Below are 92251 nucleotides of genomic sequence, written 5' to 3' on the forward strand. Positions count from 1 at the left end.
TCGCCTGGCGCAGCGCTTCGTGCGCCTGCGCGTCGAGCCCGGTGCCGAGTCCGCGAAGCTCGTCGAAACTGCGCGGCCCGGCATCGAGCCCGAGCCAGCGGCCGAGCCGCTCGCTCGCCTCGATGCGCCAGTCGCCGCGCACCACGACGGGCAGATAGGGAGACGCTTCGAGCAGGCTGGCGAGGCGTTCGGTCTGCCCGGCGACGAACGCCGAGCGCCGCTGCATGGCAACCCCGCGCCCGACCGCCCACAGCCCGGCAACCAGCCAGAGCGCGGCGAACAGGCCGAGCGCGAAGAGCAAGCCCGCGCTCATCGGCACGGGCATCGCGCCGATCGAAGCGAGAGGACGACAGGGACGCCGGATATCATCCGTCTGCCCCTATCGACTGCGCAGCCTCTATTCAATCGTCCGCCGCACGGGCGCGGCGGGACAGGACGCCGGAAGGCCTCGTCCGGTCGAATATCCCCGGCACTCCGCACCGATTGCGCGCGCCCACGCGGTCAGAATTTTGCCGTGGCGGATGCGCGGAAATAGCGTCCCAAAATGCCCGAATAATAGGTGATCGTGCCATTGGCCGCCGGCGCCGGGAACGGCGGCTTCGCGTCGAAGACATTGTCGACGATCAGGCGCAGCGCAAACTGCTTCGATACGTCGACGCCGATCGAGGCGTTGAACAGCCACCACGAGCCGACACCGCTATATTCCAGCGCGTTGGGCGCCGCGTCGGCGTTCCACACGCTCTTGCCATAATATTGCGTTTGCCAGAGCAGATTTACCGGACCGCGATCGACCGTGACATTCGCGGTGAACGAATGTTTGGGATTGCCGATTTCGCCGCGCGCGGTGTCGATATCACCCGTTCCGACGCGCGTTTCGAGCTTGTCGAGATAGAAGTAATTGAGCGACAGGCCGAGCGCCGTGTCCGCCGCGACCTCGCGCCGATAGGCGACTTCGGCGGTCAGGCCGCGGAAGTCCATCGACGCCGCATTGGCATAGCCGGTGCGCACGAAAGCGACCTGCCCGCCCGGATCGCGGTCGATCTGGCCGCAAACCGCCGCCGGATAGGCGACCGCGTCATAACAAGCGTCGAGCGTCTGGCCGGCACCGAGCAACACGATCGCATCGCGCAGCCGGATATCGACCCAGTCGGCGGTGATCGTCAGACCGGGTACGAAGCGCGGGCGAAGGATCGCGCCGACGGTCCAGCTGTCGGCGCGCTCGTTCCTGAGCGCAGCATTGCCCGACACCGAGATCGGCGCCGTGAACCCGACGATGTTCGACGTAAAGCCATCGGGGTTCGCGATCCCCGCTGCGATGCAGTTCGCACGCCGCTGCGCCGGGTTCGGTCCCGAATTGACGAAGCGGCGATCGCACGGATCATTGGCCGTCGCAAAAGCCAGCGACGTCGGGCTGAAGCTTTCGGTGATCGCTGGCGCGCGCACCGAGCGGGTAAAATTGCCGCGGATCGTCACATCGGCGACCGGCGACAATCGTCCACCCGCGGTCCACGTCCAGTCGCCCCCCGCCGCCGAATGATCGATATAGCGCGCCGCGCCGTCGAGTTCGAACGCATGGACAAAACCGTCCATGTCCGGCGAAATGACCGGAATCTTGAGCTCGCCGGAAAATTCATTCGTCGTGAAGCTGCCCCGAACGGGATCGATCGGGATGCTGCGGCCGAACGGCATCCGGAATCCGCCCCCGACATCCTCGCCATAATAATAGGCGCCGGGGTCGAACGCGGTCTTCTCATGCCGATGCTCATAGCCGAGCGAGGCGATGACATCGCCGCCGGGCAGCCGGAACAGCGGCCCATTGACCGACGCGCTGAGCACGAACTGCGAATTGGTCGCGGTCGGGTCGGCGATCGTCGTCACATAATCGAGCGCGGACTGGCTGAAGCGGCCGACGCCGAACAGGTCGAGCGGCGCGCAGGTCGCGCTGAGCGTCGCGATGTTCGCGTTGATGTATCCGGGGCGGCAGATGATATTGCCGTTGGCGGCACCGCCGCCAAACACACCCTCGTCGACGGCATCGACCGCGTTGAGGAAATTCTGCTGCACCAGCACGCGTTCGCGCCCGCGCGTTTCGGAATGGCCGTAATTGGCCGAGACCTCCCATTTGTAGATCCGGTCGCCGACGCCGAATTCGCCGTCGAACCCGGTGACGAAGCGATAGAGTTCGACCGTCGTGTCGGAACGGCCGGTCGTCAGGTCGGTATTGGCGCGTGCCATCAGAAAGCTGTCGGGAGCCGTCGTGAAATCGGGATTGCCGTCGCCGTCGGCATCAATCGGAATCCCGCCGAGCAGACCATAGGCGGCCAGATTGTCACGGATCGTCGCGCGGTCGGCGTCGTTCAGATAGGGATTGTCGAGGCTGAGCACCAGATTGCCGTTGGGCGACGTTCCCGGCCCCGCCAGCGCCGTATTATACACCGGCTGCGCTGCGACATTGGTCCCCTTGCTGTGCGCATACCAACCCTCGCCGAACCAGCGGACCGTGTCGCTCAGCTCGAAACTGCCGAGCGCGGTCGCGAGATAGCGGTCATTGTTCGTCGCGAGGTTGCCATAATCCTTTGTCGCAAAGCCATTGCCGCCCGAGCTTTCGAACAGGCTGCCCGTGCGCGTCCCGAAGTCGAGCGGGACGAGCCGGCCGGCGTCGTTGAACGTCAGGACATTGCCCGACGCATCGAAAATCCCGCCGAATTCGGGAATGCTGTCGAAGGCGAGCGGCACGCCGCTGTTGGTGAAGACATTCAGCCGCTGGTCGTAATAAAGCTGCTGCTGAAAGGGAGATGCCGGATCGGCGGCAGTCGTAAAAAAGGGGCCGGCGGCGCTCGTCAGAAAGCGGTCGCCCGTGGTGAGGCCGCGCGCGCGATTCCATTCGCCGCTCAGCGTGATATGGCCCCGCCCGTCCGCAAAACCGGCGCCCCAGATGCCGCTGATGCGATAATCCGGCGCGTCGCCGCGCTGCGACACGCCCGCCTGGCCTTTTATTTCAAGCCCGTCGAAATCCCGCTTGAGGATGATGTTGACCGTGCCCGCGATCGCATCGGAGCCATAGATGGGCGCGCCGCCAACCGCGACCGTTTCGATGCGATCGACCAGCGTTTCGGGGATGACGTTGAGATCGACTTGACTGCCCGGCCCCACCGGCCCGAATACCGAAGCGGTATTGGACGACACGAAGCGCCGGCCGTTCACCAGCGTCAGCGTGCGCTGGCTACCCAGCGAAAAGAAATCGACGAAGGTCTGCCCCGAACCGAACGGCCCCTCCTGCGCACCGACATTGCTGTTGCCGGGAACGCCGAAGGCGGCAATTTCCGACAGCGCTTGCGCGACATTGGTATAGCCGCGCCGGTCGATCTGGTCGGCGGTGGTGACCAGCGTCGGCTGGATCGTGTCCGCATCGGTGCGCGCGATGCGCGACCCGGTGACGATGATCTGTGTACCGCTGTCGGCGTCCGCCGACGCATCGGGCGCAACATCCTGCGCCGCAGCCGGCGCAGCCGCCGCCAGAATAGCCAGCGCGGACAGGCCGCCATAAAGCCCTGCTCGCATCGCGCGCACGGTAACCATTCCGGGAACTCCCTCGTTTAAGCGATGCCCCCCGGCCGCACCAAAATATGAATCGAGCGAGCGGTGCCCCGAACCCCCAAAAGAAAAGGGCCACGCTCCCATCCGGTTTCCGGACGGCAGCGCGACCCTACAGTCTGTTTATGAAAAATTAGTAACGATCAGTAACGATAATGATCGGGCTTGAACGGTCCTTCGACCGGCACGCCGATATAATCGGCCTGCTTCTGCGTCAGCGTCGACAGCTTCACCCCCAGCTTTTCGAGGTGCAGCGCCGCGACCTTTTCGTCGAGATGCTTGGGCAGGACATAGACGTCGTTCTTGTAATCGTCGGCCTTGGTAAACAGCTCGATCTGCGCGAGCGTCTGGTTGGTGAAGCTCGACGACATCACGAACGACGGGTGCCCGGTCGCACAGCCGAGGTTCACGAGGCGGCCCTTCGCCAGCACGATGATCTGCTTGCCATCGGGGAATTCGACGAGGTCGGTGCCCGGCTTCACTTCGGTCCACTTGTAATTGGCGAGCCCCGCGATCTGGATTTCGCTGTCGAAGTGGCCGATGTTGCAGACGATCGCCATCGGCTTCATCGCCGCCATATGGTCGGCGGTGATGACGTCGGCGTTGCCGGTCGCGGTGCAGAAGATGTCGGCGCGAGCGACCGCTTCGTCCATCGTGACAACTTCATAGCCTTCCATCGCCGCCTGCAGCGCGCAGATCGGGTCGATTTCGGTAACCAGCACGCGCGCGCCGCCGTTGCGGAGCGAGGCGGCCGAGCCCTTGCCGACGTCGCCGAAGCCCGCGACGCACGCAACCTTGCCGGCCAGCATGACGTCGGTCGCGCGGCGGATCGCATCGACCAGGCTTTCCTTGCAGCCATAAAGATTGTCGAACTTCGACTTGGTGACGCTGTCGTTCACGTTGATCGCCGGGAAGGGCAGCTTGCCTTCCTTGGCCAGCTGGTAAAGGCGGTGGACGCCGGTCGTCGTTTCTTCCGACACGCCCTTGATCGCGCGCACGCTCTTGGTGAGATAGCCCGGCTTGGCGGCAAGGAAGTCCTTGAGCGCACGGACGAATTCGACTTCTTCGGCGTTGGTCGGCTCGAACAGCGGTTCGCCCGCTTCGACGCGCGCCCCCCACAGCGCGAACATCGTGGCGTCGCCGCCGTCGTCGAGGATCATGTTCGCGGTCTGATCGTCGCCCCAGTCGAAGATCCGGCCGACATAGTCCCAATATTCGGCGAGGCTCTCGCCCTTCACCGCAAAGACGGGCGTGCCGCCAGCGGCGATCGCGGCGGCGGCATGATCCTGGGTCGAAAAGATGTTGCAGGTCGCCCAGCGCACCTCGGCGCCCAGCGCGGTCAGCGTTTCGATCAGCACCGCGGTCTGGATCGTCATGTGCAGCGATCCAGTGATGCGCGCGCCCTTCAGCGGCTGCGCCGCACCATATTCGGCGCGCAGCGCCATCAGGCCGGGCATTTCGGTTTCGGCGATCGCGATTTCCTTGCGGCCGAAGTCGGCGAGGCCGATGTCGGCAATCACATAGTCGGCGGCGCCGTCCTTGGTCTTCGCCGCCGCGATTGCGGCATTGGCGGCGGTAATGGTGGCATTGGCTGCGGTGGTGGCCACGGGGGAGTCTCCATATTGGCGAGTACGGCCGCAGGCGAGCGGCCCCGAATTGTCGAGCAATTATGTTGCGCGCCCTAACCGAAAGCGCGTCGCCATTCAAATATAAACTTTTCTTTATATCTGCAAGGCGCGGGTCGCAGTCGGACGCGGCGCAGGCACGATTCGTCCGCCGCCAATCGCGAGGCAGCGCAAAATAAATTTCGGGCGCGCGCCAATGTTACAACGCGCGGGGCGCAATTGTGACACAGCCTTGCAATGGCCAACTTCCTAAGAAATTTGCCTTATAATACGCCTTGCGATTAGCATAATCCGTCTATGTGACAGCAATGTTACATAGCCCGCGATTCATTGACTTTTATCCCCACAAACGAGAAAATAGGTCAAAATTTTCGGGGAGATACCTAGATGAAAAAAATTCTGCTCAGCCTGGCTGCCCTGGCCGTCGCGTCGCCGGCGATGGCTCAGTCGATCGTCGTCACGGGCACCGAGGACAGCGCCTCGACGCCGCTGTCGGTTGCCTTTGAAGAATTACAGGCGGGCGAAAACAAGGCGGCAGTGGCCAAGCTGACCGACGGCCGGGTCGATGCCCGCGATCCGTCGCGCCTGATCAATCTGGGCACCGCCTATGCCCGGCTTGGCCGCACCGCCGACGCCGCGACCGCCTATCGGTCGGCGATCGACAGCCCGATCCGCTACGACCTCGAGCTTGCGAACGGGGATTTCATGGATTCGCGCTGGGCCGCACGCACCGCGCTCGCGCGGCTTGACCAAGGGCGCCCGCTCCTCGCCCTCGCGCACTGACGCAGCCGATCGACGGGCGGCGATCCTACGCTTCGCCGCCCTCGACCGTCAGCAGGCGCGCATCGATGCCGGCTTCGGCAAAGGCTGCCTGCCACCGCTGCGCCGGCGGCGTGTCGAACAGCAGCGCGTCGCTGCCGGGCGTCAGATGCCAGGCATGGCGCACCATTTCCTCTTCGAGTTGTCCCGGTGACCATCCGGCATAGCCGAGCGCGACGAGCCATTGCGACGGCCCGCGCCCCTCACCGATGGCGCGCAATATGTCGTGCGAGCTCGATATCATCCAGCGCCCCGACACCTGCACCGCGCCCTCGCCCGACCAGTCGCGGCTGTGGAGCACGAAACCGCGCGACGGTTCGACCGGTCCGCCCAGAAAGACCGGCTGATCGAGCGGTGCGTCGTGCGCGATGTCGAGCTGATCGAGCACGGCGCCGACGGTCATGCCGTCGATCGGGTCGTCGATGCCGATCCCCATCGCACCCTCTTCGTCGTGGCTGATCATCGCGATGACAGAGTGATCGAAACGCGGATCGCCGATGCCGGGCAGCGCGAGCAGCAATTGGCCGGTGAACCAGGTCGGCGCCTTTTCCATCGCCCCATCATGGACTGCCGGGCGCGCAGGGTCCAGCGTCTTTGCGGCCATATCGACGAACGGCGGGGTCCATTGTGCAATGTGAACGCTCCGCCGCTTGACTCGCGGCGGCGCACACCCAATGTCTCGCCCGCACAAAACCCCCCTCAACGAAAGGATGCCAGCATGACCATCACTACCGGAGACTCGCTGCCCGACACCAAGCTGGTGAAGGTCACCGAAGGCGGCCCCGAACAGGTTTCGGCCGCCGATTATTTCAAGGGCCGCAAGGTCGCGCTCTTTTCGGTTCCGGGCGCTTTCACGCCGACCTGTTCGGCCAAGCACCTGCCCGGCTTCGTCGAAAAGGCAGCCGAGCTCAAGGCCAAGGGCATCGACGAAATCGTCTGCACCGCGGTCAATGACGCCTTCGTCATGGGCGCCTGGGCGAAGAATGCCGGCGCGACCGACAGCGTGACGATGCTCGCCGACGGCAATGGCGATTTCGCCGAAGCGGTCGGGCTGACCATGGACGGCAAGGCATTCGGCATGGGCAAGCGCGGCCAGCGTTTCTCGATGGTCGTCAACGATGGCGTCGTCGAGCAGCTCAATGTCGAAGCACCGGGCGAATTCAAGGTGTCGAGCGCCGACCATATGCTTGAACAGCTCTGAGCGGTTTGCGGATTGAAATGAGGGGCGGCGCGGCGCTGCGTCGCCCCCCTTTCCTTTTGTCATATTTTCGTGCAACAGCGTCGCGATGACATCAGAATCATCGAACGAAAATATCGCCGACCCCACCACCCTTGTCGAAGGGGTCATCGCCGAACTTCAGTCGCGTTTCCGCACGTCGGTCGGCAATCTCAAGTCCGCCATCGCCGCCTTCGTCCGTGACGGCACCTTGCCGCCCGCCGATGCCGCCGCGACCGGCCTGTTCGACTATCCGGCGTTGCGCCTCGTCACCAATGGCGAGTTTCGCGAAGGCCAGGGCGGCCACAACCTCGCCTTCGGTCATTTCGAGCGGGCGGGCGAGTTTGTCACGACGGTAACGCGCCCCGATCTGTTCGAGGCTTATCTGCGCGAACAGCTGACCCTGCTCGTCCGCCATTATGAGGTGACGCTGGAGGTGACGCGCACCGGGCAGCAGATCCCCTTCCCCTATGTCCTCGACGCCAGCGACGGGTCGGACATGGGCCGCGTCACTCCGCTCGAACTCGCGCGCCACTTTCCCACCACCGAGCTCGCCGATATCGGCGACGAGCTGGCCGACGGCCTGTTCGGCTTCGACCCCGCGGCGGCGCAGCCACTCGCGCTGTTCGACGCGTTGCGCACCGATTTCAGCCTCGCGCGCCTGCGCCACTATACCGGCACCGCGCCCGAGCATTTCCAGCGCTATATTCTGTTCACCAACTATCACCGCTATGTCGACGAATTCGTCGCCTGGGCGGGGGCGCAGGTCGGCAAGGGACGCTACACCGCGCTCGCCGGTGCGGGCGGTCTCTATGTCGACGAGCCGGATATCAATGCCAGCGCGCTCGCGAGCGACAGCGCATGGCGACGGCACCAGATGCCCGCATATCACCTGATTGCCGAGGGCGGCAGCGGCATCACGCTCGTCAACATTGGCGTCGGCCCCTCGAACGCCAAGACGATCTGCGATCACCTCGCGGTGCTGCGGCCCGAGGCATGGATGATGATCGGCCACTGCGGCGGGCTGCGCCCCAGCCAGCGGATCGGCGATTATGTGCTCGCCCACGCCTATCTGCGCGACGACCATATTCTCGACAGCGTGCTGCCGCCCGAAATTCCGATCCCGCCGATAGCCGAAGTCCAGCAGGCGCTGGCGAGCGCCGCCGAGGCGGTGTCGGGAACCAGCGGTGCCGACCTCAAGAAACGGATGCGTACCGGCACCGTCGTCACCACCGACGACCGCAACTGGGAATTGCGCTTCACCGATTCCGCGCTGCGCTTCTCGCAGTCGCGCGCGATCGGCATCGACATGGAGTCAGCGACCATCGCGGCGCAGGGCTACCGCTTCCGTGTGCCTTACGGCACCTTGCTGTGCGTGTCCGACAAGCCGCTCCACGGCGAACTCAAGCTGCCGGGACAGGCCAACCGTTTCTATGAAGAAGCAATCGCGGCGCATCTCCAGATCGGCATCCGCACGTGCGAATTGATGCACGACGAGGGCGCCAAGCTGCACAGCCGCAAACTGCGCGCGTTCAACGAGCCGCCGTTCCGGTGACGCCGGCAGCCGCCCTTTCGCGCTCCGTCGCGGGCCGCGTCGCAATCGTCACCGGCGCCGCGAGCGGCATGGGGCGGGCGACCGCGCTGTTGCTGGCGCGCGAGGGCGCGAAGGTCGCGGTCACCGACCTTGACCCTGCCGCATGCGAGGCGGTTGCCGCGGAAGCCGGCGACGGCGCGCGCGCCTTCGCGCTCGACGTATCGGACGGCGAGGCGATCAAGCGCGTCGTCGCCGACATCGCGGCGTATTTTGGCGGTATCGACATCCTGATCAACAATGCCGGCGTGTCGAGCTTCTGCCCGCTCGATGCGGGCGACGATTATGATGCGATCTGGCACCGCGCGATCGCGGTGATGCTGACCGCGCACCAGCGGATGGTGCGCGCGGCGCTGCCGTGGCTGCGGCAAAGCGACGCGCCGCGCATCGTCAACATTGCCTCGACCGAGGGACTGGGCGCGACGCCCGGCGACACGCCCTATGTCGCGGCCAAGACGGGCGTGACCGGGCTGACGCGCGGTCTGGCGGTCGATCTGGGCAAGGATGGGATCACCGTCAACTGCATCTGTCCCGGCCCGATCCGCACCGCGATGACCGACAAGGTACCCGACGCGGACAAGGCGATCTTCGCACGGCGCCGCACCGCGCTGCGCCGCTATGGCGAGCCCGAGGAGGTCGCGCATGTGACGCTGAGCCTCGTCCTGCCCGCGGCGAGCTATATCACCGGCGCGGTGATCCCCGTCGATGGCGGGCTGATGGCGCGCAACGCATAGACGGCATCAGACATAGAAATCGGCGCGCAGGTTTATGCCGCGTTCGACCCAGAGTTTGAGCGCGCAGAGCATCTGCGTCCAGCCGTGACAATTGCCGTAGCTGCCGTCGAGCGCCGCCTGCGTTTCGCGCCAGCCGCCCTCGGCGATCTCGACCAGCGTGCGGCCGTCATCGAGCGGCTTGAAGGTCATCGTCACGCGGGTACGGTAAGCGGCGTCCGCCATCGTGCCGCCCTCTACCCCCGGCGCCTGGCCTTCATAGGCCGCCCATTCCAGAACGATCTTCTCATCCTGCACCACCTCGATCACATGGACCGGAAAGGCGCCGGGATAATCGTGGAAATCCCACGTCACCACCGCGCCGGTCTCGAGCCGGCCCTGTGCGCCGCCGGTGGTGAAATAGTGCGACAGTTGCGCGGGATCGGCAACCGCCTCGAACACATCATGCACCGGTTTGGCGATGCGCGCCGCGACCCTGAATTTCAGTTCCATCGTCATTCTCCGCTTGAGTCGCACTTAATTATGTTATAAATTTATAACATGTCAATCCACGACGATTTCGACCGCATCTTCAAGGCGCTCGCGCATGGCGTTCGGCGGCAGATTCTGGACGATCTGAAGGATCAGCCGCTGACGACGGGGGCGCTGTGCGACCATTTCGTCGATCTCGACCGATGCACGGTGATGCAGCATCTGAAGGTGCTGGAGGAGGCAGGGCTGGTCATCGCCGAACGTCGCGGCCGCGAACGCTGGAACCATCTGAACGCGATGCCGATTCAGGACATCCACGACCGCTGGATCGGCCCGCATGCCGCAGCGGCCGCCGCGCAGCTTGCGCGGTTCAAGCAGGCTGTCGAAACGCAGTAGAAGCGGTCGCCGCCGGCCCTCTTTCGAGCGCCGACGCGGCCGAATGTCAGCCGACTGTTCCCTTGGCCGAACCCGCGACAAGATTCATCACCAGCTTCGGCAGGCTGCGGTAATTGGCGGCATGATATTGCGAATCGCCGGGCAGCGCTGCTTGCAGGCGGCGGTGCGCCTCTGGCAACGCGTGATAGGGAACGCCGGGCAGCAGATGATGCAGCGCGTGATAGCGCAACCCCACCGGCGCCCACAGCTCGGGGAGCAGGCCCGGCGGCGGGACGTTGACGCTGTCGAGGAACTGCGCGGTTACGGTCAGCACCGCGCCGTCATTTTCCCACAGATGCGCAACGAGCGTGCGGATCTGGTTGAGCACGAGGCTGGCCGCCGCAATCGCGCCGAAAATCAGCAGCGCGCGCAGCGGCACCCAGCCGAACACGCCCGCCGCAATCAGCAGCGTCGACCAGGCCCAGGCGCCGCCTTCCTGCCACGCCCACTGGCGGCGGAAATCGCCTTCGGGCGGGCGGCGACGAAACATCGGGTTGATGATCATCCCCGAATAGCGCTCCATCACCACGCGGCGAAGGGGTGGGATGACGAACGACAGCGGGGTCAGCACCGCAAAGCGAAAGAGCAGCGCCAGCGGCGCAAAGGCGGCCGCGACGACGAACAGCGGCACCGTCCACGGCTTCATCAGCGCCAGCGGCAGATATTCGGGATCTTCTACCGTGCCATATTTGGTGCGGTTGTGGTGGAGGCTGTGGATGCCTTCGTAAAGGAAGGAAGGGATAAGCAGCGGGATACCGACGAGCAGGTTCCACACGAGCCGGAAACCGGGGAGCGCATTTTTGCGGATATGCGTCAGTTCATGGATGAAGCTGCCCGCGCGGTAGAGCGCGACGACGGCGATGAGCGCTGCGGCGAGCATCCATGCGGTCGATGGTGCCAGGATCGCCGCCGCGACACCGGCATAGCCGATAAACGCCGAACCGAGGAAATCCACCCAATAGATGCGCGCGTTCGGATTGACGAGATCGCGCGTCAGTTCCGAGGCCGCGCGGATCATCGCCATATCGTCGGCAATCGCCGATTTGGGCGTCTGGGTGGCCGGGGCCGCGGGGGGAGTCGCGATCCGTTCGGCAGCGGGATTGGTCGTCATCATGCCGGCGTCTTCACCATGATTTCGTGGCAGCATGATGGCCGAATACGGGTCGCCAGCGCCACAGCTATGCCCTAATGCGTCGCCACAAATATAGGCACCGTCATTCAGGAAACCAGCCATGGCCGCACATTCGCAAGGTCCCGTCTCCATCCATCCCGTCAAGGACAAGGCGGACAAGCGCGAATTCGTCGAACTGGCCTTTCGGCTCAACCGCGGCGATCCCGCCTGGGTGCCGCCGCTGAAAAACGAAGCGTTCGACCTGTTGACGCCAGGCAAGAACCCCTGGTTCGAACATGGCAAGGCGCAGCTGTTCCTCGCACGCCGCGACGGCCGCACGGTGGGACGCATTTCGGCGCATGTCGACTTCCTCGCGCTCGAACAGCCGGCGAGCCAGGGCATGGGTCCGGGGACGGGCAATTGGGGGCTGCTGGAGGCCGAGGATGCCGAGGTCGCGCACGCATTGATCGTCAGCGCCGAAGACTGGCTGCGCGGCCAGGGAATGAACCGCGCGCTCGGCCCGCTGTCGATTTCGATCTGGGACGAACCCGGGCTGCTGGTCGAAGGCTTCGACACGCCGCCGACGATCATGCTCGGCCACAACAGCCCGCTCTATCAGGGGTGGATCGAGGCCGAGGGCTATCGCCCGGTCAAGAAGCTGTTCAACTATGCGGTCGATATCGTCGACGGCTTTCCGCCGCTGGTAAACCGCATCGTCGCGGCGGGCGAGAAGAACGAGCGCATCCGCATCCGCCGCGTCGACAAGCGCAAGTTCGATGCCGAGGCGCAGCTGATCATGGGCATTTTGAACGACGCCTGGTCGGACAATTGGGGGTTCGTCCCGCTGACCGACAGCGAGATCGCCTATGTCGGCAAGAAGCTGAAGGACATTGTTTTCGAGGATCTGATCCGCGTCGCCGAAGTCGATGGCGAGGCGGTCGCGTTCATGATCGTGCTGCCCGATCTCAACGAACTCTTGATCGGGATGGACGGATCGTTGTTCCCCTTCAACTGGGCGCGCCTGCTTTGGTGGCTGCGCAAGCCCAAGAGCAAGCGGCTGCGCGTGCCCCTTATGGGCGTGGTCAAGAAATTGCAGAACAGCCGCATGGCGAGCACCCTCGCCTTCATGATGATCGAATATATCCGCCGCGACGGCGTCGCCAAATATGGCGCCGAGCAGGGCGATATCGGCTGGGTGCTCGACGACAATCAGGGGATGAACGCGGTCGCCGACGCCATCAACGCGACGGTCAACCGCGTGTATCAGCTTTACGACAAGCCGCTGTCCTGACGCGGCGGGCCGCCATCCTGCTGGCATGATTTTGCGACAAAGGGCGGGCAGCTTCGGGATCTGAACCCGAAGGATGCGCGATGCCCAGCCTTTATCTTGCCGCCAACCGCTTCGGCCTCGGCCGCCGCTTCGACGATCCCGCGACCGACGATCCGCAGGCCTGGCTGCTGCGACAACTTGACGACTATGACCCGGTTCCCGCACCGATCGCCGCCTTGCCCGGCCGCGCCGCCATCGCCGCCGCCTATGTCGAATATCAGGACGACCAGCGAGCGATGCGCCGCAATGCGCCGGATGATGTCGCCCAGAAGGACGGCACAGGCACGGCGATGGACCCCGAACTGCAACGCCTGTCGCGCTCCGCAATCCGCACCCATTATGTCGATGCGGCCGCCGCGCGGCTTGCCAATGCGGTCGCGACGCCAACGCCCTTCCCCGAACGGCTCGTCCACTTCTGGTCCAACCATTTCGCCGTGTCGGCCGACAAGCTGCCGGTGATCGGTTTTGCCGGCAATTACGAGTTCGAGGCGATCCGTCCGCACATTATGGGCAAATTTTCGGATCTCCTGATCGCGGCGGTGCGGCATCCCGCCATGCTGCTCTATCTCGATCAGGCGCAAAGTTTCGGGCCCGACAGTCCGGTGTCCGACCGCATCCGCGCGCGCGGGCGGCGGCAGGCGCCGGGGCTCAACGAAAATCTGGCGCGCGAGATCATGGAATTGCACACGCTGGGGGTGCGCACCGGCTATACGCAGGCCGACGTCACGGCCTTTGCCAAGGTACTGACCGGGCTGACCGTCGCCGGGCTCGGCCGCGGTGCCGGGCAGCGGCTGATGCCTGCGGGCGCGGCCGACGGCGACACCGTCTTTATCGCACCGCTGCACGAACCCGGCACGCAGTCGATCATGGGCAAACGCTATGCGCAAGGCGGCGCGGACCAGGCGGAGGCGGTGCTGCTCGACCTCGCGCGACATCCGGCAACCGCGCGGCACATCGCCACCAAGCTGGCCCGGCATTTTTCCGGCGACACGCCTGCCCCCGCGCTCGTTGCGCGGCTTGAGGCCGATTTCCTTCGAACGGGCGGCGACCTGACCTCGCTCTACCGCACGCTCGTCGCCGCGCCCGAGGCATGGGCGGCCGCCCCCGCGATGTTCAAATCGCCGTGGGACTGGACCGTATCGGTGATGCGAAGTCTGAAACTGCCGGCGCTTGGCGACCGGCAGAATGTCCCGGCGCTGTTCACCCAGCTCGGCCAGCCGATCTGGCGCCCCGGATCGCCCGCCGGCTATGACGATCTGGTCGCGACCTGGGCCGGATCGGCGGCGCTGATGCAGCGCGTCGAGCTCGCCAGCCGGATCGCCGGTCGCATCGGCGACCGCGTCGACGCCCGCCAGCTCGCGCCGCTGATCCTTGCCGACGCCTTGACGACGCAAACCGCGCAGGCGGTCGCCCGCGCCGACAGCCCCGGCCAGGCGCTCGCGCTGCTCTATGCCAGCCCAGCCTTTCTGCGGAGATAGACGATGACCCTCTCCCGCCGCCATATGCTCATCAGCGGACTGACCGTTGTCGCCGCCGGTGCGGTGCCGCGTTTCGCCTATGCCGCCGCGGCGACGCCGCGCCGGCTGGTGTTCGTGATCCAGCGCGGCGCCGCCGACGGCCTTGCGATCGTCGCACCGACGGGCGATCCCGCCTATGCCGCGGCGCGCGGCGCGCTCGCCGAAGATGGGGGCGGCGCCAGCCTCAATGGCCTGTTCACGCTGCACCCGGCACTCGCCGCCGGTGCAGACCTCTATCGCGCCAGGCAGGCGCATTTCGCGCACGCCGTCGCCACCGCCTATCGCGACCGGTCGCATTTCGACGGCCAGAATGTGCTCGAAGGCGGTGGCTCGCGTCCCTATGAAAAGAGCGACGGCTGGGTCGGAAGGCTGCTGACGCTGCTGCCGCCCGCCGAGCGCGAGGCGCTCGCGATTGCGCCGGCGGTGCCGCTGGCGCTGCGCGGCAGCGCCCCCGTCGCCACCTACGCCCCTAGCCGCCTGCCGCAGGCCGACGCCGATCTGATCGCGCGACTGTCGGCACTCTATGCCGACGACGCGCTGCTGCACCCGCTGTGGGACAGCGCGGTCAAGACGCAGGAGCTGGCGGGCGACATCGGCGGCAACAATGGCCGCAACGGCGCCGACCTCGGCAAGCTCGCGGCATCGCTGATGCTTCCGGCCGACGGCGCGCGGGTAATGATGATCGAAACCGGCGGCTGGGACACGCACAGCGGCCAGCGCGGGCGGCTGACGGCCCAGCTTCGCGGGCTCGACCAGCTTGTCGGCGCGCTGCAAGCCGGGCTTGGCGCGGCGTGGAACGACACGCTGGTCGTGGTCGCGACGGAATTCGGGCGCACGGTTGCGGTCAACGGCACCGGCGGCACCGACCATGGCACCGGATCGGCGGCGATGTTCTTCGGCGGTGCGCTGGCGGGCGGGGGGCCGGTCGCGGGCGGGATGGTCTCGGCCGACTGGCCCGGGCTGAGCGCCGCAAACCGCCTCGACGGCCGCGACCTCAAACCGACGCGCAGCCTCGAAAGCGTGATCGGCGCCGCGATCGCGCATCACTATGCGCTTGATCCGGCGCGGGTGATGCGGACGCTCTATCCCGACGCCTGAGGCCATGGTCCAGCCTCATCGCGAGCGCGGCGAAGCAATGACGATTCAACTAATGGGGTTGCGTCATGCAAAGCTGGCCCAGGTGGGCGCATGGTCGCTCGCCTTTTCGCGGCCGCGATACGCCTTGTCGACCTGCGCATCGATCAGGCGGTCGGCCATCGCCGGGCTGAGCAGCAGATGGTCGATACGGAAACCATGGTCGCGCTGCCACCCGCCCGCCTGATAATCCCAGAAGGTCCAGACATGCCCGGCCGGATGGCGGCTGCGGATCGCGTCGGTCCAGCCGTCGCCGAGCATTCGGAACCAGGCGTCGCGCGATTCGGGCTGCATCAGCGCATCGTCCGCCATGCCGCGCACGTCCCACACATCGTCATCGTGCGGGATGACATTATAGTCGCCTGCCAGGATCGCGGGGATTTCGCTTGCGAGCAGCGCCTTCGCGCGTTCGCGCAGCCGGGCCATCCAGCGCAGCTTGTAATCGAATTTGGGGCCGGGATGCGGATTGCCGTTGGGAAGATAGATCGCCCCGATACGGACGCCGAAAACATCGGCCTCGAGATACCGTGATTGTTCGTCCTCGGCCTCGCCAGCGAGCCCCCGCTGCACTTCGACCGGATCGGTCCCCTTGGCGAGGATCGCGACGCCGTTGAAGCCCTTTTGCCCGTGATAGAGGAAGCCGTAACCCGCCGCCTCGATCTCCTTGGTCGGCATCGTTTCGTCGCTCGATTTCAGTTCCTGCAGGCAGACGACATCGGGCTGCGTTTCATCGAGCCATTCGACAAGGCGCGGCATCCGCGCCTTGATCCCGTTGATGTTGAAGGTGGCGACTTTCATCGCCCCGCTATGGCAGGAAGCGCGCCGCTTAGAAAGGCGTCAGATCGAGAAGCTGGAGCCGCAACCGCAGCCCGAGGCGGCGTTGGGATTTTCGACCTTGAACGAAGATCCGCCAAGCGAATCGACAAAATCGACGATGCAGCCGCGCAACAGATCGAGGCTGATCGAATCGACCACTAGCTTGACCCCGTCGGTTTCGGTGACGCGGTCATCGGCGTCGATGCTTTCAGCCAGACCGAAGCGATAGGTGAAGCCCGAACAGCCGCCGCCGTCGACCGCAAGGCGCAGTGCAGGTTCCACCCCGCCCTTGCGTTCGGCGATCCAGCGGACGCGCGCCGCAGCGGCGGGAGACAGGGTGATATCGTCGATCTGCGTGGCCATCATATGAAGATAGGATCGCGAGCCCCAAAAGAAAAGGGCGCCCCGGCCGCTGGCCTGGAGACGCCCCTCCTCTCCGACCCAGAGAAACTGTTACTCGGGACCGCCCATGGCCAGCTTGTCGCCGGTGAGCGCCGCGATCGTCATCGAATCCGACCGCACGAACGGCATCGGGTTGACCGGTTCGCCGTCGATGCGGACTTCGTAATGGAGATGGTTGCCCGTCGAGCGGCCGGTCGAACCGACATAGCCGATCACATCGCCCTTCTTAACCTGCTGTCCGGGCTGCACGACGAAGGACGACATGTGGCCGTAGCGCGTCTCGATCGCGTTGCCATGTTCGATTTCGACATAATTGCCATAGCCGCCAAGGCGCTGGGCGCGGCCGACGATGCCGTCGGCGGTGGCGTAGATCGGGGTGCCGTAAGGCGCCGGAATATCGACGCCATTGTGACGCGCGAGCTTGCCGGTGATCGGGTGGACGCGCATGCCATAGGACGACGAGAGCGACATCTGCTCAATCGGACGGCGCGACGGGATCGCGATGCCGATATTGGCGGTCAGCCCGGTGTCGAGACGCTTCCACGCCTGAAAAATCGCATAGGCTTCGCTGTCGTCGCGCTGCGTCGGCGCCCCCGGGACGCTGTCCTCATCGGGTTCGTCGGGGACGACAATGCCCGCATCGCTGCTGCCTTCGACCGCATGTGCAGCCGGAACGGTCATGCCGGTCAGTGCCAAGGCACCGAAAACAAGACCAAATCGGAACTTTTGCCCCAGAGAAGCGTTTCGCACGTATCGACCCCGCTATCGCCTTGTCGCCGACCCGTTTTACGGCGGTGTCGGCGCCGGTTGTTTCTCGTGGATGGGATTATTCCCTTGCCCGCGATGGTTACTGCGTGGCCGATCCTTACGAAGCAATAACGGCGTAGTATTCTTGCGTTAAACCGGCATCCCGGCGCGCCGAGTCGTTGAACGGCGGCTTCAGCACCCCGCGAAATCGCGATTTCACGAGGGTTTGCCATGTCGGCGCCGGGGCGAATCCCAATTCGTCGCACATCCAGTTGAACCAGACAGTGCCGGCGCTCACATGCCGGATCTCGTCGATATAAATGCGCTCCAATATCTTTGCCGAAGCCGCGTCGCCCTGGGCGCGAAAGCGCGTGACGGTGGCGGGCGTCACGTCGAGGCCGCGCGCCTCCAGCACCATCGGCACGATCGCCAGCCGCGCGAGCGGATCGTCGGCGGTGGCCGCCGCCGCTTCCCACAGGCCTGCATGGGCGGGCAGCGCGCCATAGTGACTGCCAAGCGTGCGCAGGCGCCGGTCGAGGAGCGCGAAATGCATCGCCTCGTCGGCCGCAACGGCGATCCAGTCGTCGACGAAGCCGCGCGGGAAGCGGTCGCCGAAGCGCCCCAACAGATCGACCGCCAGGTCGATCGCGACGAATTCGATATGCGCCAGCGCATGCAGCATCGCGATGCGCCCCCGCTCGGAGCCGCCCTTGCGGCGGCGCGGCATCTGGTTCGGCGGCAAAAGCGCGGGCTCGGCCGGCCATGCGGGCTGATCCGGCATCGCCACGTCGCAGCGCTGGGCAAGTGCGCCGCGGCGCCACGCTCGCGCCAACGCCCGCGCCGCGCGGCGCTTGTCGTGCGGGTCCGCCGTCAGCAGGACCGCGCGCGCCGCTTCGCCCAGGCTTTGCATCAGAGCGTCTTTGCCGCCTCCAGCACCGCATCGGCATGGCCCTTCACGCGCACCTTGCGCCATTCCTGGGCGAGCTTGCCATCGGCCCCGAACAGGAAGGTCGAGCGTTCGATTCCCATATAGGTGCGGCCGTAATTCTGCTTTTCGACCCAGGTGCCAAAGGCTTCGCACACGCTGCCGTCCTCGTCGGAGGCGAGCCGCACGGTCAGACCATATTTGTCGCGAAACTTGCACAGCTTCGCCGGCGCGTCGCGCGACACCGCGATCACCTGCGCATTCAGATGCGCGAAATCGGGTGCGAGGCGGGTGAAATCCTGCGCCTCGGTGGTGCAGCCCGGCGTATCCGCCTTGGGGTAGAAATAGACGACCAGCGGCGCGCCCTTCAGCGCCTTGAGGTCGATCGCCGCGCCGTCGGCATCGGCAAGCGTGCCGGCCGGAATATCGTCTCCGATCGCGAGTGCGCTCATTCTTCCTTCTCCTTCTGGGGCGCGGCGGACCGAATCGCGGCCCACCAGTCGCCGACCTCCTGCCGCGCCGCATCGTGCGCGGCAAGCAGTTGCGGCCAGCCCGGTTCGCCGCAGGCGCTGGCGACGAGTTGACGCGCCGCCGCCGTGGCGGGGGCTCCTTCGGGCGCGGTCAGTCGCAGCATGACGAGCATCCGCGCGAGCAGCGCATGCGCCGTCCCCATTCCGGTCGGCGCCAATGCCGCGGCTTCCAGGCAGGCGAGCGCGGTCGGGATATGCGGATCGCGACAGCGCCCGCTCGCCAGTTGCTCGGTCTGCATCGCAAATTCCAGATCGACGAGCCCGCCGGGGCCGCCCTTGATGTCGAGCGCGCCCTGCGGCGGCTTATGCGCGGCGATCTTGTCGCGCATCGTCGCGGCGTCAGCGACGACCGCGGCCCGGTCGCGCAGCGCCGTCAGGACCTTTTCGATCACGCGGCCCACCTCGGCGCGCGCCGCGTCGGAGCCATAGACGGCGCGCGCGCGCAGCAGCGCCATATGCTCCCACGTCCACGCCTCCTCGCGCTGATAGCGGTCGAAGCTGTCGACCGTGACCACCAGCGGTCCTTGCGCGCCCGACGGACGGAGCCGGACATCGACGTCGTAGAGCTTGCCCGCCGCGGTCGGTACCGACATCGCCGCCGTCACCCGCTGCGCGAGCCGGTTGTAATAAGTCGTTGCGCCGAGCGGCCGCGGCCCGTCCGATTCGGCGAGATGGTCGCCGGTGAACAGATAGATGAGATCGAGGTCGGAGGCATGTGTCAGCGCGCTGCCGCCAAGCCGCCCGAGCGCGAGCACGACCAGTTCGCTGTTCGGAACACGGCCGTGCGCGGCGACGAATTCACCAACCGTGGCGTCGGCGAGCACCTGCAACGCCGCTTCGGCCAGATCGGCGTAACCGCGCGCGACGATCAGCGGGTCGGTCGATCCCGCGATCAGTTGCACGCCATAGGCAAAACGCCGCTCGCCCACCCGGTCGCGCACGCGGTCGAGCAACCGTTCATAATCAAGACCGGCAAGCGTCGGCGCCCATTCGGCGAGCAGTTCAGCCTTGCTCGCCGGTGCCTCGAACGCGCGCGCGTCGATCAGCCCCTCGATCAGCTCGACGCGCGCCGCGAGCGCATCGGAGAGCGCGGGCGCGAGCGCGAGGATGCGCGTCGCGATTTTCGCCAGCGCGGGCTGCGCCGCGAGCAGATGAAAGAAGCCCACCGCACTGGGCAGCCCCCCCACCAGCTTGTCGAAGCGGACGAGCGCCGCGTCGGGATCGGGCGCCGCGCCGAGCGCGCGGACGAGTTCGGGGAGCACCGTCTCCAGCGCCTCGAGCGCTGCCGGGCTGCGCAGAGCGCGCGCCTTGCCGCCGCGCCATTCGGCGATGGTGCGCAGCGCGGCGTCGGGCGGATCGAACCCCGCCGCGGCAAGCGCCCCCGCCAGCTCCCCCTCGCCCGTCGGCAGCCCGCGCGCCACCGCGCGTTCGGCGACCAGCCGGTCGTAGACGGCGCCGACATCGGTAACGACGGGTTCGAGCGTGGCGAGCAGCGCGGCGCCGTCGGGCGCTCCGTCGAGCCGCGCCACCGCGTCGAGCGCGGCGGGCTGGAACGGCAGGCTGTGCGTTTGTTGATCCTCGATCATCTGCAACCGGTGTTCGAACCGCCGCAGCACCGCATAATGACCGGCAAGCCGCGTCGCAATATCGGCATCAATCCGTCCTGCCCCGGCGAGCGCGGCCAGCGCGTCGACCGTCGCCGGCACGCGCAGCGACGGATCGCGCCCGCCATAGATGAGCTGATGAACCTGCGCGAAAAATTCGATCTCGCGAATGCCGCCGCGGCCGCGCTTGAGGTCAAAACCCGGGCCGAATGCCTGCCCTTGCGCGAAATGGTCGCGGATGCGGTCGCTCATCGCGCCGATTTCCTTGAGCTGGCGGAAATCGAGGCTGCGCCGCCAGATGAAGGGCTGGATCGCGTCGAGGAAATGCTGCCCGAGCGCGCGGTCGCCCGCCGACGCGCGCGAACGGATGAAGGCCGCCTGCTCCCATGCCAGTGCCTCCGACTCATAATAGGATATGGCGGCGCTTTCGGGCAGGACGATCGGCGTCACTTCGGGGTGCGGGCGCAGGCGCAAATCGACGCGCAACACATGGCCATCGGCAGTACGCGCCGACAGGATTTCGACCATCCGCCGCGCGATCCGCACCGCCGCCTCATCGGGGTCGTCGCGCGAGCGGCGCGGCATGGTGTCAGGGTCGAAGATCAGGATCGGGTCGATGTCCGACGAATAGTTGAGTTCGTGGCTGCCGAGCTTGCCGAGCGCAATGACGGCAATCCCGCGCGGCGCCTCTCCGGGGACGCGCTCGGCAAAGGCTGCGGCCAGCGCCGCGTCGCAGGCGGCATCGGCAAAGGCGGAGAGGTGGCGCGTCGTTGCCGCCACATCATGCTCGCCCGACAGATCGCCGAGTGCCAGCAGCAGCGCCGTGCGCCCGCGCCACCGGCGCAGCGCGGGCATGATGTCATCAACTGCCGCTGGCAGCGCCACACGCGCGAGCGCCGCATCGGCCCCATCGGCCAGAAAGCGCGCCACGTCGTCGGGATAAAGCTCCGCGAGCCGCGCGAGAAACGGGGCGTTGGCGGTCAGGCGGTCGAGCGCGGACTGGCGGGCGGCTGTCATCGCCCGCCGCTATCGCCTGCTCCACCGGCGCTCGCAACCCTCACTGACGAAAAGCTCAGGCCGGAACGGTGCTTTCGTCGAAGAACAGCACCTGCGAAATCGCGGCGCGGAGCGTGGCCGGCTGATAGGGTTTGGTCAGCAGGAAGGCCGGTTCGGGACGGTCGCCGGTGAGCAGGCGTTCGGGGAAGGCGGTGATGAAGATCACCGGCACGTTCATGCCGGTCAGGATTTCCTGCACTGCCTCGATCCCCGAACTATTGTCGGCGAGCTGGATGTCGGCGAGGACGAGGCCCGGCTTGTGCGTCTGCGCTTCGGCCACCGCCTCGGCGTGGGTGGTCGCCACCGCGACGACGTCGTGACCCAGATCGCGGACGATCATTTCGATGTCCATCGCGATGATCGGTTCATCCTCGATGATCAGGATGCGCGCGCGCGTCTGGCGTTCGATCTCCTCGGTCGCCTCTGCAATCAGGGCGTTCACGGCATCGGTGTCGCGGCCGATGATCCGCCCCGTATCCTCGGCATCGAAGCCTTCGACCGCGGTGAGCAGCAGCGCCTGGCGCGCGAGCGAGGGGATACGGCGGAGCCGCGCGTCGGCGATCGCAATCTCGGGCGAGGCGCCATCGTCGTTCGCGGCCGCCTGTTCGGCGACGAGGCCGAAATTGTCATGAACCATGCGATAGAGCTGGACGCGCAAATCATGATCGAGATCGACCGCGGCCGGGTTGGCCACCAGCGTTTCGAGCAAGCGTGCCACCAGCGCATCGCCCGCCGGCTGGCTTCCGGAAATCGCGCGGCCATAGCGCCGCAGATAGGGAAGATGCGGCGCGATCGCCTGACCCAAGGACATATATTACCTCCACATGCGGACGATGAACCCGCTTGAAAACCCGCAGAATATCGAGGGTCCGGCAAGGAAATGCGTGCGCCCCCGACATAATTTCACATGATGGGAACGATTTAGCCGCAATTTGGTTTCATAGGGAAGGAACAAACGCGCCATTGCAGTTTGGTGAAGGCGCGGTTAGCAACGGGGCCCATGTCGCAAGGAAGCAACGATAATGACGTCTAAGGCCGGCTCGTCGCCCGAAAAGGCCGCCGGGAAAGACGCCGAGAAAAAGCTCCCCAGAAAGGCGCAGGATGTCAATCTTGCGCTTCGGCGCGCCTATGAGTCGGCGATCGACGAAACGATCCCGCAATCCATGCTCGACCTTCTGAACAAGCTCGACTGATTTTTCAGCGGCGGTATCGCGCCGCGAAATCGTTCTGGAAGGCGGCGAAACGGCCTTCGGCAATGGCGTCGCGCATCGCCTGCATCAACGCCTGATAGAAATGCAGATTATGCTGCGTCATCAGCATGGCGCCCAGCATCTCGCCCGACCGGACAAGGTGGTGGAGATAGGCGCGCGACCATGTGGTGCAGACGGGGCAGTCGCACGACGCATCGAGCGGCCCCAGATCCTCGGCATATTTGGCATTGCGGATGTTGAGCGGCCCGTCCCAGGTGAAGGCCTGCCCGTTGCGGCCCGAGCGCGTCGGCAGCACGCAATCGAACATGTCGACCCCGCGCGCGACCGCTCCCACCAGATCGTCGGGCTTGCCCACCCCCATCAGGTAGCGCGGCTTGTCGGCCGGAAGCTGGCCGGGTGCGAAATCGAGCACCCCGAACATCGCCTCCTGTCCCTCACCGACCGCCAGCCCGCCGATCGCATAGCCGTCGAAACCGATGTCGATCAGCGCCTCGGCCGATCGCGCGCGGAGTTTCTCGTCGAGCGAGCCCTGCTGAATGCCGAAAAGCGCCGACCGCGCGGCGTGCGCCTCACCCGCGTCGAAGCCCGCGCGGCTGCGCGCCGCCCAGCGCATCGACCGCTCCATGCTCGCCTCGGCGCGCTTGGCGTCGACGCCGTTCGGCGGACATTCGTCGAACGCCATGACGATATCGCTGCCGAGTAGCCGCTGAATTTCCATCGATCGTTCGGGAGTCAGCATGTGCCGCGAGCCGTCGAGGTGGCTCTTGAACGCCACGCCCTCCTCACTCTGCTTGGTCAGCGCCGAGAGGCTCATCACCTGATAGCCGCCGCTGTCGGTCAGGATCGGCCGGTCCCAGCCCATGAAATCGTGCAGCCCGCCGAGGCGCGCCATGCGCTCGGCGCCGGGACGCAGCATCAGATGATAGGTGTTGCCAAGAATGATGTCGGCGCCCGTCGCGCGAACTTCGGCCGGGCGCATCGCCTTCACCGTCGCGGCGGTCCCCACCGGCATGAAGGCGGGGGTGCGGATATCGCCGCGCTGCATCCGGATCACGCCGGTACGCGCGGCGCCGTCGGTCGCGGCGACCTGAAAAGCGAATCTGTCGGTCATGGCGCGCGCCTATGACGGGGACAGCGCCGAAAGTCGAGGTCAGAGCGCCAAGGACGCCGCAACGCTGTCCGGCAAACATAGACCGCCGCCTAGGCGCGCTCGTGCTCGCTCGACGGTTCTTCCTCGGCCGCCTTGGCCTTTTCCTTCGGCTTTTCCTTTTCGAAGATGGCGAGCAATTCCTGCTTCTTCGCCTCCGAAAGATCCTTCTCGGCCTCGGGGAACATCTCTTCCTCTTCCTCGTCGATATGATGAAGATAGCGGTCCTTCATCGTGCGAAAGCGGGTGAGCCAGCCGGTCGAGGCAAAATCCATTTCGTAAAGCTCGGTCAGGAAATCCTCGATCTCCTTATGCTCCGACACGCTGTGCTGTGCATCGTCACGCAGTTCGGGCTTGGCGAGCATCGTCGCATAGAGCGACATTTCCTCGGACGCGGCGTGCGCGGTCACTTCGACGCGGAACGCCTCGAACAAGGTGCGGCGCTCGTCGCTGTCGCCGTGGGTCTCGTCGATGCGCGCCAGCAGGTCGCGGTGGCGGTCGTGGTCGGCCTTCAGCCGCGCGAAAATCTTCGTCTCAGCCATGATGGTCTCCGTTCCGTGAATGGGATCGGAGGTAGAACGACCGACGCGCGGCGCGGTTCCCGGTTCAGGCGGCCTTCCAGTCGCTCGAGGTGCTGAACGCCGGCAGGACGAGCGTATTCGCTGCCTGCTGGCTCGCCGCCGCGATCAGATAGGGGGAGACGCGGTGACGGGTGCAGAGCCCGCCATTGCCGTCGCTGACCATCGATTGTTCGAATTCGATGCCCTGCTGATGATTGATCGACCGCCGAACCGTCGCCGTCGCGAGCTGGCCTTCGCCGAAGTCGATCACGAATTGCGTCCCGACCGGGACATCCAGAATTCCCTCGATGAAGGCGCCGGTGCGCGACAGGTTGCGGATCACCACCGCGTAGCGATGATTATCGTGAATCGCATGCACCTTGCGGAACATCTGGAAGCGGTCGTTGCGCTGGCGCGCCGGGCCCGACGGCTTGATCGTCCACGCGCCGCCCTCGGTCTGCTCCACCAGCTCGGCGTTAGCGACCGGCTTGCTGTAGACATAACCCTGGACATGGCTGACGTTGAGTTTGCGGATCAGGTCGAGCTGATCGAGCGATTCGATGCCTTCCGCGGTCGTTTCCATGTCGAGCGCTTCGGCGAGCGCGACGATCGCCGCGATGATCGCCGCATTGCGCGACCCCTTCACGGTCGCACCGCGCACGAAGCTCTGGTCGATCTTGATCTTGTCGAACGGCGCCGATTGCAGATAGCCGAGCGACGAATAGCCAGTGCCGAAATCGTCGAGCGCCAGCCGCACGCCAAGCGCCTTCAGCGCCGTGAACATCCGCGCCGTCTCGCTGGAATCGGCCAGGAAGACGCTTTCGGTGATTTCAAGTTCGAGGCGGTCGGCGGGCAGCCCGGCGTTGGACAGCGCGCTGGTGATGATCTTGGGCAGGTCGCCGTTGGCGAACTGGATCGCCGACACATTGACCGCGACGCGCAAGTCGCCGGGCCAGCGCGCGGCATCCTCGCACGCCTTGCGCAGCACCCATTCGCCAAGCGGCCAGATCAGATTGGCCTCCTCGGCGATCGGGATGAACAGCGCGGGCGAGATCGGGCCGCGGTCGGGATGGTTCCAGCGCAGCAACGCCTCGACGCCGGTCACCATATTGCTCTTGGCATTGACGACCGGCTGATAGGTCAATTCCATCTGCCCGCGCGCCAGCGCGTCGCGCAGGTCCTCCTCCAGCGCGCGGCGATCCTCGGCCGATTGATGCAGGTCGCTCGAATAGAAGCGGAACCGGCCGCGCCCGTTGCCCTTTGCAGCATAAAGCGCAAGGTCGGCGTTGCGGACCAGATCCTCGCTCGACTGCCCGTCGAAGGGCGCGATCGCGACCCCGATCGACGCGCCGATGATGCAGCGGCTGCCTTCGACCGAATAGGGTTGCGACAGGCTGCCGATGATGTCGGCGGCCATGTCGCCGAGGCGTCCGCGATCCTCGATATCGGGCAGGATGATCTGGAATTCGTCGCCGCCGAGGCGGCTGACCATCTCCTTGTCGCCGACGATCTTGAGCAAACGCTCGGCAACCTGCTTGAGCAGCGCATCGCCCGCCGGGTGGCCGAGCGTATCGTTGACCTGTTTGAAGCGGTCGAGGTCGAGCAGCATGATCGCGCAGCTCCGCTGTTGCTGCGAAAAGGCGGCGAGCGTCGTGTCGAGCTTTTTGGAAATGTGGAAACGGTTGGCGAGCCCGGTCAGCGAATCATAGAGCGCGAGCCGCGAGGCATCCTCGGCCGATCGGCGCTGCGCGGTGATGTCGGTGCCGCTGCCGCGATAGCCGCAGAAATTGCCACGATCGTCATGGTGCGGCCGTCCCGAAATCGCCCACCAGCGATCGTCGCCCTCAAAGGCGCTGCGCAGGGGCAGATCGTCGAATTTGGACTGGCGCGTCAGCAGGAACGGCAGCGTGCGCTGCCGCTCGCCATGGCTTTCGGGCGGCAGGAACAGGTCGGTAAGCGGCGTGCCGAGCAGCTCGCCGCTCGACCGGCCCATCAGGCGCGCGACGGCATCGGTGATATAGGTCAGCCGGCCCTTGGTATCGGTCGACCAGAACCAGCCGCGGCCGCTTTCCTCGTAATTCTGGAGCAGCAGCAGCGCTTCGCGGGTGTGCAGATTGGGGATCGCTTCACCGCCCGAACGCGCGGCGCGCGCGCCGAACTTGCCGAGCAGGCCGCGACCACCCGTCGCAGCGCCCCCATCGACATGTTCCCCGTCCCCGCGAAATGGCATGATTACAACGACACTCGTGCTGGTCCCAACCCGCGGAGATGTTTGGGCCCAATGCCTTGCGATAATGTAAATATCCGCGTCCCGGCCACGGAAAATTGTCCCATTCAGGGAAGGGCCGGGTTCGTATCGTCGGCGCCGTAGCCAGGATTGCCGCCGAGAGGCTCCGGGTTCCATCCCATCGCCGCCGGCATGCTTCGGCTACCTCGCCATTCCGCCGCGATTCTTCAAGCGCCGGTGGCCATCGCATCCGCGCCATTGGCCGCGAGCCGGGTTCGCTTGTCATAATCGCCCAGGACCGCGCTGGTCAGCCCGAAGTCGGTGAGAGCCAGGATCGTCAGATCTTCGGTTTCCGAAACATTCCTCGATTGATGAAACACCCAGCGCGGAACGAAAGCCACTTCGCCGGGCTTCAGGCCGATCGTCGCATTGCCGATGCGCACCTCCGCCTCGCCGCGCATCACGATGAAGAGCGATTCATGCGCATGTTTGTGCAGTTCGTTGTTACACCCGGGCGCAATGCGCACCACACGGGCATCGAATGCCTGAACAGCCGGGAAGTCGAGCACGTCGACCGAAAAATCGATGCCCAGTTTTTCGTTGCGGTTTCGGTATATTTCGCGGTGATTATTTATGATGTCGGCGTGACATTCGCCGACTTGATCGTCGGCAATCAGCGGTCGGCGAGAGTCGATATTCTCGATCAGTTTCGCAAGCTCTGGGGTCATATTATAGTGTCCCGAATTCAATGGTCACATCTTGCCGAGGCGGCTTCGGCCGCGCGTCTTCACGTCAGGAAACCAGTTCCATTCGCGAGGCGCCGGCGCAGGTCAGGGCGCGTTCGTACATCCAGTCCCAGAAGCTCGACCGCAGCGACAGCGCCTTGATCATTCCACGGCGCAAGTCGCCTTTTCCCGTCGGCGTGGCCGCAAAATGAAGCGAGATTTCTTCGAGCGCTTCTTGATGATGGTCATCGACCGCGGTGTGCAAGGGGAAGAATACAGTATCGCGCGGATTGAGATCGGTTCTGGACAGCGCCTTCACAAAGGGGACGTAGATCGTGCTGACGATATTCTCGGTGCCAAGGCCGAGAGCGCCCAGCGCTTCCGCCGCCGAACCGTAGGTCAACGTACCGAGAAAGGATTCGCGCCAGCAAACCAGTTCGATGGCTTCATTGTCGGGCGAATAGGGCGAGGTAATGCCGGTTGCCTCACGGAACCGCCGGAACAGCTGCGGATGCGGCACACCTTCGATCCATTCCCTCTCGACGCCAACGGCGGCGAGTTCGGCATATTCTTCCTCGCCATAGACGCCCGATTCCTCGGTCAGATTCTCCAGAAGGCTGCCCCGATGCGCCGGGATTTCCAGCTTCGATATCACGGTGGTCAGGTAGCGGGGGAAATGAAGCGAGTAGCCATAATAATGGTCGGCGAAATCCGCCAAGGCCCATTGCGTATCGGGCAAATCCCCATCCGACAAAGCGCGGAGATAGGGATGATGGACCGCCCGATGATTCAGCGACTCTTCGACAAGATCATTAATGAAAACGGACACACATCCTCCTGGCCGATGATTTTATTTTATGATGGCTCCGATAACCCCATCCACAACGACGGGTCGGGTGTGTCGCTATAACTATGTCATTGAGTTGATTGTACGAGATCGAGGCACTGGTGCATTTTCCGGATCGTCCGGGCGACCGCCTCTCTCCGTCAGACGTGACGGAGAGCATCCGTAGCGGCCCGCCCGCCGATGATCGGCTGCGTTATCGAGAGGGAAAAGCCCGGTGGGAACCGGGGAAAGAGGCCTTCGCCTTATCGTCCGGGCAGCAACAGGCTCGAATCGCCATAGCTGTAGAAACGATATTCCCCGGCGATCGCATGCGCATAGGCCGCCTGCATCGTCTCCAATCCCATCAGCGCGCTGACCAGCATAAACAAGGTCGATCGCGGCAAGTGGAAGTTGGTCATCAGCCCGTCGATGGCGCGGAAGCGGTAGCCGGGGGTGATGAAGATCGCCGTATCGCCTTCGAAGGGCTGGATCACCCCCTCCTCGCCCGCCGCGCTTTCGAGCAAACGCAGGCTGGTGGTGCCGACCGCTATGACCCGGTTGCCGCGGGCGCGCACCGCGTTGAGCCGATCGGCGGTCGCGGCATCGATCACGCCCCATTCGGCGTGCATGACATGATCTTCGGTATCGTCGGCTTTCACCGGCAGAAAGGTGCCCGCGCCGACGTGCAGCGTCAGCGTCTCGCTCTCGATCCCCGCCGCACCGAGCGCCGCGAGCAGATCGGGCGTGAAGTGCAAGGCCGCGGTCGGCGCAGCGACGGCGCCGTCCTTTTGCGCGAACATCGTCTGATAATCGCTGCGGTCGGCATCGTCCGTGGCGCGCTTGCCCGCGATATAGGGCGGCAGCGGCATCGTGCCCGCGCGTTCGAGCAGCAGCTCGACCGGCTCTTCGCCCGGGAAGAAGAGGATAAAGCTGCCGTCGGCCAGCCGGTCCTCGGCGAGTGCGCTGACGCCTGCGCCGAAATCGACCGTCTCGCCGATGCGCAGCCGCTTGGCGTTGCGCACGAACGCCTGCCAGCGGCGCAGGTCGATCCGCTTGTGGAGCGTGGCGCCGATGCGCGCAGCGCCGCGACGCCCTTCGAGCTGGGCGGGGATGACGCGCGTATCGTTGAAGACCAGACAGTCGCCCGGCCGCAGCCATTGCGGCAGGTCGCGCACCCCGGCATCGGTCATCGCGCCGCCCGCCACGACAAGCATCCGCGCCGCATCGCGCGGGCGCGCCGGACGGAGCGCAATGCGCTCGGGCGGCAGATCGAAATCGAAGGCGTCGACGCGCATTATCGGGTTCGCGCGTGCGGCAAGATCAGCGCTGGATCGGCGCGTTGAGCTGATCGGCCGTGATGTCGGTGGCGGGCTTTGCCGGCTGATCCTCAGTCAGCATCGATGCCGGCGGCACCGGCTTGTTGTCGGCGGCTACCGACACCTGGACCATGCGCGACATCACCGCCGGCGGCTCGCCCTTGTGCACGGCGTCGACGAACTGCATGCCCGACACGACGCGGCCGAAGGCGGTATAATTATGGTCGAGGCTGAAGCGCGGCTGCAGCATGATGAAGAACTGGCTGTTCGCGCTGTCGGGGCTCTGCGCACGCGCCATCGACACGGTACCGCGCAGATGCGGCGTATCGTTGAATTCGGCCTTGAGGTCGGGAAGCTCCGATCCACCCTGCCCGGTTGCGGTCGGATCGCCCGTCTGCGCCATGAAGCCGTCGATCACGCGGTGAAACTTCACCCCGTCGTAGAAGCCGGCCCGTGCAAGCTGCTTGACGCGTTCGACGTGATGGGGCGCGACATCGGGATAAAGCTGCACCACGACGCGGCCGCCCGTCGAAAGGTCGAGGTTGAGCATATATTCGGGATTGCCCAGATACTGCTCGGGCTTGATCGTCGGCGCGGCTTCGGTCGCGGTATCGGTTGCCGGCGCCGCTTCGGTTGCGGGTGCGGCGGCCGCCACGGGGTCCGTCGTCGCAGGGGCCTCCTGCGCCATGGCGGGAAGCGCGAGCCCGAACGCAAGCGCCGTCAGGACCATGGGTCGGATAATCATCTTCATGCTGGGTCAGGCCTCTATCAAAAACTGCTTCGCGCCCCGTTGGCGCGACCTAGCGGGAAAAAGCTGAACGCTCAATGATCGGATTGCCGGCGACGGGATCAGCCCTCGCCCTGGCGAAGTCCGCGTTCGGATATCCGCGCGACGACGGCATCGCGAACGGCGGGGGTGACGAATTTGTGGATGTCGCCGCCGAAGATCGCGATTTCCTTGACCAGCCGCGACGCGATCGGCTGCAGGCTGACGTCGGCCATCAAAAACACGGTTTCCACTCGGTTGTTGAGCTGCTGGTTCATCCCCGCCATCTGATATTCATATTCGAAATCGGCGACGGCGCGCAGCCCGCGGACGATCACCGTCGCCCCCTCGCGCTCGGCAAAGTCCATCAGCAGCGAATTGAAGCCGACGACGCGAATGTCGCCGTCGATCCCCTCTACCTCGCGGCGGACCATCGCCAGCCGTTCCTCGTCGTCGAACATCGGCGATTTGGTGATATTGGTCGTCACCCCGATCACCAGCCGATCGACCAGCTTCGCGCCGCGGCGGATGATGTCCATATGGCCGAGCGTGATCGGATCGAAGGTTCCGGGATAAACCCCAATGCGCATCAACGGTCCCTTTCCACCACAAAGCGCGCGATCGCGCGCAGCAGCGCCGCCTCTTCGCCGAAACCGGCCAGATGCGCAATCGCCTGATCGACGAGCAGCCCGGCCTGTTCGCGCGCGCGGTCGATCCCCATCAGCGTGACGAAGGTCGCCTTGCCCGCATCCGCGTCCTTGTGCAGCGCCTTGCCGGCCAGCGCCTCGTCGCCCTCGACGTCCATGATGTCGTCGGCGATCTGGAACGCGAGGCCGATGTCGCGCGCATAGCCGCGCAGCGGGCGCCGCCCTTCGGCCGGAATACGCGCGAGGATAGCCCCCGCCTCGACCGAAAAGCCGATAAGGGCGCCGGTTTTGAGCTGTTGCAGCCGTGTCACCGTCGGCAGGTCGAAATTCGACGTTTCGGCCATCAGGTCCATCATCTGCCCGCCCGCCATGCCCGCCGGTCCGGCGGCCAGTGCGAGTTCGCGAACAAGCTCGCTGCGCACGAAAGGATCGGCATGCGTCGCCGGATCGATCAGCCATTCGAAGGCGAGCGCATGCAGCGAATCGCCCGCCAGCACCGCGGTCGCATCGTCGAATGCCTTGTGCACGGTCGGCTTGCCGCGCCGCAGATCGTCATCGTCCATGCACGGCAGGTCATCGTGGATCAGCGAATAGACATGCATTGCCTCGACCGCGGCGCCGACGCGCAGGCTGAGCTGACGGTCGACATGGAACAGGTCCGCCGCCGCGCAGACCAGCAGCGGGCGCAGCCGCTTGCCGCCGCCGATCGCAGCATGGCGCATCGCTTCATAAAGGCGCGCGCGCGGGTCTTGCGGGACCGCCAGCAGGCGATCGAACAGCGCGTCGATACCCGCCGCCACATCGACGAGCGCATTGCGGAGAAGATCGGAAGAATTTTGCATCGCCCCCTCGGCCAGTGCCACCGCGCCTCAGCCTTCGCCGAAGGGCTTGGTTCCGGCGGGCTGGCCGTCGGCGCCGAGTCCGACCTGCTCGATGCGCGCCTGCGCCGCGGCAAGCCGCGCTTCGCAATGCGCGCGCAGGGAGTGGCCGCGCTCGTACAGCGCCACCGATTCCTCCAGGCTGACATCGCCGCTTTCGAGGCGGCGGACGATGGTTTCGAGTTCGCCCATCGCGGCTTCGAAGGACAGCGCCGCAATATCGGCGGCAGCGGCGGTATCGGGGGTATCCGTCATCCCCCAGCTTTGGCCCGCGAAGGGCGCTGCGGTCAAGCTTGACGTCGCCCTTTTCGTCGATAGCATCGCCGCCATGTTCGTCGGCCATTTCGCCCCGGCGCTCGTCGCCGCCACCCGGCCCAGGGCCCCGGGGCTCGGAACGCTGTTCGTCGCGGCGCAACTCGTCGATATCGGCTTCGCCGCGCTGCTGATCCCGGGGGTCGAGGCGATGCGCGTCGTTCCCGGCATCACCGCGATGAACCCGATGGACCTCTATCACATGCCCTACACGCACAGCCTGCTCGGCGCGCTGCTGTGGGGTGCGGCGTTCGGCGCGCTGGTCGGGGCGATTACCCGGCGGCGGGAGGCGGCGTTGCTGACGGCACTGGTCGTCGTTTCGCATTGGTTCGTCGACCTGATCGTCCATATCCCCGACCTCACCCTCTATGGCGCGCCGCCGAAATTCGGGTTCGGGCTGTGGAATTACCCGCTTGCCGAAATGCCGCTCGAGATCGGACTGACCGCCGCAGCGATGATCTATTATGCGCGCCGGACCAGCGCGCCGACCGGCAACCGGCGATTGTGGATCCTCGGCGGCTTGCTCGCGGCGGTCCAGGCGGTCGACTGGTTCGGCGCCAAGGCGCCCGACTATTCGATCGAAATCCCGCTGACGATGCTCGCCGCCTATATCGTCCTTGCGCTCGTTGCGGCGTGGGCGGGCGCGAACCGCGCTGTCGTGATGGCGCAGGAGGAGGCCTCGACATGATCCATTACGCGATCGGCTATGTCGCCACCGCGATCCTTTTCGGCCTGCTCGACGCCCTGTGGCTCCGCACGATGGTGCCCGCGGTCTACCGCCCCGAAATCGGTACGTTGCTTATGGACGGATGGCGGCCCGCGCCCGCGCTGATCTTCTACGCCCTCTATATGCTCGGCATCCAGATTTTCGCGGTCGCCCCCGCGATCGAGGCCGGGCGTTGGCAGGTCGCGGCGCAATGGGGGGCGCTGTTCGGCTTCTTCTGCTACATGACCTACGACCTCACCAACCATGCCACGATGAAGATCTGGTCAACCAAGGTGACGCTGCTCGACATCGCCTGGGGCAGCGTCGCAACCGGCGTCGCCGCCGGCGCAGCGGCGTGGATCGTGCTGACCGTCGCGCCGCGCACCGCCTGACACGCCGCCCCATTTTGCAATCGCGATAAAGTTTTTTGCAATTGCTGCGCCGTGCGCGCGCCGCCATGCTGCAACGCACAATAAAGAGGGGCTTAAAGGCAAGTTTTGTTCATCAAGACAAGGACTTGCGCAATGAAAAATATCCTATTTCCTGCGTTCGCCGCCGCCGTTCTGGCACCCGCTTTTGCCGCGGCTGCCGAACCGGCGCAGCAGCGTTTCGAGCATGACGGTCACGTCTATGCCTATTCGGTGACCGAAACCAACGGCTATCGCGTCATCAGCGGGGTCGAGGAAAAGAGCGGCAAGCCGTTCAAGCTGCGCGTCGGCGCGCACCGCGTGCGCGGCACCGTCGGCACCCAGCAGGTCAATTTCTCGCTGCGCGACGTCGAACCGCTCGGCGAAGCCGCCGTGACGCTCGCCGCGCGCTGAGACGCCTCTCCGACCGCAGACCCCATGGTGCGAAAAGCATCATGGGGTCTGTTCGTTTCGCGCCTACATCGCTAAAGGCGCGCCATGACTCAGACAGCAACCGCGCCCGCCTCCGTCATCACCCCCGAGATCGTCGCCGACCATGGCCTGTCTCCGGAAGAATATGAGCGCGTCCTTGCCGCGCTGGGGCGCGAGCCGAACCTTGTCGAACTCGGCATCTTCTCGGTCATGTGGTCCGAGCATTGCAGCTATAAAAGCTCGCGCATCCATTTGAAGAAACTGCCCACCGAGGCGCCGTGGGTGATCTGCGGCCCCGGCGAGAATGCCGGCGTCATTGACATTGGCGAAGGGCCGGACGGCAAGAAGCTTGCCGCCATCTTCAAGATGGAGAGCCATAACCACCCGTCGTACATCGAGCCCTATCAGGGCGCGGCGACCGGCGTCGGCGGAATCCTGCGCGACGTGTTCACCATGGGCGCGCGCCCGGTCGCCAACCTCAACGCGCTGCGCTTCGGCCGCCCCGACCATCCGAAGATGAAGCACCTCATCTCGGGCGTCGTTCACGGCATCGGCGGCTATGGCAATTGCGTCGGCGTGCCGACGGTGGGCGGCGAGGTCAATTTCCACAAGGCCTATGACGGCAATATCCTCGTCAACGCGATGACCGTCGGCGTCGCCGAACAGGACAAGATCTTCTATTCGGCCGCCAGCGGCGTCGGCAATCCGATCGTCTATGTCGGGTCGAAGACCGGCCGCGACGGCATCCACGGCGCGACGATGGCGAGCGCGGACTTCGGCGAGGATGCCGAGGAGAAGCGCCCGACGGTGCAGGTCGGCGATCCCTTTACAGAGAAGCTGCTGATAGAGGCGTGCCTCGAGCTGATGGCGTCGGACGCGATCGTCGCGATCCAGGACATGGGCGCCGCGGGGCTTACCAGCTCGTCGGTTGAAATGGCGTCGAAGGGCGGCGTCGGCCTCCACCTCAGGATGGACGATGTGCCGCAGCGCGAAGCCGGCATGACGGCCTATGAGATGATGCTGTCAGAGAGCCAGGAACGCATGCTGATGGTCCTGAAGCCCGGCAAGGAAGAGTTTGCGAAGGCGATCTTCGAGAAATGGGAACTCGACTTCGCGGTTATCGGCACCGTCACCGATACGGGGCGCATGGTGCTGGAACATCATGGCGAGATCGTCTGCGACATCCCGCTCGCCCCGCTCGCCGACGATGCGCCGCTCTACGACCGGCCGCACGTTCCGACGCCGAAGCAGCCCGAACTGACCGACGTCCCCGAAACGACCGACGTCGCGGCCGACCTCAAGACGCTCATGGGATCGCCCGACATCGCCAGCCGCCGCTGGATTTACGAACAATATGACAGCCAGGTCGGCGGCGACACGGTGCAGATCGGCGGCGATGCCGCGCTCGTCCGCATCCACGGCACGAACCGCGCGCTCGCGATGAGCACCGACTGCACCCCGCGTTATTGCTATGCCGACCCGGTCGAGGGCGGCAAGCAGGCGGTCGCCGAAACCTGGCGCAACATCAGCGCGGTCGGCGCGACCCCGCTCGCGATCACCAACTGCCTCAACTTCGCAAACCCGCAGCGCCCCGAAATCATGGGGCAGATCACCGGGTGCCTCGACGGCATGGGCCAAGCTTGCCGCGCGCTCGACTATCCGATCGTCTCGGGCAATGTCAGCCTCTATAACGAGAGCAAGGCGACCGGCGGCGGCAGCGCGATCCTGCCTACCCCCGCGATCGGCGGCGTCGGGGTGATCGACGATCTGTCGAAAGCGGTCGGCATCGGTTTCAAGCGCACCGGCGATATCGTCCTCGCGGTCGGCGAGCGCGCCGGCCACCTCGGCCAGTCGGTGTGGCTTCGCGAAATCCTCGGCCGCGAGGAAGGTCCGCCGCCGCCGGTCGACCTGCGCGCCGAAAAGCGCACCGGCGATTTCATCCGCCACGCAATCAACGCCGGCTGGATCACCGCGTGCCACGATGTGTCGGACGGCGGCGTCGCGGTTGCACTCGCCGAAATGGCCCTGAAATCAGGCATCGGCGTGCTCGTCAGCGAGGAACAGCCCTTCGGTATTGCCGAAAGCTTTTTCGGCGAGGATCAGGGCCTCTATCTCGTCACCGTCTGCGACACCTGCCTCGCCGACTTCCTCGACGCTGCGAACCGCGCCGACGTGCCGGTCGATCCGCTCGGCCGGACGATCAAGGACCGCATCGTATTCGAACTGCCCGACAGCGATTTTTCGGTGACGCTGGCCGAGTTGCGCGAGGCGCATGAAGGTTTCTTCCCCAACCTGATGGGGGCCGACGCAGCGCTTGCCTAGGTCGTCATTGCGAGCGTAGCGAAGCAATCCAGAGTGGCGTACGCATGCTCTGGATTGCTTCGCTACGCTCGCAATGACGCGATGCTCATTGGCACGGAGGTAGAAGTCTATGACCATCCACATCGGCGTCGGCGGCTGGACCTACGAACCATGGCGCGGTACCTTCTATCCTCCGAAACATCCGCAAAAGCGCGAGCTCGACTATGCAGGCGAGCATCTGACCGGGATCGAGATCAACGGCACCTATTATGGCAGCCAGAAGCCCGAAAGCTTCGCCAATTGGGCGGCCGCGGTCCCCGACGGGTTCAAATTCAGCGTCAAGGCGTCACGCTTCTGCACCAATCGCAAGCAGCTCGCCGATGGCGCGGCGTCGATCGAGAAATTTCTGACGCAGGGACTGACGCAGCTCGGCGACCGGCTCGGGCCGATATTGTGGCAGTTCATGGCGACCAAGACCTTCGATCGCGGTGATTTCGCGCGCTTCCTCGACCTGCTGCCCGAAAGCCAGGACGGGCTACCGCTGCGCCACGCGTTCGAGGTGCGGCACGAGAGCTTTCGCGACCCCGCCTTCGTCGACCTGGCGCGCGAGCGCAACATGGCGATTGTCTTCGCCGACAGCGATGAATTTCCGTGCATCGACGAGGCGACCGCGGATTTCAGCTATGCACGGTTGCAGCGCAGCCGCGACGATGTTGCGACGGGCTATGACGAGGCGGCGCTCGACCATTGGGCGGCGCGTGCGAAGGCGTGGGCGGCCGGCGGGCGCGACGCCTATATCTTCTTCATCGCGGGCGCCAAGGTGCGCAATCCTGCCGCGGCGCAGGCGCTGATCGCCCGGTTGGGCGCCTAAGCGCGCGCGGCGTTCAGGCCGCTTGCGCGAGTTCGGGCTGCTTCGCCGCTTCGGCGGCCTGCTTGGTGCCGAGCAGGTCATAGGGATCGACGCCGTCGGCGCGCATCATCGCGTGGACCTGCTTGTAGATTTTCGGCTCGGCGATCCCCAAGCGCTGGCGCGCCGCGTGGATCGGTTCGGCCAGCAGCGCCTCGATATCCTGAAAGGCGATCTGCTGCGCGACCCGGCCGATGCGCTGGCCTTCGCGGACCGCACCGTAGATCGGGTAGCGGCTGCCGAAACCCTTGCGGATCTCGCGCGCGCCCGCCCAGGCGATGAACAGCGTGCCCCAGCTCGGCGTCTGGCTGTACGAGAAGGCAAGCACGCATTGTTCGCCCAGCGCGTCGCGACCATAGCCGGTAAGGATATGAAACAGGTCGTGCGTATCGCGCAGCCGGTCGCCATAAAGCTCGACCATATCGTCGAAGCGCGGCTTGGTGCGGCGGAACTTCATCGATTCATCGACCAGCCCCTGCGCCGTCAGCCCTTCGCGTTCCATGAAATCGACATAGACGCGACCGACGCTGCCTTCGGGCAATTTGCGCAGCGCGTCATGATCGTCGAGCATCGCCGGCAGATAGGGGCGATCGGCCAGGACCTTCTGACCTTCCGCGGTCGCGAAGAAACGCGCGACCGACCGTTTGAACCGATTGTCGCGCAGCGCGTCGAGAATGTGAAACACCTGTTCGGTGTCCTCCTTGTCGGCAATCAGCTTGCGGAAATGGTGCAGCGCCTTCAGCGGGCGGAAGCCGGTGTCTGTGCGGTCGGGGTGGATCAGCGGGATAGCGGTCATGGCGTATCTCTTGCGGTTGGGGCCGTGAAGTCTCGATCTAGTCACTACTGACACAAATGTCAATATATCGTGAATGGCCGGAATATGCGGGCCGGACAAGCCGCTGGACGCGGCCGCTGGGCTCGGCGATAGTCATGTTGGGGGACAAAGCATGACCGACCGGTACGAAAGCCTCGACGCGATTCGCGGCGTTGCGGTGATGGGCATATTGGCGATGAACATCGTCGCCTTTGCGATGCCGATGAGCGCCTATTTCAACCCCGCCGCGGGCGGCGCGCCGGGCGGGGCGGACCTTGCCGCATGGGCGTTCAATTTCGTCTTCGTCGATTCGAAGATGCGCGGCCTGTTCTCGATGCTCTTCGGGGCGAGCACGCTGCTGGTGATCGAGCGCGCCGAGGCGGCGGGCCGCAGCGCGGCGGCGACGCATTATGCGCGGATGCTGTGGCTCGGCCTCTTTGGCCTCGCCCATTTCTATTTCATCTGGTTCGGCGACATATTGTCGCTTTATGCCGTCTGTGGCCTGCTGCTCTTCCTGTTCCGCGGTCTGTCAGTGCGCGCGCTGCTCTGGTGGGCGGCGGGCTTCCTGCTGGTCGCGATGGCGCTGATGGGATCGATGTGGCTGTCGATGGCGCTGCTCGAAGCGGGGCAATTGCCCGGCACTGCGGCCGCCGAGGCGCGGGAACAGATGGCACAATTCAACGCGATGATGGGTCCGGACTCGCCCGACTATGCCAGGGATGTCGCCCATTATCTGGGAAGCTACGGCGCGATCGCGGGGATGCGGCTCGGCGCGGGTGCGCTCGAACCGCTGACGCAGGTGATGCTGTTCCTTTGGGAAAGCATGGCGCTGATGCTGATCGGCATGGCGCTGTTCAAGGCGCGGATGCTGACGGGCGAATGGGACGCCGCGCGCTATCGCAAATGGGCGATCGCGGCCTTCCTGCTATCCGCGCCGCCGCTCGCGCTGCTGGCCTGGCATAGCGCAGCCGCGGGTTTCGGTACCGTCGCGGTGTTCGGGGCGGCACTCGTCTGGTCGACCCCGTTCGATTTCGTGATGACGGTCGGCTGGGCCGCAATCATCATGCTGCTCATCAAGACCGCGGCGTCGCCGGCGCTGCGCGCCCGGCTTGCGGCCACCGGACGTATGGCCTTCACCAACTATCTCGCGACGTCGGTGGTGATGACGACGATCTTCTACGGCTATGGGCTGGCGCTGTTCGGCAGCGTACCGCGCGCGGCGCTCTACCTCTTCTGCTTCGCCATGTGGGCGGGGATGCTGCTGTGGTCGAAGCCCTGGCTCGCACGTTTCGAATATGGCCCGCTCGAATGGCTGTGGCGCAGCCTGTCGCGCTGGCAGCGACAACCGATGCGGCGCACGCTGGCCGAAGGTCCAGGGCTTAGCTGACGGCGCGGCCGAAAGTCGGGCGGCGCTGGACGAGCGGGTTAGCCTCGCGTTCGAGCGCGGTCAGCGTTTCCTCGAACAGCGGGCGCAGTTCGACGACGCGCGGCAGATATTCTTCCGGGCTGACCTGCGCCTCGACGCAGTGGCGCGCGAACATTTCGATATCTTCGGCCAGCGCGCCGAGCCGTTCGGCGCCGAACTGGCGCGCCTCGCTCTTGAGCGTATGCGCAGGCATGACGAGGCCGCCGGCGCTGCGGGCGCGCATCGCCTCTTCGATCGCGGCGACCGACTTGATGCCGTCCTCGCGAAAATAGCCCAGAATCCGCACGAATGCCGCCCCCAACTGGGTGCGAGTCGCGCGAAATTCATTCCAATCGACCAGGATCTCGTCCAATTTTCCGTCCCTCGGTGTTCAGTCTGGTCCGTGGTCCCGTCCTGCACATGCACCGAAGTCGGTAAAAAAGAGGTTACGCGCGCAAAGCGGACACCGCCGAATCGCCCCGAAACGGGTCAGTCGCGCCGAACGCGCCAGCGCGCGGCTTCGCCCATCGGCCCGGCGTCATCGACCCGCCAGCCCTGTTCGGCGGCAAGCGCCGCAACTTCGCGCGCGGCGTTGGGGTCGTCGGCGATCAGCACGACATCCTGCGCGACGCGCATCGCGCGGGCGAGCCGCAGCGCCGGCCAGGGACAGCGCATGCCGCGCGCATCGACGGTCAGCGCCGCCGATGCCCCCGCGGCGTCATTCGTCATAGGGGTTGCGCGTGTTGCGGAAATTGATGCGGATCGGCACGCCCTGGAACCCCAGTTCCTTGCGCATCCCGTTGACCAGATAGCGCTGGTAGCTGGCGGGCAGGGAATCGGTCCGGCTTCCGAAGATGATGAAGGTCGGCGGACGCGTGCGCGCCTGCGTCATGTAGCGCAGCTTGATCCGCTTGCCGCCCGGCGCCGGCGGCGGATTGGCGTCTACCGCGCGTTCGAACCAGCGGTTGAGCTTCGCGGTCGAGACACGGTTGGTCCAGATCGCGCGCTGTTCAAAGGCGACGCGGACGAGCGTGTCGATCCCTTTCCCCGTCGCGCCCGAAATGCTGAGCAGCGGCACGCCCTTGATCTGGCTGAGCCCGTCGTCGAGCGCTGCACGGACGCCGTTGAACAGCGACGACGGGTCTTCGGCGACGTCCCATTTGTTGAGCGCGATGATCAGCGCGCGCCCTTCCTCCAGCACGCGGTCGGCGATGCGCAGATCCTGCGCCTCCAGCCCCTTTGTGGCGTCAAGAAGCAGCACGACGACCTCGGCGAAATCGACCGCGTGCAGCGCGTCGGCCACCGACAGCTTTTCCAGCTTGTCCTGAACCTTCGCCCGCTTGCGCATCCCCGCGGTGTCAAAAAGCTGGATCGGATGGACCTCGCCATCCTTTTCCCATTGCCAGTCGACGCGGATCGAATCGCGCGTGATCCCGGCCTCGGGTCCGGTAATCAGCCGGTCTTCGCCGATCATCCGGTTGATGAGCGTGGATTTGCCCGCATTGGGCCGCCCGACAATCGCGAGCTTGAGCGGGCCGAGCGGCGCATCCTCGTCCGCATCCTCGCCGACCGCCTCTTCGTCGGCGTCCATGAAGGGTTCGACGATCGGGCGCAGCGCGTCGAACAGATCGACCAGTCCCTCGCCATGTTCGGCACTGAGCGCAATCGGCGATTCGAAGCCGAGCGAATAGGCCTCCATCAGCCCCGCCTCGCCCTGCTTGCCTTCGGCCTTGTTGGCGCACAGGATGATCGGCGTGTCTTCGCTGCGCAGCCAGCGCGCAATTTCTTCGTCGAGCGGGGTCACGCCCGCGCGCGCGTCGATCATGAACAGCGCCGCATCGGCTTCGCGCACCGCCTTTTCGGTTTGCACGCGCATCCGGCCGGGCAGCGTCGCCGCGTCCTGATCCTCGAACCCCGCGGTATCGACAATCAGAAATTCCAGGCCGAGCAGCTTGCCATCGCCCTCGCGCCGGTCGCGCGTCACGCCCGGCTGGTCGTCGACCAGCGCCAGGCGCTTGCCGACCAGCCGGTTGAACAGCGTCGATTTGCCGACATTAGGTCGGCCGACAATGGCGATCGTCGCGGATCGCGCCATGCGTCTATCCTATCTTCGCGGCGGGCCAATCCGGCCGCGCCCTGTTATTGCCAGGCGGTGATCGTGCCGTCGTCCGCCAGGATATAGAGCCGGTTGTTCGCGACCACGGGCGGCTGCGACAAGGGCGACTTGAACTCGGCGGTGGCGAGCGTCGAACCATCGGTCGGCGAAAATTCGACGAGTTGTCCCTCGCTGTTCACCGCAATCAGGCGTCCGCCGGCCAGAATCGGACCGGTCCAGCGGATCGGATCCTTCTTCTTCTTTTCGGTTTCGACGCGATAGCGCGCGAGCTGCTGGATCCAGCGGACCTTGCCCGAACCGCGCGCAACGCACAGCAGCTTGCCGTCGTCGGTCATCGCATAGACCCATTCGCCGACGACATAGGGCGTCGAAATGCCGGCGATCGAGATTTCCCAGATGCGCTGGCCGGTGAGCAGATCATAGCTCGCCATGCGGCCGCCTTGGCCGAGCGCGAAAACGCGGCCGCGGTCGATCACCGGGTCGGCATCGACGTCGGTCAGCGTCGAAACCGACAGCGCCATCGAGGTGCGCGCGAGCGCGTCTTCCCACAGGTCGCGGCCGTTTTCGTAGCGATAAGCCTGAACCTCGCCCGACGAAAAACCGGCGACGATCGTCCCCTGCCCCGCCGCAGGCGACGCCGCACCGAACACGCTGCCGGGCTCGAGCGACGCGGTCGCCTGCCACTGTACCGCGCCGTCGCCGGCATTGAGCGCGAAAATCTGGTTGTCCTGCGTGATCACATAGACGCCGCCGAAGGCAACCGTCGGCGCGCCGCGCAGCGGCCCCGCGGGTTTGACCTTCCACAACAGCTTGCCATCCTCGGCGTTCAGCGCGGCGACGTCGCCGACGCCGCTCGTCGCATAGACGACATTGCCGTCGACCGACGCGCCGCCGCCGAACAGCGAATTTTCGAAATCCTTGCCCGTGCTGCCGATCGACACGCTCCAGAGCTTCGCGCCGGTATCGGCGGCGAAGGCCGACACGACGGCATCGGTGTCAACGGCGAACAGCCGGTTGTTCGAAATCACCGGCGCCGCGGCGAGCCGCTGCTTCTTGGTGCTGCCCGCGATCGACGCTTCCCAAACCTTGGTGCGCGCGGCGCCGAGCGCGGGATGCCCCATCGACTTGGACGCATTGCCGCCCGATTGCGCCCAATCGGCGTTAAGCACCGGATCGGGCAACACCACCGCAATCTCGGCGGTTGTCGGGTCGACCTTGATGCTGTTGTCGTTCGACAGAATCGAAATGCGCTCGCCGACCGTCGGCGTGCGCGGGCCGCCCTTGCCCTTGAACGCGCCGCAGCCCGCAAGCGGCAGCGCGAGCATCATGGCGCAAATCACATATTGGCGTTTCCGCATCTTATTTGGCTTCCTCACTCTTGGCGGCGGCCGCTGCGCCCGGGGCGGCACCGCCTTGCTGGTCCTTTGTCGTGTCCTTGGCGGCGCTTTCCGCCGCGCGATCCTCGACCGCATCGACGCCGAGCATCCCCGCCATCTGCACCGTCCGCGACTGCAGCGATTTGAAGGTGGCGGGCGCCTTGGCGATACGCGCATAGAGCGCGCCGGCCTTGTCATATTGGCCGAGGTGATAATAAGCCGCGGCCGTCAGCTCGGCCGCGCTGCCGAACCAGCTCGATACCGGGTCGGTCGCATCGACAAGCGGCTTCATCCGCGCGATCACCGCCTCGGGCTTCATCGTATCGAATTCGAGGGCGGTCTGGCGAACCAGCGCCATATCGCGCATCGACTGGTCGAGCTTGGCGTCGCCCGCGACCTGCGCGAGCAGCGCGGCGGCGGCTTTCAGGTCGCCGGCCTTCGCCTTCATGTTCGACTGCTCGATCAGCGCGGCGGCGCGATAGGCGGCATTGCCCTCGCCTGCCAGCGTCTTGAGATCGGCGGTCGCCGCCGTCGGCTGCGCCGCGGCCTTGTCGAAAGCGGCCAGCAGCTGTTCGGCCTTTTCGCCGCGCGCCACCGTCTGACGGTGCTCCCAATAGAGATAGCCGCCGAACGCCAGCAGCGCCGCGATCGCCGCGCCGACGATCCAGCGGCCGTAACGCTGCATGATGGAGCTGAGCTGATCCTTGCGGACGGCCTCGTCGACTTCCTGCAGGAAGGCCGCATTGTTCGTCGGGCTCAGGGCCAATCAATCCTCCATAACTCGTTCGCGAGCGATGCCCGCTTCGGGTCCGCCGGCCGTTCCTTAGCGGTCATGCCGAAAAAGGCCAAGCGATTCACTTGACCCCTGCAGGCACCCGTCCGGGACGCCGTCAACCCTTGTAGATTTGATCGTCGGTCGGGAATGAACGGGACCTGACCTGCTGGGCATATTCCTTCACTGCGCCGTCGATCACACCCGCCATATCCTGGTACCGCTTCACGAATTTGGGGACGCGTTCGAACATGCCGAGCATGTCGTCGGTGACGAGCACCTGCCCGTCGCATTGCGCCGAGGCACCGATACCGATCGTCGGACAGGCAACCTTGCCGGTAATCTCGATCGCGATCGATTCGAGCACGCCTTCGATAACGATCGAAAAGGCACCGGCCTGCGCGACAGCGACCGCATCCTCGACGATCGTGCGCGCTTCCTCGTCGCTTTTGCCGCGCACGCCATAGCCGCCGAGGATGTTTACCGCCTGCGGCGTCAGCCCGACATGCCCCATCACCGGAATCCCGCGCTGGGTCAGAAATTCGATCGTCGGGGCGAGCACCTTGCCGCCCTCGACCTTCACCGCCGCCGCGCCGGTTTCCTTGAGCAGGCGTGAGGCATTGGCGAAGGCCTGTTCGGGGCTCGCCTCATAGCTGCCGAAGGGCATGTCGACGATCACCGCGGCATGATAGCTGCCGCGCACCACTGCGGCGCCGTGCAACGCCATCATCTCCATCGTCACCGCGACAGTATGCGGCAGGCCATAGATCACCTGCGCCAGCGAATCGCCGACGAGCAGCATGTCGCAATGCGGGTCGAGCAGCTGCGCCTGCCGCACCGTATAGGCGGTCAGCATCACCAAAGGCTCGCCGCCGCCCTTGCGCTGGCGAATGCGCGGCACCGTCAGGCGCTTCATCGGCTGCGGCGTCGGATTGGCGCGGCTGGTGGAGGTGTCGAGGGTGAGCGTTTTTGGGAGCGTGGACATGGGGCGCGGGTTTAGCGGCTTATGCTGCGCTGCGAAAGGCCGCAAAGCGGAGCGATGTTCGCATAGATTGACTCTATGTTAAAAATTATTTACATTGAGTCGCATATTATGAACATGGAGACGCCAAATGTCGTTCCGCGAAAAAATTCACTGGGTGGCGCTGGTCACGATGATCGCCGCCTTCGGCTGGTATTTTCTTGCCTATCCGTGGGGGATCGCAGCCAGCCCGGCAGGCCTTTGGGCGAGTGCGGGGATGCTGCTGCCGGTCACCGTCGCGATCATCATCGCGATGACGATCGCATCGGCCTGGATGGCGATCCGCGCCCCGGCCGAGGCCAACCTCAAGGAAGACGAGCGCGACCGTTCGATCCATTATCGCGGCACCCATTATGCCTATTATCCGCTCGTCGTCGGCGTGTGGGTCAGCATCTTCGCCCTGTTCTGGAACGCGGGGCCGGCGGTGCAGCTCAACCTGTTGCTTGCGACGGTCGTCCTCGCCGAACTGACGCGGATCGGCGTCCAGCTTTACCTTTATCGCCGGGGCTATTGACCCATGCCCCGCGCGACCCTTGAAACGGCGCGGCAGCTTGCCAGCGCAGGTACCGGAGACTTGTCCATGAATTTCCGCGAAAAGTCCGCGTGGCTGAACGTCTTGGCCATGCTCGCCGCCTATAGTCTCTATTTCGGACTCATCATCGCCGGGCATCCCGCCGGGCGCGAAGTTTTCCCCATGCTGTGGTTGTTCGGCTCGATCGCCTTGGCGCACGCGGCCATCGTCATCGTCGGCACCATCATCCTGTCCGCGCAGACGCCAAAGTCGGAGCGGGTCCGTGCCGATGAGCGCGACCGCGCGATCCGCCGTCGCGGCGCCACGATCGCCTATTATGTCCTGCTGGCGGGGATGATGGTCGTCGGCGTCTATCTGCCCTTTGTCGAGCAGGGCGTGCCGCTCGCAAACACGGGCCTGTTCGCAATCGTTCTCGCCGAACTGGTGAACAGCGCCGTCGTCCTCATCAGCTATCGCCGGGGTTGGCATGGCTAGGCTGCCTTTCTCGAACGACATCCGCACCTTGCGCTTCCTCGCGGGCGAAATGACGCAGGCCGAACTCGGCGAGCGCGTCGGCGTGACCCGCCAGACGATCGCCGCGATCGAACAAGGCAAATATTCGCCCTCGCTCGAAGTCGCCTTCCGTATCGCGCGCACCTTCGGCAAGCCGCTCGAACAGGTGTTCGGGTGGGACGAGGAAAGCGGCTGATCCGATGCGCGGCCGCGCTGGCCCGGCCCGCCTCTCCCCGGGGGCCGGCCGGGCCGAAACGGCCGCGTGCGCGGCGAACCTTATGCGGTGCCGCGCCCCGCTTCGTTCAGCGCCGCCAATTGCAAGTCGGTCAGCGTGACCGTCTCGCTGTCCATGATCTCGTCGAGTTGCGCGACCGATGTGGCGCTCGCGATCGGCGCGGTGACGCCCGGCTGCGCGGCGACCCAGGCGAGCGCGATCTGCGAGAGGGTGGCGCCGGTTTCGGCAGCGATCGCGTCCATTGCGGCGAGCACCGCCGGCCCTTTGCCCTCCAGATAGGCTTTGGCGCGCGCGCCGCGCGGGCTTTTGCCGAGATCCTCGGCGCTGCGATATTTGCCTGACAAATAGCCCGACGCGAGGCTGAAATAGGTGACGACGCCGAGCCCTTCGGCGATGCAAAGCTGTTGCAGCGCGCCTTCATATTGCTCGCGGTCGAGCAGGTTGAGTTCGGGCTGCATCGCGGTGAAACGCGGCAGGCCCCCAGCGTCGGCGACGCGCAGCGCCTCGGCCAGCCGCTCGGCACTATAATTGGATGCACCGATCGCGCGCACCGTCCCCGCATCGACCAGTTCGCCGAACGCGCCGAGCACTTCGTCCAGCGGCACATCGGGATCGTCCTTGTGCGCGAAGTAGAGGTCGATCGTATCGACGCCGAGCCGATCGAGCGAGCCTTTCACCGCTTCGCGGATGCGATCGGGCTTCAGCCCGCCGGGCATCATGCCGACCTTGGTGGCGATCAGCACATCGTCGCGCGCGCCGCTATCCTTCAGCCACGCACCCATCATGCTTTCGGATTCGCCGCCCTTGTGCCCCGGCACCCACGCCGAATCGACATCGGCGGTGTCGATCATCCCGCCGCCGCGCTCGACGAAGCGGTCGAGGATCGCGAAACTTGCGGCCCGATCGGCGGTCATCCCGAAGACATTGCCGCCTAGCACGAAGGGACGGACCGACAGGTCGCTCTGGCCAAGGGGACGCTGCGTCATTGCGATACTCCTGCATGGACCACCGGCACTGCCTCGCGCGAATTGTCGCTGAACAGGCCATCGATCCCGGTCTTCAGATAGGTGCGGATCTCGTCCACCAGATCGCCGTGGCCGGCGGGGTTGATGCCGCTCTTGTCCCCAAGCGGCAGGAAATAATTCTCGCGGCGAAAGGTCCATGGATGGACCTTCAGCCCGGCGGCATGGGCATCGCGCACCAGATGGGTCGCATTGCCGAGCGTGCCGAGCGCGGTGCGCGGGATGATCATTGTCTTGTTGGGTCCGATCCCGTCGGCATAGGCGGCAATCGCCTTCAGCCCCGCAGGCGTCGCCATCGCCGCGTAGCTTTGCTGCGCATCATTGGCCGGACCGCCCTCGCCGTCCATGAGCTGGATCAGCGGCAGGTCGCTTTTCGCCCGGATCGCCTTCAGATTGCCGACCTCGAAACTCTGGATGAACACCGGCGCGCTGCGGCCATGATAGCCATAGCGTTCCAGCATCGCGAGCAGCGGCGCCTCGTGCGGCAGGCCGATGCCGGCGAAATAGCTCGGATGCTTGGTTTCGGGATAGACGCCGACCGGGTGGGCGCGCCCCTTGTTGACCCGCACGAGCAGGTCGAGGATCTCTGCAAAAGTCGGGATCTGGTAGCGCCCGTCAAATTCGGTCGCTCGCAGTTGCGGCAGCCGCTCCTTCGCGCGCAGCGTCTTGAGCTCGGCCAGCGTGAAATCCTCGGTGAACCAGCCGGTCACATCCTTGCCGTCAATCCGTTTCGTCGCCTTGCGCGCGGCGAATTCGGGGTGGTCGGCGACGTCGGTCGTCTCCGAAATCTCATTCTCGTGCCGCGCGACGAGCACGCCGTGCTTGGTCAGTACCAGATCGGGCTCGATGAAATCGGCGCCCTGTTCGATCGCAAGTTCATAGCTTGCGAGCGTATGTTCGGGCCGTTCGCCCGACGCCCCGCGATGCGCGATGACGATCGCGGGCTTTCCGTCGAGCGTGGGCTGCGCCGCCATCGGTTCAGCCCCGCAGCCGGCGAGCGCGAGCAGCGCCAGCGCGGCGCGCCAGGCCCTCATGCCGCAAAGCGCTGTTGCCAGTCATCGGCGGAGAAGCCCACGCTATACGCGCCGTCGGCATCGACGAGCGGGCGCCGGATCATCGCCGGCTGATCGAGCATCAGTGCCTTCGCCTTCGCCGCGTCGATCCCCGCCTTGTCGGTATCGGGCAGTTTGCGGAAGGTCGTCCCGCTCTTGTTGAGGAGCTTTTCCCAGCCGAGCGCATCGACCCAGCGATCGAGCATGGCGGGATCGAGCCCGTCCTTGCGATAGTCGTGAAACGCATAAGCCACGCCATGCTCGTCGAGCCAGCGCCGCGCCTTCTTCACCGTGTCGCAGTTCGGAATGCCATAGAGAGTCAGTGCCATGCCGCCGTCATAGCGACGGCGCTTCGGCAATGCGAGCGTTTGCGCTTGCCAATTTTCCGCGCAGCGCCCGGGCAAAGCCTTCGTGCAATGCCGCGGCGATGTCGGGATTGGCGGCAAGATAGTCGCGCAGCACCGCGGCGGGGATGAACCACAGCCTGGCGTTGGTCGATAGCGTCACCGTCCCCGTCGCCTGCGCGCCGTCGAGCACAGTCGCCTCGCCGATCAGCGCGCCGTCGCTCACCGCGCCGACCTCGACCCCGTCGCGCAGCACCGACGCTGCGCCCTGGCTCAGATAGAAAAGGCTGGGTGCCGCCTGATTTTCGCGGATCAACACCTCGCCCTGCCGCGCCGAAATCCAGTGCCCCTGATCGATCAGCCCGCGCGCCGCCGTCGCGCTCAGCCGGTCGAAATGACGGGCGCGAAGCTGCTCCTCCTCGGACGAGAAGCGGATACTCAGATTGCGGAGCCAGTCGCGCCAGCCGAACGCGATATTGGCGAGGATGATCGCGAGCAGCAGCAGACCCGCAACCAGCGCCTGCCCCGCGACGAGCGCCAGCGGCAGGGCGACGAGCGCGGCGATCGCCAGCCCGGCGCGCACATATTCGATGCGCACCGCAAAGCTCGCCGCAAGCAGGATGAACAGGGCCAGATAGCCAAGAAGGGCCGGATCGAAATTCGCCATAGCCAATCGTTTTACAGCGGTCCCTGTGCTTAGATTGCTAGGGACCAAATCTTACCGATTACCGAAGACGGACGCGCGACCCGTAAAAGCGTCCCGATTTGCGAAAGAAACTAACAGTTTTTTGCAATGAAGAAAAGCATAGGTGCGCGAAAGCCACCATCATGCTAATTTTATCGCCCGCGCTTGCTTTGGCGGGGCAATCGCGCCAAGGCACCCGGCGAATCGATTTTGACGCAGAAAACGTAAGAAGACCGCATATGACGCACCAATGGCAACCGCAAAGCTGGCGCTCGCACGAAGCCCGCCAGCTGCCGACCTACACCGACGAAGCCGCACTTGCGGCCGCCGAGCGTGAGCTTGCCGGCTATCCGCCGCTCGTCTTTGCCGGCGAGGCGCGCGAGCTGACCAGCGAGCTGGGCCGCGTTGCGGAAGGCAAGGCGTTTCTGCTTCAGGGCGGCGACTGTGCCGAGAGCTTTGCCGAATTCCATCCGAACAACATCCGCGACACCTTCCGCGTCCTGCTGCAGATGGCGGTGGTGCTGACCTTCGCGTCGAAGATGCCCGTCGTGAAGGTCGGCCGCATGGCGGGCCAGTTCGCCAAGCCGCGCTCGGCCGACATGGAAGAAGTGGGCGGCGTCGAGCTGCCGAGCTATCGCGGCGACATCATCAACGACATCGCTTTCGAAGCCGCAGGCCGCGCCCCCGATCCGCAGCGCATGATCCGCGCGTACAACCAGTCGGCGGCGACGCTCAACCTGCTGCGCGCCTTTGCGAACGGCGGCTATGCCAATCTGCATCAGGTCAACGCCTGGACGCATGATTTCATGGACCGCAGCCCTTGGGCTAAGAAATATCAGGAAACCGCCGCGCGGATTTCCGAAGCGCTCGCCTTCATGGAAGCGTGCGGCGTAACGCCGGAAACGGTGCCGCAGATCAAGGGCACGAGCTTCTACACCAGTCACGAGGCGCTGCTGCTTCCCTATGAGCAGGCGCTGACCCGGCAGGACAGCCTGACCGGCGGCTGGTACGACACGTCGGGCCATATGCTGTGGGTCGGCGATCGCACCCGCTTCGAAGGGTCGGCGCATATCGAATATCTGCGCGGCATCGGCAATCCGGTCGGCATGAAATGCGGCCCCAGCCTCGACCCCGACGAGCTGCTGCGCCTGCTCGATACGCTGAACCCCCAGCATGTTCCCGGCCGCATGACGCTGATCACCCGCTATGGTCACGACAAGATCGAGGCGCATCTGCCGGCGCTGGTGCGCGCGGTGAAGGCGTCGGGGCACCCGGTCGTCTGGTCGTGCGATCCGATGCACGGCAATGTGATCAAGACGGGCAATGGCTACAAGACGCGCCCGTTCGAGCGCATCCTCGCCGAAGTGCGCGGCTTCTTCGCGGTTCACCGCGCCGAAGGCACGCATGGCGGCGGCATCCATATCGAGATGACGGGCCAGAATGTCACCGAATGTACGGGCGGTGCGATGGACGTGACGCAGATGGATCTCGCCGATCGCTACCACACGCATTGCGACCCGCGCCTCAATGCCGGACAGAGCCTTGAACTCGCGTTCCTGCTCGCAGAAATGCTCAATCAGGAAATGACCGACCGGGCGAAGCAGGCCGCATGAGCGAACGCCGCATCATCGTGCAGAAGGAAGTGATCCGCAACGGGGTCGGCTTCGGCAGCGCGCTGGCGATGGCGATCAGCTTCACCACGCACAAATCGGTGCTGTGGGCGATCATCCACGGCATCTTCAGCTGGTTCTACGTCGCCTATTTCGTGCTGACCCGCTGAGCGGCGCGCGGCGTCGCCGGAGCTAAGGTCCTAGTCCGCCGTTCCCGGCCAGCGCTTCGTGTCGGCGAAGGCGCGGCCCAGCGCAACGTGCAGATCGGCATCCTCGGCGGCGCCGCCAAGCGGTACCTTGTCCGAAAATTCGTCGGCGGGGCGATGATAGTCGCTGCCCAGAAAGGCCTCGAGCAGTTTCATGTCCGAAAAACTGCCGCCGACCATCAGCGACGTGACGCCCTTGGCGCCGAGCGCCCAGCCATCCTGCCGCTGGACGAAGGCATCGGCCTCGCCGTCGCTGTCGATCGTCCGGCCGAGCGCCGTCGCAACGTCGCGCACCACCGCGTCATAGGCGGGCTTGCCGCGCCCGATCGTCGCGACCGGGGTGCCGCGCGGTGAAATGGCGATGGTGTCGATGTTGAGCGCGACAGTGATGTCGGACAGCGGCACCACCGGATGGTCGGCGAACCAGCGCGCGCCGAGCAGCCCCTTCTCTTCCGACGTGGTCGCGAGGAAATAGATGTCGCGGTCGGGACGCGGCCCGGCAGCAAGACGCTTGGCCACCTCGATCAGCACCGCGATCCCGCTCGCATTGTCGACCGCGCCGTTGCAGATGCGATCGGCGGCGCCTTCGGGCCGGCAGATGCCGAGATGGTCCCAATGGCCGAGGAACAGCACTGCCTTGCCGTCGGGCTTCGCGCCCGGCAGCTTGGCGACGATATTGTTGCTGGCAAAATTGCGCACCGCTGCGGTCGCAGTGAAATCGCCCGTCACCGGCAGCAGCGCGCCGCGATAATCGCCCGCCTCGGCGGCCGCGCGCAGCGCCACGCCATTCTGCCCGGCCTTGGCGAGCATGGCATCGAGCGCCGCCGGCGCGATATAGCCGCTGATCGTCGGTCCTGCCGGCGCCGATCCCATGCGCACAGTCTTCGCGCCCAGGCTCTCGCGAATCTCGTTCCACGGCATCGCATCCGGCGCGACGATCAAGACGCCCGCCGCGCCCGCGTCGGCGAGCATCTGGCGCCGCTCGCGGTAACGCGGCAGCTTGTCGCCGAAGGGCGGCGTATCGAACAGCATGACCGCGACCTTGCCCGCGACATCGGCGTTGACCCGGCCGTCCGCATCGACGCCATAGCCGACGAAGACGAGCGGCGTATCGGCCAGCGCCACCGACGCCTCGCTGCCGGTGACGATGATACCGTCGTCGCCGATCGCAAAGGGCTGGTCGGCCACCTTGAAGCGCGCGCTTCCGCCCGTTGCCTGTGTCTCGACAAAGGGAACCGGTTGCAGCCAAGGCGTGTCGCTGCCCGGTACCGCCTGCAATCCTGCCTTCGCCCATTCGCCGACGATATAGGCGATGGTGCGGTCCTCGCCCTCGGTACCCGGCCCGCGGCCCTCGAAGGCATCGCTCGCAAGAACGCGGATATGCTGCGCCAGATCGGCTTCGGCGACGGGCGTGTCGCCCTTCGCATAGGCGGCGGGCGATACGGCGATCAGGGCGGCGGCCGCGACGGCGGCGCGAAGTGTCGACAGTTTCATGACCGCGCCGATGGCATGGAGATGCCGAAGCGGCAAGGCGCGTTCGTCGAACGATGAACGGCATCGGCGGAAAGCCCGCCGCTATTGCGGGCGCGCCCGTTCCAGCAGCGCCTTCGCCGCCGCAACGTGCATATCCTCGATCATATGGCCCGCGTGCCGCTGCGCACCGCCGGTTGCGGCGGCGACCAGCGCCTCGGCAGCGGCAATCTCGCGCGGCGACGGGGCGAAGGCGCGGTTGCACGGATCCACCTGCGACGGGTGGATCAGCGTCTTGCCGTCGAAGCCGAACCGCCGCCCCTCGCCCGCTTCGGCCGCAAAGCCTTCCGCATCGTCGATCGCATTATAGACGCCGTCGAAGCACCACACGCCGCCCGCCCGCGCCGCGAGCACGATCGCCTGGATCGCATGGCTCATCGCGCCGCGATCCATGCCGTCGGGCAGTTTGAGCTCAAAGGCCAGATCGTTGAGCCCGGCGATCAGCCCTTGCACCGCCGCGTCGGCGGCGATGCGCTGTGCCGCATAGATGGCGGTCGGCGTTTCGATCATCGCCAGCAGCGGTAGCCCCAGCGCGCGCAGCGGGTCGAGGTCCGACGGCGCGTCGACCTTCGGCAGCACCAACGCGTCGAGCGCGAGCCCGTCCAGCGCCGCAAGATCGTCTGCCTGCTCGGCGCTGCCGCTGGCGTTGACGCGCACGGCGACGCGCTTGCCCGCAAAGCCCGCCGTCACCGCGGCGCGCATCGCCGCGCGTGCCTCTGCCTTGCGCTCCGCGGGCACCGCATCCTCCAGGTCGATGATCAGCATATCGGCGGCGAGCCCGCCCGCCTTTTCCAGCGCACGGGCGTTGGAGCCGGGAACATAGAGGAGCGAGCGCGGGGCGAAGGCGGCATGGGTCATGCGCTTTTCTGTGGCGCAGCCGGACCATTGCCGCAATAAGGAAGCGGGTAGCAGAAGCGAATTTTTACCGAGGGGATGATCGATGTATTTTGCGCTTGCGCTGGTCTTTTTCATGCTGGTGTTTCTGATCTGGGCGCTGACGCCGGTGCGGCAGGGTTTCGCCTATACGATCGAGCGCTTCGGCCGCTACACGCACACCGCGCAGCCGGGCCTCAACTTCATCATGCCGATCTTCGACCGTGTCGGTCGCAAGGTGAACATGATGGAACAGGTGCTCGACATCCCCGGCCAGGAAATCATCACCAAGGACAATGCGATGGTCGCGGTCGACGGCGTCGTCTTCTTTCAGGTGCTCGACGCCGCGAAGGCCGCCTATGAGGTCAGCGACCTGTACCTCTCGATCATGAACCTGACGACGACGAACCTCCGCACCGTGATGGGGTCGATGGACCTCGACGAGACGCTGTCGAAGCGCGACGAGATCAACGCGCGGCTGCTGCACGTCGTCGACGATGCGACGACGCCATGGGGGGTGAAGATCACCCGCGTCGAGATCAAGGACATCCGCCCGCCCGCCGACATTTCGAACGCCATGGCGCGCCAGATGAAGGCCGAGCGTGAAAAGCGCGCCGCGATCCTGGAGGCCGAGGGGCTGCGCGCCTCCGAAATCCTGCGCGCCGAGGGCGAGAAGCAGGGCCAGATCCTGCAGGCCGAAGGGCGGCGCGAAGCCGCCTTCCGCGACGCCGAAGCGCGCGAGCGCGAGGCCGAGGCCGAAGCCAAGGCGACACAGATGGTCAGCGACGCGATCGCGAGCGGCAATGCGCAGGCGATCAACTATTTCATCGCGCAAAAATATGTCGAGGCGGTAAGCCAGTTCGCGACCAGCCCCAACGCCAAGACGATCCTGTTCCCGGTCGAGGCGACGCAGCTCATCGGCACGCTGGGCGGCATCGGCGAACTCGCCAAGGACGCGATCGAACGCGGCAAGGCAAGCTGAGGCAGGGGAAGCTGATATGCCCGACTTTATCGCCAATATGGAACCGCACTGGGCGTGGCTGTCGCTCGGCGTCCTGCTTGCCGCCGCCGAAATCATCGCGCCCGGCTTTTTCCTGATCTGGCTCGGCGGCGCAGCGGTTATCACCGGCGTCGTCGCGTGGGTGTTGCCGATCGGCGTGCCGCTTCAGCTCGGCATCTTCGCCGTGCTGTCGGTGATCATCCTCTATGGCGCGCGCAAATGGCTGCGCGACAATCCGATCGTCTCCACCGACCCCCTGCTCAACCAGCGCGGCGGCCGCCTCGTCGGTGAGGTGCTGACGGTGACGACGGCGATCGAGGACGGCCGCGGCCGCGCCCGGGTTGGCGATGGCGAATGGCCGGTGCGCGGCCCCGACGCCGCCGAAGGCGCCAAGGTCCGCGTCATCAGCGCCGACGGCGGCGTGCTGGTCGTCGAGGCGGTTTGATCCAAATCGTCATTGCGAGGAGCCGAAGGCAACGCGGCAATCCAGCGTAGCGCAAACCTCTCCGGATTGCTTCGCTCCGCTCGCAATGACGACCAATTCAGCCACCCCGTGGCCGCGAATAAATCCCCACCACATGCCCCAGCGCGTCGCTGTCGCCGATGCGGCGAAAGCCCAGCTTTTCGGCGACACGCTCCGATGCAGCATTGCCCGGATCGATGATGCAGCGCACCTCGGGCGCGTCGAGCGTCGCGTCGGCCCAGCCGAGCGCCGCGCTCATCGCCTCGGTCGCTAGCCCGCCGCCCCAATGGTCGGCATCGAACGCCCAGCCCGCCTCGGGTAGATCCTCAAGTTCGGGGATGCCGCGGCAGAAATAGGAAAGCCCGCCCATGCCGATCAGCGCATTGCTGTCGCGGTCGGCGAACACCCAATAGCCAAAGCCCATTACCGGCCACAGCCCGGCAGAGCTTAAAAATTTGCCCCAGCTCACGTCCGGCGCACGCGGTTCGCCGCCGATGAAGCGCGTGACGCGCGGATCGGCCCACATCGCGATATGAACGGACTTGTCCGAAAAATGCGGCGGGCGCAGGCGCAGCCGCGCGGTTTCGATCGTGGGGGGCGAGGTGATCATCGTGCCGACATGCCCAGCGCGGCGGGCATGGTCAATCGGGGTCGAAGAAATGGTCGAACAGGTCGTGCAACACGGCCTTGCCGTCGACCTGCGGCCGGACGCGCAGCACCGCCAGCGTATCGACGCGTGCCAGCACGTCGCAATGGTTCAGCACGACATGATAGGCGGCGCGGTCCCTGAAATCGTGAAACAGGAGCATCGCGTCGGGTTTACAGTGGACGATCGCCTGCAACAGGCAGGCGACACGAAAGCGCCCGTCGATCAGCACCGCGTCCGGGCTGCCGGTCAGATGGCGCCAGATATGCGTGTGATAGCGCGGCCAATCGCGCAGGCGCGCCGGGTCGGTCGGCCGGCCCTCCGCATCGACCGGGCCGATTTCGGGCTGATAGGGCGTGTAGCGCTCCGCCTCTTCGCCCAGTCGGCGCGCGATGGCGGCGAGCCGGTCGCGATCGCCGTCGACCGTCACGATCCGCCGGGCCTGCCGCGCGGCGACGAGTGTCGCCTCGCCGCATCCGAATTCGAGCAGCGACTGGCGTCCGGCGAGTTGCAGTTCGAGCTGAACGAGCTCGGCCGCGGTCCAGATCGATGGCATGGACGGTCCCCTGTTCCCCGAGCAAGGAGATATGGGACTTCGCCGCAGCCGTCCAGCTATGGGACAGATCCCCCACGAAGGCGGCGACGCGGAGAGGGAGAGAGAGGCCCCTCCGGCCGCCTGCCTTCGCGGGGGTGCCGGGCCGCGGCGTCAGGCCGCGGCCGTTGCCAGTTCGGGCGCTGCCGAGGAATGCGACGGCATCACCGCATCGGCATAATCGCTCTCGAATTTCTTGATGAGCTGGCGGTCGTCATGGTTCCACGGGTGAAAGCCCGGCATGAAATAGGCCAGCCACGGCAGAAAGCTTTTGCGCAGGATGCCGGGGTAGCCGAGCATGAACCACCAGATGCGCGCGCTGACGCGCCAGCCGGTCAGCCCGTCTTGCTGCAAGAGCGCCTTCATGCCCCGGATGCGCTTGGGCCAGAAGCGCGCGGTGATCGCGACCATCATCAGCGACTTCGCCTTCCAGCGCCGCCAGCGGCTCCAGTCGCGCGTCGCGTGGAGCCAGGTGTCGTAAGCGACGCCCTTATGCTCGATTTCCTCGATCGCGTGCCATTTCCACAGCGCCGCCCATTCGGGCTCGGCGCCGTCGTACATCGCGGAATCCTTGAGCATGATCGCCGCCATCATCGCGGTATAATGTTCGAGCGCGATCGTCGCCATCAGGTTGACGATAGGCGGGCGCGTCTTGATGAGTTCCATCACATTGTCGACATCGGCCTCCAGCTCCGACAGGTCGTAACCCGCCTCCGCCGCCTTGCGATTGAACACGACATGTTCGCGGCTGTGAATGACTTCCTGCTGGGTGAAGGCGCGGATTTCGCGCGCCAGCTTTTCGGGCACGCCGTCGCGGTGCGCCTTCACCGCCTCGATGAACATCGCCTCGCCCTTCGGAAAGGTTACCGACAGCGCGGTATGAAAGACCGACGCGATCGGGTCGCCATTCATCCACCAGCGCCCCTGCCGGTCGTCGCGGCCGAAGCGGCGATCGCGCGGGGTGATCGACAAATCCTGCGGCGTCGGCGTGCGGGAAAGGCTGGACATATGGTTCTCACCGTCGAAAAGGGGGTTCAGGGCGTGGGGACGCCCGACGGGGCAAGAAATAGGAATTACTTACAGTGGTGTCAATAGCAAAGAAACGGCTCAGCCCGGAGGAAAGCCGGTCGGTGGCGCTCGAAGCCGCGCGGCTGATCCTGATCGAGATGGGGCCGCAGGCGGTGACGCTGAAAGCCGTGGCATCGCGCATCGACCGCACCCACGCCAATCTGCTCCACCATTTCGGCAGCGCCGCCGGGCTGCAAAAGGCGCTCGCCGCCTATCTCGCCGAAACGGTGTGCGACACGATCGCGGCGAAGATGACGTCGTCGCCGCCGGGCGAACGCAATGTGCGCGAGATCGTCGACCTTGCCTTCGACGCCTTCGACAGCGGCGGCGCCGGGGCGCTCGCCACCTGGATGGCGGCGACGGGCAATGAGGACGCGCTCGACCCGATCCTCGACGCCATCCACCGCCTGATCGACGGGATGGCGCCCGACGCCCACGAAAAGCGGCTGATGCACGAAGACACGTTGGCGCTCGTGCTGATGGCGATGGGTGACGCTCAACTCGGCGGCCCGATGGCCGAAGCACTTGGTCTGCCGCGCGATACCGCGCGCACGCTTGCGACCGAACTCATCACCGGCCGCATCGCCGCCTTCTGGGCCGAACAGGGCGGCAAGCCCGCACAATAGCCGCTCGCCCCGGCGCCGCGATATTTGCCCCCTTGAATCCCTTACGCCACGCGCCGATGTAAGGCGCCGAGGGGCAGCCCGCCGGTTCGCGGCGGGCATCCCGGATAATGAAGGACGAAATTTCCATGATCGACCCGCTCGCCGCCCTTGTTCCCGTCGTCGTCGAACAGACGAGCCGCGGCGAACGCAGCTTTGACATCTTCTCGCGCCTGCTGCGCGAACGGATCGTCTTCGTGACGGGCGAGGTCGAAGACAATATGGCGTCGCTGATCGTCGCGCAGCTGCTGTTCCTCGAATCGGAAAATCCGAAGAAGGACATCTATATGTATATCAACTCGCCGGGCGGTGTCGTCACGGCGGGCATGGCGATCCATGACACGATGCAATATATCCGCCCGCGCGTCGGCACCGTGTGCATCGGCCAGGCGGCGTCGATGGGCAGCTTCCTGCTCGCCGCCGGCGAACCCGGCATGCGCGTCGCGCTGTCGAACGCCCGTATCATGGTCCACCAGCCCTCGGGCGGTGCGCGCGGCATGGCGTCGGACATCGAAATCCAGGCCAAGGAAATCCTGCGTATCCGCAAGCGGATGAACGACCTCTACGCACAATATACGGGCAAGCCGCTCAAAGACATCGAAAAGGCGATGGATCGCGACACTTTCCTCGAAGCCGAGGAAGCGCGCGCGTTCGGGATCGTCGATCATGTCTACGATCGCCGCCCCGCGCTCCCCGGCGACGAGGCGCCCAAGGAAATCAGCGAAGGTCCGACGCCCTGACGCCGGCCGACCCGCTTTCGGTAACCGCGTTTGTTGACGCCCCGTTCGCGGGCCGTCGTCAGGTTGGACATGTCCCGATGTCACCCAATTGCCATATTGTAATTGGGTGATCGCGGGCTAGGATGAAGGACGGCAGCGCCCTTTTGCGGCTGCCAGAGGAAGATTTATGACGAAATTGAGCGGCTCGGACAGCAAGAGCACTCTTTACTGCTCCTTCTGCGGCAAGTCGCAGCATGAAGTCCGCAAGCTGATTGCCGGCCCCACCGTGTTCATCTGCGATGAATGCGTCGAACTGTGCAACGACATCATCCGCGAGGAAATCAAGGGCGGGGTCGCCGCGCGCAAGGACGGTGCGGTGCCGACGCCGCTCGAAATCTGCCAACACCTCGACAATTATGTGATCGGCCAGAACACCGCCAAGCGCGTGCTGTCGGTCGCGGTCCACAACCATTACAAGCGCCTCGCCAATTCGGGCCGCGGCGACGATGTCGAACTGGCGAAGTCGAACATCCTGCTCGTCGGCCCGACGGGCAGCGGCAAGACGCTGCTCGCGCAGACGCTGGCACGCTTCCTCGACGTGCCTTTCACGATGGCCGATGCGACGACCCTCACCGAAGCCGGCTATGTCGGCGAGGATGTCGAGAATATTATCCTGAAGCTGTTGCAGGCCAGCGACTATAATGTCGAAAAGGCGCAGCGCGGCATCGTCTATATCGACGAAATCGACAAGATCAGCCGCAAGGCCGAGAACCCCTCGATCACGCGCGACGTGTCGGGTGAAGGCGTGCAGCAGGCGCTGCTCAAGCTGATGGAAGGCACGACCGCGAGCGTGCCGCCGCAGGGCGGGCGCAAGCATCCGCAGCAGGAATTCCTCCAGGTCGACACGACCAACATCCTGTTCATCGCGGGCGGCGCCTTTGCCGGCCTCGAAAAGATCATCGGCGACCGCCTGCAGGGCAAGTCGATCGGTTTCGGCGCGCATGTCGCCGGCCCCGACGAACGCCGCGCGGGCGAGGTGCTCAAGAATATCGAGCCGGAGGATCTCCTCAAGTTCGGCCTGATTCCCGAATTCGTCGGCCGCCTGCCGGTGATCGCGACGCTCGAGGATCTCGACATCGACGCGCTGGTCAAGATATTGGGCGAACCCAAGAATGCGCTGATCAAGCAGTACAAGAAGCTGTTCGATCTCGAAGAAGTCGCGCTGACCTTCACCGATGACGCGCTGGTCGCGGTCGCCAAAAAGGCGATCGAACGCAAGACCGGGGCACGCGGGCTGCGCTCGATCGTCGAGGCCATCCTGCTCGACACCATGTTCGACCTGCCCGACCTGACCGACGTGATCGAAATCGTCGTCGACAAGGATGTCGTCGAAGGCCGCAAGGCGCCGGTGCGCGTCTATGCCGACAAGGCGAAGGAAGCGGGCGACGCCGCCTGAGTCGAGTCGCGGCGCGCACCCACGCCGCGGTTTCGCCCCTGCCAATGTTGCATTGCAGCAACAGTTGCACGAAAAAACGCAGCGCTGCCTGTCGATAATTCTGCGGCAGCGACGGAAATTCGCGCTTTTTTGACCTTTTCGCGTACCAGCCCGCCCACGCGGCTTGCACTGTCACATTTGCTGTCACAATCGTGCCACATGCGGGCTTCAGGGGCGCTCGCAGGTCAAGCGCGCCCCAAGCCGCGCGCCTGCCGAATGCCACAATCAAGGGGACAACCTGTCATGAATTTCCGAAACACGCTCGCCGCTGGCGCCGCGCTGCTTCCGCTTGCGCTGCTTTCCACGCCGGCCTTTGCCCAGTCGACGGGCTCGGTCGATTTCGAAAACGAAATCGTCGTCACCGGCACCTCGGCGCAGGACGTCGCCGGCATCCAGTCGCCCGATACGTCGAAGGCGAAGTCGGTTCTGGGTCAGGAAGTGATCGCGCGTCAGAACCCCGGTCAGACCATTCTCGACACCATCAACCTGGTCCCGGGCGTCGTCTTCACCAACAATGACGCTTATGGTTCGTCGGGCGGTCAGCTGACCATCCGCGGCTTTTCGGCCGACCGCATCAGCCTGACCTTCGACGGCGTTCCGCTCAACGACTCGGGCAACTATGCCATCTATTCGAACCAGCAGCTCGATCCTGAACTGATCGAACAGGTCAACGTCAACCTCGGTTCGACCGACGTCGACAGCCCGACCGCCGCAGCAACCGGCTCGACCGTCAACTATCGCACGATGACCCCGACCGAAGATTTCGGCGTGAAGGTCTCGGGTTCGGCGGGCGAGTACAGCTTCTTCCGCGTTTTCGGCCTGATCAACACCGGCGAATTCACGCCGTTCGGCACCCGCGCCTTCGTCTCCGCTTCGAGCGCATCGAACGACAATCCGTTCAACAACTATGGCCGCATCCGCAAGAAGCAGTTCAACGGCCGCATCTGGCAGCCGATCGGTAGCAACGGCGACTTCATCTCGGTGGCCGGTCACTATAACGAGAACCGCAACAACTTCTTCGGTTCGCTGCCGCTGCGCCTCGACGCCAACCGCGTTGTCGGTTCGGGTTCGGGCAACCGCTTCCCGATGAACAACGACGAGCGCGAATATAACATCAACTATCCGTGCACCACGACTGCAACTGTCACGCCGGGCGCTCCAGATTCGGCGTCGTCGTGCGGTACCGAGTTTGACCGCCGCTATAACCCGTCGAACACGGGTAACATCCGCGGCGCGTCGAAGTTCACGCTGTCGGAAGGCGTAACCCTTACCGTCGATCCCAGCTACCAGTATGTGAAGGCCAATGGCGGCGGGACCGTCAATGCGCGCGAACGGCTCAACAATGGCCTCGCTGGCTACATGGGCGGCCGTCCTTATTTCGGCATGGACCTCAACGGCGACGGCGACCTGCTCGACGAAGTTGCGGTGCTGGCACCCAGCCAGACGCAGACCCATCGCTATGGCGTGATCGCTAACCTGCGCTGGGACATTGCAGAGGGTCACACGGTTCGCATCGGCTACACTTTCGACCGCGCGCGTCACCGTCAGACGGGACAAGTCGGCTTCCTGCAGCTCAATGGCGAGCCGATCGACGTGTTCCCGGTCAACGACGGTGCAACCGATGTTACCGGCGGCGTTCTGCAGAAGCGTGACCGCCTCTCCTATGCCACGCTCAACCAGATTTCCGGCGAGTATCGCGGGGAGTTTATGGATGGCAGCCTCGTTACGACGCTCGGCATTCGCGCGCCGTTCTTCCGGCGTAATCTGAACAACTATTGCTTCACGACGAGCGACTCGGGCTTCGTCGACTGCTTTGGTCAGGGCGACCCGCGCAACGCGACCTATGCAGCTGCGAACCCGGCAGTTCAGGGCCCGCAGCAGCGTGTGCTCAAGTATGACGACATTCTTCCGAACGTCGGCCTGCTGTTCAAGCCCAGCAACCGGATCTCGGTGTTCGCGAACTATTCGAAGGGCCTGCAGGTTCCGGGCACGGACTCGCTTTACAACGCCTTCTTCTTTGCACCGAACACCGCATCGGCGCGTCCGAACCCTGAAAAGTCGGATAACTTCGATCTGGGCGTTCGCTATCGTACCGGCCAGGTTCAGGCGCAGCTTTCGGGCTGGTTCACGAAGTACAGCGATCGTCTCGCTTCGGCCTATGATCCCGTCACCGAACGCAACGTCTACCGTAACCTTGGTCGTGTCGACAAATATGGCATCGACGGCAGCGTTGCCTTCCAGCCGATCCCGGAACTGGCTCTCTACGCCTTTGGCTCGTGGATGAAGTCGGAGATCAAGGACAATGTCCAGGCTGGCAGCTGCACCGCGGTCAATACTGCCATCGGTTGCGCAGCGATCGGCGATCCGCTGTTCGCCCAGACTGCCGGCAAGCGTGAATCGGGTTCGCCCGAATATACGTTCGGCGGCTCGGTCCGCGGAACGCTGGGGCCGGTCGAACTGGGTATCACCGGCAAGCGCACGGGCGGCCGGTTTATCTATGACACCAATCTGCCGATCTATGCGGGTACGCAGGCTGCACCGACGATTGTCTATCCGGCGAAAACCAACGCCTATTGGCTGGTCAACCTCGATGCGCGCCTGAGCTTGGAGTTCCTGGGTCTGAACGACAAGACCTTCTTCCAGCTCAACGTCTACAACCTGTTCGACAATCTCTATGTCGGCTCGTACACGACCAGCCTGAATCAGGGCGGCGTTCTGGGTTCGGGCCTCGTGACCGCCAACCCGGGCTCGGTTCCCTTCGCCCAGATCGGCGCGCCGCGCACGATCAGCGGCACGCTGACCGTCGGCTTCTAAGCCCCCGGCAGTATACGAAAATCAGGGCGCGGGAGGAAACTCCCGCGCCCTTTTTCGTGCTTGTCAGAAGAACGCGCCGACCTCGATGGCGATCGATAGTTGAAGCGGGATGCTCAGGCGCCGGCGATGCGCCGCGCCGTGTCCTGGACCAAGGCAACCATGTTGGGGACGCCCTGCGTACGGTTCGACGACAGCTGGCGCGTCAGGTCGAACGGGGCGAGCGCGGCGGCTATGTCCATCGCGGCGACCTCCGTCGCGGGCTTGTCCTGCACCGCGGCGAGAACGAGCGCGACGATCCCCTTGGTGATCGCGGCATTGCTGTCGGCAAGGAAGTGCAACCGGTCGCCGTCCTGCGGCAGCGGGTAGACCCAGACGCTCGCCGAACAGCCGCGGACCAGCGTGGCGTCGGTCTTGAGCGGATCGGGCATCGGCTCCAGTTCGCGACCGAGATCGATCAGCAGGCGATAGCGATCGTCGCCGTCGAGGAAGTCATATTCTTCGAAAATGTCGTCGAGGCTGCGCATGGTCGCGGCCGTGGCAGAAAGCGCGTTGGAAGAAAAGCCTCTCGCGGCGTCAGGCTGATCAAAGATCGACTCCCGCCGCAATGGCTTCGAGCTTGCGCAGCCGTTCCTTGAGGTCGGCGATCTCGATCCGCGATCCGGCGTTCGGCACCGCAGGGTCCTGGCCCACGCTGTGGCAGATGGCGAGTTCTTCGCGCTTGAGCTGGATCCAGTCGCGCCAGCCGCGCAGCGCGGCGAGGCTGACGATGCCGAGGGCGGACAGCGCCACCGCGGCGGTGACAAGATTGGTTGCGAGGTCAGAAGTGATGGCGGCCATGACAGGGCTCCTTCTTCGTCACATCAGGGGTGCGAACGATCGCGCAGCTTCTCGATTTCCTCGTCGAGGCTGACCGCGCGATTATTGTCGGTGGCGATCCGTTCGAGCACTTGGATGCGCTCTTTCAATTGACGGATTTCGGCTTGCAGCGCCTTGGTCTCGGCATCCTGATTCGCGTTGCCGACGAAATATTCGTTGCCGCGGCGGTCGCGGTGGACGCCATATTTCGCCCGGACGATGCTGCCGATCGTCACGATCAGCACGATGCCGATGACCATTTCAAAGGGGTTCATGGGGAGTGATCCTTTCGGTCTTGTCTTGTCAGTTCAGCGGGGCTTCGCGCAGCTTCTCGATCTCGTCGGCGACGTCGATTCCCTTGTCGGTCACGATGCGTTCGAGGACGCGGACGCGCGCTTCCAGCCGCTCGGTCTGCGCCGCATATTGCGCGGCCTTTTCGGCGGTGAGTTCGGACTGCTTCTCGATCATCTTCTGCTGGTGCTTCGACCAGATGGCGAAGCCGCCGAGGAGAAAGGGGGCAAGCGGGATCAGGATCCAGATGGTGTCGCTCATGACGGCTGCTCCTTCCTCAGTTCGCCGGACGCCGCAGCGCCTCGATCTCGCGCTCCAGCCGGTGGCCTTCGTCGGTGACGATGCGTTCGACCACCGCCAGGCGATCCTTGACCGATCCGAGTTCGGCGCGAAGCTGGGCATTTTCCTGGCTGATCAGCTTGACGCGTTCCATCGCCTCGTCGCTGGTCTTGGGATAGATCGCCTTGCCCCAGCTGTTCTCGAGCGGATAGCCGTGCTTGATGCGCAGCCAGGTGGTGAAAATCCAGCCGCCGATTGCCGCGAGGCCGATGATCGCCGCGACCGGCGCGATTGCTTCCTTCAGGATGATGAAGTCCATGGTTATTCCCCTCAGCGCAGGCTGTCTATCTGACTGGCGAGCTGCGCCGCCTGTCCGTTGGTGTCGGTCGCAATGCGTTCGAGAACCGAGATGCGTTCCTCCAGCCGGACGATCTTGCCGGCGAGCTTGGCATTGTCGCTTTCCAGCAGTGCGATTTTTCGATCAGCGTCGGCGTCGGTTCGATGAACCGTGCCGCCCCATTCATTTTCAACCGGATAGCCGTGTTTGGCGCGGATCCAGGTGGTGAACATCCAGCCGGCCATCGAGATGCCGATGATGGCGAGGACGAAAGCGGGACCACCGAAATTCATGTTTCAACTCCCTGTTGCCATGGTTCCGGGCGTCGCCGGGATCAGCGCAGTGCGTCGATCTCGTCGGCGAGGCGGCGGTTGTGGCTCGTGTAGTAAAGTTCGATATCGGCAAGCCGGCGATCGATGTCGCGGAAGCGCGAGCGGATGTCGCGGGTCGAGGCGCTGGGGTTCGAGCGCACGCCCTGCCAGAATTTCGCCTCTTCCTGCGAGCCATAGAGCGCGAAGGGCTTCGGCTGCGCCATCCAGGCGACGAGCCAATAGGCGATCAGCGTCCAGGGGAAGCCCCCCATCAGCGTCAGCAGCACCGCGCCGACGCGGACCCACAGGGCGTCGATTCCGCTATAGTCGGCGATGCCCGCACAGACGCCGCTCCATTTGGCGTTCTGTTTGTCGAGATAGAATTTCGTGCGGCTAGCGGACATCTCAGTTCCTCCTGCTGATGTTTTCAAGCTGCGCCAGATCTTCATCGCTGCGAACCGCGGGGCGGAAATCGGGATGGTCGGCGCTGATGATCCGTTCGACGGTATGCAGGCGGGCTTCGAGACGGCGCGCCGTGTCATACATTTCGTCGAGCAGCTGTTCATCCTCTCCGGTCAATGTCTTGGCCTGCTTCCACTTGGTGATGTAGTGGAGGATCAGCCAGGGCAGACCGAGGAAGAGCGTGCCGATGACGATCGGGACAATGATCACTTCTTCCATCGGTCCAGCTCCTTAGTTCTTGCCCTGCGCGGCTTTCAGCGCGGCGAGTTCGTCGGCAACCTTGTCGGCGGCCTGCAGCTCGGCGATTTCTTCGTCGAGCGACTTCTTGTAGCCGAGGCCCAGCGCGTCGGCACGGCCTTCGGCTTCGTCGACGCGGCGTTCGAGCGTTTCGAAGCGCGAGAAGGCATCCTGGACGCGGTCGCCATTGGTCATTTCGCGCAGACGATAGCGGTTTTCGGCGCTTTCGAGGCGATTGACGACGCTCGACTGACGCGCGCGCGCTTCGCTGAGCTTCTTCTGCAGCTTGGTGATGTCGGCTTCATAGCCCTTGAGCGCATCGTCGAGCACGGCGATTTCGGCCTTCAGCTTTTCGGCCATGTCGCCGGCCTTCTGCTTTTCGACCAGCGCGGCGGTGGCCAGGTCTTCGCGATCTTTCGACAGCGCCAGTTCGGCCTTTTCCTTCCAGCTGTCCTGAAGGCTTTCCAGCTTCGCGATGTGGCGACGCATTTCCTTCTGGTCGGCGATGGTGCGGGCGGCTGAGGCGCGGACTTCGACGAGGGTTTCGTTCATCTCGAAGATGATCTGGCGGATCATCTTTTCGGGATCTTCGGCCCGGTCAAGCAGATCGGTGACGTTGGCGGCGATGATGTCGCGGGTTCGTGAAAAAATACCCATGTCTAAACTCCTGTCGAAATTCGTCGAAAATGGCTGGTGCCGGGGCGGGGCAAGGGGGGAGAGTGCCCCGGCACCAGTTTTCGGTCAGGCCACGAGGCTGACCGCCGGGGTTGCAGCAGCGACGTCGTAAACGACCTGCGGATGATCGATCACCCCGACAAGGATGGCCAGCGCACCGACCGCGCTGAGCGCGAAAGTGGCAGTCTGGGCAAACAGCGTCTTCATGATCGTTCCTTCCTGTTTTTCGCTGCACCGGAGCTTTCTGCGCCGGTTCGCAAATATCTTTGCAGGACGCGTGCCAATTGCCGAAAGCGGCGGAAAAGCGCCTAACTTCACACGGAATCGCCCCATCCGCACAAAATGACTTGCCAATCAGCGGGAGATTTTGCCAATGATTGGGAATGGAGCGCGAAACGCAGTTCATCGGCCAGTCGATCGCCTTTCAGGATGCGGTCGAGCGCGCGAGCCAGGCGGCGACGCTTGACCGTCCGGTGCTGGTGATCGGCGAGCGCGGCACCGGCAAGGAACTGATCGCCGAACGTCTGCACCGCCTGTCGGCGCGGTGGGACCGGCCCTATGTGATCATGAACTGCGCCGCGATGCCCGAGACGCTGATCGAGAGCGAGTTGTTCGGGCACGAGGCGGGGGCCTTTACCGGTGCGACGAAGACGCGCGCAGGGCGCTTCGAGGAAGCCGACGGCGGCACCTTGTTCCTCGACGAGCTCGCGACCATGTCGATGGGTGCGCAGGAACGGCTGCTCCGCGCGGTCGAATATGGCGAGGTGACGCGCGTCGGTTCGTCGCGCCCGATCCGCGTCGACGTTCGTATCGTCGCCGCGACCAACGAACATCTGCCCGCGCTGGTCGATGACAACCGCTTTCGCGCCGACCTGCTCGACCGGCTGTCGTTCGAGGTCATCACCCTGCCCCCGTTGCGCGCGCGCGAAGGCGATATCGAGGTGCTCGCCACCTATTTCGGACAGCGCATGGCCGCGGTGCTCGGCTGGGACGAATGGCCGGGTTTCGGCCCGCGCGCGCTCGCGGCGATGGAGGGCCACGACTGGCCGGGCAATGTGCGCGAGCTCCGCAACGTCATCGAACGCGCCATCTATCGCTGGGCCGACCCGACGCGCCCGGTCGATGCGCTGAGCTTCGACCCCTTCGCCAGCCCCTGGCAGCCCGTAGCGCGCAAGACGCAGGCGAAGGCCGACGCGGCGCCCCCTGCCCCGGCTGCGCCCGGTGACGAGAGTGCAATGGCAACCCCGGCCCCGCCCACCGGCGGCGCCGTCAGCGATCTGCGCGCGGCGGTCGATGCCTATGAACGGCAAATCCTGTCGGACACGATGGCGCGCTGCCGCTTCAACCAGAAGGTCGCCGCCGAAGCGCTGGGTCTGAGCTATGACCAGATCCGCCACGCATTGAAAAAGCACGGGCTCAACAACTGAGCTATTGCCCCGGCAGCCGCCGCTCGAGCGTGGTCAGGACATCGTCCTGCGCGGCCAGCATCGCCGCGAGCTTGTCGCGCAGCGCATAGATTTCGGGCAGCCCGTCGACCGATTCGGCGATGCTGCGTTCGAGATAGAGGCGGTCGATGTCGGCAAGCGCGTCGGTCAGCGGCGCGCGCGTTGCCTGAAGGCGCGAGATCGCCTGCTGCGCCACGACCCAGCTTTCGCTGGAAATCGCCGCGCCGCCCGCTGCGGTGACGGCGGCCTCGGTCGGCGTCCGTTCGCGGGCGAAGGCTTGCTGCGCGCCCACCGCGTCCGATTCCCAGCGCGCCAGCCGCCCGGCCAGATCGGTCGGAAGAGGCCCCGGCGGCGGCACGACGACCGACGGCGGCGCAACGTCGAAACGTCCCTCGACCGGGCGCTTCGCGAGCGAAGGATAGTCGCCGCCCTGCGCAGCGGCGCAGGCCGACAGCGGGATTGCGGCCATCAGCGGCAGGATTGCAAGGATTGGCTTCATCGCCGTCCCTGATATGGGCGCAGACGCATCGCAGCAAGCCGAATCGGAGGAGCGGCGCCGCGCGCCCCGAACCGCCCCTTTCGCGATGAAAAGCGCGGAAATATGCGGTTGACAGCATCGCCGTTCGCCGCTAGTAGCGCTGACTTTCCCGCATGCCGGAAAAATCGGTCGCTTCGGCGGCTGACCGGGAGCGCGGGTGTTTTAGTTTCTGATTGGATGGAAGACCATGTTCGCAATCGTGCGCACGGGCGGCAAGCAGTATCGCGTCGCCGCTGGAGACAAGATCGCCGTCGAGAAGATCGAAGGCGCAGCCGGTGACACCGTGTCGCTGGGTGACGTTCTGCTGGCCGGTGACGGCGGCGAGGTGAAGGATGCGAAGGGTCTGACCGTTTCGGCCGAGATCATCGCCCAGACCCGCGGCGAAAAGGTCATCGTCTTCAAGAAGCGCCGCCGGCACAATTATCGCCGCCGCAACGGCCACCGTCAGTCGCTGACGCTGCTGCGCATCACCGCCATCGGCGAAGCCAAGAAGGCCGCTCCGAAGAAGGAAGCCGCGCCGAAGGCCGAAGAAGCCGCCGCTGCGCCCGCGCCCGAAAAGAAGGCTGCTGCGCCGAAGAAGGCCGCTGCGCCCAAGGCCGAAGCTGCCGCCGAAAAGAAGCCCGCTGCCAAGAAGGCGGCCCCCAAGAAGGACGCCTGAGCGCGATCACGCGGCTCGGCTGAAGAACGAAACAAGGAGTTTAGGTCATGGCACATAAGAAAGCAGGCGGTTCGTCGCGCAACGGTCGCGACTCGCAGGCCAAGCGCCTTGGCGTGAAGAAGTTCGGCGGTCAGGAAGTGATCGGCGGCAACATCATCGTGCGCCAGCGCGGCACCAAAGTGTACCCGGGCGTCAACGTCGGCATCGGCAAGGACCACACGCTGTTCGCGACCGCGGACGGCCGCGTCCGATTCCACGACGGCAAGCTTGGCCGCAAATATGTGTCGGTCGACGCCATGGCGGAAGCCGCCGAATAAGGACGATCTTCCAGGGTCGTCCACCAAGGGACGACCCGGAACGGTCCTTTCCGCCCAAGCGGGAACAAAGTTCGAAAAGAGGGAGACGGGTCGCCCCCGGTCTCCCTTTTTTCTTGCCCGGAATCCGGACCTCCATCGGTCCCTTTGAATTTCCGGCGCGAAAACAGGGCCATCCATCTCCCTCGCATATCGACTGTCGTCAAAGCGTCACCATCTGACGCCACGGCGACAGGCAAATGGGAGTGACGAAAATGTTTGCGCGTACCGAAAGACTGTTGCTGCGGCCCGGCTGGCTCGAAGATGCCCCCGCACTCGCCCGCGCGATCGGCGAGGAAGCGGTGGTGCGCAACCTGGCGCGCGCGCCTTGGCCCTATGGCATGGACGAGGCGCAGGACTTCCTTGGCCGTCCGGTCGACCCCGCGCAGCCCAGCTTCCTGATCTTCGCGCGCACCGGCGGCGCCCCGCGCCTCGTCGGCGGCTGCGGCATCGCGCCGAGCCCCGAAGGGCCGCTCGAAATGGGCTATTGGATCGCCCGCCCCTATTGGGGCCTCGGCTTTGCGACCGAAGCCGGCCGCCAGCTCGTCCGGATCGCGCGCGCGATGCAATTGCCGAAGCTGACCGCGGGGCATTTCCTCGACAACCCGGCGTCGGGCGCGGTGCTGCGCAAGCTGGGCTTCCGTCCCACGGGGCAGATCGCGCAGCGCTACAGCGTCGCGCGCGGCCGAGACGTTGCGTGTGCGCTGTTCGAAGAGGGCGAGGGTGACGGCAGCGATGTCGTCACCCCGATGCGCGGCCGTATCGACAGCGACGCCGATTTTCGCGAACAGTTCCGGCTGATCGCCGCCTGACGCGCGGCGCGGCGCCTATGCTGCTGCCCCGCTGTCCGCGAACGGCAGGATCGCGCGATACGCCTCCACCCCCGGCGCGCCGGCGATCGTCGCGCCCTGGGTAAGCAGCCAGTAATGGCGCACGATCTCCGCCTGCTGTTCGAGCCCGTAGCGCGCGAGCAGCCAGCCGGGTTTCAGGCTGTAGCCATAGGTCGCGAAGGGATGGCGCATCAGCACCAGATACCAGCGCCCGCGCGTCTGCGCCTGCCACACATGCGTCATTTCGTGGAGGAACAGGCCCTTCAGCGACCGCGAGGCGGCGGCGAAATCGTCGCAGTATAAGTCACCATGCGGGTGGAAATGCAGCGACCCCATCGGCGCCATCACGACGCGGCGCGGCTGGAAGAATATCCACTTGTGGTGGCATATGCGCACGCGGTCATAGGCGATCGCATCGCCGAAGACCGACCGCGCCAGAGCAATTTCGCCCGCCGTCAGGAGCCGCGACGGCCGCGCCACGGGTGCTTACTTCTTCGCCGCGTCCGTGTTGGCCGCGCCATGGTCCATCGAGCCATGCGCCATCCCGGCCATCGCACCCGCCGGCGCGTCGCCGCTGCCGTCGGCGCTCGCGCCCGGCGCCGGCTTGATCGGCAGGTCGAAGAGGATGCGGTCATTGTTATAGTTGGTGAAGACGAACTGCATCGGCAGCTTGCCGGCGCGCACCGCGGCGCCGTTGATGTGCCAGATCATCAGATGCTTGCCGCCGGGCTTGAATTCCAGCTCGCCCTTCGCGGGGACGGTCGCAGTGGTCAGCGGCTTCATCGTCACCACGCCATTTTCCTTGACGCTTTCGTGCATTTCGACGCGCTGCGCGAGGTCGGCGGTCACGGCGACCAGTTCGACATCCTGCGGACCGCCCTTGATCGTGAAGTAGCCCGCGGCGGGGCTGTCGGGGGTCGCGCCCATCTGGATATAGCCGGCGACCACCGCGAGTTGCGGGTCGCTGCCGACTTTGCCGTTGCAGCCGGTAAGGGCGAGCGCGCTGGCAGCAAGGGCGGCGATGGCGAAAGGCTTCATGATGCGGGACTCCCGAAATGCGTCGATTTTCGATCCACAGTAAGCGGTCAAAACCCTTGTGCCAAGGATTAGCGCACCTATATCGCGCCCATCAAACCCGCAAGGGAACCCATGTGCGGCGTGCCTCTTTAGGGCGCCGGAAAATGATAAGGACGTTGAGACTATGGCCAAAGTGATCGGGATCGACCTCGGCACCACGAACAGCTGTGTCGCGGTGATGGAAGGCGGCAAGCCCAAGGTTATCGAAAATGTGGAAGGCACGCGGACGACCCCGTCGATCGTCGCCTTCGCCAAGGATGGCGAGCGCCTGATCGGCCAGCCGGCAAAGCGCCAGGCCGTCACCAATCCCGAAAACACCATTTTTGCGGTGAAGCGCCTGATCGGCCGCCGCTTTGACGACCCCATGACCAAGAAGGACATGGAACTCGTCCCCTATACCATCGTCAAGGGCGCCAACGGCGACGCGTGGGTCAAGGCGGGCGGCGAAGATTATTCGCCGTCGCAGATCAGCGCCTTCATCCTTCAGAAGATGAAGGAAACCGCCGAAGCCTATCTGGGCGAAAAGGTCGAGCAGGCGGTGATCACCGTTCCGGCTTACTTCAACGACGCGCAGCGCCAGGCGACCAAGGACGCCGGCAAGATCGCCGGCCTCGAAGTGCTGCGTATCATCAACGAGCCGACCGCGGCCGCGCTCGCCTATGGTCTCGACAAGAGCGAGAACAAGACCATCGCGGTCTATGACCTTGGCGGCGGCACCTTCGACATCTCGGTGCTCGAAGTGGGCGACGGCGTGTTCGAGGTGAAGTCGACCAACGGCGACACCTTCCTGGGCGGCGAGGATTTCGACAGCAAGATCGTCGAATATCTGGCCGACGGCTTCAAGAAGGACGAAGGCATCGACCTGCGCGGCGACAAGCTGGCGCTTCAGCGGCTGAAGGAAGCCGCCGAAAAGGCGAAGATCGAACTGTCGTCGGCTGCGACGACCGAGGTCAACCTGCCCTTCATCACCGCCGACGCCAACGGGCCGAAGCACCTCGTCAAGACGATCACCCGCTCCGACCTGGAAAAGCTGGTCGAAGAGCTGATCAAGCGCACCCTCGAACCGTGCAAGAAGGCGATCAAGGACGCCGGCGTTTCGGCAAGCCAGATCGACGAAGTCGTGCTGGTTGGCGGCATGACCCGCATGCCGCGCGTGCGCGAAGTCGTGAAGGATTTCTTCGGCAAGGAACCGCACACCGGCGTCAACCCCGATGAAGTCGTCGCCATCGGCGCGGCGATCCAGGCGGGCGTGCTGCAGGGCGACGTCAAGGACGTGCTGCTGCTCGACGTGACCCCGCTGAGCCTTGGCATCGAGACGCTGGGCGGCGTGTTCACGCGCATGATCGACCGCAACACGACGATCCCGACCAAAAAGAGCCAGGTCTATTCGACCGCCGACGACAATCAGTCGGCGGTGACTATCCGCGTCTTCCAGGGCGAGCGCGAAATGGCCGCCGACAACAAGATGCTCGGCCAGTTCGACCTGGTCGGCATCCCGCCGGCGCCGCGCGGCGTGCCGCAGATCGAGGTGACCTTCGACATCGACGCCAACGGTATCGTCAACGTCAGCGCGAAGGACAAGGGCACCGGCAAGGAACAGCAGATCAAGATCCAGGCTTCGGGCGGCCTTTCGGATGCCGACATCGACCAGATGGTCAAGGACGCCGAACAGTTCGCCGAAGAGGACAAGAAGCGCCGTGAGGCGGCCGAGGCGAAGAACAACGCCGAAAGCCTGATCCACACGACCGAGCGCCAGATCGCCGAACATGGCGACAAGATCGACGCCGGGCTGAAGTCGGAAATCGAAGCGGCGATCGCCGAAGCCAAGACGGCCGTCGAAGGCGGCGACAGCGCTGCGATGACCGAAAAGGCGCAGGCGCTGGCGCAGGTCGCGATGAAGCTGGGCCAGGCGATCTACGAAAAGGAACAGCAAGCCGCGGCATCGCCCACCGCCGATGCTGACGAGAAGAAGGCCGACGACGATGTCGTCGATGCCGAATTCTCCGAAGTCGAAGACGACAAGAAGTAAGCATGAAACTCTCCCCGTCGCGCTTCCCGGCGCGGCGGGGCAGAGGGGGCCGATAGACCATGTCGCTCGACATCGATTATTACGAACTGCTCGAATGCGAGCGCGGCGCCGACGACGCGACGCTGAAAGCCAGCTACCGCAAGCTCGCGATGAAATACCACCCCGACAAGAATCCGGGGTGCGGCGACAGCGAAGCGCGGTTCAAGGCCATCAACGAAGCCTATGATTGCCTCAAAGACCCACAAAAGCGCGCAGCCTACGACCGCTTCGGCAAGGCGGCGTTCCAGAATGGCGGCGGCCCGGGCGGCGGCTTCGGTGGCGGCGCCGAATTCGGCGACATCGGCGATATTTTCGAATCGATCTTCGGGTCGGCTTTCGGCGGCGGCCGGCAGCAGCAGCGCGGCCCCGCGCGCGGCGCCGACCTGCGCTACGACATGGAAATCCGGCTCGAAGACGCCTTTGCAGGCTGCAGCCGCGAGATTCAGGTCGATGTCGCGGCGCGCTGCGACGCCTGCGACGGATCGGGCGCGAAGCCCGGCACCGCGACGCACCGCTGCACCACCTGCAACGGCCACGGCAAGGTCCGCGCGCAGCAGGGCTTTTTCATGGTCGAGCGCACCTGCCCGCACTGCCAGGGATCGGGCGAGGTCATCACCGACCCGTGCGGCACCTGTCACGGCGAAGGTCGTGTCGACCGGCGCAAGACGCTGACCGTCGAAATCCCGCCCGGCGTCGACGAAGGCACGCGCATCCGCCTGCAGGGCGAAGGCGAAAGCGGCGCGCGCGGCGCGGCGGCTGGCGACCTCTACATCTTCCTCCACATGGCGCGGCACAAGCTGTTCGAACGCGAAGGCACGACGCTGTTCACGCGCGCGCCGATCAGCTTCACCACCGCCGCGCTCGGCGGCTGCATCACCATCCCCGGCCTCGACGGGCGCAAGCACGACATCAGCATTCCCGCGGGCATCCAGTCGGGCAAGCAGCTTCGTCAGCGTGGCGCCGGGATGCCCGTGCTCAACGGTCGCGGCCACGGGGACCTGGTGGTTCAGATCGACGTCGAAACCCCGACGCGGCTGAATGCCAAGCAGAAGGAATTGCTTCAGGCGTTCCGCGAAACCGAAACCGGCGAAGAATGCCCGGCAAGTCAGGGCTTTTTCGGACGGCTCAAGGAAATGTGGGACGATCTGACGGATTGAACCGTCACTGGGGTCAGTATCCTGACATCGTCATCCAATCTCGCCCCGCAATTCGGCAATCAGCGCCGCAACCTTGGGTAGGCGCGGTTCCTCTTCATCGAGGATCGCGTGGAAGGCCCGGCGCTTGAGCGCCGCCAGCTCGTCGGTGCGCAGCGCGCCCTCGCCGCCGACGCTCGACGCGACGATGTCGATCAGCCGGTCGGCACCGTGGAGCCGCCCCCACAGATAGTCATTCTCGCGATAGGCGCGGCTGAAGAAGGCGCCGAAGCTGTTGAACTCGATCCCCTTGAGCATCGACGCCGCGCCGCCGGTGCGGATCGCGGTCGCGTCCGACGGCGAGATGCGGTCGATCTTGATCGGATCGAATTCGTCGAACCCCTCGCCCTGCAACAGCGGCAGGGTGGCAATGTCGTAAAAGGGGTAGCCGAGATAGGCGAGCAGCATCGTGCGCCGGTCGTCCTTGGGCAGGCTGCCGAGCGCGGCGGCGATCAATATATCGGCTTCGGCATCGACGCTGACCAGATCGCGCCGTTCGGCGATCGCGTCGATCCACTGCGCCGCGCTGGCGTCGACGGGCACGTCGAGCCGCTCGAGCCACTGGTCGCCCTCGCGTTCGAGATAGAGACCGAGCGCGGTGTAGATCGCGCCGCGCATCGTCTCGCACGCCGGATCGGGGGCATCGCGCTTTGCCTCGACCGCGGCGTCGAGCTCGCGCGCGAGGAAGCGCAGACGCCGGATGCGAAAGCCAAGGTCGTGGGTACGGAAAAAGGCAATCGCGTCGGTGCTCGCACCCGAACCGCGCTTGCCTGAAATGCGGTCTAGCCCGCGGCTGCGGATTTCGTCCCATACGGCGTCGCGCCGGTTGCGCTGATGGATGTCGCCCTCTGGCGGTGCCAGCCGGTCGATCAGCGCGACCAGCTCCTCGACCACCGCCGACAGCTTTAGGTGGCCATAGGGTGCATAGGCGAAGCCGGCGCGCGCCGCCGCCTCGGCCTGCGCCTTTGCGCGCCATCGGTCGAGCCGCGCCGGGGTTGGGGTGTTGAGGAAGAAGGTCGTGCCGAACAGCGCCGCCACCTGCTCCTCGACCTCGACCTTCATCGCATCGACGACGCGCTGCATGCGGCGGATGCGCCGCGACATATTCTCGATCGCCTCGACGCTGTCGCGGATCGGCTGTTCGCGCGGAATTTCGGACAGTGCGCCGAGGATGGTCGAAAAAAAGCCCGGCGGACGGCGCGCTTCGCCCTCGCCTGCCTCGCCCGGCTTGCCGAAGCTGATCGAGCGATAATCGGGCTTGGGATCGATATAGACGAAGCGCCGGTCGATCTCGCGCCGCGCCGGCCGCTGCTTGAGCGCCGCGATCGCCGGACGGAACGGCGCGTTGGCGAGCACCGACCCGTCGATGAGCACCCGGTCGGAGGGATCGGCCTCGCTTCCGGTCGGAAGCTGGACGCGGACGAAATCGGCGCGCGCCGGCCAGGCGATGCCGCGCTTTTCGAGCACGCTGTCGAGTTCGCGCAGCGTAAAGGGCGGAAAGGCGCCGGGAAAGCTGGCGGTCGCGCGCGCCGCGGCGGCGAGGCCGGGGACGTCGTCGAGCCGCTTGCCCGCGCGGCCGTCCTGCCGGAAATGCATGATCAGCCGGTGTTCCTGCTCGGTCACGCGCGGCGGACTGTTGAGCGCGAGCGGCATGCTGTGCCCCGCATAGTCGGTCACCGACACGAACAGGTCGACCGGCTGACCCGCCGGCAGCAGCGGCCGCCCCTGCGGCCCCGACGCCATCGCATCGAAGGCATCGAGCAGCAGGCCGGAGAAAATCTGTCCGCCGAAGGGCGGTTCGAACCAGCGCGCGCGCACGAAGCGCGACAGCTTGGCGCGCACCTCGTCCTGCGCGCCCTCGCCCACCGTGCGGTCGATGACATTGCCGCGCCGCTTCATCGCCCAGCCGGCGATCGGCACCGCCCAGAATTTGGTTGCCGCCGACAACGGCCGCGCATCGGGGTCGATCAGCCGGTCGACATCGGCATCGTCGAGCCATAGTTCGGTGAGCGGGTCGAGCGACTGGCCGGTCGCCATCGCCCGCGCGAGGAAAATGCCGTTGATGCCGCCCGCGCTGGCGCCCGCGATGATGTCGGCCAGGACGCGCAGCTTGATCCCGCTGCGCGCCGCGAGCGCGACCAGCAATTCGCCATAGGCATCGACCGCCGCCGGTTCCGCCTCGTCATGAAAGGTGCGCGACGCCGCCGCGAGCCGCCACACTTCCTTGGTGATGCCGTGCATGTAGACGGCAAGGCTGATGCCGCCGTAGCAGATCAGGGCAAAGCGTAATTCCTTCTCGCGCATCGGCGACCTGATAGCGCGCTTCCGCACGCCGCGTCACCCCTTGCCGGTCGGTTCCCGAAAAGCCGGGCGACGCATTAGGACAATATCAAAGTTTCCGATTTATTCACCGTGTCGAATGGGGGTTTGGCCATCAAAAGTGGCCGATTTTCCAGTCTGTAGATTCGAAGCAGGAAGAAGCGATGAGTGCATTCGGACGCCGTCCCGGAACCGCAGGCCGCCCCGCCTTTGGCGTGGCCAAGCCGATGCAGGCTGGCCCCGGCATGGCCGGCGGCGCGCAATTTCCTGCGATCGACACGCCGGCCGCCGAGGCACCCCCGCCGCCGTCGAACCTGAGCCCCGAAATGGAGGCGATGGAGCGGCTGAACCAGCGGTCGACCGCCGAGGCGATGGAGCCCGAAAAGGCGCAGGGTTTCGAAGCCAGCGTCCACAAGATCAAGGAACAGGTGCTGCCGCGCCTGCTCGAACGCGTCGATCCCGAGGCCGCCGCGACGCTGTCGAAGGACGAGCTGACCGAGGAATTCCGCCCGATCATCCTCGAAGTGCTGGCCGAGCTGCGCATCACGCTCAACCGCCGCGAGCAATTCGCGCTCGAAAAGGTGCTCGTCGACGAATTGCTCGGCTTCGGCCCGCTCGAAGAGCTGCTCTCCGACCCCGACATCAGCGACATCATGGTCAACGGGCCGTATCAGACCTATGTCGAGCGCAAGGGCCAGCTCGTCATCGCGCCGATCCAGTTCCGCGACGAACAGCATCTTTTCCAGATCGCCCAGCGCATCTGTAACCAGGTCGGCCGCCGCGTTGACCAGACAACCCCGCTCGCCGACGCCCGTCTGAAGGACGGCAGCCGCGTCAACGTGATCGTGCCGCCGCTCTCGCTGCGCGGCACCGCGATCTCGATTCGTAAATTCTCGGCCAAGCCGATCACGCTCGACATGCTGTGCCAGTGGGGCGCCATGAGCCAGAAGATGTGCACCGCGCTGAAGATCGCGGGTGCGAGCCGGTTCAACATCGTCATCTCGGGCGGTACGGGTTCGGGTAAGACGACGATGCTCAACGCCCTGTCGAAGATGATCGACCCCGGCGAGCGCGTGCTGACCATCGAGGACGCCGCCGAATTGCGGCTGCAGCAGCCGCACTGGCTGCCGCTCGAAACGCGTCCCGCGAACCTTGAGGGCAATGGCGCCATTCACATGGGCGACCTCGTCAAGAACGCCCTGCGTATGCGTCCCGACCGCATCATCATGGGCGAAGTCCGCGGCGCGGAGTGTTTCGACCTCCTCGCCGCGATGAACACCGGTCACGACGGGTCGATGTGTACGCTGCACTCGAACAGCCCGCGCGAATGCCTCGGCCGTATGGAAAATATGGTGCTGATGGGCGACATCAAGATTCCGAAGGAAGCGATCTCGAAACAGATCGCCGACTCGGTCGACCTGATCGTCCAGATCAAGCGCCTGCGCGATGGCTCGCGCCGCGTCACCAACGTCACCGAGGTCATCGGCATGGAAGGCGACGTCATCGTCACCCAGGAATTGTTCAAGTTCGAATATTTGGACGAGGACAAGGACGGAAAGATCATCGGCGAATATCGCTCGATGGGCCTGCGTCCCTATACGCTGGAAAAGGCGCGCCAGTACGGCTTCGATCAGCCCTACCTCGAGGCGTGCCTGTAAGACCCGCCTGCGGGGGGAGGCAGCGCTTAGGGCTTGAGCGCCAGCGCCGCCGCCACGATCGCGACCGCCACGCTCACCAGCGCGATGCCGCGCCACGGCATGAAACCGACCTTGTCGACGTCGCGGCGATTGCGGCGGCGCCACTCGGCGAGTTCGGCGACACCGAACAGGATCGCCGCAGTTACGCTCACCGACAGCATCGACACTTGCATTGACGCTCAACCCTTCGCAAACAGGGGATCTTTCCCCCCAGTGACGAGGTGCCGATATGCGTTCGCTTCCGATTATTGCAACCGCTCTTCTTGCCGCCACCGCTCCGGCGTTCGCGATGGCCGATCCGCACGCCGGACATGGCGATCATGGCGCGCACGGTGCCGCGCCCGAGGGCGCGATCGCCGCAGCGGTGGCGGCGCCGACCCGCACGCCCGCCAATGTCGCGCGCGACGCGGCGCGCCATCCCACCGAAACGCTGGCCTTCTTCGGCGTGAAGCCGGGCGATACGGTCGTCGAGCTGTGGCCGGGCGGCGGCTGGTATACCGAGATTCTGGCGCCGCTGACCCAAAGCGGTGGCGGCACGCTCTATGCCGCGGCACCGTGGGAGCGCGGGCTGAACACGATCCGCAAATGGCAGGAGGCCAAGCCCGACGCCTATGGCGCGGTCAAGCTTGCCGAATTTCCCGCGACCGGCGCCGGACCCAAGGTGCCCGACGGCAGCGCCGACGTGGTGCTGACCTTTCGCAACGTCCACAACTGGCGCTTCGGCGGCATGGACAAGACCGCCGAAGCCTTCCAGCAAATCTATGCGATGCTGAAGCCCGGCGGCGTGCTGGGCGTCGTCGACCACCGCCTGCCCGAGGCGATGGATTCGGCGCTCGAGGAAAAGAGCGGCTATATGAAGCGCTCGTCGATCGTCGCCTTTGCCGAAGTCGCCGGATTCAAGCTGGCGGGCGAAAGCGAGGTCAACGCCAACCCCCGGGACACGCACGATTATGAAAAAGGCGTGTGGAGCCTGCCGCCGACGCTGACCAACAAGGATGTCGACCGCGAAAAATATGTCGCGATCGGCGAATCGGACCGCATGACGCTGAAGTTCGTGAAGCCGGCAAGCTGAGCAAGCCGCTCGAAACGATCGACCCCGCGCTGCTGCTCAGCGCCTATGCGCAGGGGATATTCCCGATGGCCGACGGGGCGGACGACCCGTCGATCCATTGGGTCGAACCGCGGCTGCGCGCGATCTTGCCGCTCGATGGCTTTCACCTGTCGCGCAGCCTGCGCAAGCTGCTGCTCGCCGACCGTTTCCGCATCACCACCGACACCGCCTTTCCCGCGATGATGGCGCTGTGCGCCGAAGCCGCCGACGACCGTCCGACGACGTGGATCAACCCGGTGATCCGCGCGAGCTACGAACGATTGTTCCGCATGGGCCATGCCCATAGCGTCGAATGCTGGCACGACGGGGAACTGGTCGGCGGCCTCTATGGCGTGTCGCTGGGGCGCGCCTTTTTCGGCGAATCGATGGTCAGCCGGATGCGCGATGCCTCGAAAATAGCGCTCGCGCATCTCGTCGCGCGGCTCAGGACCGGTGGCTTCGAGCTGCTCGATTGCCAGTTCATGACGCCGCACCTCGCCAGCCTGGGCGCGATCGAAATGCCCCAGGCCGCCTATCTCGCGCGGCTTTATTCGGTGCTGTCGGGGGCCGGCGATGCGGCCTTGGGCGCCGCCGCGGGAGCGGCTGGAGCCGGGGTACCCTCGCCGCCATTCCCGGCGGGCGACTGGTCGGCGCTCGATGCCTTGGGCGCCGACGCCGTCTTGGGCGCGGAGCGCGCGACGGGTTCGCCGCCCGGATATGTCATCGCACAGCTTTTGACGAAGACATCATAGATCGGGTGCTGGATCACATTGCGCTCGGGGCGTTCCTTGAACACCCAGCCCGAAAAGACGCGATACCATTTATTGTCGCGCTGATCCTGCACCGACAATTGCACGAAGGCGCCGGTTTCGGGGGGATCTTCCCACGGCGCCGTCTGTTCGCAGGCGCGCAGGCGAACGATCGCGCGGCCGACGCGTGCGGTATCGCCCGGCTTCATCGTCAGATCCTGCACCAGCCCGTTGCGCTTGTTGAGCAGGCCCAGCACCGCCACGCGTTCGGCCATCGGGGTCGCGCCTTCGATCCCGCCGACTTCCTGCGGCACGGTTTCGGACTTGGCGATCTGCGGGATGTTGCTCGTCGTCTTGGTCTGGTTGCCGCGATCGCAGCCGGCCAGCGTCGTCGCCGCGAGCAGCGCGATCAGCGCGGAACGGAAAAGCGGCGTCGTCACGGCGCTCAGTCGGCGCCGGGCCGCCAGGCCTCGTAATCGCCGGTCGCGGCGGCGCGATGCCCGCCGCGTTCGAGCGCGCCGGCGGGGCGATAGGCACCCAGGCTGCCGGTCAGATTCGCAGTCGGCTCGGCGAGCCAGGGGCGCGGCGCGGGCAGCACGTCGGACGGCAGTTCGTCGAAGGTGCCGTGCAGCCAGCCATGCCATTCGGGCGGCACGCGGCTCGCGTCGTTCGACCCCTTGTAGAGCACCCAGCGGCGCTTGCCGTCGCGCGACCGGAAATAGCGGTTGCCAAGGCCGTCCTCGCCGACCTGCTCGCCATTTTTCCAGCTGCTCAGCAGTGTGCCGACGGTCGCGCCGTCCCACCAGGTGAAAATCTTGCCCAAGATGCTCATGGCGGTGGCGTTTACAGGCAAGCGTGCGGGCTTCGCAAGCGGTCTTTGGCGAAAAGCGGCGCCATTACCGCCTGCCCTACCGCTACTTTGCGTCCTGCCACGTCACCTTGGCGCTTTCGTCGATCCCCAGCTTCGCGGCGGTGCCGCCCGCCAGTTCGAGCACCGCCGCTACTTCGCCGCCGCTGACGACGGGATCGAGCGATTCGGGGATGGCGTTTTCGGCGATCCGGTCGATGCTGCCGTCGGCGCGCACGAAGATCATGTCGAGCGGGATCAGCGTGTTCTTCATCCAGAAATTGGCGATCTTCGGCTTGGCGAACGGAAACAGCATGCCGCCATCGGCGGGCAGCGACGTGCGGAACATCAGTCCCTTTTCCTGTTCGGCCTCGGTTCGCGCGACCTCGACGCGAAAGCGGTGGGTGGTGCCCGCCATTGCGATGGTCAGCGGCACTGTCGCCTCGGCGCCGGCTTCGGCCTCGGCGCCCTTGTCGCAGCCCGCGACGGGCAGCGCGAGCGCCAGGGTGAGGGCGGTCAGCATGGCTCGCATCGGCATCTCCTTGTCGACTTTCTGGTCGCCGTCTTGTCGCCGGCCTCGGGGTGCCGGACGTTCAGCGCCGCTGCCTAATCGAGCGCCGCCTCGGCGTCCAGCGCGGCCAGCGCCGCTGCGTCCCCCGGCGGGACAGCGAGGATGCGCCGCGCGAGCGCGGGCGAATGGCCGGCGCGCGCGAAGGCGGCCACCTGGCGCTCGCGCTGCGCGGGATCGTCGAGCGGCTGGCGCGCGAACGGACCGAAGCGGCGGCGGCGCGCAAATCCGACGGCCGAAGCCATCGCCGCGCCCTCGGCGACGTCGATCGCTTCGCCCGCGTCGGCTTCGTCGATGCCGTCGACGAAAAGCTGCGCGCGCACGCGCCGCGCGCCCAGCCCGCGCCGCGTCATCGCGGCGCCGCGCATCGCGGCATATTGCCGGTCGTCAAGGTAGCGCAGCCGCTCCATGCGGTCGGCAATCGCGTCGCATGCGGCGCGCGGATCGGCGGCATCGGTCCATTCGGCCTCGCGCAGCTTGCGCCCCAGATAGCGCAGCAATTTCGCCCGGCTGGTCGCGAATCGCGCCACATAGGCGAGCGCCAATTCGTCGAGTCGCGATGCGTCGAGCGGCTTTTTGCTTCGGTCGGACGGAGTGCGGCGGTTGGCCATATGCCATGTTTATGCCACAGTCGGGTCCGATTGAGAACGATCAGAGCCCCTATGCCCGGCGGAAAGCCCGGAAAAATGGGCGATTATGTTCAAACAGTCAGGGATCGCGCACGCTCATCATGGCACCGGAAGATGACATGCTTGTTGCCGCATCCCCCGTTTCCCGGGATTCGACACCCCTTATGACCGAAAATTCCGCTCCTGCGGTGGAGGCGCTTGTCCCCACCCCGACCGAATGCGCCCAGCCGCGCCGCTTTTCGAACTTCGCCACCGTCGGCGAAGCGCTCGACTATGCCGCCGCGGGTACGCGCGGGCTCAATTTTCATGATCCGCGCGGGCGCCTGATCCGCCCCTATCCCTATAGCGAGCTCAAGGCCGATGCGCTCGAGGCCGCCTATCGCCTCGTGGCGGCGGGGGTACAGCCCGGCGACCGCATCGCGCTGGTCGCCGAAACCGGCGCCGAATTTGCCGCGCTGTTCTTCGGCACCATCTATGCCGGCGCCTGGCCGGTGCCGCTGCCGCTGCCGACCAGCTTCGGCGGGCGCGATTCCTATGTCGGACAGCTTGTCGTCCAGCTCACGAGCTGCGACCCCAAGATGCTGTTCTTCCCGCCCGAAATCGCCGCCATGGCCACCGAAGCCGCCGAACAGCGAGGCGTCCAGCCGATGGACTGGAGCGAATTTGCGGCGCGCCCCGCGCCTGTCGTCGATCTGCCCGAACAGAAGCCCGACGAAACCTGCTATCTGCAATATAGCAGCGGCTCGACGCGCTTCCCGCACGGCGTCGCCGTCACCCATGCGGCGCTGCTCAACAATCTCGCGGCGCATGCGCACGGCATGGAATTGCGCGACAGCGACCGCTGCATTTCATGGCTGCCTTGGTATCACGACATGGGCCTCGTCGGCTGTTTCCTGTCGCCGGTCGCCAATCAGGTGTCGGTGGACTATCTCAAAACCGAGGATTTCGCCCGCCGTCCGCTCGCTTGGCTCGATCTCATCAGCCGGAACAGCGGCACGACGCTCAGCTATTCGCCGACCTTCGGCTACGACATCTGCGCGCGTCGTATTTCCAGCCAGACGCATGTCGCCGACCGTTTCGACCTGTCGCGCTGGCGCGTCGCCGGCAACGGCGCCGACATGATCCGCCCCGACGTCATGCAGAGCTTCGTCGATGCCTTCGCCGACGCCGGTTTCAAGGCGAGCGCCTTTCTGCCGAGCTACGGCCTGGCCGAAGCGACGCTGGCGGTCAGCATCATGCCCCCCGGCGAAGGGATCGTTGTCGAACTGGTCGAGGAAACCGAATTGTCGGGAGCCAGCGGCGACGCGGGACGCCCGACCCGCTACCGCGCGATCGTCAACTGCGGCCGCGCTGTGCGCGACATGACGATCGAGGTTCGCGACGAGGACGGCAATATCCTTCCCGACCAGACCGTCGGCAAGGTGTGGTGCACTGGCCCGTCGCTGATGACCGGCTATTATCGCGATCCCGAATCGACCGCCGCCTGCATGAAGGACGGCTGGCTCGATACCGGCGATATGGGTTATCTGTCAGATGGTTACATCTATATCGTCGGCCGCGCCAAGGACATGATCATCATCAACGGCAAGAATCACTGGCCGCAGGATATCGAATGGGCGGTCGAACAATTGCCGGGCTTCAAGTCGGGCGACATCGCCGCGTTCGCGATCACCACGCCGGGCGGTGAAGAGACGCCGGCGGTGCTCGTCCAGTGCCGCACCAGCGACGAGAAGGAACGCGCGGCGCTGCACGAAACGATCCGCGACCGGGTCCGCGCGATCACCGGCATGAACTGCCTCGTCGAGCTGATTCCGCCGCGCACGCTGCCGCGTACCAGCTCGGGCAAGCTCAGCCGCTCGAAGGCGCGCGCGCAATATCTGGCGGGCGAGATCCAGCCCTTCCGGATCGCCGCCTGAGCCGAACGGTGCGCAGCGCCAATTCTGTTCCGCTTCGGTACAGAAAATGCGACGAAGCGAAGCGCGCGGTTACTTTCGAGTAACCCGCTTTCGCTATGCAAGCGGCGTGAAAAGCCTGTTTAGCGACCAGATTTCGGACGATGATCTTCCGCTGCGTACCCTGTTGGGCCTGACCCGGCAGGACGAAGCGGTCGGCGACTTGCGCCAGCTCCAGATCGCGCCGCTGCGCGGCCGGGGCGCACTGCGCCTCCTGCTCAACGGGGGCATGGCGCTGGTCGCGGGGTTCACCATGATGATGGAAACGGCGTGGCCGGTCGTCGTCGGCTGGCTCCTCGTCACGCTCGCCTTTTCGATATGGTCGTTCCGCACCTTCGACAGGTTGCCGCTCGACGATCCCAAATTCGCGACAGCGGCCGAGTTTCGCCTCTGTCATCGCCATGCGCTGTATTCGGCGCTGCTCTGGGGCGGCGCCTTCTGGTTGCAAGGGCTGACGCCCACGCTCGACCACGTCCTTTCGTTGTGGACGATCGCGCTGCTGTTGATGCTCGCGCTGACGATGGTCGCGCACAGCATGCCGCTGACCTGTATTCTCTATATCGCGCCCGTCACGCTTTCGGCCTCGCTCGCGACCGCGGCGGCCGGCGCGCCGCAGCTGACCGGGGTGACGATGGTCGCGGGGCTGCTCCTCGCTACCTTCTGCCTCCGGTTTGCGCAGACGCACATCCGTATCCGCCGCGCCGAAACGGTGCTGCACGAAAAGTCCGAGACGGTCAGCTTGCTGCTGCGCGAGTTCGAGGACACCTCGGCCGACTGGCTGTGGCAGACCGACAATTCGCGCCGGCTGGTCCATGTATCGCCGCGCCTTGCCTATGCGCTCGGCGGCAGCGCCGAGGCGCTCGAAGGCATTCCGCTGCTTCAGGCGCTGTCGGGCGACGCATGGGAAAGCGCAACCTTTCCCAAGGCACTGCACGACATGGCCGAACGGATGAAGCGGCGCGAAAGCTTTTCGAACCTGATCGTCCCCGTGACGATCGCCGGCAAGCGCCGCTGGTGGGAATTGTCGGCATCGCCGCGCCTCGACGAGAGCGGCAAGTTCCTCGGCTTCCGCGGCGTCGGATCGGACGTCACCGAACAACATGCCACCGCCGAACAGATCGCCAAGATGGCGCGCTTCGACAATCTGACCGGCTTGCCCAACCGGCTGAGCCTGCACGAAGACCTGGCGCGCGCATTGACCCACGCGCTCGAGGCGAAATCACGCTGCGCAATGATGATGATCGACCTCGATCGCTTCAAGGCGGTGAACGATACGCTCGGCCATCCGGTCGGCGACAAATTGCTCGCGCAGGTCGCCGCGCGGCTCAAGAGCATGATGGAACAGGGCATGACCTGCGGCCGCCTGGGCGGCGACGAATTCGCGGTCGTGCTTCACAATATCGTCTCGTCCAAGGAGATCGAGGATCTGGCGCGGCGGATCATCGCGACGATCAGCCGGCCCTATGTGGTCGATAATCACCAGCTCTTCGTCGGCGCCAGCGTCGGCTATGCGATCGGGCCGCAGGACGGCAATACTGTCGAAACGCTGACCCGCAACGCCGACCTCGCACTCTACAAGTCGAAGGACAAGGGCGGCAATGTCGTCGCCGCCTATGTCGCCTCGCTCCACGCCCAGGCCGAGGAACGGCGCGTGATGGAGCAGGAATTGCGCGGCGCGCTCGATCGCAAGGAGTTCGAACTTTACTACCAGCCCGTCGTCACCGCCGAGGATGGCACGCTCAACGGCTTTGAGGCCCTGATCCGCTGGACCAACCAGAAACTCGGCAGCGTATCGCCCGGCCGCTTCATTCCGCTGGCCGAGGACAGCCGCCTGATCGGCCCGATCGGCGAATGGGTGCTGCGCACCGCCTGCGCCGAGGCGATGCGCTGGCCGTCTAATCTGAAGGTCGCGATCAACGTGTCGGCCGAACAGCTCACCGATCCCAATTTCGCCTCGGTTGTCGTCTCCGCGCTCGCGCAGAGCGGCCTGCCTCCGCAGCGGCTCGAGATCGAAGTGACCGAAAGCGTCTTTCTGCGCGACGGCGGCGGCGCAGCGCAGCTGCTCGACCAACTCATCGGCCTCGGCGTCCGGCTGTCGCTCGACGATTTCGGCACCGGCTATTCGTCGCTCGGCTATCTGCGCAAGACGCAATTCTCGACCATCAAGGTCGACCGCAGCTTCGTCGTCGGCGCCGCAAAGGGCAGCATCGAATCGATCGCGATCATCCGCGCCGTCGTCGCGCTCGCGGACAGCCTCGGCATGTCGACGACCGCCGAAGGCGCCGAAACCGAGGTCGAGGTCGACACGCTACGCACGCTCGGGTGCAGCAATATCCAAGGCTATTATTATGGCCGTCCGATGCCGGCGACCGACGTGCTGACGCTGTTCCGGCCGCCCGAATCGATCGCGACCGCAGCGGCCTGACGGCCCTCGGTTCACCGCTTCCGCATCGGTCCGCCGCGGCGCCGAAACGCCCGTTCGGCGACGAAGCGAAGAGCCTGAGCGACGAATTGCACAGCTTAACAAAAGGTTCCCCCACCCACCGCACCAACGGCGCAACTCACCGCTAGACGGGTGGTGGTTGCGAAAGCCTGTGGCAGAGACGCTGCAACGCTTGAAGACAAGCCAATGGGGGGTCGCCTTTCATGCTTCATCGCCGCTTTCTGGGTGCATTTGCGCTGTGTGCTTCGCTGCTCGTCAGCCTTCCCGCCGCCGCGCAGAGCTATCTCCAGTGCGTCCCCTTCGCCCGTTCGGAATCGGGCGTCGAAATCCGCGGCAATGCCAAGACCTGGTGGTCGCAGGCGGCCGGTGAATATAAGCGCGGCCACGAACCCCGGAAGGGTGCCGTCATGGCATTCGCCGCGACCCGCGGCATGCCGCTGGGCCATGTCGCCGTCGTGAAAAAGGTCATCAGCGACCGCGAAATCCTGATCGACCATGCCAATTGGTCGCCGATCAACGGCCGCCGCGGCCAGATCGAGCGCAACGTCCGCGTCGTCGACGTCAGCGACGCTGGCGATTGGAGCGCGGTGCGCGTCTGGTATGCGCCGATCGGCGATCTCGGCCTGCGCGCCAATCCGGTGCAGGGCTTCATCTATCCCGACAGCGACAGCGCGCCCGACAGCTCGACCTTCGACGCACCGGTGTGGGCGAGCAACAATTGGAAGCCGGGCAACGGCCTCGACGTCGTCGCCGCTTCGCTGCGCTGAGTTGAACTGAGCAAAGTCTAACCGCTAATCGTCATTGCGAGCGCAGCGAAGCAATCTCCGGCTGTCGATCTGGAGATTGCTTCGCTGCGCTTGCAATGGCGAAAGGCCGATCAGTCGTCCGACGCGTCGTCGCTCTCGGCCCCGGCATCTTCGAACCAGGCTTCGACCGGGCCCGACAGCTTGATCGTCATCGGCTGGCCGAAACGATCCTTCGACTTGCCCGCCGCGACGCGGATCCAGCCTTCCGAGATCGAATATTCCTCGACATCGGTGCGTTCCTGGCCCTTGAACCGGATGCCGATGCCGCGTTGCAGCACCTCCATGTCGAAATGCGGCGAGCGGGGGTTGGTCGACAGGCGGTCGGGGGGCGTATCGGTCATCTGAAATCTCCGTTTTCTGGCCGCTGCCGCTAGGCGAGCCAGGCTCGCAAATCAAGCGCCGCTGCGCCTTGCCATGCTGCTCCGCCTTGCGTGCCATAGCGGAACAGAAGCGCTGCCCCGCGCCGCACGCGCAACGCCCCATCGCGAAATAGAGGGTTAATGCCCGATATTTCCGGAACCGGCCGAATGGCCCGGATTTGCGGCGTTCACGCGGCCACAGGCGCGCCGATATCCGAATTAACCATAGGAAAAGACGAAACTTTCTTCGGGAAGGCCGCGTCTTTTGGGCAGGGACCAGATCCACGCGTGGAGGAGAAAATCCATGGTTTCAACGCGTCTTGATCGTCGTATTTCCTTGCTCATCGCCCTGCCCGTCTGCTTGGTGCTCGGCGCCTGCGAATCGTCGGGAAGCTACCGCGTCGGCGCAGTCGGCCCGGCCGGACCGACCGGCGCTGCCGGTCCGCAAGGCCCCGAAGGGCCCGCCGGACCGCAAGGCCCCGCTGGCCCCGCCGGCCCCGCCGGCGGCACCCTCGGCCTTGGCGATGCCGGCGCGCTGGCTGTCGGCGGTCTGGTCGGGCCGGGCGGTATCGCGGGCACCGGCCTGCTTGCCAACACCGGCGACCCTGCGAACGTCAATCCGGTGATCGGCGGCGTGCTCGTCAAATCGGGCGGCCTCGTCAATGTCGTCGCCGACAAGACTCTGCTCCTCGCCAATGCGGTCGACAGCAAATTGCCCGGCGGCACCAACCTCGTCGGCACGGTCGTCGGCGTGGTCAAGAGCACCGGCGTCGCGCTCGTCCAGACGGGCAACGGCCAGCAATATCTGCTCGACGGCCTTGCCGCCGCGCCCGGCGAACTTGTCACCGCCACGATCGGCAAGGCAACCGCGATCGGGTCGCCCGGCGCTTCACCGCTGATCGGGGCGAGCATCCTGTCGCCCGGCCAGACCAACGGATCGCTGCTGACCGTCGGGGTCGGGTCGAACGGCAACCTCGTGACGCTGCAACCCGGCGGCAGCGGCAATCTGCTCGGCGGTCTTGGCGGCGCGGTGCCGGGAACCGGCACAGCGGGCAGCGGGGCGGGCAATCTGGTCGGCACGCTGACCAGCACGGTCGGCACCACCGTCGGCGGCGTTGTCGGTCAGGCAGGCGGTCAGGCCGGGGGCTCGGGCAGCGAAAAGGGTGGTCTGGTCTCGGGCGTCACCCAGGGCGTCGGCGGCCTCCTTGGCGGGTTGAAGCCGCCGCGCGGGGATTGATCGCGATCATGCGCAGCCCGAACCGGTGCGGCGCCGCGGCGTTGGCAGCAGCGATGCTGCTGCCCGCCGCGGCGTCCGCCGCCCAACCGTCGGCCACCCCGCTCGAACCGGGGCGCCCGCCGCTGTCTCCGACCAGCGACCGGCCTTTCCCGCTTCCCGATCCTGACCTTGCACCACCCTCGCCGGCACGCACCGCGCCGCAGGGCCGCCCCGACATCGCGATCCGCAAGGTCCGCTTCATCGGGGCAGGCGTCCCCGCCAATGTTGCCAAGGCAGCCGAGCGCTATATCGGCCGCCCTGCCTCGACCGAAAATCTGAAGCGCCTCGCCGCCGCGATGACGCGCGCCTACAACCGGTCGAGCGTCGCGCTGTTCACCCTCGTCATCCCCGAACAGGATTTTGCGGACGGCGTCGTCATCGTCGCCTCGGCCGAGGGGCATATAAGCCGCGTGACGATCAGCGGCGATGCGCAGGGCGGCCCCGCCCCGCTGATCGCGCGCATGGCCGCACCGCTGCCGGGGCAAGCCCCATTGCCGCGCGCCCGGTTCGAACGCGCGCTCGGCAATATCGCCGACATTCCGGGCACCCAGGTCACCCCGACGCTGGCGCTCGGCGACAGTCCCGGCGCGGTGGCGCTCGATCTGGCGGTCGACGCCAGCCGCCCGAAGCTCGGCGTCGGCTTCACGACGCGGTCGAGCCCCTATGTCCGCGACGGCATCGTCGAGGCGACGGCGCGCGGTTACAGCCTTCTGCGCAGCGGCGACGAAAGCCAGCTCGGCGGCGCGGCGGCGGTCGATTTGAAATCGCTGCTCTACATCAACGCCCGCCATTCGACGCCGCTGGGCGCCGCGGGCACGCGCGCCGAGCTGTCGGTTGCGGCGCTACGCACCCGGCCGCGTGCGCTCGCCATCGACGGCAAGGCGTGGAGCGCCGGGCTGGCGGTGACCCACCCGCTGATCCGCAGCACGCGGCGTACGCTGACGCTGTCGGGGCGGCTCGACTATCTCGATTCGCGCAACGCCCTGTTCGGCACCACGATCGCGGCGGAAAAAAGCTGGACCGCCAGCGGCGCGCTGGCCTTTCGCCTGACCGAGGACCGCAGCGTCGTCGGCGCCCGCATCGGCGTCTCGCGCGGCCTCGACATCGCCGGCGCGCGCGTCGATCCGGCGGTGGGGGAAGCGGGGTTCCTCTATGCCGACGCGGCGGTCGAGGCGAATCAGGCGATCGGCAAGCGCGTCGTGCTGCGCGCCGCCGCCACCGGACGCTGGACGCGCGACCGCCTGCCCGCGGCACAGCGCTTCAGCGTGGGCGGCGCCAGCTTCGGGCGCGCCTTCGACGACGGGCTGGTCAGCGGCGACCGCGGCTATGCAGGCTTCGGCGAGCTGGCACTGCGCCCGCTGGCAAAGGGCGCGCTCGCGAAGAGCGAGGTCTATGCCTTCGCCGACTATGCCGATGTGACGCTGCTCGCGCGCCCCGCGACCCAGCGCAGCCGGTTCGATCTGGGAAGCTGGGGCGGCGGGGTGCGCCTGTCCTACCGCGACAATGCGACGATCGGGGTCGAGTTCGCCGATGCGTGGAACCAGCCCGCCCCCGGCTTCGATCAGGGCTGGCGCGTCGCGCTCGCCTGGAAAGTCTCGATCCGCCCCTGACCGGCGCTCTCAGGCGGTACGGCGCCCGCGCTCGCGAGGTGGCGGTGCCTCGGCCTTGAACAGCGTTTCGGCGACCGGATAAAGCTCGCTTTCCTCGCGCGCGATCCGGTCGCCCAGCGCGGTCAGGATCGCGCGCGTTTCGGCGCAGAAGCCCGGCCAGTCGGCCTCGACGCGCAATTGGGTCCAATAGCTGTCATAGGCCTCGAACGCCTCGGCGATATGGCCCATCTCGTCGACGAAGCGCGCGGCAAGTTCGGCAAGCACCGGCTCGCCCTTCGTCTGCAACCGCGGATAGAGCGCCCAATCCTCGCACTTCAGATGGCGCACCAGCGTGTCGCGAAACATGCCGCGCACCGCGGCCAGCTCGGTCGGCCGCGGCGGGCGCCGCGCTGCGACAAATTCGATCATGAAGCCCGACAGGGTGACGAGCGCCGCATGTTCGGCGCGCAATCGGCGCATTTCCTGCGTCAAAGGCATGAACCACCCTCCAGTCGAGCGGTCCCTCACTTGCCCGCATAACGCCGCATGCTGAAAAGAGCGTTAAGCACGCTCGGCCATACGCCCACCGGGTCCGCCGCCGCGGGCGGTGCCGTTGGCGTCGGCACCGACTGGACTTGCCCACAGCGACCGCCCATGCTGGCGCGAAACGGGATGGAGATCGGGTGAATGACGGATCTGGTATTGCGCGCCGACGAAGGCGGGATCGCGACGCTGACGCTCAATCGTGCCGACAAGCGCAATGCGCTCAACCTCGCGCTATGGGCCGAACTCGACGCGCATATTTCGGATCTCGCGGCCGCGGGCGATGCGATCGGCGTGGTCGTGCTGCGCGCGAACGGGCCGGTCTTCTGCGCCGGGAACGACCTCAAGGAACGCGGGGTCGAAGCGCCGCGGCCGCATTATCAGGCGTCGATCGTCACCCGCCTTGCCGAGCTGCCGCAACCGGTGATCGTCGCGGTGCAGGGTGGCTGCTTTACCGGCGGGCTCGAACTGGCGCTGGCCGGCGACATCATCGTCGCGGCGGAAAGCGCGCATTTCGCCGATACGCACGGCAAGTTCGGGCTCGTCCCCATCTGGGGGATGAGCCAGCGCCTGCCACGCCGCGTCGGCGAATGGAAGGCGCGCGAGATGAGCTTCACCGGCCTGCCGGTCGACGGGCGCGAGGCCGCGCGCATCGGCCTTGCCAATCATTGCGTCGCCGACGACCGGCTCGACCTTGCCGTCCGCACCCTCGCCGAAGCGATCGCCGCCCAGTCGCGCCACAGCGTCTTCGCCTACAAGCGCCTCTACCGCGAACAAGCCGACCTCCCCCTCGCCGCCGGCCTCGCGCACGAAGTGTTCAACAGCGCCGGCGTTGCGCCGGACGTCGCCGAAAGGGTGGCGCGACAGTTCTGACGGTCGCCCAGCGGCGGTTGTGGGGAGGGAAGCGGACGTTGTGGTGAACCGCTTTGTGTACCCCGGCAAAAGCCGGGGCCCAGAGCATCAAAAGCCGGTGTTGGTAATGTAAATCTCTGGACCCCGGCCTTCGCCGGGGAACACATATAGACGCTGGGCTCCACCTCGGTCGTCATCCCGGACTTGATCCGGAATCCATTCTTCCGACGCGGCGTGAATGGATCCCGGATCAAGTCCGGGATGACGATAAAGAAGATGTCTACGATCGGTCGTTAGCCGACATTCGATCCAGATCGGCCGCGAACGGCGACTTTGGGGTGTATTCTGTTGAAGAAG

At 65.6% G+C, this 92251-nt stretch carries 100 protein-coding genes and 1 pseudogene (1 of these 101 only partly in view); 41 read left to right on the forward strand and 60 right to left on the reverse strand.

Annotated features, from left to right (window positions below; all coding sequences use genetic code 11):
• The 3 genes from EBMC1_RS03230 to ahcY form a co-directional block, all read right to left on the reverse strand.
• Positions 1-313 carry the 5' portion of a PAS-domain containing protein gene (locus EBMC1_RS03230; RefSeq protein ID WP_442852379.1) on the reverse strand. Its footprint begins 2036 nt before the window's first position, so 313 of the gene's 2349 nt are visible here — the first part of the coding sequence; its start codon is at positions 311-313; its stop codon lies off the left edge, out of view.
• Positions 314-501: 188 nt separating this feature from the next.
• Positions 502-3579, reverse strand: coding sequence for a TonB-dependent receptor domain-containing protein (locus EBMC1_RS03235; RefSeq protein WP_003040475.1), 3078 nt, complete (start codon positions 3577-3579; stop codon positions 502-504).
• A 158-nt stretch (positions 3580-3737) separates the two neighbouring features.
• On the reverse strand, positions 3738-5174 hold the full coding sequence (gene ahcY, locus EBMC1_RS03240) for an adenosylhomocysteinase (RefSeq protein WP_442852380.1): 1437 nt from the start codon (positions 5172-5174) through the stop codon (positions 3738-3740).
• 432 nt (positions 5175-5606) lie between these two features.
• Between ahcY and EBMC1_RS03245 the strand changes: the two genes are divergently transcribed.
• On the forward strand, positions 5607-6002 hold the full coding sequence (locus EBMC1_RS03245; RefSeq protein ID WP_003040480.1) for a hypothetical protein: 396 nt from the start codon (positions 5607-5609) through the stop codon (positions 6000-6002).
• A 25-nt stretch (positions 6003-6027) separates the two neighbouring features.
• Here the strand turns inward: EBMC1_RS03245 and EBMC1_RS03250 are convergent, their stop codons facing one another.
• Complete coding sequence (locus EBMC1_RS03250; protein ID WP_003040483.1) at positions 6028-6642, reverse strand: YqgE/AlgH family protein; 615 nt, start codon at positions 6640-6642, stop codon at positions 6028-6030.
• A 114-nt stretch (positions 6643-6756) separates the two neighbouring features.
• On the opposite strand from EBMC1_RS03250, the gene EBMC1_RS03255 reads away from it, so the two are divergent.
• The 3 genes from EBMC1_RS03255 to EBMC1_RS03265 all read left to right on the forward strand — a co-directional run bounded on the left by EBMC1_RS03255 (position 6757) and on the right by EBMC1_RS03265 (position 9579).
• Positions 6757-7239: a peroxiredoxin gene (locus EBMC1_RS03255; protein WP_003040485.1), complete on the forward strand. Its 483-nt coding sequence runs from the start codon at positions 6757-6759 to the stop codon at positions 7237-7239.
• Between the two features lie 85 nt (positions 7240-7324).
• Entirely contained in the window at positions 7325-8809 is a 1485-nt protein-coding gene (locus EBMC1_RS03260; RefSeq protein WP_003040488.1) for an AMP nucleosidase, read from the forward strand.
• Positions 8806-9579: an SDR family NAD(P)-dependent oxidoreductase gene (locus EBMC1_RS03265; protein WP_003040490.1), complete on the forward strand. Its 774-nt coding sequence runs from the start codon at positions 8806-8808 to the stop codon at positions 9577-9579. The genes EBMC1_RS03260 and EBMC1_RS03265 overlap by 4 nt, the downstream gene beginning before the upstream one ends.
• 6 nt (positions 9580-9585) lie before the next feature.
• Here the strand turns inward: EBMC1_RS03265 and EBMC1_RS03270 are convergent, their stop codons facing one another.
• Positions 9586-10074 (reverse strand): SRPBCC family protein, encoded by a 489-nt coding sequence (locus tag EBMC1_RS03270; protein WP_231292853.1) that lies wholly within the window; start codon positions 10072-10074, stop codon positions 9586-9588.
• A 42-nt stretch (positions 10075-10116) separates the two neighbouring features.
• On the opposite strand from EBMC1_RS03270, the gene EBMC1_RS03275 reads away from it, so the two are divergent.
• Positions 10117-10443 (forward strand): ArsR/SmtB family transcription factor, encoded by a 327-nt coding sequence (locus tag EBMC1_RS03275; RefSeq protein ID WP_003040494.1) that lies wholly within the window; start codon positions 10117-10119, stop codon positions 10441-10443.
• A 46-nt stretch (positions 10444-10489) separates the two neighbouring features.
• Here EBMC1_RS03275 and EBMC1_RS03280 read toward each other — a convergent pair whose 3' ends face one another.
• A complete protein-coding gene (locus tag EBMC1_RS03280) occupies positions 10490-11596 on the reverse strand; it encodes a fatty acid desaturase family protein (protein ID WP_003040497.1) in 1107 nt (368 codons plus the stop codon).
• 118 nt (positions 11597-11714) lie between these two features.
• Between EBMC1_RS03280 and EBMC1_RS03285 the strand changes: the two genes are divergently transcribed.
• The 3 genes from EBMC1_RS03285 (at position 11715) to EBMC1_RS03295 (ending at position 15538) form a co-directional block, all read left to right on the forward strand.
• Positions 11715-12884: a hypothetical protein gene (locus EBMC1_RS03285; RefSeq protein ID WP_003040500.1), complete on the forward strand. Its 1170-nt coding sequence runs from the start codon at positions 11715-11717 to the stop codon at positions 12882-12884.
• An 80-nt stretch (positions 12885-12964) separates the two neighbouring features.
• Positions 12965-14401 (forward strand): DUF1800 domain-containing protein, encoded by a 1437-nt coding sequence (locus EBMC1_RS03290; protein WP_003040503.1) that lies wholly within the window; start codon positions 12965-12967, stop codon positions 14399-14401.
• 3 nt (positions 14402-14404) lie between these two features.
• Entirely contained in the window at positions 14405-15538 is a 1134-nt protein-coding gene (locus tag EBMC1_RS03295) for a DUF1501 domain-containing protein (RefSeq protein WP_040589187.1), read from the forward strand.
• A gap of 63 nt (positions 15539-15601) precedes the next feature.
• Here EBMC1_RS03295 and xth read toward each other — a convergent pair whose 3' ends face one another.
• The 7 genes from xth to EBMC1_RS03330 all read right to left on the reverse strand — a co-directional run bounded on the left by xth (position 15602) and on the right by EBMC1_RS03330 (position 22465).
• Complete coding sequence (gene xth, locus EBMC1_RS03300) at positions 15602-16372, reverse strand: exodeoxyribonuclease III (RefSeq protein ID WP_003040506.1); 771 nt, start codon at positions 16370-16372, stop codon at positions 15602-15604.
• A gap of 39 nt (positions 16373-16411) precedes the next feature.
• Positions 16412-16756 (reverse strand): iron-sulfur cluster insertion protein ErpA, encoded by a 345-nt coding sequence (erpA, locus tag EBMC1_RS03305; protein ID WP_003040509.1) that lies wholly within the window; start codon positions 16754-16756, stop codon positions 16412-16414.
• An 87-nt stretch (positions 16757-16843) separates the two neighbouring features.
• A complete protein-coding gene (locus EBMC1_RS03310) occupies positions 16844-17473 on the reverse strand; it encodes a M23 family metallopeptidase (RefSeq protein ID WP_003040511.1) in 630 nt (209 codons plus the stop codon).
• Positions 17474-17657: 184 nt separating this feature from the next.
• Entirely contained in the window at positions 17658-18449 is a 792-nt protein-coding gene (locus EBMC1_RS03315) for a ferritin-like domain-containing protein (protein WP_003040514.1), read from the reverse strand.
• The gene (locus EBMC1_RS03320; RefSeq protein ID WP_003040517.1) at positions 18449-18916 is read right to left on the reverse strand and encodes a peroxiredoxin; all 468 of its coding nucleotides are present in this window, start codon (positions 18914-18916) and stop codon (positions 18449-18451) included. The genes EBMC1_RS03315 and EBMC1_RS03320 overlap by 1 nt, the downstream gene beginning before the upstream one ends.
• Complete coding sequence (locus EBMC1_RS03325) at positions 18913-21615, reverse strand: bifunctional [glutamine synthetase] adenylyltransferase/[glutamine synthetase]-adenylyl-L-tyrosine phosphorylase (protein WP_003040518.1); 2703 nt, start codon at positions 21613-21615, stop codon at positions 18913-18915. Before EBMC1_RS03325 ends, EBMC1_RS03320 begins: the two co-directional genes overlap by 4 nt.
• 55 nt (positions 21616-21670) lie before the next feature.
• Positions 21671-22465 (reverse strand): response regulator, encoded by a 795-nt coding sequence (locus EBMC1_RS03330; protein WP_003040521.1) that lies wholly within the window; start codon positions 22463-22465, stop codon positions 21671-21673.
• Positions 22466-22676: 211 nt separating this feature from the next.
• Here EBMC1_RS03330 and EBMC1_RS18285 point away from each other — a divergent pair, with 211 nt between their 5' ends.
• Positions 22677-22847, forward strand: a complete 171-nt coding sequence (locus EBMC1_RS18285; protein ID WP_156000915.1) for a NepR family anti-sigma factor — start codon at positions 22677-22679, stop codon at positions 22845-22847.
• Between the two features lie 4 nt (positions 22848-22851).
• On the opposite strand, the gene tgt is transcribed toward EBMC1_RS18285, so the two are convergent.
• The 10 genes from tgt to EBMC1_RS03380 all read right to left on the reverse strand — a co-directional run bounded on the left by tgt (position 22852) and on the right by EBMC1_RS03380 (position 32212).
• Positions 22852-23976: a tRNA guanosine(34) transglycosylase Tgt gene (gene tgt, locus EBMC1_RS03335; protein WP_003040523.1), complete on the reverse strand. Its 1125-nt coding sequence runs from the start codon at positions 23974-23976 to the stop codon at positions 22852-22854.
• Positions 23977-24065: 89 nt separating this feature from the next.
• A complete protein-coding gene (locus tag EBMC1_RS03340; RefSeq protein ID WP_003040526.1) occupies positions 24066-24554 on the reverse strand; it encodes a hemerythrin domain-containing protein in 489 nt (162 codons plus the stop codon).
• 64 nt (positions 24555-24618) lie between these two features.
• Positions 24619-26802: a putative bifunctional diguanylate cyclase/phosphodiesterase gene (locus EBMC1_RS03345; protein WP_003040529.1), complete on the reverse strand. Its 2184-nt coding sequence runs from the start codon at positions 26800-26802 to the stop codon at positions 24619-24621.
• A gap of 224 nt (positions 26803-27026) precedes the next feature.
• Positions 27027-27527 (reverse strand): cupin domain-containing protein, encoded by a 501-nt coding sequence (locus EBMC1_RS03350; protein ID WP_003040532.1) that lies wholly within the window; start codon positions 27525-27527, stop codon positions 27027-27029.
• Between the two features lie 64 nt (positions 27528-27591).
• On the reverse strand, positions 27592-28353 hold the full coding sequence (locus tag EBMC1_RS03355) for a TenA family transcriptional regulator (RefSeq protein WP_003040535.1): 762 nt from the start codon (positions 28351-28353) through the stop codon (positions 27592-27594).
• A 260-nt stretch (positions 28354-28613) separates the two neighbouring features.
• Positions 28614-29645, reverse strand: coding sequence for a tRNA preQ1(34) S-adenosylmethionine ribosyltransferase-isomerase QueA (gene queA / locus EBMC1_RS03360; RefSeq protein ID WP_003040537.1), 1032 nt, complete (start codon positions 29643-29645; stop codon positions 28614-28616).
• A 25-nt stretch (positions 29646-29670) separates the two neighbouring features.
• Positions 29671-30417: a peptidylprolyl isomerase gene (locus EBMC1_RS03365; protein WP_003040541.1), complete on the reverse strand. Its 747-nt coding sequence runs from the start codon at positions 30415-30417 to the stop codon at positions 29671-29673.
• Positions 30418-30515: 98 nt separating this feature from the next.
• Positions 30516-31022 carry a pantetheine-phosphate adenylyltransferase gene (gene coaD / locus EBMC1_RS03370; RefSeq protein ID WP_003040543.1) on the reverse strand — a complete coding sequence of 169 codons (507 nt, stop codon included), beginning with the start codon at positions 31020-31022 and terminating at the stop codon, positions 30516-30518.
• Positions 31022-31921 carry a polyprenyl synthetase family protein gene (locus EBMC1_RS03375; RefSeq protein ID WP_040589190.1) on the reverse strand — a complete coding sequence of 300 codons (900 nt, stop codon included), beginning with the start codon at positions 31919-31921 and terminating at the stop codon, positions 31022-31024. Before EBMC1_RS03375 ends, coaD begins: the two co-directional genes overlap by 1 nt.
• Positions 31922-31948: 27 nt before the next feature.
• Positions 31949-32212, reverse strand: coding sequence for an exodeoxyribonuclease VII small subunit (locus EBMC1_RS03380; RefSeq protein ID WP_040589392.1), 264 nt, complete (start codon positions 32210-32212; stop codon positions 31949-31951).
• 73 nt (positions 32213-32285) lie between these two features.
• Between EBMC1_RS03380 and EBMC1_RS03385 the strand changes: the two genes are divergently transcribed.
• The 5 genes from EBMC1_RS03385 (at position 32286) to EBMC1_RS03405 (ending at position 36986) form a co-directional block, all read left to right on the forward strand.
• A complete protein-coding gene (locus EBMC1_RS03385) occupies positions 32286-32957 on the forward strand; it encodes a hypothetical protein (protein WP_003040551.1) in 672 nt (223 codons plus the stop codon).
• Complete coding sequence (locus EBMC1_RS03390) at positions 32954-33367, forward strand: DUF2177 family protein (protein WP_003040553.1); 414 nt, start codon at positions 32954-32956, stop codon at positions 33365-33367. Before EBMC1_RS03385 ends, EBMC1_RS03390 begins: the two co-directional genes overlap by 4 nt.
• Before the next feature lie 132 nt (positions 33368-33499).
• A complete protein-coding gene (locus tag EBMC1_RS03395; RefSeq protein WP_003040557.1) occupies positions 33500-33796 on the forward strand; it encodes a hypothetical protein in 297 nt (98 codons plus the stop codon).
• An 84-nt stretch (positions 33797-33880) separates the two neighbouring features.
• Entirely contained in the window at positions 33881-36136 is a 2256-nt protein-coding gene (gene purL, locus EBMC1_RS03400) for a phosphoribosylformylglycinamidine synthase subunit PurL (protein WP_003040560.1), read from the forward strand.
• A gap of 109 nt (positions 36137-36245) precedes the next feature.
• Positions 36246-36986, forward strand: a complete 741-nt coding sequence (locus tag EBMC1_RS03405) for a DUF72 domain-containing protein (protein ID WP_003040563.1) — start codon at positions 36246-36248, stop codon at positions 36984-36986.
• A 13-nt stretch (positions 36987-36999) separates the two neighbouring features.
• Here EBMC1_RS03405 and EBMC1_RS03410 read toward each other — a convergent pair whose 3' ends face one another.
• Positions 37000-37818, reverse strand: coding sequence for a Coq4 family protein (locus tag EBMC1_RS03410; protein WP_003040567.1), 819 nt, complete (start codon positions 37816-37818; stop codon positions 37000-37002).
• A 151-nt stretch (positions 37819-37969) separates the two neighbouring features.
• On the opposite strand from EBMC1_RS03410, the gene EBMC1_RS03415 reads away from it, so the two are divergent.
• Positions 37970-39223, forward strand: a complete 1254-nt coding sequence (locus EBMC1_RS03415) for a DUF418 domain-containing protein (protein WP_003040569.1) — start codon at positions 37970-37972, stop codon at positions 39221-39223.
• On the opposite strand, the gene EBMC1_RS03420 is transcribed toward EBMC1_RS03415, so the two are convergent.
• The 6 genes from EBMC1_RS03420 to panB form a co-directional block, all read right to left on the reverse strand.
• Positions 39216-39614: an Hpt domain-containing protein gene (locus EBMC1_RS03420; protein WP_003040572.1), complete on the reverse strand. Its 399-nt coding sequence runs from the start codon at positions 39612-39614 to the stop codon at positions 39216-39218. The two genes, EBMC1_RS03415 and EBMC1_RS03420, sit on opposite strands and share 8 nt — an antisense overlap.
• Positions 39615-39730: 116 nt before the next feature.
• Positions 39731-39970, reverse strand: coding sequence for a sulfurtransferase TusA family protein (locus EBMC1_RS03425; RefSeq protein WP_003040575.1), 240 nt, complete (start codon positions 39968-39970; stop codon positions 39731-39733).
• The gene (gene der, locus EBMC1_RS03430) at positions 39960-41336 is read right to left on the reverse strand and encodes a ribosome biogenesis GTPase Der (RefSeq protein WP_003040578.1); all 1377 of its coding nucleotides are present in this window, start codon (positions 41334-41336) and stop codon (positions 39960-39962) included. Before der ends, EBMC1_RS03425 begins: the two co-directional genes overlap by 11 nt.
• 44 nt (positions 41337-41380) lie before the next feature.
• Positions 41381-42715, reverse strand: coding sequence for an outer membrane protein assembly factor BamB family protein (locus EBMC1_RS03435; protein WP_003040581.1), 1335 nt, complete (start codon positions 42713-42715; stop codon positions 41381-41383).
• A 1-nt stretch (position 42716) separates the two neighbouring features.
• Entirely contained in the window at positions 42717-43499 is a 783-nt protein-coding gene (locus EBMC1_RS03440) for a tetratricopeptide repeat protein (protein ID WP_003040584.1), read from the reverse strand.
• A 124-nt stretch (positions 43500-43623) separates the two neighbouring features.
• Positions 43624-44490, reverse strand: coding sequence for a 3-methyl-2-oxobutanoate hydroxymethyltransferase (gene panB, locus EBMC1_RS03445; RefSeq protein WP_003040587.1), 867 nt, complete (start codon positions 44488-44490; stop codon positions 43624-43626).
• Between the two features lie 127 nt (positions 44491-44617).
• Between panB and EBMC1_RS03450 the strand changes: the two genes are divergently transcribed.
• The 3 genes from EBMC1_RS03450 to EBMC1_RS03460 all read left to right on the forward strand — a co-directional run bounded on the left by EBMC1_RS03450 (position 44618) and on the right by EBMC1_RS03460 (position 45746).
• A complete protein-coding gene (locus tag EBMC1_RS03450) occupies positions 44618-45040 on the forward strand; it encodes a hypothetical protein (protein WP_003040591.1) in 423 nt (140 codons plus the stop codon).
• 66 nt (positions 45041-45106) lie between these two features.
• The gene (locus tag EBMC1_RS03455) at positions 45107-45532 is read left to right on the forward strand and encodes a DUF2178 domain-containing protein (RefSeq protein ID WP_003040592.1); all 426 of its coding nucleotides are present in this window, start codon (positions 45107-45109) and stop codon (positions 45530-45532) included.
• On the forward strand, positions 45525-45746 hold the full coding sequence (locus tag EBMC1_RS03460) for a helix-turn-helix transcriptional regulator (protein ID WP_040589196.1): 222 nt from the start codon (positions 45525-45527) through the stop codon (positions 45744-45746). Before EBMC1_RS03455 ends, EBMC1_RS03460 begins: the two co-directional genes overlap by 8 nt.
• A gap of 80 nt (positions 45747-45826) precedes the next feature.
• Here the strand turns inward: EBMC1_RS03460 and EBMC1_RS03465 are convergent, their stop codons facing one another.
• Genes EBMC1_RS03465 through EBMC1_RS03480 form a run of 4 tightly spaced genes read right to left on the reverse strand, consistent with a single transcriptional unit; the run spans position 45827 to position 48870 of the window.
• On the reverse strand, positions 45827-46771 hold the full coding sequence (locus EBMC1_RS03465; protein WP_003040597.1) for an aldo/keto reductase: 945 nt from the start codon (positions 46769-46771) through the stop codon (positions 45827-45829).
• Positions 46768-47841: a glycerophosphodiester phosphodiesterase gene (locus EBMC1_RS03470; protein WP_003040600.1), complete on the reverse strand. Its 1074-nt coding sequence runs from the start codon at positions 47839-47841 to the stop codon at positions 46768-46770. Before EBMC1_RS03470 ends, EBMC1_RS03465 begins: the two co-directional genes overlap by 4 nt.
• Entirely contained in the window at positions 47838-48188 is a 351-nt protein-coding gene (locus tag EBMC1_RS03475) for an ArsC family reductase (RefSeq protein WP_003040602.1), read from the reverse strand. The genes EBMC1_RS03470 and EBMC1_RS03475 overlap by 4 nt, the downstream gene beginning before the upstream one ends.
• A gap of 7 nt (positions 48189-48195) precedes the next feature.
• Entirely contained in the window at positions 48196-48870 is a 675-nt protein-coding gene (locus tag EBMC1_RS03480) for a cyclic nucleotide-binding domain-containing protein (protein WP_003040605.1), read from the reverse strand.
• Between the two features lie 257 nt (positions 48871-49127).
• Here EBMC1_RS03480 and EBMC1_RS03485 point away from each other — a divergent pair, with 257 nt between their 5' ends.
• Positions 49128-50501: a class II 3-deoxy-7-phosphoheptulonate synthase gene (locus tag EBMC1_RS03485; RefSeq protein WP_003040609.1), complete on the forward strand. Its 1374-nt coding sequence runs from the start codon at positions 49128-49130 to the stop codon at positions 50499-50501.
• Positions 50498-50668, forward strand: a complete 171-nt coding sequence (locus tag EBMC1_RS18625; RefSeq protein ID WP_003040612.1) for a hypothetical protein — start codon at positions 50498-50500, stop codon at positions 50666-50668. The genes EBMC1_RS03485 and EBMC1_RS18625 overlap by 4 nt, the downstream gene beginning before the upstream one ends.
• Positions 50669-50698: 30 nt before the next feature.
• Here the strand turns inward: EBMC1_RS18625 and EBMC1_RS03490 are convergent, their stop codons facing one another.
• Together EBMC1_RS03490 and EBMC1_RS03495 are read right to left on the reverse strand one after the other, a co-directional pair.
• Positions 50699-52198, reverse strand: a complete 1500-nt coding sequence (locus EBMC1_RS03490; RefSeq protein WP_156000917.1) for a M28 family peptidase — start codon at positions 52196-52198, stop codon at positions 50699-50701.
• An 81-nt stretch (positions 52199-52279) separates the two neighbouring features.
• Positions 52280-53092 (reverse strand): HpcH/HpaI aldolase/citrate lyase family protein, encoded by an 813-nt coding sequence (locus tag EBMC1_RS03495; protein WP_003040619.1) that lies wholly within the window; start codon positions 53090-53092, stop codon positions 52280-52282.
• 82 nt (positions 53093-53174) lie between these two features.
• On the opposite strand from EBMC1_RS03495, the gene EBMC1_RS03500 reads away from it, so the two are divergent.
• Both EBMC1_RS03500 and EBMC1_RS03505 read left to right on the forward strand, forming a co-directional pair.
• Entirely contained in the window at positions 53175-54089 is a 915-nt protein-coding gene (locus EBMC1_RS03500) for an SPFH domain-containing protein (protein WP_003040621.1), read from the forward strand.
• Positions 54090-54105: 16 nt separating this feature from the next.
• The gene (locus EBMC1_RS03505; protein WP_003040624.1) at positions 54106-54552 is read left to right on the forward strand and encodes an NfeD family protein; all 447 of its coding nucleotides are present in this window, start codon (positions 54106-54108) and stop codon (positions 54550-54552) included.
• Positions 54553-54649: 97 nt separating this feature from the next.
• On the opposite strand, the gene EBMC1_RS03510 is transcribed toward EBMC1_RS03505, so the two are convergent.
• From EBMC1_RS03510 to EBMC1_RS03520, 3 genes are all read right to left on the reverse strand, one after another.
• The gene (locus tag EBMC1_RS03510) at positions 54650-55180 is read right to left on the reverse strand and encodes a GNAT family N-acetyltransferase (protein WP_003040627.1); all 531 of its coding nucleotides are present in this window, start codon (positions 55178-55180) and stop codon (positions 54650-54652) included.
• A 31-nt stretch (positions 55181-55211) separates the two neighbouring features.
• A complete protein-coding gene (locus tag EBMC1_RS03515; RefSeq protein ID WP_003040630.1) occupies positions 55212-55772 on the reverse strand; it encodes a hypothetical protein in 561 nt (186 codons plus the stop codon).
• A gap of 150 nt (positions 55773-55922) precedes the next feature.
• Positions 55923-56816, reverse strand: a complete 894-nt coding sequence (locus EBMC1_RS03520; RefSeq protein ID WP_003040633.1) for a metal-dependent hydrolase — start codon at positions 56814-56816, stop codon at positions 55923-55925.
• 77 nt (positions 56817-56893) lie between these two features.
• Here EBMC1_RS03520 and EBMC1_RS03525 point away from each other — a divergent pair, with 77 nt between their 5' ends.
• The 4 genes from EBMC1_RS03525 to EBMC1_RS03540 all read left to right on the forward strand — a co-directional run bounded on the left by EBMC1_RS03525 (position 56894) and on the right by EBMC1_RS03540 (position 62566).
• The gene (locus EBMC1_RS03525; protein ID WP_040589402.1) at positions 56894-57502 is read left to right on the forward strand and encodes a TetR/AcrR family transcriptional regulator; all 609 of its coding nucleotides are present in this window, start codon (positions 56894-56896) and stop codon (positions 57500-57502) included.
• A 125-nt stretch (positions 57503-57627) separates the two neighbouring features.
• On the forward strand, positions 57628-58278 hold the full coding sequence (locus EBMC1_RS03530) for an ATP-dependent Clp protease proteolytic subunit (protein ID WP_003040638.1): 651 nt from the start codon (positions 57628-57630) through the stop codon (positions 58276-58278).
• 166 nt (positions 58279-58444) lie between these two features.
• Positions 58445-59713, forward strand: a complete 1269-nt coding sequence (gene clpX / locus EBMC1_RS03535) for an ATP-dependent Clp protease ATP-binding subunit ClpX (RefSeq protein WP_003040640.1) — start codon at positions 58445-58447, stop codon at positions 59711-59713.
• Between the two features lie 282 nt (positions 59714-59995).
• Entirely contained in the window at positions 59996-62566 is a 2571-nt protein-coding gene (locus EBMC1_RS03540) for a TonB-dependent receptor (RefSeq protein WP_003040642.1), read from the forward strand.
• Positions 62567-62679: 113 nt separating this feature from the next.
• On the opposite strand, the gene EBMC1_RS03545 is transcribed toward EBMC1_RS03540, so the two are convergent.
• The 10 genes from EBMC1_RS03545 to EBMC1_RS18290 all read right to left on the reverse strand — a co-directional run bounded on the left by EBMC1_RS03545 (position 62680) and on the right by EBMC1_RS18290 (position 66220).
• On the reverse strand, positions 62680-63090 hold the full coding sequence (locus tag EBMC1_RS03545; RefSeq protein WP_003040643.1) for a SufE family protein: 411 nt from the start codon (positions 63088-63090) through the stop codon (positions 62680-62682).
• A gap of 58 nt (positions 63091-63148) precedes the next feature.
• Positions 63149-63403 (reverse strand): hypothetical protein, encoded by a 255-nt coding sequence (locus EBMC1_RS03550; protein WP_003040645.1) that lies wholly within the window; start codon positions 63401-63403, stop codon positions 63149-63151.
• 23 nt (positions 63404-63426) lie between these two features.
• The gene (locus EBMC1_RS03555; protein ID WP_003040647.1) at positions 63427-63696 is read right to left on the reverse strand and encodes a hypothetical protein; all 270 of its coding nucleotides are present in this window, start codon (positions 63694-63696) and stop codon (positions 63427-63429) included.
• 28 nt (positions 63697-63724) lie between these two features.
• Positions 63725-63973 (reverse strand): hypothetical protein, encoded by a 249-nt coding sequence (locus tag EBMC1_RS03560; RefSeq protein WP_003040649.1) that lies wholly within the window; start codon positions 63971-63973, stop codon positions 63725-63727.
• A gap of 16 nt (positions 63974-63989) precedes the next feature.
• Positions 63990-64310, reverse strand: a complete 321-nt coding sequence (locus tag EBMC1_RS03565) for a hypothetical protein (protein ID WP_003040652.1) — start codon at positions 64308-64310, stop codon at positions 63990-63992.
• An 11-nt stretch (positions 64311-64321) separates the two neighbouring features.
• Positions 64322-64621 (reverse strand): hypothetical protein, encoded by a 300-nt coding sequence (locus EBMC1_RS03570; RefSeq protein WP_003040654.1) that lies wholly within the window; start codon positions 64619-64621, stop codon positions 64322-64324.
• 41 nt (positions 64622-64662) lie between these two features.
• Positions 64663-65043 carry an envelope stress response membrane protein PspC gene (gene pspC / locus EBMC1_RS03575; protein WP_003040655.1) on the reverse strand — a complete coding sequence of 127 codons (381 nt, stop codon included), beginning with the start codon at positions 65041-65043 and terminating at the stop codon, positions 64663-64665.
• A 1-nt stretch (position 65044) separates the two neighbouring features.
• Positions 65045-65320: an envelope stress response membrane protein PspB gene (pspB, locus tag EBMC1_RS03580; protein ID WP_003040657.1), complete on the reverse strand. Its 276-nt coding sequence runs from the start codon at positions 65318-65320 to the stop codon at positions 65045-65047.
• 12 nt (positions 65321-65332) lie between these two features.
• Complete coding sequence (gene pspA / locus EBMC1_RS03585; protein WP_003040658.1) at positions 65333-65995, reverse strand: phage shock protein PspA; 663 nt, start codon at positions 65993-65995, stop codon at positions 65333-65335.
• 84 nt (positions 65996-66079) lie between these two features.
• A complete protein-coding gene (locus tag EBMC1_RS18290; protein WP_156000919.1) occupies positions 66080-66220 on the reverse strand; it encodes a hypothetical protein in 141 nt (46 codons plus the stop codon).
• A 176-nt stretch (positions 66221-66396) separates the two neighbouring features.
• Between EBMC1_RS18290 and pspF the strand changes: the two genes are divergently transcribed.
• Positions 66397-67440 carry a phage shock protein operon transcriptional activator gene (gene pspF / locus EBMC1_RS03590; RefSeq protein ID WP_003040660.1) on the forward strand — a complete coding sequence of 348 codons (1044 nt, stop codon included), beginning with the start codon at positions 66397-66399 and terminating at the stop codon, positions 67438-67440.
• 1 nt (position 67441) lies between these two features.
• Here the strand turns inward: pspF and EBMC1_RS03595 are convergent, their stop codons facing one another.
• Positions 67442-67957, reverse strand: a complete 516-nt coding sequence (locus EBMC1_RS03595; protein WP_003040662.1) for a hypothetical protein — start codon at positions 67955-67957, stop codon at positions 67442-67444.
• A 226-nt stretch (positions 67958-68183) separates the two neighbouring features.
• Between EBMC1_RS03595 and rplU the strand changes: the two genes are divergently transcribed.
• From rplU to EBMC1_RS03610, 3 genes are all read left to right on the forward strand, one after another.
• Positions 68184-68654 (forward strand): 50S ribosomal protein L21, encoded by a 471-nt coding sequence (gene rplU / locus EBMC1_RS03600; protein ID WP_003040663.1) that lies wholly within the window; start codon positions 68184-68186, stop codon positions 68652-68654.
• 47 nt (positions 68655-68701) lie between these two features.
• The gene (rpmA, locus tag EBMC1_RS03605; RefSeq protein WP_003040665.1) at positions 68702-68971 is read left to right on the forward strand and encodes a 50S ribosomal protein L27; all 270 of its coding nucleotides are present in this window, start codon (positions 68702-68704) and stop codon (positions 68969-68971) included.
• Between the two features lie 251 nt (positions 68972-69222).
• Positions 69223-69819: a GNAT family N-acetyltransferase gene (locus tag EBMC1_RS03610; protein WP_003040668.1), complete on the forward strand. Its 597-nt coding sequence runs from the start codon at positions 69223-69225 to the stop codon at positions 69817-69819.
• A gap of 15 nt (positions 69820-69834) precedes the next feature.
• On the opposite strand, the gene EBMC1_RS03615 is transcribed toward EBMC1_RS03610, so the two are convergent.
• Positions 69835-70317, reverse strand: coding sequence for a hypothetical protein (locus EBMC1_RS03615; protein ID WP_003040669.1), 483 nt, complete (start codon positions 70315-70317; stop codon positions 69835-69837).
• Positions 70318-70323: 6 nt separating this feature from the next.
• On the reverse strand, positions 70324-70875 hold the full coding sequence (locus tag EBMC1_RS03620; protein WP_003040671.1) for a copper chaperone PCu(A)C: 552 nt from the start codon (positions 70873-70875) through the stop codon (positions 70324-70326).
• A gap of 163 nt (positions 70876-71038) precedes the next feature.
• Here EBMC1_RS03620 and dnaK point away from each other — a divergent pair, with 163 nt between their 5' ends.
• Entirely contained in the window at positions 71039-72943 is a 1905-nt protein-coding gene (gene dnaK, locus EBMC1_RS03625; RefSeq protein ID WP_003040675.1) for a molecular chaperone DnaK, read from the forward strand.
• 59 nt (positions 72944-73002) lie between these two features.
• The gene (dnaJ, locus tag EBMC1_RS03630) at positions 73003-74139 is read left to right on the forward strand and encodes a molecular chaperone DnaJ (RefSeq protein ID WP_003040677.1); all 1137 of its coding nucleotides are present in this window, start codon (positions 73003-73005) and stop codon (positions 74137-74139) included.
• A 30-nt stretch (positions 74140-74169) separates the two neighbouring features.
• On the opposite strand, the gene EBMC1_RS03635 is transcribed toward dnaJ, so the two are convergent.
• Positions 74170-76479, reverse strand: a complete 2310-nt coding sequence (locus EBMC1_RS03635; RefSeq protein ID WP_040589202.1) for a patatin-like protein — start codon at positions 76477-76479, stop codon at positions 74170-74172.
• Between the two features lie 179 nt (positions 76480-76658).
• Between EBMC1_RS03635 and EBMC1_RS03640 the strand changes: the two genes are divergently transcribed.
• A complete protein-coding gene (locus EBMC1_RS03640; protein WP_003040680.1) occupies positions 76659-78152 on the forward strand; it encodes a CpaF family protein in 1494 nt (497 codons plus the stop codon).
• 26 nt (positions 78153-78178) lie between these two features.
• Here the strand turns inward: EBMC1_RS03640 and EBMC1_RS03645 are convergent, their stop codons facing one another.
• Complete coding sequence (locus tag EBMC1_RS03645) at positions 78179-78364, reverse strand: hypothetical protein (RefSeq protein ID WP_003040682.1); 186 nt, start codon at positions 78362-78364, stop codon at positions 78179-78181.
• A gap of 56 nt (positions 78365-78420) precedes the next feature.
• Between EBMC1_RS03645 and EBMC1_RS03650 the strand changes: the two genes are divergently transcribed.
• Both EBMC1_RS03650 and aat read left to right on the forward strand, forming a co-directional pair.
• Positions 78421-79263: a class I SAM-dependent methyltransferase gene (locus tag EBMC1_RS03650; protein WP_003040684.1), complete on the forward strand. Its 843-nt coding sequence runs from the start codon at positions 78421-78423 to the stop codon at positions 79261-79263.
• Positions 79260-80033 carry a leucyl/phenylalanyl-tRNA--protein transferase gene (gene aat, locus EBMC1_RS03655; protein WP_040589404.1) on the forward strand — a complete coding sequence of 258 codons (774 nt, stop codon included), beginning with the start codon at positions 79260-79262 and terminating at the stop codon, positions 80031-80033. The genes EBMC1_RS03650 and aat overlap by 4 nt, the downstream gene beginning before the upstream one ends.
• A 35-nt stretch (positions 80034-80068) precedes the next feature.
• On the opposite strand, the pseudogene EBMC1_RS18745 reads toward aat, so the two are convergent.
• From EBMC1_RS18745 to EBMC1_RS03675, 4 genes and pseudogenes are all read right to left on the reverse strand, one after another.
• Positions 80069-80305: pseudogene (locus tag EBMC1_RS18745) on the reverse strand (DUF2155 domain-containing protein); the annotation flags it as partial.
• A gap of 170 nt (positions 80306-80475) precedes the next feature.
• Complete coding sequence (locus EBMC1_RS03665) at positions 80476-80862, reverse strand: NADH:ubiquinone oxidoreductase subunit NDUFA12 (RefSeq protein WP_003040693.1); 387 nt, start codon at positions 80860-80862, stop codon at positions 80476-80478.
• 82 nt (positions 80863-80944) lie between these two features.
• On the reverse strand, positions 80945-81400 hold the full coding sequence (locus EBMC1_RS03670; RefSeq protein ID WP_003040696.1) for a DUF192 domain-containing protein: 456 nt from the start codon (positions 81398-81400) through the stop codon (positions 80945-80947).
• An 83-nt stretch (positions 81401-81483) separates the two neighbouring features.
• Positions 81484-82056, reverse strand: a complete 573-nt coding sequence (locus EBMC1_RS03675; RefSeq protein ID WP_003040699.1) for a RecX family transcriptional regulator — start codon at positions 82054-82056, stop codon at positions 81484-81486.
• 182 nt (positions 82057-82238) lie between these two features.
• On the opposite strand from EBMC1_RS03675, the gene EBMC1_RS03680 reads away from it, so the two are divergent.
• The 3 genes from EBMC1_RS03680 (at position 82239) to EBMC1_RS03690 (ending at position 87236) form a co-directional block, all read left to right on the forward strand.
• Complete coding sequence (locus EBMC1_RS03680; RefSeq protein ID WP_003040702.1) at positions 82239-83990, forward strand: fatty acyl-AMP ligase; 1752 nt, start codon at positions 82239-82241, stop codon at positions 83988-83990.
• Between the two features lie 106 nt (positions 83991-84096).
• Positions 84097-86451, forward strand: a complete 2355-nt coding sequence (locus tag EBMC1_RS03685; RefSeq protein ID WP_003040704.1) for a putative bifunctional diguanylate cyclase/phosphodiesterase — start codon at positions 84097-84099, stop codon at positions 86449-86451.
• A gap of 221 nt (positions 86452-86672) precedes the next feature.
• Positions 86673-87236, forward strand: coding sequence for a CHAP domain-containing protein (locus EBMC1_RS03690; protein ID WP_003040706.1), 564 nt, complete (start codon positions 86673-86675; stop codon positions 87234-87236).
• Positions 87237-87346: 110 nt separating this feature from the next.
• Here the strand turns inward: EBMC1_RS03690 and EBMC1_RS03695 are convergent, their stop codons facing one another.
• Positions 87347-87616 carry a DUF3297 family protein gene (locus EBMC1_RS03695; protein WP_003040709.1) on the reverse strand — a complete coding sequence of 90 codons (270 nt, stop codon included), beginning with the start codon at positions 87614-87616 and terminating at the stop codon, positions 87347-87349.
• A gap of 322 nt (positions 87617-87938) precedes the next feature.
• Here EBMC1_RS03695 and EBMC1_RS03705 point away from each other — a divergent pair, with 322 nt between their 5' ends.
• Positions 87939-88871 carry a hypothetical protein gene (locus EBMC1_RS03705; RefSeq protein WP_051066306.1) on the forward strand — a complete coding sequence of 311 codons (933 nt, stop codon included), beginning with the start codon at positions 87939-87941 and terminating at the stop codon, positions 88869-88871.
• An 8-nt stretch (positions 88872-88879) separates the two neighbouring features.
• Positions 88880-90520 (forward strand): ShlB/FhaC/HecB family hemolysin secretion/activation protein, encoded by a 1641-nt coding sequence (locus EBMC1_RS03710; protein ID WP_156000921.1) that lies wholly within the window; start codon positions 88880-88882, stop codon positions 90518-90520.
• 9 nt (positions 90521-90529) lie between these two features.
• On the opposite strand, the gene EBMC1_RS03715 is transcribed toward EBMC1_RS03710, so the two are convergent.
• Positions 90530-90997, reverse strand: a complete 468-nt coding sequence (locus tag EBMC1_RS03715) for a hemerythrin domain-containing protein (RefSeq protein WP_003040718.1) — start codon at positions 90995-90997, stop codon at positions 90530-90532.
• A 189-nt stretch (positions 90998-91186) separates the two neighbouring features.
• On the opposite strand from EBMC1_RS03715, the gene EBMC1_RS03720 reads away from it, so the two are divergent.
• A complete protein-coding gene (locus tag EBMC1_RS03720; RefSeq protein WP_003040721.1) occupies positions 91187-91915 on the forward strand; it encodes an enoyl-CoA hydratase/isomerase family protein in 729 nt (242 codons plus the stop codon).
• Positions 91916-92251 lie beyond the last annotated feature (336 nt).

Origin of the sequence: Sphingopyxis sp. MC1, from assembly GCF_000371385.1 — a bacterium.
Classification (GTDB): domain Bacteria; phylum Pseudomonadota; class Alphaproteobacteria; order Sphingomonadales; family Sphingomonadaceae; genus Sphingopyxis; species Sphingopyxis terrae.

Bases quoted from the DNA above. Each gene is read 5' to 3' on its own strand.
- EBMC1_RS03235 (WP_003040475.1), bottom strand. From the start codon at position 3,579: ATGGTTACCGTGCGCGCGATGCGAGCAGGGCTTTATGGCGGCCTGTCC.
- EBMC1_RS03245 (WP_003040480.1), top strand. From the start codon at position 5,607: ATGAAAAAAATTCTGCTCAGCCTGGCTGCCCTGGCCGTCGCGTCGCCG.
- EBMC1_RS03250 (WP_003040483.1), bottom strand. From the start codon at position 6,642: ATGGCCGCAAAGACGCTGGACCCTGCGCGCCCGGCAGTCCATGATGGG.
- EBMC1_RS03255 (WP_003040485.1), top strand. From the start codon at position 6,757: ATGACCATCACTACCGGAGACTCGCTGCCCGACACCAAGCTGGTGAAG.
- EBMC1_RS03260 (WP_003040488.1), top strand. From the start codon at position 7,325: ATGACATCAGAATCATCGAACGAAAATATCGCCGACCCCACCACCCTT.
- EBMC1_RS03270 (WP_231292853.1), bottom strand. From the start codon at position 10,074: ATGACGATGGAACTGAAATTCAGGGTCGCGGCGCGCATCGCCAAACCG.
- EBMC1_RS03275 (WP_003040494.1), top strand. From the start codon at position 10,117: ATGTCAATCCACGACGATTTCGACCGCATCTTCAAGGCGCTCGCGCAT.
- EBMC1_RS03280 (WP_003040497.1), bottom strand. From the start codon at position 11,596: ATGATGACGACCAATCCCGCTGCCGAACGGATCGCGACTCCCCCCGCG.
- EBMC1_RS03285 (WP_003040500.1), top strand. From the start codon at position 11,715: ATGGCCGCACATTCGCAAGGTCCCGTCTCCATCCATCCCGTCAAGGAC.
- EBMC1_RS03290 (WP_003040503.1), top strand. From the start codon at position 12,965: ATGCCCAGCCTTTATCTTGCCGCCAACCGCTTCGGCCTCGGCCGCCGC.
- EBMC1_RS03295 (WP_040589187.1), top strand. From the start codon at position 14,405: ATGACCCTCTCCCGCCGCCATATGCTCATCAGCGGACTGACCGTTGTC.
- xth (WP_003040506.1), bottom strand. From the start codon at position 16,372: ATGAAAGTCGCCACCTTCAACATCAACGGGATCAAGGCGCGGATGCCG.
- erpA (WP_003040509.1), bottom strand. From the start codon at position 16,756: ATGATGGCCACGCAGATCGACGATATCACCCTGTCTCCCGCCGCTGCG.
- EBMC1_RS03310 (WP_003040511.1), bottom strand. From the start codon at position 17,473: ATGACCGTTCCGGCTGCACATGCGGTCGAAGGCAGCAGCGATGCGGGC.
- EBMC1_RS03315 (WP_003040514.1), bottom strand. From the start codon at position 18,449: ATGCAAAGCCTGGGCGAAGCGGCGCGCGCGGTCCTGCTGACGGCGGAC.
- EBMC1_RS03320 (WP_003040517.1), bottom strand. From the start codon at position 18,916: ATGAGCGCACTCGCGATCGGAGACGATATTCCGGCCGGCACGCTTGCC.
- EBMC1_RS03325 (WP_003040518.1), bottom strand. From the start codon at position 21,615: ATGACAGCCGCCCGCCAGTCCGCGCTCGACCGCCTGACCGCCAACGCC.
- EBMC1_RS03330 (WP_003040521.1), bottom strand. From the start codon at position 22,465: ATGTCCTTGGGTCAGGCGATCGCGCCGCATCTTCCCTATCTGCGGCGC.
- EBMC1_RS18285 (WP_156000915.1), top strand. From the start codon at position 22,677: ATGACGTCTAAGGCCGGCTCGTCGCCCGAAAAGGCCGCCGGGAAAGAC.
- tgt (WP_003040523.1), bottom strand. From the start codon at position 23,976: ATGACCGACAGATTCGCTTTTCAGGTCGCCGCGACCGACGGCGCCGCG.
- EBMC1_RS03340 (WP_003040526.1), bottom strand. From the start codon at position 24,554: ATGGCTGAGACGAAGATTTTCGCGCGGCTGAAGGCCGACCACGACCGC.
- EBMC1_RS03345 (WP_003040529.1), bottom strand. From the start codon at position 26,802: ATGCCATTTCGCGGGGACGGGGAACATGTCGATGGGGGCGCTGCGACG.
- EBMC1_RS03350 (WP_003040532.1), bottom strand. From the start codon at position 27,527: ATGACCCCAGAGCTTGCGAAACTGATCGAGAATATCGACTCTCGCCGA.
- queA (WP_003040537.1), bottom strand. From the start codon at position 29,645: ATGCGCGTCGACGCCTTCGATTTCGATCTGCCGCCCGAGCGCATTGCG.
- EBMC1_RS03365 (WP_003040541.1), bottom strand. From the start codon at position 30,417: ATGAAGATGATTATCCGACCCATGGTCCTGACGGCGCTTGCGTTCGGG.
- coaD (WP_003040543.1), bottom strand. From the start codon at position 31,022: ATGCGCATTGGGGTTTATCCCGGAACCTTCGATCCGATCACGCTCGGC.
- EBMC1_RS03375 (WP_040589190.1), bottom strand. From the start codon at position 31,921: ATGCAAAATTCTTCCGATCTTCTCCGCAATGCGCTCGTCGATGTGGCG.
- EBMC1_RS03380 (WP_040589392.1), bottom strand. From the start codon at position 32,212: ATGACGGATACCCCCGATACCGCCGCTGCCGCCGATATTGCGGCGCTG.
- EBMC1_RS03385 (WP_003040551.1), top strand. From the start codon at position 32,286: ATGTTCGTCGGCCATTTCGCCCCGGCGCTCGTCGCCGCCACCCGGCCC.
- EBMC1_RS03390 (WP_003040553.1), top strand. From the start codon at position 32,954: ATGATCCATTACGCGATCGGCTATGTCGCCACCGCGATCCTTTTCGGC.
- EBMC1_RS03395 (WP_003040557.1), top strand. From the start codon at position 33,500: ATGAAAAATATCCTATTTCCTGCGTTCGCCGCCGCCGTTCTGGCACCC.
- purL (WP_003040560.1), top strand. From the start codon at position 33,881: ATGACTCAGACAGCAACCGCGCCCGCCTCCGTCATCACCCCCGAGATC.
- EBMC1_RS03405 (WP_003040563.1), top strand. From the start codon at position 36,246: ATGACCATCCACATCGGCGTCGGCGGCTGGACCTACGAACCATGGCGC.
- EBMC1_RS03410 (WP_003040567.1), bottom strand. From the start codon at position 37,818: ATGACCGCTATCCCGCTGATCCACCCCGACCGCACAGACACCGGCTTC.
- EBMC1_RS03415 (WP_003040569.1), top strand. From the start codon at position 37,970: ATGACCGACCGGTACGAAAGCCTCGACGCGATTCGCGGCGTTGCGGTG.
- EBMC1_RS03425 (WP_003040575.1), bottom strand. From the start codon at position 39,970: ATGACGAATGACGCCGCGGGGGCATCGGCGGCGCTGACCGTCGATGCG.
- der (WP_003040578.1), bottom strand. From the start codon at position 41,336: ATGGCGCGATCCGCGACGATCGCCATTGTCGGCCGACCTAATGTCGGC.
- EBMC1_RS03435 (WP_003040581.1), bottom strand. From the start codon at position 42,715: ATGCGGAAACGCCAATATGTGATTTGCGCCATGATGCTCGCGCTGCCG.
- panB (WP_003040587.1), bottom strand. From the start codon at position 44,490: ATGTCCACGCTCCCAAAAACGCTCACCCTCGACACCTCCACCAGCCGC.
- EBMC1_RS03450 (WP_003040591.1), top strand. From the start codon at position 44,618: ATGTCGTTCCGCGAAAAAATTCACTGGGTGGCGCTGGTCACGATGATC.
- EBMC1_RS03455 (WP_003040592.1), top strand. From the start codon at position 45,107: ATGAATTTCCGCGAAAAGTCCGCGTGGCTGAACGTCTTGGCCATGCTC.
- EBMC1_RS03460 (WP_040589196.1), top strand. From the start codon at position 45,525: ATGGCTAGGCTGCCTTTCTCGAACGACATCCGCACCTTGCGCTTCCTC.
- EBMC1_RS03465 (WP_003040597.1), bottom strand. From the start codon at position 46,771: ATGACGCAGCGTCCCCTTGGCCAGAGCGACCTGTCGGTCCGTCCCTTC.
- EBMC1_RS03470 (WP_003040600.1), bottom strand. From the start codon at position 47,841: ATGAGGGCCTGGCGCGCCGCGCTGGCGCTGCTCGCGCTCGCCGGCTGC.
- EBMC1_RS03475 (WP_003040602.1), bottom strand. From the start codon at position 48,188: ATGGCACTGACTCTCTATGGCATTCCGAACTGCGACACGGTGAAGAAG.
- EBMC1_RS03480 (WP_003040605.1), bottom strand. From the start codon at position 48,870: ATGGCGAATTTCGATCCGGCCCTTCTTGGCTATCTGGCCCTGTTCATC.
- EBMC1_RS03485 (WP_003040609.1), top strand. From the start codon at position 49,128: ATGACGCACCAATGGCAACCGCAAAGCTGGCGCTCGCACGAAGCCCGC.
- EBMC1_RS18625 (WP_003040612.1), top strand. From the start codon at position 50,498: ATGAGCGAACGCCGCATCATCGTGCAGAAGGAAGTGATCCGCAACGGG.
- EBMC1_RS03490 (WP_156000917.1), bottom strand. From the start codon at position 52,198: ATGAAACTGTCGACACTTCGCGCCGCCGTCGCGGCCGCCGCCCTGATC.
- EBMC1_RS03495 (WP_003040619.1), bottom strand. From the start codon at position 53,092: ATGACCCATGCCGCCTTCGCCCCGCGCTCGCTCCTCTATGTTCCCGGC.
- EBMC1_RS03500 (WP_003040621.1), top strand. From the start codon at position 53,175: ATGTATTTTGCGCTTGCGCTGGTCTTTTTCATGCTGGTGTTTCTGATC.
- EBMC1_RS03505 (WP_003040624.1), top strand. From the start codon at position 54,106: ATGCCCGACTTTATCGCCAATATGGAACCGCACTGGGCGTGGCTGTCG.
- EBMC1_RS03510 (WP_003040627.1), bottom strand. From the start codon at position 55,180: ATGATCACCTCGCCCCCCACGATCGAAACCGCGCGGCTGCGCCTGCGC.
- EBMC1_RS03515 (WP_003040630.1), bottom strand. From the start codon at position 55,772: ATGCCATCGATCTGGACCGCGGCCGAGCTCGTTCAGCTCGAACTGCAA.
- EBMC1_RS03520 (WP_003040633.1), bottom strand. From the start codon at position 56,816: ATGTCCAGCCTTTCCCGCACGCCGACGCCGCAGGATTTGTCGATCACC.
- EBMC1_RS03530 (WP_003040638.1), top strand. From the start codon at position 57,628: ATGATCGACCCGCTCGCCGCCCTTGTTCCCGTCGTCGTCGAACAGACG.
- clpX (WP_003040640.1), top strand. From the start codon at position 58,445: ATGACGAAATTGAGCGGCTCGGACAGCAAGAGCACTCTTTACTGCTCC.
- EBMC1_RS03540 (WP_003040642.1), top strand. From the start codon at position 59,996: ATGAATTTCCGAAACACGCTCGCCGCTGGCGCCGCGCTGCTTCCGCTT.
- EBMC1_RS03545 (WP_003040643.1), bottom strand. From the start codon at position 63,090: ATGCGCAGCCTCGACGACATTTTCGAAGAATATGACTTCCTCGACGGC.
- EBMC1_RS03550 (WP_003040645.1), bottom strand. From the start codon at position 63,403: ATGGCCGCCATCACTTCTGACCTCGCAACCAATCTTGTCACCGCCGCG.
- EBMC1_RS03555 (WP_003040647.1), bottom strand. From the start codon at position 63,696: ATGAACCCCTTTGAAATGGTCATCGGCATCGTGCTGATCGTGACGATC.
- EBMC1_RS03560 (WP_003040649.1), bottom strand. From the start codon at position 63,973: ATGAGCGACACCATCTGGATCCTGATCCCGCTTGCCCCCTTTCTCCTC.
- EBMC1_RS03565 (WP_003040652.1), bottom strand. From the start codon at position 64,310: ATGGACTTCATCATCCTGAAGGAAGCAATCGCGCCGGTCGCGGCGATC.
- EBMC1_RS03570 (WP_003040654.1), bottom strand. From the start codon at position 64,621: ATGAATTTCGGTGGTCCCGCTTTCGTCCTCGCCATCATCGGCATCTCG.
- pspC (WP_003040655.1), bottom strand. From the start codon at position 65,043: ATGTCCGCTAGCCGCACGAAATTCTATCTCGACAAACAGAACGCCAAA.
- pspB (WP_003040657.1), bottom strand. From the start codon at position 65,320: ATGGAAGAAGTGATCATTGTCCCGATCGTCATCGGCACGCTCTTCCTC.
- pspA (WP_003040658.1), bottom strand. From the start codon at position 65,995: ATGGGTATTTTTTCACGAACCCGCGACATCATCGCCGCCAACGTCACC.
- EBMC1_RS18290 (WP_156000919.1), bottom strand. From the start codon at position 66,220: ATGAAGACGCTGTTTGCCCAGACTGCCACTTTCGCGCTCAGCGCGGTC.
- pspF (WP_003040660.1), top strand. From the start codon at position 66,397: ATGGAGCGCGAAACGCAGTTCATCGGCCAGTCGATCGCCTTTCAGGAT.
- EBMC1_RS03595 (WP_003040662.1), bottom strand. From the start codon at position 67,957: ATGAAGCCAATCCTTGCAATCCTGCCGCTGATGGCCGCAATCCCGCTG.
- rplU (WP_003040663.1), top strand. From the start codon at position 68,184: ATGTTCGCAATCGTGCGCACGGGCGGCAAGCAGTATCGCGTCGCCGCT.
- rpmA (WP_003040665.1), top strand. From the start codon at position 68,702: ATGGCACATAAGAAAGCAGGCGGTTCGTCGCGCAACGGTCGCGACTCG.
- EBMC1_RS03610 (WP_003040668.1), top strand. From the start codon at position 69,223: ATGTTTGCGCGTACCGAAAGACTGTTGCTGCGGCCCGGCTGGCTCGAA.
- EBMC1_RS03620 (WP_003040671.1), bottom strand. From the start codon at position 70,875: ATGAAGCCTTTCGCCATCGCCGCCCTTGCTGCCAGCGCGCTCGCCCTT.
- dnaK (WP_003040675.1), top strand. From the start codon at position 71,039: ATGGCCAAAGTGATCGGGATCGACCTCGGCACCACGAACAGCTGTGTC.
- dnaJ (WP_003040677.1), top strand. From the start codon at position 73,003: ATGTCGCTCGACATCGATTATTACGAACTGCTCGAATGCGAGCGCGGC.
- EBMC1_RS03635 (WP_040589202.1), bottom strand. From the start codon at position 76,479: ATGCGCGAGAAGGAATTACGCTTTGCCCTGATCTGCTACGGCGGCATC.
- EBMC1_RS03640 (WP_003040680.1), top strand. From the start codon at position 76,659: ATGAGTGCATTCGGACGCCGTCCCGGAACCGCAGGCCGCCCCGCCTTT.
- EBMC1_RS03645 (WP_003040682.1), bottom strand. From the start codon at position 78,364: ATGCAAGTGTCGATGCTGTCGGTGAGCGTAACTGCGGCGATCCTGTTC.
- EBMC1_RS03650 (WP_003040684.1), top strand. From the start codon at position 78,421: ATGCGTTCGCTTCCGATTATTGCAACCGCTCTTCTTGCCGCCACCGCT.
- EBMC1_RS03665 (WP_003040693.1), bottom strand. From the start codon at position 80,862: ATGAGCATCTTGGGCAAGATTTTCACCTGGTGGGACGGCGCGACCGTC.
- EBMC1_RS03670 (WP_003040696.1), bottom strand. From the start codon at position 81,400: ATGCTGACCGCCCTCACCCTGGCGCTCGCGCTGCCCGTCGCGGGCTGC.
- EBMC1_RS03675 (WP_003040699.1), bottom strand. From the start codon at position 82,056: ATGGCCAACCGCCGCACTCCGTCCGACCGAAGCAAAAAGCCGCTCGAC.
- EBMC1_RS03680 (WP_003040702.1), top strand. From the start codon at position 82,239: ATGACCGAAAATTCCGCTCCTGCGGTGGAGGCGCTTGTCCCCACCCCG.
- EBMC1_RS03690 (WP_003040706.1), top strand. From the start codon at position 86,673: ATGCTTCATCGCCGCTTTCTGGGTGCATTTGCGCTGTGTGCTTCGCTG.
- EBMC1_RS03695 (WP_003040709.1), bottom strand. From the start codon at position 87,616: ATGACCGATACGCCCCCCGACCGCCTGTCGACCAACCCCCGCTCGCCG.
- EBMC1_RS03705 (WP_051066306.1), top strand. From the start codon at position 87,939: ATGGTTTCAACGCGTCTTGATCGTCGTATTTCCTTGCTCATCGCCCTG.
- EBMC1_RS03710 (WP_156000921.1), top strand. From the start codon at position 88,880: ATGCGCAGCCCGAACCGGTGCGGCGCCGCGGCGTTGGCAGCAGCGATG.
- EBMC1_RS03715 (WP_003040718.1), bottom strand. From the start codon at position 90,997: ATGCCTTTGACGCAGGAAATGCGCCGATTGCGCGCCGAACATGCGGCG.
- EBMC1_RS03720 (WP_003040721.1), top strand. From the start codon at position 91,187: ATGACGGATCTGGTATTGCGCGCCGACGAAGGCGGGATCGCGACGCTG.